The organism is Sphingobacterium hungaricum, from assembly GCF_015210005.1.
Classification (GTDB): domain Bacteria; phylum Bacteroidota; class Bacteroidia; order Sphingobacteriales; family Sphingobacteriaceae; genus Sphingobacterium; species Sphingobacterium hungaricum.
In genome coordinates, this window is sequence record NZ_MU158698.1 from 2,322,022 (window position 1) to 2,437,364 (window position 115,343).

Consider the following 115,343-nt stretch of genomic DNA (forward strand, 5'->3'; position numbering starts at 1 on the left):
CGAACGGATATTCATTCTACAATGGCTCTAGCAATATTGGATACGGTGGTGTTGCGATTTCAGATTACGGTTACGATGTAACTTGGGCTGAATCAAGAAAACAAGATTTAGGTCTTGAGTTCACAACATTAAACGGCAAATTAAATGTAACGGTTGACTGGTTCAAAGAAAATCGTACAGGCGTATTCTTGCAACGCGGAAGTTTGCCTAACTACTTAGGTCTGCAAAACCAGCCTTATGGAAATCTTGGTAAAATAAATAATCAAGGTTTCGATGGTACGGTAGCTATGGAAGGTGTCGAATGGGGTAAAACTACTTGGTCATTCAACGGAACATTTTCATACAACAAAGATCAAGTGATTGAAAATGATAGTCCAAAACAACTATACCCTTACTTAGAAAGACGAGGACGTAATTTTCTATCCACTTATGGTTATGTAGCCGACGGACTTTTCCAAAGTCAAGGAGAAGTTGATAACCATGCAGATCAATCTGCATTAGGTGCTCAACGTGTTGGAGATATTCGCTACAAAGATTTAAATGGTGATGGTGTGATCAATACCTATGACCAAACCAAAATTGGTAATGGCGATGTTCCAAATTTAGTATACGGTGCAGGTTTTAATGTAAGCTATAAGAATATTTATTTCGGTGCGTTTTTCCAAGGTATCGAAGGAGCTGAGCGACTTATTTCTGGAGACGGAATTATTCCTTTCAACAACAGTACAGGTGCTGAACGCAGTAACTTATATGCCATTGCGGAATCTCGCTGGACGCCAGAAAATCCTTCTGATGACGTTTTCTATCCACGTTTAGGATATGGAAATTCGGTGAACACCAACAATGCGGTTGCATCGACTTGGTGGGTTAAGGACATTGATTTCCTTCGTTTGAAAACATTAGATCTTGGGTATTATCTTCCTGCTGAGAAATTAAAATCATTAGGTGTCAAAAATGCACGGATTTATTTTCAAGGTGTAAATCTATTGTACTGGAGCAAGTTCAAATTATGGGATCCGGAATTGAATACGGCCAATGGATCTTCTTATCCAAATACAAGAACATTCTCTTTAGGTATACAAGCTAATTTTTAGAAAGGGTATGGCTATACAAACAGAATTAAACTTGTTCGATAAGCCATGCAGTTAAATTAAAATATTCAAAACATGAAAACTAAACTATTAAGTATCATAGCAGCCACTGGGGTTTTTCTTTCCACCTCATGTGTAGGATTCTTAGATCAGATTCCGGATGATGTATTGACCGTAGAAGACATATTCAAATCACGTAATTATGTAGATAATTATTTAGCTCAAATCTATGCCAATATTCCAAATGAAATGGCGCAGCGATTTGTCGGAACACAATATTCCGGAGCTTGGACGGCAGCTTCTGATGAAGGGAAATACAATTGGGATTTTAATTATGCCAATAATTTAAACAAGAGTACTTGGTCGACAACAGACGGAACGGTCTCCAGCTACTGGGATAATTACTACAAATCAATTCGTAATTCCACGGATTTCATCGACAAGATCGATGGAGCGAATCCCGAAGAAGTAAATGACGCGTTAAAATCCAGATACAAAGCTGAAGCGAGAGCTTTGCGTGCAATGTACTATTTCTGGCTTGTTCGCATCTATGGTCCGGTTCCTTTGGTGAATACGGTATTGCCTGTGGATGCACCGCTTGAAGAAGTGTTGTTGCCTAGAAGCACATTTGATGAGTGTATTAATTTTATCACGAGCGAATTGGATATTGCTTATGTGGACCTTCCAACAATTCCTGTAAGCAGCGAATATGGCCGGATTACAAAAGGGATGGCTAAAGCTTTTAAGCAACAAGCTTTATTGCTTTCAGCAAGTCCATTGTTCAATGGAAATACAGATTTGTCATCGTTGGTTAATACAGATGGTACTCCATTGATCAACCAAACTTATGATCAGAATAAATGGAAATTGGCAGCGGATGCGGCGAAAGAATTCTTGACAGAATTTGTTCCTACCAACTACAAGCTTTTTGTTGTAACCAATACCGATCCATTTTTACAGGCATATAATTCGACTAAAGAAGTAATGACAACGGAGTGGAATACAGAATGGATTTTTGCTAGACCGAATTCGGATAATTATTCGCAGTATGATAAAACACCAAAGCATGTTGGTTTTACAACAGATGTGCAAGGTGCAGGAGCATTGGGTGCTACGCAAAAAATGGTTGATGCTTATTACATGAATAATGGACTTCCGATAACCAATAGTGCGTCTACTTATCAAAGTTCCGGATTCTCTCAGTTTAGAGCACCATTCGATACAAAATTGCGAAGCACATTCAATCAATGGGTCAATCGTGAGCCCCGCTTTTATGTAGGAATCACCTATAACAACAGCTATTGGTTAAATCAAGGGTCCAACTCGAATGAGGTGATTACAAACATGGAATTATCTGGTAACTCGGGACGTAAGCAGAGTACGTCGGATGTTTCTCCAACAGGTTATATTGTTCGTAAAAATGTATTCAATAACGGTAACAACAGAGGTTCTGTCCAATTAAGGCTTGCTCAAGTTTACTTGGATTATGCAGAAGCTTTAAACGAGTATGATCCTAACAACGCAGACATCTTGATTTATGTAAACTTAATCAGAGCGAGAGCTGGAATTCCTATCTATGGAACTGGAGTGGGAGAGGTCGCTATCCCAGCGTCTCAAGCGGCTATGCGTACGGCTATTCGCCGCGAGCGCCAAATCGAATTGGCATTTGAGAACGCACGTTATTTCGATGCGCGTCGCTGGAAAACAGCTGCTGCTGAATTCGGAGGTGAAGTATATGGAATGAATATGTTCGCCGATGGCAATGCATTCTATGAAAGAACATTGATCGAAACAAGAACTTTCCGTCAAAGGGATTATTTATGGCCAATTCCAAATAATGAGATATTGAAGAACGTATTAATGGTTCAAAATCCAGGTTGGTAATTAATAACAGTTTAATAAAAAATGATAATGAGAACGTTAAAAAAATATAGAACTGCATTAACAAAAAGCCGGCTGTTTTTTGTTAGCACATCGCTAGGGCTATTGTTTGCCTCTTGCACCAAAGATGTGGAATATACAGTCGAAAATGAAGGAACGATTTACATGGCTCAATCTTATCAAAATGTAGCCGCTGTGACGCTATTCGACATTGACTCCATACAAGACATCTATTTTGGCGCTTCCTATGGAGGTTTGCAATATCCAGGCGCTGATATTCCGGTTTCTTTCGAAGTTGATGAAAGCTTAATCGCTACTTACAATGCTCAAAATGGAACTGAATTCATTCCTTTTCCTGCATCGTCCTATACAATTTCTGGACTTCAGACAGTCATTCGCGCGGGGCGCGCAGATTCTGATCCGCTAAAAGTTGTCGTTACAGCCAAAGAATTGGTATTGGGACAGCCCTATATGATTCCTATCAAAATGGTTAGCGCAGGTTCAGGGAGTTTCAATGAAAACTTATCCGTATCGTATTTTAGAATTGATTCATTGATTCGTCGCGAGCGAGACATCACTTCTCAAGGAACGATTACGGTTAGCAATGAAAACAATGGCGGACCAACACATAACGAAGGTTCGTTGAAATTAATTGACGGCGACCTAGCGACTAAATATTTAACGCAGACGTATGCGCCGAATATGTGGTTCCAGTTAAAGTTCCCTTCAGCTCAGATTTTTGGTGCGTATACCTTTACTTCAGCAAATGATGCGGATACACGTGATCCAAAAACATGGCGATTGGAAGGTTCGAATGATGGATCTACTTGGACGACTTTAGATACGCGGACAGATTTTTCGTTTAGCGAACGTACACAGACAAGACGATTTGAATTTGACAACACAACGGCATACACAACGTATCGGGTAGTTCTTGTAGCGAATAATGGTGCAAGTATCTTCCAAATGAGTGAATGGCGAATGATACAATATTATTAATCGATAATAAACGAAGAACCATAGGGTAAAACCTATGGTTTCTTTATTAATTTTTAGATCTATGAGAAAACTTGCTGCTTTTCCATTACTATATTCCATTATTATTCCCTTCTTTTTAGTTTCCTGTGGGAACAACACAGAAAGCGTTTTGCCTGAACCCGAAAAAGAAGAAGAAGTTGAAACGGAAGATCCAAATGCTCCGCCAAAAACTTGGAGAGAAAACTGGTTAGAACACGAATTGCTGCTGACCAGACAATATTACAATGATTCCATCGCTTTGTATTACGATGAGGATATGGATGAAAAAATTACTTGGCCACGCCGGGCATTGACCAAAATCTGGAATTATACATGGAAAACCTACGGCGGATTTGGTCCTGATACTCGCTTGCGCGTCGCATTGCATGGAGGAACCTATGGCGGTGGGCATCCTGGATACTATTTAAGCAATAGCCATGGCTACATTAATATTATCGATGCAGGATTGGGAACCAATCGCTGGCTAGATAGCATCGGTGAACCTTTGGATTTGATTACACATGAAGTCGGACATATCGTTGAAGGCAATTCATACAACACGTTAAATTCTCCAGCATTCCCAATTTGGGGCGATAGCAAATGGATGGAAATTTATCAATATGATGTGTATAAGGGTTTGGGATGGACGGATAAAGCCACTAGCTGGCATAACCGCATGCTATTGGTTTCTGATAATTTCCCTCGAACAGGAACTTTTTGGTACAGAGACTGGTTTTACCCGATCTATGATCAATATGGTAAAACGGCGGTACTGAATAGTTTTTTCAAATTAATTTCCGAACATTTCCCTTCTACAAGTATTCCTAATGGACGTAGATATACGCGCAATTTAAATTTCGGAGAGTTCGTCCATTTCTGGAGCGCTGCTGCTGGTAGCGATTTAAAGCAACTTGCTTTGGACGCTTTTGGTGAAAATGACCGAAATGGTAATAATTGGGTTACACAGTTTGAACAAGCGCAGGTTGTATTTAATAAAATCACATATTAAATCTATCTTTAGTTTTTGTCTTAAGAGCGATGATAAAAAACTTGCAAGGTCAATTTAAACCTAATAATAAATAATAGAATGACAATAAGTAAATTAAGCAGACGTTTAGTTATTATTTTTGGATTAGGGGCATTAATGCCTAATCTAAGTAATGCGCAAACGCGATTAGAAAAGCTGGAACCCGTAGATTATGTGAATACATTGATGGGAACCGACTCAAAACCCTCCCTTTCAAATGGAAATACGTATCCAGCAATTGGATTGCCTTGGGGGATGAATATGTGGACTCCTCAAACGGGTAAAAACGGCGATGGCTGGCAATACACCTACAGCGCTGACAAAATCCGGGGAATCAAACAAACCCATCAGCCGTCTCCTTGGATGAATGATTACGGTCAGTTTTCATTAATGCCAGTGAGTGGCCATGCAGAATTTGAACAAGATAAAAGGGCTAGTTGGTTTTCACATAAATCTGAAATAGCGAAGCCATATTATTACAGTGTGTACCTTGCGGATCATGATGTGACTGCTGAAGTTACGCCTACTGAGCGCGCCTCAATTTTTAGATTTTCGTTCAATAAAACGGATAGCGCATTTGTAGTGCTAGACGCATTTGATCGCGGTTCGGAAGTACAGATTATCCCAGAAAAAAATATGATTATCGGATATTCTTCGCGATACAGCCGTGGAAAACTTCCGAATTTCAAAAATTACTTTGTAATCGTTTTTGATAAGCCATTTACCTATCAAACCGTTTGGGAAGGTGATAAAAAACTGAATACGAATAAAATTACAGGAAACCACACAGGAGCGATTGTTGGATTTAAATCTAAGGGTAAAAATGATAAAATCCATGCTCGTGTCGCATCATCATTTATCAGCGCTGAACAGGCATTGCTAAACTTAAACGAGCTTAAAGATGATTCATTTGATCAAGTGGCAGCGAAAGGCCGCGAGATATGGAACAGCACTTTGGGCAAAATTGAAATCGAAGGTGGTACGCATGAACAGCATCAAACGTTCTACAGCACGTTGTACCGTACGGTGTTTTTCCCAAACAAATTGTATGAAATCAATGCAAAAGGAGAAACGGTTCACTACAGTCCGTATACGGGAGAAGTTTTGCCTGGATACATGTTTGCAGGAACAGGATTCTGGGACACTTTCCGTGCCTTGTATCCATTGTTGAACCTAGTTTATCCTTCGATCAATGTTGAAATGCAAGAGGGATTGCTAAACTGTTATAAAGAAGGCGGATTCCTGCCGGAATGGAGCAGTCCTGGTTTTGCGGATATCATGGTCGGTAATAATTCGGCTTCCGTCGTTGCCGAAGCTTATTTAAAAGGCGCTAGAGGTTACGACATCAATACACTATACGAAGCTTTGCAGCATGGAGCGAATAACGAAGGTCCGATGACTGCCGTTGGACGTAAAGGTGTTGAATTCTATAACAGTTTGGGATACGTTCCTTATGATGTTGGAATCAATGAGAATGCCGCACGTACGTTAGAATATGCGTATGATGACTTTGCAATTTACCGTCTAGCAAAAGCATTAAAACGTCCAAAAGCAGAAATTGAATTGTATGCAAAACGCAGTCAAAATTACCGCAACTTATTCGACCCTTCAACGAATTTAATGAGAGGTAAAAATAAGGATGGTCAATTTCAATCACCATTCAATCCTTTGAAATGGGGTGATGCGTTTACAGAAGGAAACAGCTGGCATTACTCATGGTCAGTTTTCCATGATGTTCAAGGATTAATTGATTTAATGGGCGGAAAGAAAACATTCGTTCACATGTTGGATTCGGTATTCGATCAAGCTCCTCTGTTTGACGATACGTATTATGGAGGTGTGATCCATGAAATCCGCGAGATGCAGATTGCTGATATGGGACAATATGCTCATGGCAATCAGCCTATCCAACACATGATTTACTTGTACAATTATGCAGGTGAACCTTGGAAGGCTCAATATTGGGTTCGCGAGGTACTTGACAGAATGTATAAACCTACGCCAGATGGTTATTGCGGTGATGAAGACAATGGACAAACTTCGGCTTGGTACATTTTCTCTTCATTAGGATTTTATCCGGTTTGTCCAGCAATGGATGAGTATGTGTTGGGTGCTCCATTGTTTCAAAAAGCGACTTTGCATTTAGAAAATGGGAAGAAGTTTGTTATTGAATCTCCTGAGAACAGCGCAACAAATAAATACGTTAAGCAAGTGAAATTAAATGGAAAAACGTTTGAACAAAATTGGATTGGTCATGATACAATTTTGAAAGGCGGTTCATTTGCACTAGGTATGGACAGCAAACCAAACACAACTCGTGGAACGAAAGAAAATACATTCCCTTATTCATTCACAACAGACAAAAATAAATTTTAAAACAGACAGATGAATTTTTCAAAAATCAAGAAGATGGTCTTGGGATTAAGCATCCTATTTTCCATCGGATTTACCCAGGCACAAGATCGCTGGAGCCGTGTCGAAAATGATATTAAAGTTGCCGTTTCCGTTGATACCTTAAAGAAGGGAAAATATACTTTGGTGTATATTGACAAAGCAAAAGGATTCGATCCAACTGTAAAACAGAAACTGATTGATGTGTTTTTTGTTAACTATCCATTGCTTGCAAAAAAATACAACAAAAAGGCAATGACGAAAGTGATTTTCGTTATGGATCCCGACTATGATGGAATCGCAGCAGCGGGTGGGGGAGTAATCCGTTTCAATCCAGAATGGTTCAAGAAAAATCCAGGAGACATTGACATCGTCACTCACGAAGGTATGCACATTGTTCAGGGATATCCTGGAGGTGCCGGACCAGGCTGGATCACGGAAGGTATTGCAGATTATGTGCGTTTCGTAAATGGAATTGACAATGCTGGAGCAAACTGGTCGTTGCCAGAATTAAAACCAGATCACCATTATGAAAATGCGTACCGAATTACCGCTCGTTTCTTCTATTGGATAGAAAAAAATGTAAAAAAAGGCACGATGGTTAAATTGGATAATGCGATGCGGACTAAAACCTACAGCGCAGATTTCTGGAACAACCAAACTGGAAAAACAATCGATGAATTATGGGCTTTATACGTTTCTAATCCGGCGATATAAGCAAATATTTTGTATTATTACACCATGCATTGATACCATGCTCGTATTTTATCCATAGAATACGGGCATGGTTTTTATAAAAATATTCTAATGAAAATAATAAAAAACCTAGCACTATTGCTTATGCTTCCTATAGCCTCCTTAGCTCAGCAAAAGAATTTAGTTCAGTATGTTTCTCCGATTATTGGCACGGCCAAAATGGGTCATACCTTTCCGGGTGCTACAGTTCCGTTCGGTGCTGTTCAATTGAGCCCGGATACCGATACAATTCCGTACGCGATGAATGGGAAATACAATGGCGATGTATACAAATATTGTGCAGGTTATCAATACGATGATCCGACCATCGTGGGCTTTAGCCATACACATTTTAGCGGAACCGGACATTCGGATCTTGGCGATTTATTGGTGATGCCAACTGTAGGAAAGTTACAAATGAATCCAGGAACTGCAGATAATCCTCAAAGTGGTTACCGTTCTGGCTACAGCCATGACAACGAAGAAGCAGAAGCTAATTATTACAAAGTGATGCTGGACGATCCAAAAGTTTTAGCGGAACTGACAACATCCACTCGCGTTGGATTTCACCGGTATACTTTTCCCAAATCAGACCAATCGCATATTATCTTAGATTTAAAATCAGGTATTTATAATTACGATGAGAAAAATGTATGGACTGTTGTTCGCGTTTTAAACGATACGTTAATGACTGGTTACATGCAGAGCAATGGCTGGGCACGCACAAGAACAGTTTACTTTGCAATCCGTTTTTCTAAACCATTTAAAAATTATGGTGCACAGTTGGATTCCAAAAAATCAGTTTATCAAGGCTTCTGGCGCAAATTTAATCAAACAGACAATTTTGCTGATTTAGCAGGACGCAATTTGAAAATGCATTTTGATTTTGATACAGAAGATCAAGAACAGATCCAGCTTAAAGTTGCTTTGAGTCCAGTAAGCATGAAAAATGCGCTAGCAAACATGGAAGCGGAAGTTCCTCATTGGGATTTTGACAAAGTAAAAGCCGATGGACAGCAGCTTTGGGAAGCAGAATTGCAAAAGATAAAGGTCGATTTGCTTGCTGAGGATGATTACGTAAATTTCTATACGGCTATGTACCATGCTGCATTGATGCCAACGGTTTACATGGATGTCAATGGAGAATACAGAGGTCTTGATCAAGAAATTCACAAAGCAGAAGGATTTACAAATTACACGTCGTTTTCATTATGGGATACGTTTAGGGCATTTCATCCGTATATGAACATTGTCAATCCAAAACGGAATGCAGATATGGTGTCGTCGATGATGGCACATTACGATCAGAGCGTGCTCAAAATGTTGCCGATATGGTCGCATTATGCTAACGACAATTGGTGTATGAGCGGCTATCATTCAGTTTCTGTGATTGTAGATGCTATCTTAAAAGGAGTGTATAAAGGGGATGCGGAAGCTGCGTTGGCGGCTTGTGTGCAAACAGCAAATACCCGAAAATACGAAGGAATAGGACCTTACATTGATCTTGGCTACGTTCCGGATGATGTGTCAGGAACTTCGGTTTCAAATACGTTGGAATATGCTTACGACGATTGGTGCATTGCTCAATTGGCAAAGCATTTAGGCAAAGATGATGTGTATGCGACATTCTCGAAAAGAGCAGAAAACTGGAGAAATCTGTACGATGAATCCATTGGATTTATGCGTCCGAAAGATTCAAAAGGAAAATTCAGAGAGGATTTCGATTTGTTAGAAACACATGGTCAAGGATTTATCGAAGGAAACACATGGAATTACAGTCTGTATGTTCCTCATAATCCGGAAGCGTTGATGGAAACAATGGGTGGAAAAAAACGTCTTTCAGCTTATTTGGATTCGTTGTTCACTATGCATCTTCCAGATAAATTCTTTGCCAATACAGAAGACATTACACGCGAAGGAATTATCGGAAACTACGTGCATGGCAATGAACCGGCGCACCATGTTGTTTATTTTTACAATACGGTAGGAGAAGCTTGGAAAGGACAATCCAGGATCCGAATGATTTTGGAGAATCAATACCATACAGGCCATGATGGTTTGGGCGGTAATGATGATTGCGGTCAGATGAGCGCTTGGTATCTATTCAGTTCGATGGGATTCTATCCAGTTAGCCCAGGTTCGGATGAGTATTGGATTGGAAGTCCGGCTGTGAAGTCTGCAGAGATTGCATTGGACGGAGGAAAAACATTCCGTATCGAAGCCGCTAACCAAAGCAAAAAGAATGTGTATGTGAAAGAGGTGAAATTAAATGGAAAAGTAATTTCAAACCATAAAATCAAGCATTCGGATATCACAAATGGGGGCGTTCTTTCGTTTGTGATGAGTTCAAAACCTGTTAAGAAATAAACAAGGAGTTGACTTATAAAAAATCCCCCGAAACTTGTAATTTTCGGAGGATTTTTTTGATTAAAGGATCGGTTAATGTTCTTATTCGCTAAAAGCATTTTTATAGAAACCAATTTCTAATATTACTTCTACAAAATAGCCTAGATTTTTAACCATTCCCAATCCATTATTCAATAGCATATTTTAATGAGACATAATAATATGAATCTTCTTCCGTCTGAAAATAACCTACGCTTTCCTCTTCATCATCTGCATTCGAATAATCAATAACAGACTGCAATTCGCCAAGATTTTTACCCATTGCAGCAGCTATTTTTTCAGCACGGCCTTTACCATCATTGAAGGCATCTGTCATTGTTTTAGAAAAGTTTGTAACCGGATTATAGACGATTCGCTTCGCAATAAGTAGGACGGTTCCCGATTTATCTTCCATTAAACTATGGATTGCGATCAATTCTTCAGGTTTAGTCGTTTCGAAAGTATAATAGCTGCCGCCGGCTCCGTATTGAGTAAGCACATAGGCAATTTTGTCTTCTTTGAAACGGGTGGGGTCTATGCCTACCGATTTCGCCTTTTCAAAAAATCCATTTCTCACCTCGTCTAACGTTCTCTTATTGTCCGTGTAAGATTGATCTTGATTTATCACAATATCCAACTTATAGGATTTAATGCTTCGTTCAAGTTTTGCCATACCTCTCACTTCGATGAATGGTTTTGTTGCGCTCTGCGCAAAAGCGGTACAAATTGACGCAAGGCAAAATAGGAATAGGATGCTAGTTTTCATGGTCTGTTTTTTTAAAGGGTTTATGGACTACTTAATAAAGGAAAATTTATCCTCAAAATAACCACCGATTAACGGTACAGGTTTCATCACTTCGTTTACCGCATTGATAATGCCAAGAACCAACAGCACAAGCGGAATTACAGATAGCAAAGAGAGAGCAGTAGCTAATGTCGGAATAATTGCGATCAAAATGCTGGCAATTACAGAAATGACGACACTGACTACGAACACGCCCAAGCTTTGTTTCAAATGATAGGTAACAAATGGACTTTTGTTAGTCTCGTCTTTGTACGAGAAGTAAGCGATTAACCAACCAATAACGGTGATGTACGATACGATTGCTAAAGTTTTGTTGTTCATAATATAAAATTTAAATACTGTAATGAATACTACAAATATCCAGCTGAATCAGTGTGTAAGCTAATTATTCCGATATACAAATGATCTACATAATTGATAAATGAATGACAAATTCTCTACAATTTTGTTTCTTCATAAATCGGTTGGTATTGCTGGCGGCAGAATCCTGGCTATTATTAAAAAGACATTTGTATTTTTAACCAGCCGAAACTTTGAATTCATACATGTTATTACAAAATGAAATGAGTTATTCTATCAGATTTTTTCTTTGCTTAGCGATTTTTGCCATAGGCATAAGCCAGACAAGCGCTCAATCGATTATTGAGGATTCATTAAGGAATCTTCTCCATAATCCGAATTTGAGCACGGAGAAAAGATCAATGGCGCTTTCTCATTTGGGGAGAACCATCTATGACACGGATATGCCAACGGCTTTGCGATTGACGAATGAAGCACTGCAACTTGGGAAAGGCATTTCTGATGGACAATACAGCGCTTTCGCTTTAGCTACGCTTACTTACCTGAATGTGCAACGTGATAGCCTAGTATTGGCTCAAAATACGATTGATAGCGCACTGCTCTACACGGAAACGTCAACAGATAAAGTGGTCAATGGATATGTATGGTTGCGAAAAGGATGGCTAGAGTACATTATTAACAATCCAGAAAAATCTGTGGAGAGTTTATTTAAATCACTTCAGTTACTCGAAAGTCAACAGTCTTACGTGTATGAAAGTTTGGTCTATCATTATTTAGCTAGCGTATACGCTGATTTACAAGACAACGGGAATCTAAAAAAATACACAAATTTAAGCTTGGAAGCGGCTTACAAATCAGGCGAACCAGATATTATTGGAAATGCGTACTTAGCCATGGGATCTTCATTTTTAAAAGATTACAGAAAATTACCTTCTGAACGATTGCTTTTGGATTCTGCTATGTACTATAACCGCCGATTGCTTTCGCTATCCGAAGCACAGCCCAAACGGATTCTGAATCATAACAATACTGCTGCTGCAGCCTTAAACCTTGCCAATATTTATTGGGAATTTTACCCAAAAAGCTATAGAGACAGTGCTGAAAAATACATTCAAATTGCATTATTCATTGCGCGCAAAACCAATCATGAAGAAATCATCGCTAATTGTTATGGCATTTTAAGCGAGTATGCCATTGCTGAAGGCAACTATGATGAGGCAGAGCGGTTATTTCTTTTGGGCTTCACTGAAGTGGAACGTAATCCAAGTACCAGCGTTCAAGTAAAAGCTTCGATGATGAGGGGACTAGCAACGGTTTCCGAAAAGAGCGGCAATCCGGTCAAAGCTTTAGCCTACTATAAACAGTACCTGTATTATGAACAGCAGGCCTACAATGCGTCCAAATTAGCAATAGCACAAAAGCTGGAAGTTCAATATCAAGCAGAGAAAAAAGATAGGGAGCTGGAAACATTGCAGGAGCGAGCAGCGTTTAACAAGAAGATTAATTTCATCAGCATTGGACTGATTATCGTAGGTGCTTTCGCATTGTTTTTTCTTTTTCGATCGTATCACTTCCGACTTAAATCGAGCATTCAGCAACAGAAATTGCGGACGGAAGAAGCTGCTAGGCTTAAAGCAGAACAAGATTTGCTTCAAGAAAGACAGGAGAGATTACAAAAGGAATTGTTGGCCGGTAATCTTCAGGTTGAGCAAAAGAACGAATTGCTGCAAACGATGCGAGATAAATTAGCAACACAGCCTGAAAGCGGCATCCTTAAAAATCAGATGGAACGTATCCTAAAAGAAGACCAACGGATGGATGAAGACATTGATCACGCAAAGGCTAGCCTTACGAATATTCACCCTGATTTTTTTAATCGTCTGCAGGAAATGGCGAACAATAAGCTTACGCGACTGGACCTTAAGCACTGTTCGTATATCTTAATGGGGCTTTCTAATAAAGATATTGCTAATCGTTTGGGAGTGGATCCCAAAAGCATTATTATGGCTCGTTACCGGATCAAGCAAAAATTAAACCTAGAGAAAGACGATAGTTTGGATTTGGTTATTCAACGCATTAGCTAAAAAAAATGGTCAATGCCAATGCAAATCATCCTCAAGTTGTCAGTTTTTGAAGATGCTGTCAAGTACTAAACAAGCCTAAATATCGCTATACGGAGCACTATCTAAATGAGTTAGCCAGAATCAAAATCTGTCATTAGTAACTATTGATAAATCCATATATAAATAAAGTTCGACACCTCCATTCCGAAGATATCGAACTACATTTTTTAATCAACTAGAATGTTTCCTTCTAAAAGATGGCTGCTGCCTGATAGGAGAAAATTCTTGTTATAGATTTGTTTGATAAAAAGAAATCAATTTATCGACGATTTGAGATACATACTCCGGTTTCCAATAGGTTTCGATATGCGTAGCGCCATCAACCAAAAACAGCTCTTTGCTTTTTGCATTGACCGCTTTAGGGAAAGCCTCATCAGTCATGTATTTTGTGTCTGCACGACTGCCAGCAATCATAAGCAAAGGCTGATTAATTAAATCCATATTCGCTGCAGCATCCCAAGTCATCAGATCCAACAAACTGCTTGTCGTATATAGAAATGTAGAATTCGGATGTTTGTGGGTTCTGTAATAATAGACTAAGCCTTCACGGTACAAGTCCGTCGTGGTTTGGGCAATTTCTTCATCGGTGACACTTGCTACGCCAGAAAAAAGAATATTGCCATTCTCAACTTCTTCTTTGCGCGCATCTGATGCTTGTTGCAGACGTTCCTGAATTGTGTTTAATTAAGAATTTTAAAAGCCATTTCGGCGAACTTCTCCCGAGTTAAACATGCTTAAGGTGGCCACGGCTTTCAATCGCTTGTCGGATTGAGCCGCTTTTAAGGTGTAGCCGCCACCGCCACAAATCCCGAGCACCCCGATGCGGTTTTTATCGAAGCCTTTATAAGTCGAAATAAAGTCTGCCATTCCGCGAATATCTTCAGTTCTGAATGCTGGGTTATCTGTATGGCGTGGCAAACCTCCGCTCGCGCCTTGGTACGAGGCATCAGCGACCAAAGTGATATAGCCTGCCTCTGCTAACTGCTGCGCATAAAGTCCGGCAGTCTGCTCTTTTACACCTCCATTCGGATGGGCGACGACGATTGCAGGATAGCTTTTTGATGCGTCATAATTAGCAGGAGTATATACGTTTGCAGAAATAGTATTGGCGTTGAGCTCATAGCTAACTGGATGTATATTTACTTGCCCAGCTTTATTTTCTGTTATTGCCCCATCGTACACTAAGCTGTATTGATTTTGTGATTTTTGTTTTGATTGCGCATTGACTATGGCTGTATCAATCATTGACATAGCCAAAGCAACTAGTACAGTTACTTTTTTCATTTCTTATTCTTTTAAATAAATGCTTAATTCTGTTATGAACTCTTTTCTTACTTTGAGTTTGGATTCGATAATTTAGTAAATGACAAAGCGCCCAATTTCCAGTTTCCGTCTTTTTTGATGTACACTTCGGTTACTATGAAGGGATTTGTTACTTCGTTACCGCCGACCACAGCCAGCAGGTCTATTCTGTTGAGCAGAATGGCTGTATTGTCGATGATATTTACCGACACGTCATGGATAGTTGCCTTTTTGTACCATATTCCACCACCTTTTATTACGTTTATTTCCTGCTCTTTTCCCCAAGATCCGCCCATATGGACAAATACAGATTGTGTATCAAAGAGATTTTCTAACACTTCTACATTTTTATCAGCCATCCATTGCCATTTATCTTTAGAAAGCTGTATGATCTCTTGTTCGCTAGAAGAAGTTTGCGCAAATGCTGAACCTGCACAAATTGCGAAGCAGAGGATTGTAAGAACTAATCGATTTTTCATCTTGTTATGATTTAGTAAATTTTATCTATCACAAATATCCGATGAATTGCGCAGCATCCTCTTATACGGATTACTGCTTTTTATACCATTATTACTGATGAACAATCAAATTCCTTTTACAAATAAAAAAGCCGAGGTAATTGCCTCAGCGTTAAGAATCTTATGGAATAAATTAATCAATCTACTGTAGCAGATCAACTAGTCGTTTTGCAATCTTTAATTTGGTTTTACTGCAGATTGAAATTCACCTTCGGTCAGCGTAACTGTTCCTAAAGTGTTTAATCCTTCAACCCGAACTAGCGCAGCCGAAAAAGACCCCTTGACAGAAACATTATCAATTTTGTCAATCTTTAGGACAAAAGCATCCTCTGGTGCCAAAGTCCCTCTAGTGGCAGCGAAATTAACCTGCGCATTGTCTTTTAAAATTGAATAGATGGATACAATCGTAAAATTAGATGCGTCATCTAAGCTATATTCACCAGCAGGAACTCTTGAAGATTCCGACATCACGGTAAACGTAACCCATTCGTTACCGCTATCCGTTCCACTTACCTCAAGAAAATTGCCTGCATCAACCCAGCGAGCACTTACGTCTGAAAAGCTTTTTTCTTTTCCGTCAATTTTTACTTTTAGATAATTCGTGCCTACTTCGCCCGTAGCTTCATCAGTTTTGCTACAGCCAGAAAAAAGTACGATTAAAAGCAGAACAAGCGATGCGGAAAAGAATTTTGTAGTCATGTGATTTTGTTTAAGTTAGCAAGCTAACTGACCAAAACCATGCCAGCGCTGATTTGCACATAGAGAATGGCTACCTTCAAATAATGCTTCGGAGCGAATTATGAAGCACATCAGTCTAAAGTTTTAAACTGATATGCTAAAGGGCAAATTTTTCGATACTAATTCTAGATATACGGGGAAACTATGTTATTGAAGCTCCGTTAACTCTTCGTCAGGTTAAATAAGTGCCATGACTTGATGTTAAAAAGATTGAAGAATGAATATTTCTTTGAAGGAATATCGGAGTGTGATTTGTTCAGTATTTTAATTGTGTTTTGATTAATAAAATAATCTTCGAACAATTCTACGCCTGCAGCCTCCTTCCAATTATCCAAACCCTTAAACCAAACCTTTGTGTTCTGTGATATCTCAAAAGGGTCTAGTTTTTCAAACTCAATCGGTCCAATTTGTTTGCCGTTTTTAGCAAAATAAATTTCCATTGTTATCAGTTTTTTGTTTTTCATGTAGTAAATTTCTCAGCTAAGCTTTTACGCTACCATAATAAATACATAGCCAAGCCGCTGATCAATTAGTATATATAAAACTACCAATTTTAGAATTTAGTATAAATTTATTAGGGGGACAAAAAAGGGACAAAATTCTTTGGGAATATAAGCGGTTGATTTGTAGGGGATGGAGGAGGTTAGATTTTTTCTTGGTGAAATCTATTTATTTTAATCAACGAGGTAATTGTGTAGATTGTCGTTTTAATGCGGTCTATTCGGTTTTATAAATTTTCAATATTTAAGTTAATAATGGTGTCAGCTGATATAAAAGAAACGAACTTTCAGGGGACTTAAAAACGTATGAAATATTATAGAACGATATTTGTAACTTAGCATTAAGTAATTTATGACCTAAGTTAAATCCAATGGTGCAAAGGAAGCCTTACAATCCCCATACAAAATACGGAAGGCGCAAGTTGCAAGAACAGCATAATAAAAGAATGGCTGAAATGCCAAAGGAGGAAAGAGATGAAATCAATGGAATGACCGGAGGTTGTTTTTTGTTATTTATAGTAGTGGGGGGAATAATTGTGTACTTATTGTTTGGAGGTGAAGGTTTATTAAAATGGCTAGGGGGCAAAAGACCTTATTGAATCTATTTTTTATTGAAATCAAGGTAATTCTCCAAATCAATCTATGGTTATTAAAATAACGTGAGTTCGGGATAAGAAAAAGTTTAAAATAGTTGGGATTTTAGACAAAAAAGGCTTGATTTTTGTATATAATTAGTTGACAACCAAATTATTACAATTATAAATCAAGCCCATGCTTAGAGATAAAGTTATTGAATTTTTCGTTAAGGTGGATGATTTCTGTAAAGAAATTCAGCCAATTTTGGAAGAAAAGCGAATCGAGGACAAAAAATTAGGTATGCGCAACCGTAAAACTGGACTTTGTCAAAGCGAAATGATCAGCCTTATGGTACTGTTCCATAACGGTCAGTTCACCAATCTGAAGTCTTTTTATGTACATTATGCTTTGCCGCATATGAAAGATCTGTTTCCCGGCCTAACAACTTATAACCGTTTTGTAGAACTGCAGCCCCGATGTGCCATGCTGTTTATGTTATTTGTAAAAATGCGCTGTTTGGGAAAAAGCAATGGCATCAATTTCATTGATTCAACGCACATCAAAGTGTGCCATAACAGAAGGATCCATCAGCATAAAGTTTTTAAAGATGTAGCCGAGCGTGGACAATGTTCAATTGGTTGGTTTTATGGCTTCAAGCTTCATCTGATAATCAATGACAAAGGGGATATTCTTTCATTTTACCTTACTAAGGGCAATGTAGACGACAGAAATCTAAAACATATGATGGATATGACCAAAGATATTTTCGGAAAACTGTATGGAGACAAAGGCTATATTTCTAAAGCAATGGCAGATATCCTTTGGGGAAATGGGGTCCAAATGGTAACAAAGCCAAGAAAAAATATGAAGGGAATGAACCTAAGCCAAACTGATAAAATTATGCTCAGAAAAAGAGCGATCATCGAGTGCGTGAATGATGAACTTAAGAATATTTGCAAATTGCAGCACACAAGACATCGCTCGGTAAACAACTTCTTGTTGAATATTTTAGGAGCTTTAGCGGCATACTCTTTTTTCCCTAAAAAGCCTTCTTTAAATATTCAGTTTGAGCAACAAGATAAACAATTATTCCTTGCTGCTTAAACCGAACTCACGTTAAAATATGTAATCAATTTAACTGCGTTTATTGTAAACATTTCTTGCTCATGATGTACAAAGTTTAAACCATCTTGATAAGGCATAAGCACTTTAAGGAATAGTTTCAATTGCCGTAAATTTTAATTTTTCATTAGACCTTAACCAAATTCCAAAGGTAGCGCCCTCATGTCCAAAGGCAATTTCATCTCGACCAAATATTTTATAAAATACAACGTAAGATGGGTATGGTTCACTCTCCTCAACAATCAATTTTTCAGCATTTTTCAATCTAGCGATGAGGTTTGGTGTAAATATTTCCTGCAATCTTTGTGTGAAAAATATTTTAGAATTTATGTATTGCTTGAGGCCGACTTCGTTACAAGGTAAACATCTAATTGAATCGGTACTACTAATCAATAGGGAATCAATTTTATTATTTTCGATCAATCGAATAATATTATCAGCTTTCTCGTAAACTAAATTTGTATCTATTTGCCCAAAAGAATTTGATGCAGACAGCAGAAACATCATTAGAATAAGATTTTCATATCTATACTATTTTACACTAAACTAATTAAAAAAATAATACAGGCGACAAAACAAATCCCCCACACTTGATGGGTGTGGGGGATAAAAGCATTATCTTATTCTCCCAATAATCTATTAAATATATTCACGCATATAATTATTAAAGTAGATATAAACAATAAATTTAAAACCCATGTATTTATAGGCTTTTTAATATATTTTCTCTCCCACACAACATCATTGTACCATATAATGAGTCTTTTTAAAAAGAAAATTATAGGAACTAAAATGACAGTAAAACAAGATAACATATATAAATAGCTGATTGTAAAATTTAAATAAAAAGCTACATCATTCGAAATACCAATATTTTCAAATTTGGGAAAACTATAAATATTTTGAGAATCAACACCATAATCTCGAGTTCCCCAAAAGCCAAATTTTAGATAATTTCTTATGGGAAGTAAAAAATAAAACCATGAAGGCACTACTATTATAGATATAAGTATGCCAAAAATGGAAATGATTTTTTTAGTTATTTTGTACATTTAACGATCGCTATTTAAAGTTGAAACTAGTTTATTCCAATCAAGGCTGTCTTTGATATCAATCCATTTCGGACGATGGACAACCGGCGTATTTTCAGTAGCTGAACCCATATTTTTATTTATATAATCCAAGAAACCTTTTTGAAAGGACCTCTAAAACTCGTCTGCAATAACCAGTGTTAATCGGCGATAACATTCCAATTTATCCTTGTTAGTATATGAACTAATTAGTAAGATTAATTCTACGGCTACGTAGCTATTTGAAGAAATTGATTTTTTCCATTTTTAAGTTGGTTGATAAGGTTGCGTTATTTTAACTAAAAATACCATTAGTTTCTAAGTAAACAAAATTTAATATTATAAAAATTACATTCTTGTAATAATGAGCTGTGACACTCGACGAGACTACAACGACCGAAAAAATCATAAACCTTATGTGTTAACTGGAGCGATGGAATTCAAACTCGCATCAATACTTTATTAACTACCTAAGCAATAACAACAAAGCCAGTAGCCTTTTTATTGATTACTGGTTTTATTAGTTGTAGAACCGGAGGTGCTTGGGCACAATCCTATCACACTTTTCCAATTTCACTTGCGATGCTACTAAAAAAGGATAATTGCAAACAACAATTACGGTTTTTTCATTATTATTAATTTAGACGATTATAGAATCTAATCGTAGTATTTATGGAAGATATTCAAAGTTTGGTCGAGTATGCAGTACCCACCCCTTACTACCTCTCATTACGTAAATTTTTCCTGATTTTTTTTCAACCGCTCGATTTTCTTCAAATACATATTTATTTTGCGAAAGATATTCATTGAATTGGAAAGCAAGTAATATTAAAATAGCTAATATTAAAATTTTAAAAATTTTATCGAACATAGGACTTATTAAGTTAATATTCACGAAAATAACAATAAGTTTTATATTCACTCCAAAAACAAAACCCTTTAAATGGTACCATTTAAAGGGTTTTACTTTGTTTTACTGATAAAGTTGTGGAGCCGGAGGGATTCGAACCCTCGTCCAAACATGGTACTGTATACGCTTTCTACATGCTTATTTTCTCTTTGATTGTCGGGCTAGGGAAGGTGAGAAAATTACCAATCCTTTTGCCTTAGTCACTGTGTCTCGCGGATGCTTAGTAACCTCACACCCGCCAGTTCTATAATTCGATGCCCCGAATGTTAACTGAAAGAACAGCAGCTAACGGGACAAATAGCTATGTTAAGTCTAACTTAAGCAGCTAAGGCGTAGTTTTCTTCGCCAGTTATAAAGTTGAAAGTTCTGATTAAAGTGTACTTCTAACAACACACTGCATGCTTACATAACCGTCGCCATCCTGTCAATTCCGGTCGACCCCGATTATTTTTTGTAATCTGTAGACTACAAAGGTAGAACTATATTGCTGGAATTTGAAATTTAATATAAAATATACATTGCTTTTTGAATTAATTTTCTGAAATTTAATACATTGTAAACAATTGCAAAGTATATTTGTTAAGACAATATTATTTATTATAAACAAATTGTTATGGCACAGAAAAAACAAACTCCTGCCGCAGATAAAAAAGCTCCAGCTTCTAAAGCGAAAGCTACTGCAACAAAAGCACCGGCTACGAAAGCTGCTGCTAAAACAACCACAGCAAAATCATCTTCAACAACGTCAGCTGCAGCTAAAAAAACAACTGCTGCTAAAGCGCCTGTTAAAGCTGCTGCAGCAACTAAAGTTGCCGCCAAAAAAGCTACTGCTACAAAAGCTGCTCCTGCGAAAAAAGCGCCTGCTAAAGCCGCTGTAAAGAAAGTTGAAGCCAAAGCTAAAACGACCGCTAAAAAAGTGGAAAGCAAAGCAAAAGATGCAGCTGCTAAAGTTTCAAAAGATGTGAAATCTGCAACGAAAAAAGTATCAAAAGATACAAAAGCGACGGCGAAGAAAGTAGAATCTAAAGCAAAGTCAGTTGCTAAAAAAGTTGAAGACAAAGCAAAAGATGTTAAAAAAGAAGTAAAAAAAAAAACTAAAAAAGTAGAGAAATCTGCTAAACCAAAAAAGGCGAAGAAGGAAGAAGATACGTTTAGTAAAATTAAGGGAGCCGTTATCGAGCTTTACGAAAAAGTAACTAATCAAGATAAACCTTCTAAAAAGAAAAAGAAATAAAATGAAGCTTATCTCCGGATAAGTTTCATTTTACTTTAATTTCTTTTTTTTGCTGATAGAAATTTTAATCAGCCGATAGGGAAAGTATTTTTTCTATTGTATTTAAGTTTCTTGCAGTCCCCAAAACAGCCAATTTTTTCTCAAGATAATTGACAGTCAATTTCGCTTTTCCCATTCCTTCTGGCAAGTAGAAATAAAGCACTTTATCGTTCAATACATATTGCTCATCTCCATGATTGATAGCATCTAGCTTTTTGGTTAATTCATCCAAAGGCTTCGCGTCTAGAAAAGCAAGAAAGACTTTGTTCGGTTCTAAATCTTTTTTAAAAGGATTTTCGTCGTTGAGTTTTTTTAGTTCCTCAGGAGTATAAATAAACAAAGGAGCTTTAATTTGAAATTTCTCTTCTAATAGTTGAGCAAAGCGATTCGCTGTCTCCGTTTTGGAATAAGTTGAATCTAAAAGAATATTACCGCTTTGGATATAGGTTTTTACATGTTCAAATCCAGCATCGCTCAAGGCTTTCTGAAGGTCAGCCATTTTTAATAAATTCTTTCCGCTGACATTGACACCTCGAAGAAAAATAATGTATGTTTTAAGCATTTAATGATAATTCAAAATTAAAAATTCAAAAATATGGAAAGACTTTCAAATTTTTTAAGACAGAAAGTATCGGTCCAGCTTACCAAAAGGGAGACCGCAGAGGACACAGAGAAGGCGCAAAAGACGCTGAGGATAATTCAAAATTCAAAAGTAAAAATTCAAAAATGCAGAAAGACTTTCAAATCTTTAAGTCAGAAAATAACGGCCCAGCTCTGCGAAGCTCTGTGCCTCTCTCTGCGAAACTCCGCGGATAACCTTTCCAAAAAAAGGAACCGCAGAGAAGAATTCAAAATTCAAAATTCAAAAGTAAAAATTCAAAAATATGGAAAGACTTTCAAATTTTTTAAGACAGAAAGTATCGGTCCAGCTTACCAAAAGGGAGACCGCAGAAGACACAGAGTACAATTCAAAATTCAAAAGTAAAAATTAAAAAATCTAGAAAGACTTTCAAATCTTTAAGTCAGAAAATAACGGCCAAGCTCTGCGAAGCTCTGTGCCTCTCTCTGCGAAAATCCGCGGATAACCTTTCCAAAAAAAGAAACCGCAGAGAAGAATTCAAAATTCAAAAGTAAAAATTAAAAAATCTAGAAAGACTTTCAAATCTTTAAGTCAGAAAATAACGGCCCAGCTCTGCGAAGCTCTGTGCCTCTCTCTGCGAAACTCCGCGGATAACCTTTCCAAAAAAAGGAACCGCAGAGAAGAATTCAAAATTCAAAAGTTTAGATAGACTTACTGCAATAGTTCCCCCTTCGGGGGTTAGGGGGAACCATCTTTCTAAATTAAAATTCCATTTTCTTAGAACCTTCGAAATTAATCATCCAAAAAATTCCGAATTTATCTTGAAAGGAAGCAAATTGCTCAGCCCAAAATGTTTCGCCCAATTCCATTTCCATAAGCTTGGAATCAGCCGATAGTTTTGCGTATAAATCTTTTGCTTCATCTGCGCTCGCCGTATCGAGCATCACATAGGTAGAGTTTCCGAAATTTACTTTCTGATTAAAACTTTCCAGGCAATCTGAACCCAGCAACATGGTGTCTTCATTAATCATAATGCAGGTGTTCATAATCTTGTTTTTGTCTTCATCAGCGACCGGATAATTTGGGTCTGCAGGCATATCGCCAAAGCGTGTAACATTTAATGTTTTTGCATTAAAAACTTCGGTGTAAAATTGAAATGCTTCTTCGCAGTTGCCTTCAAAATTTAAATAAGCGTGTAATCTAGCCATAATCGTAATTGTTAAGTTTTTTATAAAATTATTTTATATTCTATTATTACTTCTTGCCTTAAGACAAGAAATTACTTCTTAGTTGACTTTTCGTACGCTACGATATAATCGTCTACCGAAATTTTCGTCGCCAATTCGGCAAACAGCTCAAAGGGAATGTCAGCTTCTTTTCTGAATCGGATACAACTCTTTCCGATATCCAATTTCTTTTTTGAATGTTTCCGAAATTCCTCTGTAAACCATGCTAGAAGTTCTGGAATCATGTAAATCCCCATGTGATATACCGCAATGTGATTTTTTTGCGAAGCAATACCTAAAAATGGCAAGGGCAGGTGAGGAGTGACGTGGTAACCAGCTGGATAAAGTTCGTGAGGAACGACAAAGCCAATATGTCCATAACCAATACCCGATTGAAATCCTGCGGGAATATTTTTGCTAAGGATAGCAAACAATTTTTCCAATGCTGGCTTTCTGTCGGCAGGCAATTCCGCCAAATAGTCTTCGATGGTAAGCGCTTCGCTCTGCATTACTTTTTGTATTTATCGTGTAAACCTTGACCTTGCAAAATCTGAGGGATTATTTTCTCGATTCGAGTCAATTTTGTTTTATCCTGCTTTGCTTCGTCGATATACAGGATGTAATCTTTCCGTTTTCCAGGCGTCAGTTTGTCAAATGACTCCTTTAATTTTTTATCTTGCTCAAGCGCATCTTTAAACAATCCCGAAGCTTCGATGGCGGTTGATTTTTCAGGTTTAATTTCTTTTCCATCGTCCACAGTTTTTATCGCTTCTTGAATGTATTGCAAGATTTTCTTTTCATCCATTTGCTCGACTGATGTAAACCGCCACTGCCGTAAGGATTTTGTTTTTCCTTCCGAAGCATTGACCAACACCTTATTTTTATCTTCTAAGAAAACTCCATTGTGAAACCAGATTGCAAAATGGTTTTTAAATCCTCCAAAAGATAGCACATTCTTCCCTTTATGTGTATAGATTTCTGTTCCCCATTTAAATTCTTCATGAAGGATTGTTTGGGCGACAATGGATTTAATTTTATCAATTTCTTCAGGCCATTGCGAAGCATACGCTTTCCAATCTGGCGCTGTTTTATTCTTTAATTTTTCGACATTAAAATGAACTATTTTCGTCAGCAAGCTTTTTGAAATCGGATTGTCGAAAGGGATTTGGATAGCGCCTTTACTCGTTTTGTATGCACTCAACTCCTCTGCGTATTCTTCAATGGCATCTGGGCCAGGATATAAGCCAATATGGTTTTTAAACAGGGCAAAATGGATTAAATTACCATTATAGCGAAAGGTCGGCATTCCATAATTAATTGTTTCTGTCGCTTCGGGAACGGCTTTCGAAATAGTCGAACGGATTTTTCGCAAAGCGGGTTGATGTGCTCTGTCCGTTTGTTCGATGTAGCTGTCAATCGTTGTGAATCCTTTTTCCATAACTTAAGTTGTTGACGCCAAACCAAAACAAGCACCCGAAGGGTCCTGAAAGATAACATAGTTTAACTTGCCTTCCTTATTTCTGCTTTCATGGACAAGTGTTCCACCGAGTTCCGAAGCTTTTTGGATGCTCTCAGCCAGGTTATCGACGTTGATGTATAGAATCCACTGATTTGGAATTCCAGTGTTGACGCCACGAAGATGGCAAATGCCTCCTGTCGGAATGTCTTCTGCATCTTTCATCACATAATCTTCGTATTGAGCTTCGCCATCCTTCATCGGAATTTCTTCCACCTTCCAACCAGCAACTTGCTGATAAAAATCGCGCACGTTGCTTGCATTTTCTGTTGTCAAATCTGACCAAAAAATTTGTCCAGAGCGGTATGATTGATTGTCCATGCTATTCAGCTCCTTTCATAAAATCAAATGCGCCTTTGCGAAGATTAATTCCGTATTCCAAATAGGCTTTTAAGCTTGCCAGAAAATTTGCCCAGCCTTCGGTCTGTCCGATTGCCTGATGGATTCCTTCATGGTTTGCCTGCATTTCTTTTTCTTTAATCCGCACAATTGTGGAAGTTCCGTTGACATCTTCTAAAAAGATTTCGACCAACATGCCTTCAGCTCCACCGCTCCAATCAAAAGAAATATAGGTGGGCTCTTGAATTGTTTTTCCCGTGACCGGAAATACATCATCGAATTCTGGAAATTTCCATTCTACGTTTTCATCTTCTTCCAAATAACCGGTTGAATGCTCAATAAAATAGTTGGACATTTTTTCGGGATTGACGATGGCATCAAATACTTCTTCAATCGGTTTCTGGATTTGAAGAGATGCTCTAGCAGTTAGCGTGTTTTCCATTGCTTACAATTTAACTAGTTAAATATAAGTAGGGTATTCGGAAGTTTAAAATATTTTTTTGAGATTTGAATTCACGCTTCTTTTATTTACAGCCATTTATAGGTGTTAATTTGAATCAGTTTTTTGTCTTGAAAATAGAGTACATAATAAAAACCTTGACTTTTAGTTTTGTCGTTTTCGAATCTCCAATACATTGAGTTTTCCAATAATTTGTCGTAAGGTTTTTCAATAAATCTTTTGGAAAGGTTAATGTAATCGAGGTTTTGCAGGTTTGATTTCATCTTCTCGAACAATGACTCGACAGGGTCGTTTATTTTAAAAGGATTGCTGGCATTGGTTGGCCATGTTGCCGAAAAATTATTATTGTAGATTAAGCTATCGATAACACCATCTTTGATAGTGATGACAAGTAGTTGTTGAGGCTTACTTAAAACTAATTCGATGCGTGAGTAATTCTGATAGGAATGTTCTATTTGGTCCAGATTCGTAAAGAAATTAGCATCTAAATTCAATTCTACAATCTTGTTTTCTTGCGCGTACTTTTGGAAATCTTCGTACGCTTTTTATTGGCTATCACCGACTGCAACTCCGAATTGGCTTCCTTCCTTTACGCTTTCTATCAATTCATAAGGTTGAGGGGGCATGCAACATACATATGGCTCGCAAGAAATAATTAGGTTTAACAAGAATACACAAGCAACTGGTTTTAAAAATTTCATAATTATAAAGTTTATTTTCATACAACGAAAATAAACTTATATTAGCTACACCGATAAGAATTAATTTACATTATTTGACAATTTCCTTTCGTATCCTGCTAAGTGATGTATCGGTTACTCCGAGGTAGCTAGCAATGAATTTCAACGGCGCTTGTTGGATAATATGCGGTTTTTCATCAATCAATTGCAGGTATCGTTTCGATGCTGGTTCGGTGATAAATTCTGTCGTTCGGTTTTTTAAGGTCGCTAGCTCAAACGACATCCATGCTCGTCCCCATTCGGTAAGCGCAGGAATGCTATGAAAAAGTTCTTGGAAATCATCGTATTGAATAATCCAAGCTTCGCAATCGGTAAGGCACTGCATGTTTTCCTTGGTCGGAATTCGCTGGAAAATAGACGCGACTTCGATAGCCACTTCGTTTTTCCCGATAAATGAGGTCGTGATATCATTTCCATCAAAATCATGTACATACGAACGCACCAATCCAGATTGAATAATGTAATATTCGTTCGCTATTTTGCCTTCTTGAAGCAAGTAATCACCTTTCTTTAGCGTAACAAATTGATGAGCTGAACAAACAGTCTCAATGTCTCTAACTGAAAATAACGGATGTTGGTAAACGTGTTTGAGCGTTTGGTACTCCATGGTTTTTGTTGTTTATAGTCTGGAAATAAATATAAACAATAAAAATTCAAACAGGCCTTTTCGAGTCGATAAAAAGGCTGATTAATTATTTTGTTTTTTATGTTTTAGGGCACCATTCGCAATGATTTCTTTGAGTTCGATTTTAGGAATTTCTAAGAATGTTGCAATGGCGTAAAGAGGGGCATTTTGGCAGATGTAGAGGTTTTTTCTTTTGAAGCGCAGGTAAAGAGTGTTCGTGTTTTCAACTTTTCTCAAAGACTCCGCTTTTTTGTCGATTTTCGTTCTTGACATCATTCACATATCAAGCCATTGTGCGTAGCCTGGGATTTCTTTTCTGAAATTATCATGGTGTTTTTTGCTTATTTTCCAAGCGATGCAGTCAGTGATGCATTTTGTATAGGTGGTTGCAAATCGTTGGTTCGCCAGCAGACGGGGGTCATACGCCCAATCATTTTGTTTGTAAAACGCAATCGTTCGAAGCTTCCTGTCTGTGGCGTTTCTTTCTTGAACTAGTCCGGCTTCAATAAAGTAGATGAATTCGACCTTTCGTCCTTTTCGTTGGATAAAATCTCCTTTCCTGAGAAATTCTCTATGCAGACAGCTGTTCAATAGGTCGTAGTTTTCATTTACAAAATTCAGATGTTGGTAAGCAATGCTTAGTAATTCTGGTTTCATAAATTGATTCGTTAGTATACTCTAAAGCTAATAAATAACTTATAGGTAATTTAATGATTACCGATAAGTTTTTATTTATGTAGAATTTCTACGATACGAACAAGCGCATATAGCGGAAATCAACGAATTAACTTCCGCTTTTATGTAACATTCAAGAAAATGAATTGGAATTTTATCCTTCGGCTACGTCTTTTCCACCAAACGTGACCATTGTCATTCCGACAATAATTACCAGTGAGCCAAGAATCTGCATCCATGATAACGGCTGTTTAAAGTACAGGGCCATCGATAGCTGTACCGTTAAAAATGTTCCGCCGGAACATAAAGCAATAACGATAGGTTGTGGGACGGTCTTGAAAAGTTGGACAAGTACCCAGCTTGCAGAAAGCAAAATAATATTTCCGACAATCAGAAAAATCCATTTTTGCTTTGGATGTATTCCAGCATACTTGAAAAGAATGCTGGAACTTATTTGGCATGCCCAAAAGATGAAAAAATAAAGAATTTTCATGTTTCTTATTCTTGTTCTTTGGTCGATTCTGCGCCAGCATCATCTGCTTTATCTTCCTTTTCAACAGTAATTTTGTATTCCGCAAGCAACGAAGCCACTGCGCCAATCGCTACGAAAATAGGAGCGAAGACAGCTCCAAGAATACCGATATTCACTGGAAAGCTCATTAGCTCTTTCCCGGTCTTATCCGAAATGCTGATTTTGGTAACATTGCCCTCGGCAATAATTTCCTTAACTTTTTTTAATAGATTTTCTCCATTAACAAAAAACGATTCCTTAGCCATGCTGTTCTAAATTTATGTGTAGTTAAAGGTATAGAATAATTGTAAATTTTGAGATAAGATTTTACCAAAACAAAAAGGAAGCCGTATTTCGACGGCCTCCTTCATATAAACATACAATTATTAGAAAATTAGAAATCAAATTTGAATCGGGCTCTGACACCCCATTCTGGAACGTTGGGTTGGTCCAGATAATTCAGCCTTTTTACCACATCCACGCGAAGGAATTTGAAAATATTGGTCAATCCCGCCGAGGCTTCCATGTAAGGTTTGTTGCCCAAGGCATAGGTGATAAATTCATCGTTCTCATTCCGCTGAAATTGGAAAAGGCTCGAATTGATGTTTGGATTATTTTCTGGTCGCAAATCGCCCCAAATCGCTTTGAAACTGAATACTTCGCGCCATTTCAACTTTTTCAGAACCGGAATTTTGTTCAACAAAAATCCATTCATGTAATATTGTACATTGGTCGAGACCGAACGGTCGGAAACAAACTCCAAAAAGTTCATCAAGTTATACGAAGCTAACTGGTACGCATAGGTTTGATTCGCGCGGTGAATAGTCAGCAAAGGAAATGGAATGTTGTCTCCCGCTAAATATTTTCCTTCCAGATTAATATCCGCGTAACCAAATTGGGAAAGGTAAAAGCGTTTATCCGCGCCTAACGTAAAATTATGGTAATTGTATTCGCCTTCTAAAAATCCTTTCACGCCAGCCGTGTAATTAAAATAGAAAATCGGATATTTATTGTAAATCGGCGTGCGGTACAATTTTCCCTGATAAAATTCCTCATGCGGTGCATATCGCAATCCCAACGAAAGTTCCGTCGTATTCAATTCATTGAATAGGGTGGATTCGCCTATTGGATTAATGACTTGATAAGTCAATATTCCGGCAGGAGATTGTTTCCATTTGGAGAAGCCTAAGCTGTATGAAAAGTTATTTTCAAATTCCTTTTTGTACTCCAAGCGATAAATGTCATTGTACAGATAGCGTTCGTTTTCTCCGCGTTTGAACGACAATAGGAAATTATCTTCCTGAACGAAATCCAAGTTTTGGCCGGGAATTTTTGTATCTCTCTGAAACGAAGCACGAATGTAATGCATCGGAAATGTATAGACCGATTTGTTGTTTAAGGAATAAGTTCCGCTCAAAAAGTATTTCCATTTTTCATCACGGAAACCATAAGCCACATACGTTTCCGCATAGAATTTTTTGCTGAACTGTTCGGTTGTTCGTCCACCAACCCGCAATCGAAATCCTTCGACAGGGTTGAAACTGTAGAACGTATTTACCGGGCCAATCTCAACCGGGCCAGCTTGTTTGTAACCTGTAAACACCAGAGAGGCAATGTCCATCACCCGTTTAAAACCGGGCATAAGTTGCAAATCTTCAATGTTGCTATAAATCGTCAGTTCGTTTTTTGCCAGAGGCAATGGCCTGTTAGCGCTTAGAAAATCATTTGTTGCTTCTTCGTTGTCCTTATTGTAAGCGATTTCTACAGCCGAACCCGCATATACGGAATCAGGCTGAGCAACATCGGTCTTAAAATCTGAATATAGCACAGTGCGGTTTCCTTTAATTCCAGAACCCTTTTCGGTTAATGAAAAATCAAGAAGCAAGTTGCTGTTTTCCAAGAAATATTTTTGGTTTTCATCCTGATTGAATGAAAGACGGACATGCAAATCGCGTACGAAATTTAAGTTGATGTCTTTTGCAACACCTAAATCGGCACTTTTGACCGCATATTTTCCATCCAAGGTCACATACAATTTTCCTTGAAAGAGCATATCGGCTTTGTTTCTTGGGAAGAAGCTCAATTCCACTAAATAAGGCGTTTCCGTCTTAATGGTGTCGGTGATGTAGAACCTATAAAATGTTGGCGATGAATTCGCGATGGGACTCAAAAACTGATTAGTCACCAACGAAATATTATTGTCGTAAATATCAACCTTTTCATACAGCCTATTAAAATAGGAGCTCAATCCGTCGTTGTCGACAAATTTCGGGTCAAATTGTGCGCGCTGTTCTGCTAAGACAAGCTGTTTGGTTTTATTTGGGCTTCTTTTTTGATACACTTTGGATAGACGCTCCTCAATATAAGCCGGAAGGCTGTAGGTCGTCTGATTTTGGTTTTCAGCATCTTCTTGCTCAAATAGAAATTGATAATTCTTCAATGCTTTGCGTTGCAAAAACTTCTCAGATAAATTGCTTAATCCTAAAGAAACTTTCTCATACTGTTCGTACTCGACATACTCGTGATTTTTCAATCTATTTTCATCGCGATGCGCAATGACTTGTCGGATTAGCTCTACTGCTGGATTGTTCCTGTTGGAATATTTTGTGCGCCTCGGTGCGCGGATAACTATTTCTTCAATCTGATTTTCCTCAGGCAGTAAATAAATATTGATATCTTGACTTGCTTCTGACGTTAGCGTTATCTCTTGAGTTTCATAACCAACGATAGATGCGCTTATTTTCGTAAATTGCGCAGGAATAGTCAGCACGAATTGACCATTCTCATTTGCCTGAGTAACATACCTGCTGACGTCCTGACCGACAGGGGATACCGTAGCGAACGGAATTGCTTCCAACGTTTCTACATTGATTACCTTACCTTTAATGTGTATGGTTTGAGCTGATGAAATATGATTGAATCCTATTAAAAACGTGAAAATAAGAAAACAGTACTTTACTAAACTATTGTTTTTCATGAACGGAAAAAGTGTCAAAATGACTTTTTGACTATTTTTAAATTATGTTCAAAAGTATAGATTTAATTCTTTTAAAATATCTTCCAAAAGTCAAATTTTAACATTTAGTTCACGAGAGGTTAATTTTCAGTTGAATAAATGGAATTACACTTATCATTTTTTAACAGAAAAAATAATTTAGAAAGGGTCAGCAATTTCAAAAGTCAGTCTTTGCTTGGTGGTAGGATGTGAGAAACGAATGAAGCCGGCATGCAGATGAAGCCTATCAGCGCGATTGCCGTATAAATCATCGCCGACAATGGCAGTGTTTAAGCCCAGGTGGTGTGCCGAGTGAACACGCAGTTGATGAGTTCGTCCAGTTAATGGATAAAAATGAATCCTAGTTTTGTTATTTTCGATTTGGACGATTTTATATTTTGTCTGGGCAGACTTGCCATGCGTATAGCAAACGACTTGTCTTGGGCGGTCATCCAAATCGACGCGCAAAGGCAAATCAATAAGTCCTGATTTTTCTGGAATCAGGCCATCAAGCAAAGCGGTATAGCGTTTCTCGATGGTATGCTGAATAAATTGGTCTTGAATCAGCTGATGCGCAAGCTTGTTTTTTGCAAGCAACATGATGCCTGAAGTCGACATGTCCAAACGGTGAATAATGACCGGTTCGTGTAAATCAGGAAAACGTTCTAAAATCCGAGTTTGTACGGAATCTTTGACTTGAATTCCGGGAACAGACAACAATTCCGAAGGTTTATTGATGACCAGAAGGTCATCGTCTTCATAGATAATTTCCAAATCCACATCGATAGCTACCGTTTGCAACATCGGATTATCATCTATTTTCAATCCCTGGAGCATATGTCCAAGTATGGGTTCGCATTTGCCTCGACAAGCTGGATAATAGTTTTTATGCTTGCGGACTTCGAGCGAAGGTGATTTCCCCCACCAGAATTCGGCCAATGCAATCGGCTGGAGCTGATGGGTAAAGGCATATTGCAAAAGCTTTGGCGCTGCGCATTCTCCCGCACCAGCGGGTGGCTGAATAGCTAATTTTTCTTTGAAAATAGATAGCACATCTTTTTTCTCGCCAAATGCATTCAAGAATTGATATTGCTCAAATAATCGCAACTGAAGTTCAGAAGATTTTTTCTTTCTAAAGTCCTTTAATCCATTGATTTCAGAAACTAATTTCGAAAGATTTTCTTCTGCTAACAGGGTTTGCTCTTGGCTTTCCTTTTTCAAAACATCATAATGATGCTGGTCGCGATAGCTTTGTTTGATTAAATCATCGATAAATTCAGCATAATCACTTTCGTTCAATACTGTTTTTTGCGCTTCGCGCGAATATTTCCTGTCAGCTTTGTTTTTTTTGTGCAGCGCGCGCATAGAAGCGAGTTTCTCCACATAAATCGATTTGCATTCCTCTAGAGATTCCTTTGCATTTTCTAGCTTTTCACTTTCTTCTAAATGCTCAATTGAGCGGTTGAGCTGATTGATTTCATCTTCTTCAAGCAAAAAAAATGAATTTGTCGTCAGCATATCAAATATCGGCGGAACAAAAAACGTATGCTGATTTTTACCTCCTAATTTTCCGGATACTGCTGCGAGATAGCCCAATTTTCCTTCCGAGTTTTTGACGACCAGCACGCCAAACATTTTTCCTATCTGAAGTCCATCTTCTTTATCATCCAAACCAAAATTGTGCGCGAAATCGGTCTGCCCATTTAAATAGTCCTGAAGTTCCAAAGCTGCGCATTTTGCAAGTTCGGACGGTTCATAATAAAACGGGAACGTGAATTTTTCAGGAACAGGAAGTTGGCTGATATCCGAGCGAAATAAATGGAAAAACTGTTCGACTTGAGGCATGTGCATTCTATGTGTTTGCAAATTTACACAATCCATGAATTAAATGACAATATTATGGGAACATCTAAAACCAATGCCTGTACATTTATGTTAATTAAATAAAAGATCAACTATGGATAAGAGAAAATTTGGTAATACGTCTTTGACAATCGCTCCCGTTATTTTTGGAGGAAATGTATTTGGATGGACATTGGATGAGCAGGCATCTTTTTCGATTTTGGATGAATTTGCGGATGCGGGTTTCAACGCGATTGATACGGCAAATAATTATTCGTACTGGGTGCCCGGAAATCAAGGCGGTGAATCAGAAACAATTATAGGAAATTGGTTAAAGCAAAAAAATAATCGCTCAGAAATTGTTTTGATGACGAAAGTTGGCGGTGGTTTTGGTGGCGATTCGAAATTAAATACAACAGCAGCATACATTATACAGCAAGCCGAAGAGTCTTTGAAAAGGCTACAAACGGACTACATTGATGTGTATCAAACACATTATGACGATGAAGTCACACCTGTAGAAGAAACCTTGCGCGCTTACGAGGAATTGATTAAGGCAGGGAAAGTTCGCTATATCGGTGCTTCAAATTTTTCGCCGAAACGTTTGGTCGATTCACTAGAAGCTTCAAAGGAGCATCAGTTGCCCCAATATAGCAGCCTGCAGCCTGAATACAATTTGTATAGCCGAGAAAAATTCGAAAAAGAATACCGTGATATTGCGCTAAAATATAACCTGGCTGTGATACCTTACTATTCGCTTGCGAGCGGATTTTTATCAGGAAAATACCAAACAGAAGATGACTTCAATCAGTCCGCTCGGTCGGGTGGAATTAAGGAACAGTATTGGAACGACCGCGGTCGAAAAATCGTAGAACAGCTACAAGAAGTTGCAGATAATAAGCGAGTAAGCGTTTCTGCGGTTGCATTAGCTTGGTTATTGGCGCAGCCAACCATAGCAGCTCCGATTGCAAGCGCTACGAAAGCAGCCCATATAAAATCTTTTGTTGAAGCGTCTAGGCTAAGATTTAATTCAGAAGAAATAAAAAACTTAAATGAGGCAAGTAATTTTTATATTTATGAGTAGTTTTTGTTGGCAATAAGTCCAAATCATTCAGTCATAACTAAATTTTTCGCATATGATTAAAAGAGGAGAACAAGCTCCCGATTTCGAGCTGTTTGCAACACCAGACCAAAAGATTTCATTATCGGAACTGGCAGATAGAAATGTGGTGTTGGTTTTTTATCCTGCAGATTGGAGTCCGGTCTGCAGTGACGAGTTGACCATTTTCAATCAGGCGCATAAGCTGTTTGATAAATACGATGCGACTGTTTTGGGAATTTCTGTAGACAGCCGCTGGTGTCACATGAGTTTCGCTAAAGACAGGAATTATCATTTCCCGTTGTTGGCAGATTTCCATCCAAAAGGTGCGGTTTCAAAACTGTTTGATGTGTATGATGAAGTGGAAGGGGAGAGCAAACGTGCAATTATTTTGATCGATAAAAATAAAAAAATCAATTGGACCTATCTCTCACCTACGGCAATCAATCCCGGCGTAGATGGAATTTTAGAAGCTTTAGAAAAATTAACAAACGAAAAATCATGAGTTCACATTTGAAAAACCCAGTCAACGAGACTGACCACATTCAAGGCTCCAGTAATGCGTCGATAGAGATTGTGGAGTATGGAGATTACCAATGTTCTTATTGCGGAGAAGCTTATCCGATCATCAAGAGAATCCAAGCCAAATTCGGCGATCAGATTAAATTTGTTTTTCGCAATTTTCCATTAACAGAAATTCATCCGTATGCATATGACGCTGCGCTTGCCGCCGAAGCGGCTGGACTGCAAGGGAAATTTTGGGAAATGCACGACCTTTTATTCGAACATCAAAATGCTCTGGATAAACATGGCATTATGAAATTGGCTGAACGGCTCGATGTGGATATTCAGTTATTTGAGGAAGATATGCAATCGGCAGTCTTGCAAAAACGTATTGACGACTCGCTGGAGTCAGGCATGTTGAGCGGGGTTAATGGAACGCCTTCGTTTTTTATAAATGGCGGGAAATTTAATGGGGGCGCTCAAGACCTTTCTGATTTGTTGGACGAAAGTGTGGAGTAAAGAAACTGATAGCGGTTGTAATTAAGCAGAAAATATGGAACAGCAACAAGCCAAAGCTTATTGCTGTTTTTTATTGCCCTAAATAATTTATCAATACAGTTCGAATGCTTATATTTAAGCCCACTAACATAAACCCAAAATCCTATGCTTGCTCAAAGGTCCCGTATTGCGTTATTTGTTTGCTTTTTTTTAACTAATTGCATTTTAGCAAAAGCACAAGTCAATTTTTCTTCAGAAATCAAAAAACTTTCGGATGTAGCGTTACTGCCACAATATCTTTCGGAAACTGTTGTTAAGCAGGAATCTTCTTATGACCGGACTGGAGGGAATAATGATGGTTTTGAGGGGACCTATTCTTATCTTTCTAAAGAATCGAACGGCGATTTGGTCGTATTCGAACAAAAGGGAAAAGGCGTTTTGGAACGCATTTGGACACCAACACCAACGGATGATACATTAGATTTTTATTTCGACCAAGAGAAAATTCCACGTTTGTCTATCCGATTCCGCGATTTATTTACGGGTAAAGTGTATCCCTTTATTCAGCCAATTGTTGGCAAAAAAGTAGGCGGATTTTATTCTTATCTGCCTTTGCCGTACGAGAAGGGATTGAAAATTGTTTTTAGGGGCGAAAAGATTTTATTTCATCAGTTTCAATACCGTGAATTGCCAGCCAGCCAACAAGTGACGACATTTACTAAATCCTTGACGAAGGACGACGATGAGGCGCTCAACAAAGCTGTTGAAGTGTGGAATTATGGCAATCATTCGGTAGCGAGTTTGTACGCTGGCAGGACTGAGGTTGTGGCTAAAACACAGGAATTGCGAAGCAACCAAAGCATTACGCTGGCGGAAATTAATGAGGGAGGGCGAATATTGGGAATTGAAATTGATTCCGCTCATTTATTTAAGGGAAAGCTCCGTGATATTGCTTTGCGAATTACTTGGGATGATGACCGGACAGGTGCAGTTTTCGCGCCAGTCGCCGAATTTTTCGGCTATTCATTTGGCCAGGTTTCGATGCAAAGTTTGTTGCTCGGCGTCAACCGTCAAGGAAAATTGTATGCTTATTTTCCAATGCCCTTTGACAATAAGGCAAAGGTGGAATTGGTGCATCTCGCGGGCGTAGATTTTGGCAAACCGATAAGCATTCGCTCTAAAATTATTTATTCGAAAGAGCCAAGAGACAAACATAAGGAAGGTAAATTCTATGCCTATTGGAAAAGGGAGGAGCCGGCTCTGGGTTCATATTATGATTTCTTAAAAGTGAAGGGCAAAGGACATTATGTGGGCACAATTTTACAGGCGCAAGCAACTGACTTTACAAACTTTACGGAATTTTTTGAAGGAGACGACAGCACCTCGGTTGATGGGCTGATGACCGTTCATGGGACAGGTTCGGAAGATTATTTTAATGGCGGATGGTATGCGCAACCCGCTGGATGGGTTGAGCCGATTTCTGGCCAGATCCATGGTTGTCTCTACTATTCGTTGCCACAAGGAAGGACCGGCGCCTATCGATTCTTTTTGTCCGATAAAATGCCGTTTAACAAGGAGTTTTATCATGGGATCGAACATGGGCCTGTGAATAACAATAGACCTGTCGATTATTCTTCGCTGGCTTTGTATTATGCTGAAAAGCCGTTGATAAATAGCCAGGAATTAACGGCTTCCAATGCTAAATTCAAAGATCCTGAGAATTATTCATTTTATCCTCGATTGATGGACTACTTGACGTATACAGGCGATATGAGCCGTGATGGTTTTGACGGAAAGCATGCGGAAATGACGATTGATGTCAATGATGTTCCAGAAGGCAATTATTCTGTCTTTGTCAGAAATGAAATGCCAGTTCCACAAGACCTAAAAATAGAAGGATATTCGAACGGGGAAGACCTATCGATGGCGGATAAGCTTGGTAAAGATTTTATATACATCGGTGAAGTTCAGGTCGATCAAAATCGGACTCCGATAAATTTGAAATTCGATTCTCCTCAATCCTCAAAATTCAAATTTGATGTATTGGTCTTATCGAGATCAGCGCAGTAAATACTGTAGGATTTATCAGTGTTGATTTTTATCCCGAATGTTCCTTGGTTTTGCGGAGCATGGAATTTTATTTTTTTACGTTAAGCAGTTTTTGAATTAGTTACCTTTGCTGTATGTCTTCAACACAAATTGAATCGCAAGATACCATAGTTGCATTGGCTACGCCAAACGGAAACGGCGCAATAGCTGTTATTCGCCTATCTGGATTAAAAGCTATTAGCATTGCTAATGCTGTTTTTCCAAGTAAAGATTTGACGAAGCAAACTTCGCATACGGTGCATTTCGGAACAATTAGGGATGGAAATTCCATTTTGGATGAAGTCCTCGTCACGCTCTTTGTCGGTCCAAATTCCTACACAAAAGAAGATGTTGTTGAAATATCAACGCATAATTCCCGATACATCATCGAACGCATGTTGCAGTTGCTGATTCAAAAAGGCGCTCGCCATGCGAATCCAGGTGAATTTACATTACGTGCATTCTTAAATGGTGGAATGGACCTGTCTCAAGCTGAAGCCGTGGCCGATTTGATTGCTTCGAATTCGTCAGCGTCACATCAGGTTGCTATGCAACAGATGCGTGGAGGTTTTTCAAATCAGTTAAAACAATTGCGCGAAGATTTAATTGCTTTTGCATCCTTGATTGAACTGGAATTAGATTTTTCTGAAGAAGATGTTGAATTCGCCAACCGCGATCAGCTAAAAGCATTGATTGAAAAAATACACCAAGTTATTCGAAAACTAATCCAATCATTCGAACAAGGAAATGTGATGAAAAATGGTGTTCCTGTGGTTATTGCTGGGAGACCGAATGTCGGCAAGTCGACTTTGTTAAATGCGTTGTTGAATGAAGAACGTGCAATTGTTTCCGATATCGCAGGAACGACACGGGATACAATTGAAGATGAATTGACGGTACACGGTGTGTTATTTCGCTTTATCGATACTGCCGGAATCCGCGATACAGAAGATGTAATTGAAGCAAAAGGTGTCGAGCGGACCAAAGCAAAAATGAAACAAGCTCGCTTGATTATTTATTTAGCTGATCCAACACAGGATTCTCCTGAATCCATTGAAGAACAGCTTGCGGAAGTGCGCGAGTTGAATATCCCTTTTGTTGTCTTGGTCAACAAATCTGATGTATTGTCGATTGCAGACCGCGCAAATTATGCTTCGCTGAATGCCTTATTTATTTCCGCAAAAGAGGAAACAGGCATTGAAGAATTGAAAGATGAATTGTTAGCACAAGTAAATTTATCTAACCTAAATACAGACGATGTGCTTGTCACCAATATCCGCCATGTCGAAGCCTTGCAGAATACGCAGACTGCTTTAGAGAAAGTGCTGGAGGGCATCGTAAATCCGATTACTTCTGATTTCCTAGCGATGGATATTCGCCAATCTTTATATCACCTCGGCGAAATTACCGGACAGGTTTCTACGGATGATTTATTGGAGAATATTTTTTCGAAGTTTTGTATCGGCAAATAAATCGTAATTAACGATAATAACGGATAATCACTTATAGTTATAAAGCGCTTGAAATTAATATTTTAAGCGCTTTTTTATTTGATTATTATTTATATTTGAATTATATGCTTTGTTAGTGATTTGTACGTGATTTGGCTTTGACGTACAAAAATACAAATAAATACAAGAATAACGTTTAGAAGGTGGAATTATGAAACATCAAGAAACTTTAGTAAACATCTCGAATTAATTAGAAAAATGAGCAAACATGTCAAGTAATATTCAGATCAGTCGGCTATGTGATTATTGTGGCAATTCATTTATTGCTAGGACTACAGTTACGCGATTCTGCTGCAAAACGTGTAATAGTCGCTTTTATAAAAGAAAGATACGTGAGGAGAAAATGATAAATTCTCACATAGAGACTCAAAACAAAATTAGTACTCCGACTACAAGTAGTTTAATAGTTGATAAACCATTTCTTAATATAAATGAAACTTGTCAGCTATTGAGAGTCAGTCGTACCACATTATGGAGGTTAATTAAAGATGACCGTTTGAAAGTGACAAAGCTTGGATCTCGAGTAATAATTGCGCGAGACAATATTTACGAACTCTTTAAATAAAATATCATGATTAAAGTTAAATTAAGAGAAAATCAGCTTAAAGATGGAAGGGTTAGTTTGTATTTAGACTACTATCCTCCGATTGTGAACCCAAAAACGGGTAAGTCAACTCGAAGAGAATTCTTAAAAATGTATTATTATAAAAAGACTAAGGATTCTTCTGAAAAACAAAAAAATCAAATTATAAAGCTCGCTGCAGAAAAAATTAGAGTTGAGAGGGAAAATAAATTATTGACAGGAGCATTTGAAGAAGGGTCATTTTTCGCACAAAAGGAAAGCTTTTTGGATTTTTTTAAAACTGAATGTAAAAAACGTGCAACATCAGATGGTAATTACAACAATTGGAAAAGTTCTTTCAAATATTTTAGTGATTTTACGAATAACCGATGTCTATTTAAAGATTTGACTGAAAAGTTATGTAGAGACTTTAAGGTATATCTGGAATCTACGACAACACTAAAGAGTGAAATGCATAAGCTTGGTGCTAATTCTAAACATATGTATTTTAATAAATTCAAAGCTGCTGTTAAAGAAGCTTATTTACAAGGATTAATATCGAAGAATTTTACTGCACGGATTCAATCTCCCAAAGCTGAAAATCCTTTTCGTGAATTTTTAGAAGTAGATGAATTAAAAAGACTACAAGCAACACCTTGTGAAAATGAAACAATTAAAAGGGCTGCATTATTCTGTATAGTTACTGGTTTTAGAGTAAGTGATGCCTTTCCTCTTAAATGGGGATCTTATTCCTTTGACTCAAAAAACAGGCATGTTTTACGATTAAAAAGTAAAAAGCCTGGAGTATTTATTATCCACCCAATCTCGGATCAAGCTTTTGAATACATGGGGGTAATGGGTAAGGAATCCGAACAAGTTTTTAAAGGTTTAAAGTATTCGGCTAACACTAATAAAATATTAGAAAGGTGGTTGCATTTAGCTGGGATAAAGAAAAAAATAACATGGCATAACTTTAGACATACATACGCTGTTATGTTGATTGAAAAATTTGGAATCTACGCTGGCAAAGAAATGCTTCATCATCAGCATGTAAAAACAACAGAAATCTATTCACATATGATATTAGAAAACAAGGTTAAAATGGCTAACAGTATTGAGATATGAGTTTAAACATTTTTTATTGTAACGCTGGTAGAAATTTGATAAAAATATCTATTGACTTCTGGCAGGATTTTAAAGACTTCGTTAATCAGTACGATAGGTTTAAAAAATATAGAATTATCTATAAAAATTTTGATACCGAAAATATAGATTTAAGTCATTCTAATGCATTAAATGATTTTCTGAATGTACAGTTAGAAGTGTTAAACTTAATTATTCAAAATAAAGAAAAGGATCTAGATCAGCATGAAACATTGATTTCTTTGAAATCATCCTTAAGTGAATTTGCAATAATAAGGCATCTTCTTAGTGGAAGTAGAGATAAAAGAGCAATTGATTACTTAAAGTTTATTAATGATCAAATTGTGCCGATATTCAATATAAAAATACAAAATCTTGAAACATCACTAAAAATTAAACATCATAAAAGTTATGTTAGGAAGAAGATAGAAGAATTTGGAGAAGTAAAGCTATTAAATGATAATTTACCCCGTGAAATATTAGAACAAATAACATGTTATTTCGATAAATTGATTCCTGATAAATATCAAAGGGCTCATTTTAATCAAGAATTTTTTAATGGTAGGAAAAACGAAATTATCTATGATATTGATTTGAAAGATACTAAAACAGTATGCGAGTTCTTTAAATTTTTGCATGGTAATGGTTATTTAGCTGTAGAAAAGGCTGCATTAGCAAAATGGATGAGCCGAAAATTTCAACGTGTCGATAATAGTAAACAAATTGGCACAGTCGAAACATTGAAAAGATATCTTAATGGTCATCACGATCGACAATTTTTAAATAAATTTTTAAGATAAAATTCCGTTTTGGCACAACGGAATTCACTTGATTATAGCTTTGTTTCATTAATTATAAGCACTTAAAAGATAATTTATGGAACAAGTAATAATTACTAGTATCAATAAACAAGAGTTAGTTGATATTATTGAACAAACTGTAAAAAAAGTATTTGGATCAGCAAAAAATGAGGTTGCTATTCCAAATGAAAAACCAATAGGTGTACATAGAGCTGCAAATATATTGTTGCTCTCAGGTGCAAGTATTTATAGAAAATGCAATAATCTTGAAATTCCCCATTTCAAAAGAGGTAATAGGTTGTATTTCTATGAGAGTGAATTAGAAGCCTACTTAAAGGCTGGTCGAAAATTATCCAATGATCAGATTGATCAATTATCCGATCTGTATTTAAAAAAATAAAGCAAACACTTGCACGTGTTTGCTTTGAAATTCTTTTGACTCGAAAGTCTTGCCTTTATTATTTCTCATAGCAAAGGTAAGGTTTTCAGTCTTTTATTCCAAAATTCTATATGAGTAAAGAAATGAAAATCTATGATTTTGATTATAGTAGTAGTTCTATCTATAATCGTGTGCATGAATACATGACGAAACGCTATCGGATTCTGTTTAATGAACTTAGTTTGAGCTTTGAGATAAGCTTGCTTGATAAGGAATCTGAAATTTTCGAATTGAATGAGAACTCTCTATTAATTTTATTAGATCAGAACGATATTAAGATTAGTAGAGAAAAGTTTATCAACTATCTAAGGTCAGATCTTATAGAAAGATACAATCCAATTCAAACTTATTTCGAATCGTTGGCATCTTGGGATGGGTTCGATTACATTCAGCAGTATTGCAGTTATGTTAAAACGGATGATGATGACTTATACTATTATCATATGAAGAAATGGGCTGTAAGGGCAATTAAAACGATTCTGATCCCAGATGAAATAAATAAGCACAGTATAATTTTGGCAAATGGGGCTCAGAATGCAGGTAAGAGTACATATTTGAAAAACTTAGTTCCTCGATGTCTCAATCGGTATTATGGCGAGAACTTATCCTTGGATAAAGATGGTCGAGTCAAACTCTGTAAAACGTTTGTAATGAATTTGGAAGAGCTTCAAGGGTTAGGAAAACAAGATACCGACAAGGTTAAAGCGATGATTTCACTTCAAACCGTAAATGATAGACTACCATTTGATAAGAAGAATTCATTCTTGCATCGTACAGCTAGCTTTGTTGGTAGTACTAACCGTAGTGAATTCTTGGTAGATGAGACGGGGAATGTTCGATGGATTGTATTTGAAGTTATTGGAAGGATTGATTATGAGCGATACAATAAGGAATTCGACATAGATAAATTTTGGGCTCAAGCATACCATATCTATAAGTATGTACCTGACTTTGAATCTTCATTATCTGCTGATGATGTTAATAGAAATGAAGAGAGAAATTCTAAGTTCATGATTTTATCTCCAGAATGCGATGCTGTATCCAGATTCTATGAAATCAGTGAAGATATACAAGATTTTAGAACGGCTTCTGACGTGATATATGAGCTTTCACTTACAGGTGTAAGATTAAATAATATTAAAATTGGCTCTGCCTTAAAGAAATATGGCTTTCCTAGAATTAAGCATTCGCAAAGACAGATTTATGGTTATTTAGCGAAGCCTAAATTTCTTGATTTACCAATAAAGTTTTAAAAAAAATGAAAAAAGGTTACCTAGTTACCTAAACTCTTGTATATGATTGGTTATCAGTGTTTTGTTTAGGTAGGTAACCTTAAAATATACTTACCTTAGGTTACCTAAATGGGGTGTTTAGGTAACCTTAGGTAGGCATAGGTAACTTATAAAAATCAACTTACCTAACTGTTAATCAGTTGATTAAGTATCTTAGGTAATTAGGTAGGTACTTTTTGAAAAAAAACATAAAAAACTCATGAATTGCTCAATTGCTAATACAAGAATATCACTACTCTCAATACTCCATAAACAAGGGTATAAAGAGTCGTATTCGAGAAATAATAAAGGCAAAAAATGCCATTGGTTCATTAGTCCGTTTAGAGAAGAACGGACAGCAAGTTTTGTCGTGAATGAGGATGACAACACATACAAGGATTGGGGGACAGGAGAGTCAGGTACTGTCGTAGATTACATGGTTCGATATTATCGCTGCTCAGTTAAGCATGCTTTGTCATTACTGGATTCTTTTGATCTAACTTCTTCTTTTGTTAAGCAAAAAAATGAGTGTAATCAGCTTTCTAAAAAAGAAGAACAGGATAGTTACGAAATCTTAGCTATCAAAAAAATCCAAAACCATAATCTCATAAAATATCTGAATCGTAGAAAGATCGATGAGCAATACTGGAAATATCTCTGTGAAGTACATTTTAAGTTAAAAGATAAGGTTTATTATGCTGTCGGTTTTGAGAATGACAGTCAAGGCTATGAGTTGAGTTGGGAGTATTGGAATAAAGCAAAACAAGGCTTTGTACGGCACAAAATGTGTCTTGTGGCCAAAGATATCACTCATATAAAGAATGGCTCTTCTAGCGTAGTGATTTTGGAAAGCTGGAGCGATTTTGTGTCTTTATTAAGCCTTTACCCAAAGTTATGCCTTAATAAGAAAATGGAGCTGAAGAATGACTTTATCATCATGAACTCGGTCTCTACCAAGTTGAAGGTGTTTGAGGTATTGTCAGAGTATTCAGCTACATATGGCACTTTATACGCTAGCACAGACAATGACCCTGCAGGAATGGAAATTTTGAATGCATTATTGAATAAATATCCTGATAAAGTAATCCCTCTAAATGGATTTTACAAAGACTATAAGGATGTAGGGGATTATTTACTAAATAAGAAATAGCTTGAAAGTGAGCAAGCCATGTTGAGAGTCCCTCTTCAACGCTTGCTCAATTAATTGCACTCCGTTTAATTATGAAAAGAAAATTGCTTAGTAAAGAAGAAAAACGAGTTTTCGAGGTGAAAGTTCGTTTAAATATAAAAGAGAAAAGGAAGCTTGATACTATAGTTTCTCTAACTCAAAATAATAGCCCAGAGGTAATACGGTCTCTATTGATGAAGGCAAAAATGCCTGAAGCTATTCCTCCAATTTTAGATGTTCAAACATACCAACAGCTTCGAAAAATTGGTGTAAACTTTAATCAATATGTTAAGGCTATTAATCAAAGTAGAATTGCAGAAATTGATGGTAAAACAATGAAAGAATTATATGAAATATTGCAAATAATTAAATCTAAAATCTATAGCGTATGATAGCGATGCAGAAAGTTCACAGTTTTGCTGCGGCATTGGATTATAATGATAGCAAGCTTAACCTTAAAGATAAAACTCAGCGGGCGGAAGTTTTGGATCATAATTTTATGGAATATAATAAGGCAGAAATTATGAAAGAAATTGGAATGTTGAATAAACTAAATTCCAAGTTGACAAATGATGGATATCATGTTGCATTAAGTTTTTCTGAGAAGGATACACATTTAAGAAATGCTGATTTAATAGCCATAGCTCAAGCTTATAAAAAAGGAATGGGTTTTACGGATGATAATTTATTTGTCTTGTACAAACATAATGACGGTGAGGATCATCAACATATTCACGTACATCTGTTGCTTCATCGCTTGTCTATTGATGAGCAAGGGAAAGTACAGGTGGTTTCCGATTCCAATAATTACAGAAGGAGCGAAACGGTCTGTAGAGAACTTGAGAGACGCTTTAACTTAGAAAAGGTAAGATCGTCTCATGAAGCACTAGACCGAGCACCAACAAAAGATGAGCTAGAAATGATGCAACGCACTGGACATCCCTCAGAAAGAATTTTAATGCAAGAAAAAGTTAAGTCAGCATTAGGTGTTTCTGTAGATATACAGTCGTTTATAGAGAATTGTAAGTTGAACGGAATTTACCTCTTGTTTAATCAATCCAGCAGCACGGGAAGAGTTTCTGGTATAACCTATATCAGTCAAAATGGATTTATAGCGAAAGGTCAAAAGCTAGGAAATCAATTTAAATGGAATAATTTATCTCAAAATCTAAATTATGGCAAACAAAGCAGAGATGGCGAAACAGTTCGTCAAACAAACATTGATACAAGATCAAGATTTGAAAATGAGCTTAACAAAGCAAATAGAGGAAGTGAAATCGGGGATGATCGAACTAGCAGAATATCAAGTAAAAGTTATAAAGAATCAAAATATACTGTATCAGAAGATGAATTCAATGACAGAAAAGGAGGTGATTCAAGATTTACAGCTCATTCTCACGGAGATCGCACAGATGAAGAAACAGATTCAGAGATTGAAGAATCTATTTCTAACGGGCTATCTCATGATTCAAATTCCCTTATTAGCAATCTTAGTGGCTTACTTGGTAGTGTTAGCGCTGAACAAATAGATGAAGAAGAAAGAAGAAAAAGAAGAAGGATTAGACGTTAAATTATTATATAAATATATATTCATTTGTTATATAATTATATACTATAATCTTATATAATTATATATTTTGAAGTTATATAAATATATACATACAGCATTATATAAATATATAATGCTGTTTTTTCTTAAATATCTAGTTTTCAATTAGTTCAATTGGATTTGTAACATCTAAAATCAATGATTTTGCGGCATAATCATTTGGCTCATAAATAAGTGTTTTAGTAGTTGTCTTTTTGCCGTCTACATAAAATTCATACGTCACTGTTAGCGGATTGGCATTTTCTTTTAAATTGGTAAAGACCGATGAAATAGTGAAGGTACTTACAGCAGCTGAAGTTTTGATACTTGATATAGCACTAGGGATAGGGGATAGGTTGGCTTGATGTATTATACTTGCCTCGTGAAATATCGATAAAGTAGAATTAATCCCTATAAACTTGAAGTCACTTTTCAAGTCAGCGTCCACACTTGCTGCCTGTAACCCTAGATTAGCAGAATAATCAGCATAGTTCGAGCCGCAACTAATTTTTACTTCTACGACCTTTTTAGACGATTTATTCGGGCTCGGGCTATCATTGTTGTTCTTGCTGCAAGAAAAACTGAAAAGTGCGATCAGAAGGAGTGAAATTTTGATAATTGTTCTCATGATTTAATAGTTTTATGTGATTAAAATTTGTGTCTAATGTCAGCCAAGTTGTAATAGAAATACTCTTGATTACTTCGCAAAATGTAGCGTTTGATATAATGTGTGAAGTAGGATTCTGATAATTCTACAGGATTGAAGTCTTTCAGATTTGGCTTATGTTCTGGAAGGTTGTACTTCTCAATATTCGATAGCATCAAGTTTCGTAGATAACTATTTGCACTTTTGATCGTTGTACTATATTTTGCTTTATGTGTTAATGTTCGTTGTATACCATAATAGATTAATCTGTAGGCTTTTGATAAGCTGTAGTGATTAAATAGTTCATCTGCAATTAATTCTAAATTTTGTTTAATAAGATCAAAATTTGCATAATTTCTGGTGCTATATTCAAAGTAGTTGATTATACTTTCTTGATAGCATTCTTTCCAAAATATCTCACGTTGAGCAGCTGTGTAATCTTTTTTGACAAGATAATTGAAGATTTCTCCTACAGTCAAAGTAGTACCATCTTTCGCTAAATTGAGTGTCCATTGGCAATTAGCCAAAGTTAGTTGAGGTTGAAAAAGACCTAAGTCACCATAATGGTCGAGTGAGGTTGAATATTCGACTTCTTTTTCTGGTATAAGGATCTTTTTATCAATAAATGCTTTAGTGAATTTAAAGATCTCCGTAGGAAGTTGGCGTACACCGAAATTTACTTCAATTAGCCGAGCATTTATGAAATTGAAGGATTTTGATTCTTTATTAAAGTATTCGTGAATTAGTATAACTAGTTGAACCTCTTCATAAATACTTAGATTACTTAATTCAATATCTGAGTTATAAGTATTGTCATAATAACTATCCCAAGTTTTATAAAAATGCATTTTTCTAGCCTCAAGCTCATTTTTTCTTTTTAAAATGCAAGTTTTACATAAACAATCAGGTGTTTCATCATGTCTACAAGCTGGACAATAAATGAGTTCTGCAGCGAATGATGTTCTGCCTTTTGTTTTTCTGTACAAAGGTTTACCACAGTCACAAATATCATCGGTGATCACATAAGGCAGAAACATATAAAGGTTGTTGTTAATCTTAATATCTGGGAATGTTTCTTTAATCAAGCCAACCGAAGTTCCATCTTCATACATCGTTAAAATCTGATTTACTATGGACTCATCAGCTGAAATTAAGGGGGAACTTTTAGAACTGTAATAAAATCTTTCTTGTGCCATTTTAAGTTTATTTTGAGAAATAAAGAAAGGCGTGAAACTAAGATCAATCCAAGACTGAGGCTTGCGACGGCCTGACAACCAGAAAGACTTAGCCCACGCCCAATATCAGGCACGGGCGTAAGTCTATCGAAAGTTGGTTGTCAAATGAAGGTCGCAATTTCAGTCTAACCAATACGATAGCTTACGCTGTTTCGTTCAATAAATTATTATTGTAAAGATAAGGAAAATTGAAGGATATTATAGTTAAAATTCGCTGTTTAATTACCTTAAATATGGTTCATTACAATTTCTAAAGACACTTATTTTCTCATATCTTTTTTTGAAGCCCGATGATAATATTGCTTTCCATCTTTTGCACCGTCCCAAACGTTCGTAACACCTTGGATTTTGATTGGAGCTTCTTTCTCCACGTTAATTAATCTTTTACATATTTTTCTAAATTTTCGATTCCATAGTCGTTTATCTTGTTTCTCAGATATGGCTGTAGTAATTCCGAATATTTTAGTTTTTCTTACTGATCTTGACATTGAACCGTGTATTTTATAGTTTGAATATAGCAAAGTTGGTCAATAACAAGTATATTGTTTCATAAATTTGTTTTATGAAAATACAGTATTGTTCAGATTTGCATTTAGAATTTTCAGAAAATAAAAGGTTTCTTGAAGAATTTCCTTTACTTCCAGTTGGTGATATTTTAATATTAGCTGGTGATATAGTTCCGTTTAAAAATATGGATCTTGCTAAGGACTTTTTGAAATTTTGTTCTGAAAATTTTCAAGAAACATATTGGATAGCAGGAAACCATGAATATTATCACGGTACTTTGGAAGGTAGAACTTCAGCGTTTAAAGAAAAAATAATGGAAAATGTTTTTTTGGTAAATAATTACACTCTTGAAAGGGAAGATGTCCGATTTATTTTTTCTACATTATGGACGAAGATTTCACCAGAAATGTCTTTTTTTATTAAGAAAGGATTGTATGATTACAAGGTGATAGGAGATGGAAATCAGTTCTTCTCTGTTGACCGTTGCAATGAACTTTTTAAAGAAAATCTAAATTATATTAAAACAGCAGTTTCATCTGATGATCAAAAACAAAATATAGTCGTTACGCATCATGTTCCGACCTATCATAATTATCCTCAAGAATATTTAAACAGTAATATAAGTGAAGCTTTTGCTACAGATTTAGATAATTTTATTGAATCATCGAAGATTCATAGTTGGATTTATGGTCATCATCATCGTAATGTTTCTGAATTTAAAGTGGGAGGTACAAATATGTTGACCAATCAACTGGGATATGTAAAATATGGAGAGAATAGGAGATTTAGATGGGATGCTTTGGTTGAAATACAATGAGAGGAGTTTTTTATTTTATGGAAATGTCTTTTATCAAGGCTAATATTGTTTTTGCTATTGAATTTAATTTGTTGGTAATCTATTGTGCACAAATTTTAAATTGTAATCAAATTTGATTACATTTGATTATGGAAAAGAAATTAGAACGTTTTAAAGGTATACATCCAGGTGTAATACTAGAACGAGAACTTAATAAGCGTGCGATTAAGCCGAGTCCTTTTGCATTGTCTGTGGATACGCATAGACAGATTTTTAACGCCATTCTTAAAGGGAAACGAGGTATTCCAATTCCTTTGTCTTTAAAAGTTGATCAAGCTTTAGGATTAGAAGAGGGGACTTTTGCGCTGTTACAAACTTTTTATGATATCCAGAAGGTTAAAGAAAACGAGCTTAGTAAAATTCATCCTGATTTGAGTATTGTACGAAAAATACTTTTTTGGGATACAGATATTCATAAAATTGATTGGCAAAAGCAGTGTAAAGCTGTTATTCAGCGTGTTTTTGAAAGAGGTAATGACGAAGAAAAAAAAGAGATAGAACGTTTTTACGGTTTAGATAAAATCCAAGAGGCTTTAGCTTCTAATAAAACTGAACCAATGTCACTGCATTAACAATAGATATTAATATGCTTTATTACAACACAGTTAATGAACTGCTTAAGTGTACACTAATAAGATTAATGCAATCAGATGTTTTTTCCTCATTTCGATTAGTCGGAGGGACAGCCTTAAGTTTGCATTTAGGCCATCGTGAATCTATAGATATTGATCTTTTCTCGGATGCAGACTATGGTACTTTAGATTTTGAAGCTATTGATAATTATTTAAAAAATTCTTTTTCTTATGTAGATTACCTGTCAAATGTAGCTCCAGCTATGGGGAAATCTTATACGATTGGGACAGACGCAGAAAATACCGTAAAACTAGATGTTTTCTATACGGATTCTTTTATTCAAGATGTGGTTGTAGAAGATGAAATTCGCATAGCATCTATTGAAGAAATTATAGCGATGAAAATTGATGTGGTACAGCGGGGTGGGCGTAAAAAGGACTTTTGGGATTTGCACGAATTGTTAGGAAGGTATTCTATAATGCATATGCTTGAATTACATGAGCATCGCTATCCTTACACGCATGATCGTAATTTAATTTTATCAAATCTTGTCAATTTTCAAATTGCGGATAATGATTTTGACCCAATATGTTTTAAAGGGAAATACTGGGAATTTATCAAAGCTGATTTTGAGGATATTATTGCGGATTTTTCTTAAAAAAGAATCTAACTCAACCTTTTTGTATATCTACATCTTGGAAAATTTGTACATCCCATAAATCTACCAAATTTCCCTTGTTTAGGTATTAATGGGCTGTTGCAATCTGGACATAGATTATTTTTTTGTTTTATAGTCGTATTACCAAATTTTTTAGCCTCAATATTGGGGATGTTTCCATTAATTTTAAGCAGCAAATTATAGATTTCATCTCTCGTGAATTCACTGATATTTATTTCTTTAGAGCTCTTAATTGTTTTCAGAAGTCTATAAAATATAATTACGGGATATGAGCAATTGACTTTTAATCGAGCACTTCCTGTGAATACGACAATCGGAAAATAATCAAGATTAGGATAGTCTGCTAGGTTGGCTTGCAATGCTCTTACATGGCCTAAATTTTGTTTTACTGGGTTGTATAATTTGTATTTATTATTGAAGATTACCTGTGTCCATTCGTAAGCGTTTTCACTACCAAATATCCAACCTTTATAGTTTTTGGTTTCTATGACAAATATACCGTATTTGGATACTACGACATGATCTATTTGAGACATTAGTCCATTGTAAAACACTTTGACATCGTGTATTATTTTATACTCTTTTTTATTCAGAAATAAGAGTACAAATCGGATAAGTAATTCCCCTAAAAAACCTTTGATTTTGGGTTTTAAAAATTTTAATAGGATTGCTAAACCTAAAAATAAAAATACATATAATAAGATCTCGTTACTCATCTTTCATGGAATCCCAAAAATCAGCATCTAATTTTTTAATCTCAATAGTTTGCTCGATTTGCATACCTAAACCATATTCATAGATGTAATTTGCTAACTGCTTACCATCAATTAAAATTATTGTTGTTGAGCCATTTAAGCTGTTAGCATAGTCAATTGCACCTTTTGAAAATCCTGAGGTTGTAATAAAAACACCTTTGTTTGACTGTGCAACGGCCAAAGCACCTACAAATTTTTGGATATCTTCTCTTCCAATAGTAGAATCCATTTTATAACGTTTGGCTTGAATATGAATTCTACCAAAGCCTAAAATATCTTCTTTAATAATTCCATCTATACCTCCGTCATTTGAATATTGTGTAACTAATCCAGCGTTTCTTACTTCACCACCATACCCCATTTTTTGAAGTAATTGTAATACTAATTTCTCAAAAGCTGCTGGCGTTTTCGAAAGAATGGTTTCTAATATTTCGTCAAAAAGCGATTGTTTGATGCTCTCGAAAGATGCATACAATTCTTCTTGTGGTGTATTATTTGAGACAGATTGCTTTTTTATATTAGAAGATATTCCTGTTTTATTCTTTCCTCTGATAGGTTCTCGAGTTTTTAGTTCAGTTTCAATGTAACTGTCAATTAATTCAGGAGATTTTAAAATATCTTTACCTTTTTCGTTGATATCATATATTCCTCTTTTCGGCTTATTTAGTAAACCCGACATATTCAAATAGCTCAGTGCCCATGAAATACGATCATAGAAAACATGACCGTTTCCAGAAGGATACATCTCATTTACTTCATCATCAGTCAATTTAAAATGTTTTGCTAAAGGCTCGACAAAATCGCGAAGCTTCATTACCCCATTTGTATTTAATAAGGTCATAATGGGAATACGGAGCTCGTCATGTTTAGGTAATGGCATAATTTATTATTGTTAATCTTATATGCAATAATAATCATTTTTATTTATTACGTTCTATTATTACGGTTTTCCGTATTGTACTTAGTTAGTTATTATTTATTTTTATTGAGCATTATTCATTAATATGTTTATTTTAGAGAAGAATATAATTATTAGCCATTAACCACATGATTATAAATAATCAAGATTATTTCCTTGTCAATGAAATTCTATCAAAAGTAAACTCGAACTCTGAAATTTTAATCTGTTCGAATAATTTTTCATTCAATGCTTTATTTGTTTTACTCGATCAATTTAAAGGTAACCAAAGGGTTCGGATTATCATTAATACGAGTGATCTTGATAATAATAAAGCATTATTTATTCATAATCCTATAGAAGTGCGGACTGACTCAGCTCTACAAGGTTATTACCGCTTAAATACAGTTTTGAAAAAGTTTCAGGATAGTGTTGAGGTCAGAAAATCTAATATTGGCGGTTTGTCTTTTGTGGTCATTGATGAGCATGTTTTTATGCTTGCTCCTAATACTGTTCATGAAGCAACATTAGGTATTATCAAAGAAGGAGGTCCATATTTAATTTCTTATATATCTGATTCACAATTTAGTTACAAGCAAACGTTTAACAATCAATGGAATGCTGCAGTAGATTGTAAAGAGGAGCTTATTTCTTTGTATGATCAGGCTAATCCCCTAAAACCAGCTCATGATATTTATCAATATACTATTTCTAAGATTTTTCAAGATAGAGATGAATCTGATTTAAAAGAGGAGCGTTTGACAAGGACTGGTTTCAAGAGTTCCGTGATTTGGTCAAAATTGTTTAATTTTCAAAAGGATGCTGTTTTAGGAGCAATTGATAAAATTGAGAAATACAATGGATGTATTATTGCTGATTCGGTAGGACTAGGTAAAACCTTTGAAGCTTTAGCTGTTATAAAATATTATGAACTCCGCAATGATCGGGTTTTAGTTTTAGCGCCAAAGAAGTTAAGAGATAACTGGATAGCTTATACTAAAAATTATACGACAAATATTCTAGAAAAGGATCGTTTCAATTATGATGTGCTGAACCATACTGATTTAGGTCGAGAAGGTGGTTTGTCTGGTGATATTGATTTAGATAAAGTGCATTGGGGGAATTATGATTTAGTGGTTATTGATGAATCGCACAACTTTAGAAATAACAATCCTTCCAAAGATCACGTTACACGTTATGAGCGTCTGATGAATCAGATTATTTGTGCAGGTGTAAAAACCAAAGTTCTTTTACTATCAGCAACTCCTGTCAATACGCGATTAAATGATTTGAAAAATCAAGTAGCATTTATCACTGAATCCAACGACCAGGCCTTGAAAGAAGAGGGGATTACGAGTATCGAGCTTACATTAAGACAAGCACAAACTAAATTTAATAATTGGTTGAAAGATAGTGATCCTTCTCGTGATAGCTTGATTAATAGGCTGGATGGTGATTATTTTAAACTGTTAGACTTGCTGACGATTTCACGTTCTAGAAAACACATTGAAAAGTATTACGATGTATCTGATATAGGTCAATTTCCTGAACGATTGAAGCCTAAGTCCATGTATAGTGAGTTTGATACCCAGGATAAAGAATTTTCCATTACTTATCTCAATGATCAATTGCAGATGTTGAATTTGCAATTCTATTCGCCACTATTTTTTGTTCATAAGCACTTGCAACCAAAGTATGCGGAGAAGTATGATACAATAACGAAAAATGGTACAAAATTCAGTCAGTTAGAGCGTGAAGAAAGTATTATTACGCTGATGCGTGTTAATCTTTTAAAGCGTTTAGAATCTTCCATTCATTCATTTTGTTTAACCTTGAACTCTGTCTTAAATAGAGTTAATTTCTTAATCGAGAAAATTGACAACCACAAAGAGTTTCTGGATGATGTTGATATCATGGATTTGGATTTTGATGATGAAGAATTGCGTGATTCTGTAATTGGTGGTAAGGTTAAGGTATTGCTTCAGGATATTGACCAAGTTAAGATGAAAGGCTTTTTGGAATCTGACAAAGCCATTATAGAAAAACTTTTAGGTCGTTGTGAAGAGATCACCGTAAGCCGAGATCAAAAGCTACAAGATCTGATTCACCTTATTGAAGAAAAAATAGATAAACCTTTAAATACGGAGAATAAGAAAGTAATTGTATTCAGTGCATTTGCTGATACTGTTCGTTATTTATATGACAATTTAGCCAGTTATTTTCAGAATAAACATCAGTTAAATGCAGCTATGGTGGTTGGAGGAGATGCTAACAAGACTAAGTTAATAGGTTGTAAAACCGATCTACAGTCCATCTTGACTAATTTTTCGCCTTTATCTAAGTCTCGTGATACGGTGATGCCAAAGCAAAAAGGAAATATTGATCTTTTGTTTTGTACGGATTGTATATCCGAAGGTCAGAATTTACAAGACTGCGATTTCTTAGTAAACTATGATATACATTGGAATCCTGTTCGTATTATTCAACGTTTTGGACGAATAGATCGAATAGGTTCTCAAAATAAATATATACAACTAGTCAATTTTTACCCGACACGTGAGTTAGATCAGTATATAGACTTGGTACAACGTGTAAAAGGTAGGATGCAAATTTTGGATATTTCAGCTACAGGAGATGATAATGTCATCGATGAGCGTTCTGGACAACAAAAGGAACTCGAATATCGTAAAAAGCAATTGGAACGTATGCGCGAATCCGTAGTTGATTTAGAAGATTTGGAAGGCGGAATCAGTATTACTGATTTGACCTTTAATGATTTCAAAATTGACGCAGAACGTATTTCAGCAACAGACAAACTTCGTTATGAACAATTTGCTAGTGCATCTTTTTCTTTGATACGCAATAATATTGTAGATCATGAAGCTGGCGTATTATTTTGTGTAAAGGATTTGAATAACACAAACTTTGATGAGAAGTTGAAATTAAACCTTTTACATCCATATGCATTAATTTATATTAATAAAGATGGGGAAATAATTGTTCCAGCTAGAACGGGAAAGCGCGCTTTGGATTTATTCAAAAAACTAGCTTTCGGAAAGGAGACTATAGATACAGAATTGCTTAAGGAATTTAATATCAGCACCAAATCAGGACGCTATATGTCCGAATATACCGAATTATTGAATGTAGTGAAGTCTCATCTGTCTGGGGAAGAGAAAGAAGCACAGATTTCTTCTATTTTTAATGCAAATGCTGTCTTCTCAGGCAAATCATCTAGTGCAAATCAATACGAGGTTTTAAGCTATTTAATTGTTTCGGCATAATGAATTGGGAGGAGATAATAAATTTCCCGTCGGGGGTATTGGTTAAAGCTACTATCAAAAAAGTAGAATTAAAAAAGCAGCGTGATTTAACATCGTCGGAGCTAAAACTAATAGATTCTGCAGATGTGAAACAAATCCAATTAATCGCGAGTATCAATCAGCCTATGGCTAATATAGAGCCCTATCAAGATGAATTGGAGGATTATTCGCAGTTGTACTTTATTCGTGTGTTCCTAAGCGCTGAAAGATATGCTGTACTTTATAAATCAATAGGTAAATTGATACATCAGCTTTTACCTCATCATTGTGTCGTGATTACCCAATCTGATGATCATACGAGCAGCCATTTATCGTTGGCTACCAAACGCTATCATAAACAATTGGTGGAGCAACGAGTAATAGAAGAGGTCTATGTATCTGAAAGTATAGATTCTGAATCTTCTCAGGTATTTTTAGATGCTTTAGCTTATTCACAGGTACCAAAACAAAATCTAAAGGTTTTCTATACTTACTATATACAAGCCTTGAAAAACTATGCTTTGACAGATTTGACAGGCGAATATGTACAACGCCCTGACTATGTAACGGATGAATATATGCAGATCGCACAGCAAATAAAAGTAGCCGAAGAGCAAATAGAAAACTACAGTAAAACATTAAAAACAGTGACTCAAATGAGTGAAAAAGTGGCTTTAAATACCGATATTCACGCATTGAAACAAGAAATACAACAACTAAAAGAAAAAATAAAATAACATGGAGAAAATCAATGCTTTAGGTTCTGAAGATATCGTAGCCAATAATATGGAAAGACTAAAAGAACTGTTTCCAACTATTTTTTCGGAAGGTAAACTTGTTGTAGAAGAATTGCAAGCCTTACTGGGGGATTATGTAGAAAAAGACAAAGAATTCTACCAAATGACTTGGGCAGGTAAGACGCAGGCCAAAAAAGAAGCCAATAAAGTTTCTACTGGTACCTTACGCCCCAACAGAGCCGATAGTAAAAATTGGGATACTACAGGTAATATTTTTATTGAAGGAGATAACCTTGAGGTGTTGAAGTTGCTACAGAAAACCTACAGCAACAAAATCAAAATGATCTATATAGATCCACCGTACAATACAGGTAAAGATTTTGTCTATAAGGACAATTATAAAGACAACTTAACCAATTATTTAGAGCTTACTGGGCAAACCGACGAAGAAGGTAAAAAACTTTCTACCAATACAGAAAGTGACGGACGATACCACAGCAATTGGTTAAATATGATGTACCCTCGTTTAAAATTAGCTCGTAATTTATTGACAGACGACGGAGTTATTTTTATTTCCATCGGTGTAGAAGAACTTGATAATTTAAAAAAGATTTGTAATGAAGTTTTTGGAGAGGAGAATTTTATTGAAATATTTTCTTGGGTAAAAACTTCAACACCTCCTTCTTTAGCTATTAAATCCCGAAAAACAAATGAGTACATTTTGTGTTATGAGAAATTAAAAAATAAAAATAAATACAATGGAGAATTATTAGACGGAGGTGATCAACCTTTGTTAAACACAGGGAATAATATCGCTAAATTAATTTTTCCAAAAGAAAAAATATATTTTAACCCCAAGTCATTTCCTAATGGGTATTATGAAAAATATAGTTCTGAAAGAGTTAAATTACTAAACGATATTTATATTTTCAATGGATATCCTGATAGAGATGTTGAAATGGAGGGAGAGTTTAAATGGACTCAAGAATTTTTGGATAATGAAATATCATTTGGAACAACATTAATAGTAAAATCAAAAGAATTATCAGTTCGTTTTATTAGGGAAGGTGAAGGTTTTAAGCGACCTACTAACTTTATAAAAGATAAACATATTAGTCCTTTATTAAATAAGATAGAAAATGGTATTGATACAAATGAAAATGCTTCAAGTTATCTTACTTCAATAATGGGTAAAAGCGTTTTTTCATATCCCAAACCAGTTAATTTGATTAAGTATCTAATCAATTTTGTATGTAAAGATGATGATATAGTATTAGACTTTTTTGCAGGTTCAGGTACTACATTTGAAGCAGTATTAAGATACAAGATAGATAGTGAATTAAATTTAAAGTGTATTTGTGTACAATTACCTGAAGATTTAGAAATTAATTTAAAGTTTGCAGAAACTAATGAAAAAGTAATAATACAAAATGGGATAGATTTATTAAATAGCATTAGTAAACCCAAGAAACTAACTGAATTAACCAAAGAGCGTATTCGTAGAGCTGGGGAATTAATCAAACAAGAAAATGAGGATAAAGAAAACATCTACAAACTAGATATAGGTTTCCGTGCATTTAAGTTAGATAGCTCCAATATTCGAGCTTGGGATACTGCTGTGGAGAATTTTGAAGGACAGTTAGATGCTTTTGCAGAGCATAATGGAGATAGCATTAAGTCTGATCGTACCGAAGAAGATGTGTTGTTCGAAATTTTATTAAAATATGGGTTAGAACTCACCCTACCCATACAAGAAAAGCAAGTAAATAATTGTACCATTTACAACATTGGTTTTGGTGCGATGTACATTTGTTTGAACAATAATATCAACGTGGAAGTTGCCAAAGCAATTGCAGAATGGCATACAGAATCTTCAGACGACAAACCATCTGTAATTTTTAAAGATGCAGGATTTGCGAATGATGCTGATAAAACGAATACTGTACAAACCTTGCGTCAAGCAGGAATTGAAAATGTAAAATCTATTTAATTATGGCAATGAAAATACAGTTTGAGGGTAATTTGAGTTACCAACAAGATGCTATTGAGGCTGTAATTGATGTCTTCAAAGGGCAGGAGAAGCTAGAATCTAATTTTACCGTTTTAGCTCCTACAGATCAATCTATTGGTTATGCCGCAGATTTGGGTTATGCTAATAAACTGAACTTGCTACCGAAGCAGTTAGTTGAGAATACACAAGCCATTCAATTGCGTAATGGTTTACGTATTTCTACACCTCAGGATATTGATAAGAATGATTTGCATTTTTCCATAGAGATGGAAACAGGGACCGGAAAAACCTATGTGTTTACTCGATCCATTTTTGAAATGCACAAAAGATATGGATTTAAAAAATTCATTATCGTAGTTCCTTCTGTATCTATTCGCGAGGGTATCAATAAATCATTGCAGTTGACAGACGAACACTTTAAGCAAGTGTTTGAAAATGTACCGTATAAATATTTTATTTATGATAGTGCAAACTTAAGTCAAGTACGCGATTTTGCGACTTCGGATCAGGTTCGTATAATGATCATTAATATCCAAGCCTTTGCGCAGGATATGGATAGCGAGAAGGCTACAAAGCGTATATTATTGGATTATAACGATAAATTAGGGGCAATACCTATTAATTTGTTGCAAGAAACTAACCCTGTCGTTATTGTGGATGAACCACAAACTACGATAAACTCTCCCTTACAGAAGAAATCTGTAAAAAATTTAAATCCTTTAGCAGTTTTTCGTTTTTCAGCAACTCACAGAGAAAAGATTAATCTATTGTACAAATTTGATGCAATAGATGCATATAATGATAATAAAGTTAAGAAAATAGAAGTTGCTTCTATTACTACTAAAAATGAAGTAAGTGATGGAGCTTTTATTCAGTGTATTAACATTTCAAATAAAAGTGGAATTAAAGCTAAGGTAACTATTGATATCAAAGGAAAAAACGGTAAAGTTTCGAGAGCGAATAAAGATGTCAAGCTAGGAGATGATCTTTATGAGATATCCAAATTGGATCAATATTTTGGTTATATCATCAATGAAATCAATATCGAATTGGATTATATTTCATTTGTGAATGGTAAGTTGACTCAAACAGGTCAAACACTTGGTGGGGTAGATGATAAAGAAATTAAACGCAAACTCATTGCAAAGACAATTGAAGAGCATTTGGATAAAGAAGTAAAGTTAAATCCAAGAGGCATCAAAGTCTTGAGTTTGTTTTTTATTGATACAGTAGCAAAATACCGTCTGTATGATGAAGAAGGAAATCCTAGAAATGGCGATTATGCACAAATATTCGAAGAAGAATATGCACGTATTATCCAACATCCTAAATATAAGTTGTCACTATTCAAAGAAGTGAAAGATGTAAATATTGATGTTACTGAAGTGCATAAGGGTTATTTTTCTAGTGATAAAAGATCAAAAAAATCGAATGTTAAAGAGAAGTTTGAAGCTTTCAAAGATACTTCAGGAACAGTCAAAGCTGACGAGGATACGTATCAATTGATTATGAAAGATAAAGAACGTTTGTTGAGCTTTGATTCACCTGTGCGTTTTATCTTCTCTCATACAGCACTAAAAGAAGGTTGGGACAACCCCAATGTGTTTCAAATTTGCTTGTTAAAGGAAATGGGAGGTTCTGAGATTAGTCGTCGTCAAGAGATTGGACGAGGTTTACGTATTCCTGTAGATCAAACAGGCAATCGTGTCTATGATGAAAATGTAAATATCCTTACCACGATTGTGAATGAAAGTTTTACAGAATTTGTGGAAGGCTATCAAAAAGAATTGACAGAAGATACAGGAATTAAATTTGGTTATTTAGCACTAGAGTCATTCAATACTATTGTTAATGATTTTGACGAAGAAGATGAACCTATTTATTTAGGACAAGATGAGTCAAATAAGCTATATAAACATTTTATAGAATTAGGATATATCGATGCGAAGGGAAAGATTCAAGATGTTTTAAAACAAGCTATCAAGGATGGAGTAGTCGATTTAGGGCAGGAGTTTAGTGATGACGTTACTAAACAAATTATTAATAGGATTAAAGAAGTTGCGGGTAATCTTGATATTAAGAATAATCAGGATAAGGTTCATATTAAACTTAATAAGCAAGTATATTTATCTGATGAATTTAGAGCGCTTTGGGATTCTATTAAATACAAAACAGTTTATAAAGTTGAGTTTGATTCGAATGAACTGATCAATAAATGCATTGAATCATTAAATAATAACCTTCGTAATCAACAGGCTAAAATTGAACATACTAAAGCAAAATTGGCGGTTGATCAAGGCGGTATTAAGGCAGATGGTCAAGTCAAAAATTATGTCGAACATCTTAATTTTCAAGTGAATCATTTACCAGATATAATTACTTATCTGCAAAATGAAACGGATCTTACACGTAAATCAATTGTAAGGTTGCTTAAAGGATTAGAGCCACGTGTAATCAATTATTTTAAGTCTAATCCTCAAGCATTTATTGAGAGCTGTATTGAGGTTATAAATCTACAGAAACGATTGTTTATAGTAGATGGTATTAAGTACGAAAAGATTGGTGAGAAAGAGTTTTATGATCAAAAAAAGATTGAAGAAGAGGATTTAGTAGGTTATTTGAGCAAACATTTGGTAGTTTCGAGTAAATCTGCCTACGAACATACGTTGTGTGATTCTGAAGTTGAGGTTAACTTGGCTCAGGAATTTGAAGCTAGTGATAATATATCACTTTACACTAAGCTACCAAGTTGGTTTAAAGTACCAACTCCTCTAGGAACATACAATCCTGACTGGGCTATTCTATATAACCAAGGTACTGAAGAGCAGTTGTACTTCGTGACGGAGTCTAAAGGTACTGTTTTTGATGAACATTTGAGACCAATAGAAAAGGGAAAAATTCACTGTGGCAAAGAGCATTTTAAATCTATCGGCAGCCGAATGATCGTTGCTCACACGATAGATGACGTGTATAGCCAGATGTAGCATTTATTATCTAACCAATTATAATTTTATTATGGGAATAAATAAACCTAGTATAAACGAATTAGATCCCGCAGCTGCAGGCATTAGAGTTTTAAAAGAATTAAAGGAGAAAATTCTAGTGATGGATGAAAAGCTAAGTAGAACAGAACTTATTTTAGAGATTGATAATATGATTACTAAATTGAATGCAATAGGCGCTATTGATCATATTAGCAAAACGCAAGGAGGTCAATTATGAAAAGAATGATAACATTGCGTGGAGTTAGTGAATGTGGAAAATCTACTAAAGTTAAACAACTAGCCGAATGGATTATTAATAATTATTCACATACTAATTTAGGAGTGAATATTACAAATGGAGATATTAATGGGGTTCTCATAATTGGTAAAGTTAAAATCGGGTTTAATTCAGCAGGAGATGATTTTGAATGTGTATCTGGAAATGATAGCTTAATTATCAATTATCCAGATATTGATATTTTAATTAATACAAGCAGAACCAAAGGAATAACTCGTAGACACCTTGAATTTCATTATAATGAAAGTAACGGATGGTTGGTCCATAACATATTTGTGAATAAATTAATTCCTTCTAATACTGTTTTAGAAAATCAACGTGACAGATATATTATGGATAAGCTAATATCATTAATAACTGGATTAGATAAGATTTAAAATTGTGTAATTTAAAATTTAATTTATTGAATATATGACTTAATAGACCTATTTGGACTTTCGCAATTAAGATATTAATTGAAATATAAATTATCAATAATGGGAATAAGATTACAATCAGTAAGAGTAAAAGGATTCAGAGGCTTTAGAAATATTGAAGTTGACTTTGAAAATACAACTGTTTTAGTTGGTACTAACAATGCTGGTAAAACTACTTTGCTTAAAGCTTTACAATTAGCGTTAACTAATTCTCATTTTATATCTAATGATGATTTTTTCTATTGCGAAGAACATATTGATGATACTATCATCATAGATGTTTTATTTGTTCCAGTTGACGATGATGGCAATGTGACGGATCAATTTAATGACGATTGGAATGATGTATTTAAAGCAGAAAGGATTGGCATTTCAGTTGAGGGAAATCAAATAATGTCTTTTAGAACAATAATAAAAGAGAATAATAAAGCTTTCCGAAAGCAACAATTTTACATTGATCAATGGGAAGAGTTTTTAAATGGCGAAACTAACTGGTACGACAATGAATATGATAATGATCTAAGCTTTTATTTTGATCAGATACCATTCTTTTATTTAGAAGCAAATAGAGATATTTTAGAAGATATAAAATCTAAGTCATCTTATTTAGGTCGGATCTTATCATCATTAGAATTTTCTTTGGAAAATAAACAAAGAATTGAAGCATTAATTTCAGAACTGAACTCGACGACAATTGGAAGTTCGGATATTTTGACTGAGTTACAAACAACTCTTAAAGAGTTAGACACAGCAATGGACAATACTAATAATACTGTTCAAATAACCCCTTTTACTAAGAAAGTACGGGACTTAAATAAAGGAATAAGAATTAATTATTCTGAGTTCTCTATGGATTATCACGGAATGGGTACTAGAAGCTGGTCTTCTCTCTTGGTTTTAAAATCATTTTTAAATCTTAATCATAAAATCTATGAAAATAATGGAAAACCTTATTATCCAATATTAGCAATAGAAGAACCTGAATCGCATTTACACCCAAATGCTCAAAAAAAGTTGTATTCTCAGATAAATGAGATAGTTGGACAAAAAATCATTTCAACACATTCAAATTATATTGCTGCAAATGCAAAAATTAATGAGATAAGATCTATCTCGAAGAAAAGAGAATCTATTAAAATTGGTAAAGTCTTTAGCGAAGATTTTGAACCTGAAGAATTGCGACAAATTCAAAGACAAGTCATTAATACTAGAGGTGAATTATATTTTTCAAAATTGGTCATTCTTTTTGAAGGAGAAACCGAAGAACAAGTATTGCCATTATTAGTGAAAAAGCATTTCGATATTGATCATGTGAGCTTAGGTGTTAATTTTATTGGTGTGGGAGGAAATACTAAATATCTCCCATTTATCAGATTTTGTGAGTCTTTTAACGTTGAATATTTACTTTTTAGTGATAATGAACCAGATGTAAATACTGATGTTTTAAGGCAGATTTCCAAATCAAAGATAAATGACCCCAACAGAGTTGTTTTTGTTAGTCCTAATAATGACTTTGAAAAAGAATTATGTGAACAAGGATATATTGATGAAGTAAAAATTGCATATCATAAAATCGAGTTAGAAAAGTGTGCTAATGAGCATCACCGAGCAGCTAAGCAACAGCAATTAAATCAAATTCCAGATGATGATTACTATGGAATTATTACGGGAATGAAAACACAATTTGCTCCTATTATTGCTAATGAGTTATTATTATCTGCTAAACAATTACCGAATAAAATAGTTGAATTATTTGGTAAAGTAAATGACGTTTTAAATCCAGCAGAAGATGAGTAAAATTAATTTATCCACTAAACAAACTGAAATAGTTGATTTAGGAATAGGTGCATATTTAGTTGAAGCTAGTGCAGGTAGCGGAAAAACTAGAGTATTAACAGAAAGAGTGAAAAAGCTTTTAGAAGATAATAATTCAAAAGTTTTAGCAATTACGTTTACTAATAAAGCTAGTGAAGAATTAAAAGAAAGGTTGGAGCTAGACAAATTGAAAAATAAGAATGTTTTTGTTGGTACATTTCATTCATTTTGTCAATCTATACTTGAATCAAGATTTAAACTTTTAGGCTTCCAAAAAATGCCTCACATTTTTGATGATGAAAGTGATAGAATTGAAATTGTAGAAGAAGCTATTAAATCTGTACCATATTTTACTGATATATATGATGGTTTAGAGTCAAAGGATATAGCAGGATATAAATCAAAAGTACTCTCATTCATATCTTCAATAAAAAGAGAATTGGCTGAGCCCGAAGACTTAATTACAGAAGAAGGGGAAGAACATTTCTTGTTTTTATATAATGAGTACCAGGATATTTTAAAATCTAATAATGCAATTGATTTCGACGATTTAATTTTATTCGTCTATAAACTTTTTTCAAATAATGAAGCGGTACAAAGTCTATATGCCAAATCTTATAATTATATATTTATAGACGAGGGACAAGATTTGAATAAAGCACAATATTATCTTCTAAAATCTTTATGTGGAGACAATATTAAAAATGTAATGATTGTAGGAGATCCTAATCAATCTATTTATGGATTCAATGGTTCTACTCCTAGGTATATGCAGACATTATTTGTTGAAGATTTTAATGCACAAAAAATTACTTTAGATGAAAATTACAGATGCTCCAAACAGGTTATTGATGCAGCAAATAAATTGATGACATTAAATGTTGAAGCAGTGAACTATGTCATTGAAGGGCAGTTTGAAATTTATAAGGCTAAGAGTGAAAAAGATGAAGCAGAATACGTAGTTGGAAAAATCAAGGATTTAATTAATCTCAAAAATCATAAAGATATTGAAGGTGAAATCGATTATAGCAAAATTGCAATTTTAGGACGTAATAAGTTTGTATTTAAGTTTATAGAGGGATTATTACAGGAGAATAATATACCTTACTATTTTAAATCTGGGAATATTGGGATTAAATTTGAAACCATTTTTATGAAATTATTTGATTTCTATTTCAGAATTAAGATCAACCCTTCGGACAAGTTACACACTAAAAGACTTAAATCTTTATTAAAAGTTAATAATTTTGAAAATGAAGATGAGATAGCTAAATCTAAATATGAATATTTTTCGTTTATTAGAAAGGTAATCTCGGGTTTAACAGAAGAGAATTTTAAAAAATCAATTCAAATGGTTTTTGATTACATAAAAGATTCAACATATTTTAGTGATGATGAGAAAGTACAAATTTATTATGAATTAGATGAAATGAAAGAACTATGGAAGGAATATTCATTTATTAATTTGAAACCTTCCTTAACAGGATTTAAAAATACAATTTCATTAGGAATTATTAAAAGAGACACTAAACAAGATGGGATTTGTATAAGTACTGTTCATACTATGAAAGGGCAAGAGGCAGAAATTGTGTTTCTTGTTGGGTTGGATGATGGTACATTCCCATACTATTTAGCGATACAAAATGGAGGTGAAGAATTAAATCAAGAAAAGAATAACCTATACGTAGCATTTACTAGAGCTAAAAGATTTCTTTATGTTTCTTATCCATCAATTCGGATGATGCCATGGGGAGATTATAAGTCAAGAATTAAATCTAGGTTTTTGAATAAATTCGTTTCATGATATTTTTGAATAGAACATTATATAATCGCTGTCTAGTCTGTCTATCTCAATTCTGTATCCAAAATTAATATAGACGATTTATCAGACAATAAAATGTTATAAAATTGAATTTTATTTGTATTTATTTTTAAATAATACACTGATAATCAAACGTGGGCACTTTTTGTATCGGAAAATAATAACCCTCTGTTAGCTTAGATAACAGAGTAAATTTATTTGAGCCAAATAACCCTACTATTCGGCTCAGTTTTTCGTTATATTTGAGTTGAATAACTTATTTAATCAGCTCAACGTGTATAATTGGCAATATAAGGACTGGCCTAATTTTATCTATTCATTGAAGAATATCCAAAGAATAGCAATATCGTTTGCGGAAAAATTAGGGCACATTAAAGGTTTAAATGCCGGATTAAATGAAGATATAAAACAAGAGACCATTATTGAAATTCTTATTTCTGAAGCGTTAAAAACTTCCGAAATAGAAGGAGAATATCTAAGTCGCACGGATGTGATGTCTTCTATCAAGCGTAATTTAGGATTAATAGACAATACAAAAGTTGTTGATAAGCGTGTCGCTGGTGTCACCGAATTGATGACTAAAGTTAGGACATCATATAAAAGTGAATTGTCCACAACAATGATTTTGGATTGGCACAAAATGCTGATGGAATCATTTGGCAAAATAAATGCCGGACAATGGCGCATAGGCGATGAACCTATGCAAGTAATTTCAGGAGCTTATGGAAAGTAAATTGTCCATTTCGAAGCTCCAACATCCGCGGATGTTCCTCAAGAAATGGAAAAGTTCGTGCAATGGTTTAATAACGATGATTTATCAACGTTAGATATCGTGACAAAATCTTTGGTCAAATCATCAATTGCACATTTGTATTTCGAAAGTATTCATCCCTTTGAAGATGGCAATGGGCGCTTTGGCCGTGCTTTGGCTGAATATGCTTTATCATCAACCTTACGAAGTCCAGTTTTATTATCGATTTCAAAAGTGATTGATAAAAATAAGACGCGGTATTATGACGCTTTGAAATCTGCTCAATCAAGTCTTGAAATCAGCATGTGGATTGACTATTTCGCACAAGTTATTTTAGACGCACAAATTGACGCAATACAATTGGTGGAATTTACCGTGAAAAAAGTTCTATTCTTCGATAGATTTAAAGGCTTGTTAAATGAAAGGGAATTCAAGGTCATTAGCCGGATGTTTGAAGCAGGAGTTGAAGGATTTAAAGGAGGGATGACAGCTAAAAAATATTGCATTATCACGAAAACCTCTAAAGCTACAGCTACTAGAGATTTACAGCATTTAAGAGAGATTTTTGCTTTAAATGTTGCAGGAGCAGGCAGGTCTGTTCGGTATGAGTTGGTTTTGTAGACTTTTTTCTGATTCAACATATTATAATGTTGTGCTTTTAAAATCTGTTCCAATAAAAATCCAATTACTCTAACTCAACCTAAAGCTATATCTTCATTTCCCAAATTCCTTTTCTCCAACATAAACTAAAAATACCTCCAAGTGGGTATTTTTCTTTAAGTGGCTATGTCCTAACTTTGAGCCAAGTTATTATCCGTAAAAAACATTTTATTAACCTTTTGAGTAAATTATTTCTATGAAAGCTAAATATCTAGGATTATTGATTTTTATCCCTATTATTCTATTCTTGCAAAGTTGTGAAAAGCTGGATGATTTATTTGCCGAAGACGGCAACTTGATTATCGCTGCGGATAATACAACATCCGATAGAGGTGCTTTTTCCATTAAGATTGATGGCGTAATGGCTGGTTCATTTGTGCTAGAGCCAAATTATCGTGCATCTTTTGTCAGTTGTGATGATGATTTAGTCAGCGTATCCCAAACGCCGAATGTATCTATCGTAACTTCAGTAGCGAAAGGGAAACATAAGGTTGAATTGGTCAGCCATGGCGATAATGAGGTCGTCGTTTCTTGGGATATTACGGTCAACGGTTGCCAGAAACTCACCGCAATTTTTTAAGTATCAACGATCATTTCTAAGCATATGAAAAGAAGAAAATTTATTCAATCGATAGCGGCGGTGCCTGTATTAATCTCCTTGCCGAAATTAGTTAAATCGCAAACTGTTACGGCACTTAACTTTTATGGTGTTTACAAAAATGAGAAATTAGGAGCTGACAAGACTGTTCATTTGCATATTTACGGCGTAGAAAGTGTCGCCTCATTTAAAAGCAATTCTTCCCAAAAGGAAATAGGTTTCTGTGTTGGCACAGGTGATTCAGTTAAGACAACAAAGTTTAAAATATACAAAAATGATGTTCGCACGCTGAAATCTTCTGACGGTGAAGAAGTGCTGTATGAGAATTTCTTAGCTGAAAATTCGGAGGACTTGGCAGATAATTATGGGATATTTCAAAAACGAAACGGGAAAAACGTGTTGGATTTTGGGTTCGAAGGCTTTGATTTTAACCATGGCAACAGTGAGCCAACAGCTTATGTGTTTAATAAAAACGGCAATATTCTAATCACGCTTGAGCCTGAGCGCAAAGCGTCTAGCGAAACGGATAATATGGATTGTTTCCTGACATCGGCATGTGTCTATCACAAAGGCCTAGATGATAAGTGCTATGAATTGGAAACCTTAAGGTCACTAAGAGAAACGTATATGAAACCCATTCCGCAGTATAACAGCATGCTTTCCGAATATAAAGTCATTGCGCCAGCCATGCTGGAAAATATTTATCGAGCGGAGAATAAAAGCGATATTTTAGAATGCATTTACGAACAATTGGTCGTGCCTTCTATCCACCTTGTCGAGCAAAATAAATTAGACGAAGCTGTGGCTTATTATGCAGAATTTGTGCACGTAATGCAAGAGGAATATTTAAATTAAACCGCCTGTTCTTATTAAGTACAGATAGGGGTTAACTTTGTGAAGAGTTTTTTTTTAAAGCAGATAGCCCAAGGTGTAATAGTCTGAAAAGCGAAAAATGTTAGCTTAAATGGTCTTGATTATCGTACTAATCAATATATTTGTGCAATCAAACCTATTAACCATGAATAACGCAACAGCTTTACTGCTTATTTGCCTAAGCTCTACTTTTAATATTTCATGTAATGATGCAGTAATTATAGAAACACAAAGTGCCGATTCTGTTGTAGTCGAATTAACCGCCGATGTCCAAAACCTACCGAAAACGAGCGCAAGTACTAAATCTACTATCACCGATATTGCATTGCCAGATTTAGATTCCGGAGGAGTTCCTGAAGCCGAGTTTCCCAAAAGTTTTGTCCCATTGAACAAGCCCTTAGACGCCAGTTTTGACAGGGTAATATTTAATTAAGATATGCATGACTTCAAATCAGTTGTTATCAATTTCAAGACCTGAATGTGCTGGAATATGCTAGCAATTGATATATTTGGGTAATCAAATCTAAACATCATGAATAAAGCAACCGCCTTCCTACTATCAATCGGCATAAGCTCCATGTTTGTTGTTTCATGCAACAGCGAAAAAAAAGCAAAGACAACAGGCAAAGATTCTTCTGCTGTCGTATCAACAGCAGAGGATATAAAGCCAAACGATACTGCTGTAGATTCTACTTTTAACATCAACAAAATTGCCGTCTCCGAAATGGAATTAGGAACATTTCCATATATCGAGTTTCCAAAAGGAATGGTGCCATTGAACAAACCTTTGCTAAGAGATTTCGACAAAATATTTTTTCCTCTCGAAGGCGTGATGACTCCTGTCGAAGGTAGGTCATGGAAATCATTCGTCACCGCGGAGAACGGAAAAGAATTTTCGTTGCCATTATTTGAGAAAAGCTATGAAGAGGCAATTCTGAAATTAGGCGCTGTCAACGTATTTGACGGCAAAGTCAGTAAGGCGGAACTAGACCGCATAAACGACCAAGCAACTTATTTTGGAGAAGAAGGCTCTTTAAATTACAATAACTCTATCACAAAAGCGTATGTTATCCGCCGTACGAATGGGGATGATGTGTATATCCAATTTGCAGGTTATTCTGCAGGAGGAGCTATTCAAATCCTACAAAAGGAAGCAACAAAATAGGTTTCTGAGAAATTGTATATACACGTAAGCATGGTTCAGCTTCTGCGCCATGCTTTTCTATTGAAGCTAAATCTCATAGCCAATAATCAATTTTAGATTTCCTTTCTGGAAAATAGATATCTTTGTTAGCAACATGGACAACCAAGTAAATGCGGACGAATTTGTAGAACGGTTTATGACCGGGGATTTGGGGCATCTTCAGTATCAACAGCTTCCGGTCAAAATTTTCAAGATAAGTGAAATCGCGCCTTTTATCAAAGTGCCGACTCCACCGATTCTATTGGGGTATAACCTGATTGTTCACCTCACGGAAGGTTTTTTTAATCATCAGATTGGGCCTAGGGAATTTATTGTCAATGCTCCTGCGGTGTTGATTAGCAATTATGGGAATGTGTCGACGATTAAATCAGTTAGTAAATCTGCCGAAGGCTATTGCGTATTGATTAAGGAGGAGGCGATGACTTCCATTTTCCGAGAGCAAGAAATCCTCAATATCTTTACGATTGCGCCTTTGTTAAATCTATCGGATGAAGACAACGAAGATTTAGCTAATTTATTGAGTCAATTATTTAAAGAACTGCGTAACGAAGACCCTTATCTGCAATTATCCGAAAGTCTATTAAAATCACTTCTGCTGAAAATCATTAAACTTTCTGCTTCGCACAAAGTGCTTAATCGAAAGCAAGAAATCGCTATGACATTCAAGAAGCTTGTTCATCAGCATTTCAAAGAGCAGAAAAGTCTAAGTTTCTACGCCGATAAGTTGGCTGTGTCGACCAACTATTTGAATCGTTGCGTTTATGATGTCTTTAAAAAATCATCCAAAGATTTAATCCTCGAAGTCTTGATTATGCATAGCCAACTCTTACTGCATGAATCGACTAAAACCGTAACGGATATCTGTTATGAGCTCAATTTTTCGGAACCTTCTTACTTTTCCCGAATCTTTAAAAAGAAAGTCGGTATGTCTCCGGCTGCTTATCGGGAATCGATAAAATAATACCAATTGGCACGATTTGTCCTATATATTGTGCTCGAATTAATAAAGCCACCGCTTCTTTACTGCGTAAATTTGTAGTAACCCATAGCTATCAAGTCGGTATAATCGATTTATAAACGGTTGATGCAGTGATTAGATGCGTGCATCTACGCTAATCAGCAGTTCCAATGGGATTTTTAAATACTAAAACAGTAAAAGATGCTTAATTACACAGAAGAAGTACCGGTTCAGCCTATTGATGCTTACATCAAATCCATGAAGGATAGGTTTCATAGCCTATTTAATGTGGAATATAATTTTAATAATTTAAGTCTTCAGCGAGGTCTGCCAAAGCCTTTTCTGGATGAAATTATGGCATTAAAACCTTTATCAGTCGCTATTCCTTCTGAATTTGGTGGAAGAGGAGTGAAAGTTGCGGAATGTTTGCGCGTGCTTTCGGCAGCTTCTTACGAGTCTTTGTCGCTATCTCTGATATTTGGGATTAACATCGCTTTGTTCTTAGAGCCTTTGGCAAAATATGGCAACCCATTGATTCAAGAGAAAGTTTTTCAGGATTTTTTGCAGAATAAAGCGATGGGTGGGTTGATGATTACCGAACCTGCATACGGAAGCGACGCATTAAATATGCGCACGTCGTACGCAGAACATGCAAACGGGTATCACATGAAGGGACAAAAACACTGGCAAGGCTTGACTGGCGATGCTAACTATTGGTTAGTCGCTGCGCGCAAGAAAAATCCAAGTGGCGACCTGATGCGCGACGTTGATTTTATGATGACCGAAAATGGAATTCCTTCGCAGAAAATCCATGTCAGCAGAAAATACAATAACTTAGGTTTGTATGCTATTCCTTACGGAATCAATGATATTGATGTTCAAGTGCCTTTAACACATCGCTTGACCCCAGAATCTACAGGTATCAAAATGATGTTGGATATTTTGCACCGTAGCCGTTTGCAGTTCCCAGGAATGGCTGCTGGATTTATCAAACGCCTGATGGATGAAACGCTGGCTCATTGTGCGAATCGTCAGGTTTCTGGCGCTAAGCTGCATGAAATGGATTCCGTTAAGTTTCAGTTATCGCGCTTGCAGGCTTCCTTCACATTGGCTTCTGCCATGTGCGCCTACAGCACAACAATCAGCAGCATCCATACGGATTTAGCAACGCATGGCGTAGACGCGAATAGCGTAAAAGCGTTGGTGACTGACTTGATGCAAGAATCTGCTCAGATTGCCTTGCAATTAGCTGGCGCGAATGGATACCGTCTGGACCATATTGCAGGTCGTGGCGTTGTGGATAGCCGTCCTTTCCAGATTTTCGAAGGTTCGAATGAAATGCTTTATGCACAAATTGCCGAAGGCGTTTTGAAATCAATGAAGAAAGCGAAAGAAACGAATTTCTTGCAGTTCTTAAAGCAATATAACCTAACAAAAAACGCAGCAGGGGAGTTTGCGGCAAGTTTAAACTTCAGCTTAAGCGATTCCATCAAACAGCGCGATTTAGTCGTCTTAGGTAGAATTATCGCGCGCGTGGTTTGTTTTCAGTTCGTGATGGATGTAAACAATAAAGGTTTCGATAACGAAATGACTTCAATCACTCGTCAACATATGAATATGGATATCTCCATGCTTGTCGGTCAATTAAACAGCGCAACAAATTGTTCTCCTGTAATGGCCTATGAAGAAAATAGCGATTGGACGAGGTTTATTTAGGATTTTCAAAGTCAAACGCTTCGCAAAGTAAAAAGTAAAAATTCAAAAGTAAAAAAGCCTTTCTGGGGGTTATGTGATGGCTAGTATGATTAATTCATTACTAGCCATTATTAATTCTATCAAGTTGCTGTTCCCCCTCGGGGGTTAGGGGGATATGCTATTCAGGATGTTCCGTAGGGTCATCCTGAATTAATGATAAAAGCGGATTTGCAATCCGCTCTAGGATTCGGGATTGCAAATCCCGTTTATTTGAAGTTCGACATCTCCCTGCTTCGCAAAGTAAAAAGTAAAAATTCAAAAGTAAAAAAACTTTCTAGGGGTTATGTGATGGCTAGTATGATTAATTCATCACTAGCCATTATTAATTCTATCAAGTTGCTGTTCCCCCTCGGGGGTTAGGGGGATATGCTATTCAGGATGTTCCGTAGGGGCATCCTGAATTAATGATAAAAGCGGATGTGCAATCCGCTCTATTATTCGGGATTGAAAATCCAGTTTAAATAAGGTTCGAACTATCAAATTACTTGTCAATCTGAGTGTAACGAAGATTCTCGGCTTTAGATACTTCGCTGCGCTCAGCACGACAACTGAAAATCAGCTTACAGCCTTACCGCCTAAAACCTACACAATCTTCAGTCGCTCTTCTTCCAAATCCAATTGATAGAGCTGCTGGCGGATAATCTCTTCGTTAATCGATAAGTCTTTATTGATTTCATTCAACAGTTCGCGCTGGCTTTGAAGCATCTCGATAAACAAGGTTTTGGTCTTCTCGTTCATCCAATCTTCTTCATTCGTCTCAGTCCGTTCTTCCCACATTTTGACTATGCGCTGGACGGATCTATTGTCGTGCAAATCACTGTCATAGCGAGTCTTTAGAAAATGATAGATATGCTCCTTAAGCTGATGCTTGATTTTTTTGCGCACGCGCTCTTCTTCATCTTCATTCGTTCCATAAACGGTATACATTTTAATCCGTTTGATCAGATAGGGCAGGGTCAGGCCTTGAACTACCAGCGTCACCAAAATAACCACGAACGTAATAAAGAGAATCAAATTACGATGCGGAAACGGGAATCCGTTATCTAGGTATACAGGGATTGATAATGCGGCGGCTAGCGAAACAACTCCGCGCATGCCTGTCCATCCTAAAAACAAAGGCATGTAATACCTTAAATTCCTGGAGCCCATCCGAGGCGCGACGCTCGGACGAAAGATCAGTGTGCTGATCATGGCTGCATAGGAACTGATTATCCGCGCCAGGATCAAGACTAAAGTCACCAATAAACCATAACCGATGGCTGTTTTGATCGGGATGCCTTCCGTACGCAATCCTTCAGTAATTTCAGGAAGTTCCAGCCCGATAATAAAGAAGACCATCCCATTGAGGATAAAAACAAAGCTTTCCCAAACGCTATAGCCTTTTATGCGGCTTGCGCTGTTGAGAAAGATCATCCGTTTTGCCGATAGGTATAAGCCACCAGCCACAACGGCTAAGACACCCGAAGCATGCACTTGCTCCGCAATCCAATACATAAAATAAGGCTCAACAAGCGTTAGCGCAATATCGGAGGGTGCATCAGTAGGCAAATTTTTATGCGCTTGCACAAATAGCCAGGCCAATATCAAGCCGATTGCGATACCGCCAAGCACCATCCAGAAAAAGTCCATGGTGGCTTCTTGCCAGATAAATTGCCCTGTGCCGACTGCGACCAAGGCAAAACGGAAAATAATCAGCGATGATGCGTCATTCAGCAAGCTTTCGCCCTCTAAAATTGCAGACGTAGATTTTGGGATTTTTACAAACTTCATGATCGCGCCCGTGCTGACCGCATCAGGGGGCGAAACAATGCCTCCTAGCAGAAAACCTAAGGCAATCGTAAACCCTGGGATCAGGTGGTTCACTGTAATGGCTACAGAAAATGCTGTAAAGAACACTACTAAAAAGGCAAAGCTTCCGATAATCCGCCACCATTTCTTCATTTCCTTAAATGAAATGGTCCATGCCGCTTCGAAAAGGAGCGGCGGCAAAAAGATAAAGAAAATCAGGTCTGGATTAATGCGCAAAATCGGTAATCCCGGTATAAAGCTGATCAATAAACCAGCGATGACCAACAGGATGGGGTATGCAACCTTTAATTTAGTCGCCAACATCTGCAATAAGACAATTGCTACAATGATCGCCAATAAAAAGGGTAAAATAGTATGCATAAAAAAGAAACGGTGTTTTAGAGTTAAATGCTAATTAATATTAGCCAAATCTAGTCAATTGCTTTGAAATTTTTTATAGTAGTAATTAATTGTTAACATAGTTTTTAACGTAGAAATCGTGCAACGAGAGAAAAGATCGTAAAAGCAAAAATCCCTAGTGATATAGGGATTTGATTATTTGTCATTTGTTGAGAAACTTTGAGCAATCACTCCTAGAGATTGATAGCACGAGCTATCAATTTAAGCAAAGCCCATGCTGACGAGCCAATCTGTAAACTGTTCGAACCAATGATCGACCGGCAATCCTTGTGTTTTGCTCGCAAACCCATGTTCTCCTTTGTTAAAAGCGTGCAGTTCGGCTGGCGCATTCGCTTCGACCCATTTCTGATAAAATTTTACAGCATTTGTATTAAATCCAAAATTGTCGTTCTGTGCAACAGCAATAAACAATGGGCAGGCTTTTTGAGGGACGGGTAAATTCATTAATATTTCTAGAAATGGATAGATCGGTGCACAAAACAAGGCTTTATGTTCGGTTGATAAGCCAAGCGCAGCAGTCAATGTGCCTCCGGCAGAAAATCCGATCGCACCAATCTTTTTTTTGTTTATTTTAAGTTCTTTCGCGTGGTTTACTAAATAGCTCATAGCCGTTTTTCCGTCTTCGATGGCCGAATCTAATTGCGGTCCGAAAAGTTGGTCCAGCTTCGTGAAATTTTCTTTGTCCTTGTAGACCTTTTTTATCGGATAATTTTTATCAATTGAAATCACGCGATATTTTAATAGCGCAGTCGTATAACCTAAAGCGGTTAGCTTTTCCGCAACATAAAGCCCTTCTTCATCGATGTATAAGGAATGAAATGCGCCTCCTGGAATCACCAAGATGCTGATGCCGTTGTCCACCGATTGGTCGGGCCGATAAATCGTCATGCTCGGACTGCTCGTATTGATTAAAATTCGGCTTTTTAGCTTTCCGTTGTGGGTAATTGTTCGCTCTGCGTCTTTCTCGTTAGACGTGTTGGTTCCTTTGAAGGTTAGTTGGATAAACTCTTCTGCATTGCTTTTTATTGCCATAAATAATCTATTTGATTTTATTAATATAAATATTAACTAAGAGATTATCTAAAATTATAAAATATTATAGCCTTTCCGAAAATAATTTTTCAAAATATTCTGCTAGCAAATTGCAGAACACGCTTTCGACAATGTCCGTCGAGCGATTGGGAGATTTTTGCCCATTTGAATGAGAAGCTCTTACCCCAGGTACTCTATTCGGCTATCTGGGGTAAGAGCTCAAGTTCGTAGAGCAAAGTGCACTTTTATTCTTCAATAAAGATTGCAGCCTGACTTATCCACAAGCCTATGAATTTGTCCGTGTTGGAAATACAAAAACTTGGCTATGCTTGTTGTGCTTGTTTTTGCCTTTTTTGGCTTTTTTCTTTTGCCCCGGTGCGAATGGGCGAGCTGATTTTGCGCGCTTTACTTTTTTCTCATGTCCTGGAGGCATAGGTCTTCCTCGGTGAGGCGTAATGCAGGAGGCCATAAATGCAATGCTTGTAAGTAGCATGATATAAACAAAGTATTTTTTCATCATTTTTCATTTAAGTCAAAAACTGAACCAAGTTGGTCTTGATAAGCATATTTTTATCCTGAAAATATCTTATTATTAACCAATGTTTAACGTCTATGTGACCAAAAGGATTCGTTTTGGTTTAATGAATACTAAAAGCTAGTAAGTTTTTAATGGAATCGCCTAGTTGTTAGTGAAGTTTATATGGATTTATTTTTATTCAAAAAATAAATCCAATCAGCGTTTATCATCGTATCTGTTTATAAGTGCAATTTGTTATTGGGGCCGTAAACTACATAAGTAGGATGCGGTTTATTGATTTTTGGTGTAAATAGATGTTTAAACGTATTAATTTAAATATTCGTAAGTTCTTGTGAATTAGGGATTTTTTTGTTAAATTTCCCGCGCAAAATTATGCGAACGAAGGATTGATTCCATCGCGCTTTAAACGTGGAAAGTTGGGATTTGTTTTACGGCGTATTGTTTTCACTAAGTTATATTATTAAGACTAAAGTTTCAAATTTATTGTGAGAAAAAACAAGGTTTAAAAAACTTGATAATTTGATTTTTAATGAACGCTAGTTACTAAATCTGATAAATAATCAATAGCAGTAGGTCGATTTTGTAGAAAGTACTTATTGTGTTACAAAACCCAAAATTGGCACGTTTTAGAAATGATGGCATGAAAATTTCAATGCAAATAAGGATTATTGATCAGATTATTAATTAATGTGGGCAAGATTTCAATTATGAAATTGGTAATTTTTTGAAATAATCGTTCGCAGAAGTGAAATATATGAAGGTAAAGTTATTGAAAAAAGTAAGAAAAGAATATCATATCCATTATTTTCCGAAAGGTACTCCTGTGTATGATTTTGGTGTTTATGATATAGATTTTTATCATTTAGCGGGTAAAAATTGGTCCTCAAGTGATTTTGACACTACAAAAAATGAATGTATTGACAGGTTATTAGACATTTTGCGGGCTGAATATCCGAATCTTGGGTACCATAATAGAGCGAACAGCCAATTAATAAATTAATTGTAGCTCAAAGTTTACAAATAGGTCTTTAAAGTCTTTTGTGCGAGGAATTTTTTATACTTTCTCAAGATTTATTGAAAAACAACTGTTTTCTCAAGCTTCTCTGCGACTTTCAAATTCTACGATAAAATTACCCTAATATCTCATTGATTGTCTTAACAATTTAACTCGTCAAAACCTAGAATTTGGCAAGCAAACTTTTTTGTGATTATCCATGTTAAATTTTGAGATAACCCAAATTAGGATTTGACAATAAAATCGTTAGCGCTCTAATTTATTCCCATCTTTTTAGTCAACAGAAGTTGATGTTTTAGTTAACTTATTGTTAACTCAATCGCAAAATCTTTCGTGTGTGGCATACAATTTGTTTAACGCAACTTATGAAAAAACTTAAACCTTTACTTATTATAGCATTACTTGCTACGATAGCTCCTTTCTTTTTTGGAAGTTGTAGCTCTGACGATAACCCAGCTCCAGACGGGAAAAACAAAGTCACTTACCGGATTGTCGGTTCTTCTGATGTCAATATCACCACAGTCGTTTTCTACGATGGATCTTCATCTCCTGTAACGAGATCAGGCGATTTCGGTGCAACTTGGGAAAGCGACGAAGTAACCGTAGAATCTTCTCGCACGATCATCTCCGCGAATGGAATAGGAGCGACTGATGCATCGACGTTGAAAGCGGAAATCTGGATCGATGGCAAATTGGCTAAAGAAAATACAGTTTCCATTGGAAAAGTGCTATCCACAACATTATCGCTCAACTAAGAAGAAATCTTCTTCACGAGCATATAAAAGCAGGAATGAACATAGGTTCATTCCTGCTTTTTGTTTGATGTGTTATGTGAGTTAGTTCATCAAAGAAAGCTCGACATATATCGGATAGTGATCGGAGATATAATGAGATAAATCATTTTTGAGGACTATGCTTTTCGTCACTGCTTTCGCAGCGGTCGGATTGCACCATAAGAAATCAATCCGCTTTTGGATTCCTTTATCGGACTCTTTGATTTTTCCGTTCCCGTCTTTGAACGTGGGAACGCTCCCTGTGAATTCTTTGTTCGTCAGATAGTATGAATCAACAAAACCGGCTTCCTTTAATTTGCCTAAGACCGTATAATCGATTTCTTGGTTGTTCAAATTTCGGATATGCGCATTTTTTTCTTCGCTAGCGACCATGGCGGCGAGCGCGTCTTGACCGTAATGTGCCTGGTCGGCGGCATCCAATGAATTAAAATCGCCCATGATTAAAATAGGTTCGTTCGGAGGCAATTCTTTGGCTTGAGCCAAAATATAGTGCACCTCTTCCAAACGCTTTTTATAACTGAAGGGAGAGAAATGGATCACAAAAATATGGATTCCCTTCACCTTGGCATAAATGTAACTGTGCCACATGTTTTCCGTGACTTTCTTAAAATTCAGCAAAGGGGCCTTTGAGGTCAGCGCGACTGGAAATCCTTCTTCTTTTGATTGCAAGGCATAAGGATGCCCGTAACTGTTGGATAAGCCTTCCAACGTTTTCTGCGTCCAACCATTCATTTCTTGCGTTGCAATGATATCTGGATCTAGCGAAGCGATCAGCTGCTTATACCGATCGATCGTTGTCGAATCTTTTTGCAGTCCATACAAGACATTGTACGAAAGTATCTTGACTTTTTCTTGCGCAAAAGTGACCTTGCTCACGAAGAGCAAGAACAAAAGCGCATAGCATGTGTAATTTTTCATCTGCATCTGTTATGTACCGGTCTGATCCCAGCCCGGATTCTGTGTAAGGTTTTTGTTTAATTGAAGTTCTTGCGTAGGTATTGGATAGAAATAATCTTTCTGTTCATCCCATTTCTTCAGAATATCAGGTAGGTTCACTATGCGTCCGCCACTAGTGCCATTTTCAAGTACCAATTCGCCCAGTTTTTGATATTGAACTCCTGGTAATCGGGTAGGCGTGGTGCCTTCATAAATGACGAGATCAAGCTTTCCGTCTTTGTCCAGGTCATACTGTCCAACGCCTGGAAAGTACATCCCATAGAATGGTTTTTCCAATCGTGCTCCCTCTTTCCAGCGCAATAGGTCTCTATAGCGATGGCCTTCTTTTACTAATTCGATACGTCTTTCCCTTCTGATCTCTAAAATCACACCTTCATTAGCTCCTTTCGTTGAATTTGCATATTCGGTTCTCAGGTAATTATCTGGATTTGAATTGGCCGCTTGCAGATCAAGATTCGGCATGTCCACACGGTCGCGCAATAATTTGATGCTCTTATCGATATCTGCTTGCGTGAGCGTTCCTAGTTCAGCTTTTGCTTCTGCAAAGTTGAGCAATACCTCTGCATACCGAAATATAGGCATGTCATTCGTGGATTGCCCTGCATCAAAAGTCGAAGCGAGCACATATTTGATGTATTGGTAGCCCGTTACCGAGGTGGCAAAATCAGGAACAGAGGTCTCTGCCGAGCCGATCCGTTTGTAGCCCGGTGTGCGAACTGTTTGGGATAGGCGAGGATCGCGGTTTTGCATTTCTTCGAAAAACTGCATTGTCTGGTAGTTATTGATATCGGTAAAGCGTGTGCCATCTTTCATCAAATAGCTATTAACAAGCGATTTTTGCATGCCCGGCCGTCCATAGGAAGCCGAAAGGATGTAGAAATTCGCAGAATGTACATAGGGAACCGCAGCATTGTATTGGCGAGCTAAGATCATTTCCGAAGTAATGGCATCCTCGGCGATGAACAATTCATGATAGGCCGTCGTAGCATTGCTTTTGTAAACCGAGTATACGCCCGAATTGATCAGTTCTTCAGAAGCTTTCGCAGCTTCTTCAAGGATGGGTTCCCAATCGCCTAATCCATGGTATTTTCTAAAGGTTCCTTCGAAAAGGCACATCCTTGATTTTAGGGCTAAAGCAGTCCATTTCGTGATCAGCTGCCCGCTCTTTGCCGTTTGGCCATTTGCAATTGCGAAATCAATGTCTTCTAGCATGTTCGAAAAAACAAGCTTTCTGGAATCTCTAGTTTTGAATAAGCCTTCATCGTCAATTTCAAGCACAGAGTCATACCAAGGCACATCGCCAAAACGGACAATCTTGTCAAAGTAAAAGTAAGCTCTAAAAAATCGCGCAATGCCATCGTATTTCAAGCGCGCAGCTTCATCTTGGCATTTATGCGAATTTTCAAGGTAGAAATTGATCTGGCGAAGCTCGGTCCAGGTCCATCCAGCTCCGCTAGAAGGTGTTTCGCGCGTTCCGCGGATTTCGCTTGCCAAGGTGTTGCGAGCCTCGTCGTCTGCTTGATTTGGGGTATTGTAATGTATAGCCAAGGCATCCGGAAGTTCGGTATAAAAGGCATTGGTGTAATTCTGTAGCTCAGCCGCTGTCAAGAAATAATTTTCAGGAGCAAGTTCAGATAATGGATATCTTTCTAAATAATCATCGTTACAAGCCGATAATCCTAAGGCTAGTAAACTTATCGCAAATACTTTATATGTTTTCATAGTCTGTGTTAGAATGAGATTTGAGCGCCGAATGAAATTACTTTTCCGACAGGATAGCTTCTGCCTGTATTGTCCGTCATGACTTGTTCAGGATCGATGTAATCCGTTTCAAGTTTCGTCCAGGTATGGAGATTCTCTCCGCTCATATAGACCCTGATCTTGTTGATCTTGACCTTATCTAACCATAAGCTCGGTAAAGCATATCCGATGGTCAGGTTCCTTAATTTTAAATACGAAAGGTCTTGCAGATACATGTCATTGTTCACCGAAAGTTCAGAGTTTTGGGCGGTATAGCCTCTTAAGAATGGGAAATAAGAGTCTGGATTTTCTGCCGACCATATCTTGTCCGGGAAATCGCTGGGAATAAAGGAATCATAAGGACGCGCATAGACCGACCAGAAGCCTTGAGCCTCTAAATTGGGGTACCAATGGCGCTTGCCGATGCCTTGTAAGAAAACGGAAGCATCGATGCCGTTCCAGTTTGCGCTCAAAGTCAGCCCATACGAATAGCGCGGTTGGCTATTTCCGATAATGCGGCGATCGCCAGGGTCGGAGAGGGTGTTGGTTCCGGCATTGATTATTCCGTCACCGTTCAGATCTTTGATTTTGATATCACCAGCTTGCAGCATTCTAAGCTCTGCAGTCGGAGCCTGAACTCTCCTGTGGTTAATCTGATCTTGGTTGACCGTTTTCGCATATTCTTGTGCCTCATCGGTTGTCTTAAAGAAACCATCGTAATGGTATCCCCATATTTCGCCCAATTGCTGGCCTTCGTAATAGGTATTCAATAAACCGGCAGGATTGCTGAACTTGGTGATCTCGGAGGTATAATCAGATAAAATACCTCGGATGCTGTAGTTGAATGGCTTGTTGCCTAGGTTAAAATGGTCTCTCCAGGTAACGCTCAGGTCAAATCCTTTTGTCCTTAGATCGGCTGCATTTTCCTGAGGTTCGGTCGCTCCAAATACGTCGGGCAGGGTTTGGGACACGCTCAGCATGCCAATCGTATTCCGCACGTAATAGTCAGCCTCGACCGCCAAACGATTGTTCATCATGTTAAAATCCAAACCGATGTTGCTGGTCGTGATTTTTTCCCAAGTCAATGAATTGGCAACCGGAGCAGGGTCATAAGTCGCATTCAATCGCTGTCCGTCGACCAAATACGAAACCTGGCCTGTGCCCATCGACGAAATGTAGGCATAGGTGCCAACCTCTTGATTGCCTAAGGAGCCATAGGAATACCTTAGCTTCAAGTTGTTTAAGATGGGTTTGATCGGTTCAAAGAACTGCTCCTCACTGATTCTCCATCCGGCAGAGAAGGAAGGAAAAAAGCCAAACCTGCTTGTCTTAGGAAAGCGAGAAGTTCCGTCATAGCGTCCGCTCGTTTCGAATAGATATTTTCCATCGTAATCATAGTTCAAGCGATAAAACCCACCGCGCACTGCCCATTCGTCCGATCCGCCTTGAAATTGTTTTTCTCCGATCACCAAGTCTAGGTCATTCAATGTTTCTGAAAGAAGTTCCTGCCCGATCCCGCCAATGCGTTTATAGATGCGATCTTCTTGGTTAAAACCCGCCATTGCGGTCAGGTTATGCTTATCAAAGCTTTTCTGATAATTCGCAAAAATATTGATGAAATGCCAGCTGTACTTAGCCATGTTCTCGGTCAGCTTATCTTGATTCAAAGCTCCGAGCGCTGAAAGCTCCATCACGCCGGGATATTTCGAATAATATTGCCTAGTCTGGCGATACGAATAATCCGAACGGTATTCTCGGTATGAATAGTTACCTGTCAAGCTCAAACCTTTGCCAAAATTGATTACGGCTTCAGTCTTGTTCGTAAATTCAGTCCCTCTCGAATAGCCTTTCATCGTTCCGCTCTCTAAGGCGTTGTGCAATCCATATCCGATCGGATAGCTGTTTATCCCGGAATATCCTGTCAATGTTCCATCTGGATTCCGAGGCACATACATGGCGTGGTAGTGATAAGTCGGACTGTTGCTTACATTGTTTGCAACTTGATTAAAGTTCGTTGCCAATCCATTCCAATCATAAGAAGACTTGAAAAAATGGGTGCTGTTGCTCACCGTTAACCAAGGCCTGATTTCCGAAGAAAGGTTAGATCGGAGATTATATCTTGAAAAATTATCGGGCTTGATGTTGAAGATTCCTTGCTCATCAGATTTTGCTCCTGATAACGAATAGGTTGTGTTGCCAGACTTTCCGGTGATGGAGATGTTGTGGTCATTTTTTGGACGGACATCATCATACAGGTAGTTGAACCAATCAAAGTTTGCATAATACCGATAGATGTCCCTGCCGCTGGCATCTTTTTTTGTGACGACCCAAGGTCTCGAAGGATCCTCAGTTTTATCATTCACTCGAGCTAGCAGTTCCTCATAATCTTCGTCGGTGTAGCGCGTTGCCCGATAGCCCAATGCATTGTACATCGCATCGTCATTTATTTTGGCGTTCCAGTAACCTGAAGTGATGTAGTCTGTGTTTGTCGCGTGCGTGGTATATCCAAAGTTAGCGGTGTAATCGATGGAAGTCTGCCCATCTTTGCTGCCTTTCTTCGTTGTCACTAGAATAACGCCGAAAGCACCCCTTGCACCATAAACGGCTGCTGCGGAGGCATCTTTGAGTACTGTTACCGATTCAACATCATTTACATTTACCCTGTCCAATGTTCCTAGGATACCATCAATCAAAATTAGAGGCCCGCCGCCATTGATCGATGTATTTCCGCGCACATTAACAGAACCGCTGGTGCCGGGCTGGCCAGAACCAAACACGACATTCAGGTTGGGAATGTTGCCTTGCAAGGCTTGAGTCAATTGCGTGATTGGGCGATCTTCAAATTCTTCACCTGATATTTGGCTGACAGCTCCAGTTAAGTTTACTTTTTTCTGCTCACCATAACCCACGACGACCACTTCATCCATTTCGCTCAGCGAGGGGATAAGCGTCGCATTGATTGTCGTCTGTTGGCCTATTGGGATTTCCTGTTTCTCGAAGCCAACGATAGAGAAGACAAGTATGGAAGAAGAATTTTTTAAGGTAATCGAATAATTCCCGAAATCATCAGTCATGGTACTGTTTTGACTGCCTTTCTCTGATACGGTCACATTCGCCAGTACTTCCCCTTTTTCATTTAGTATCTTTCCCTGGATGGTTCGCTGTTGGTTCCTTTCTTCTTCGATAGCGTTTTCTGAAGTAGGCAGCTTATCTTTCTTTTTATTCAGAATGATATTCTTATCCATTAACCGATATTCCAGGTTGTGGGAATGCAAGATGTCGTCTAGGAAATTTGTGACCGCTTGGTTCTTCACATTGATGTTTACCGTCCACGATGAAGGGATGAGCGAGCTGTCATACAGGATGTTGTATCCGCTTTGTTTCTGGATTTCTTTTAAAACAGTGGTTAGCTTGACATTGTTCTTATGTAAGGTTACCCGTTGTCCATAGGTAAAAGCGCTGACTTGCAAAATCCCTGTGAACATCAAAATTAGCGATAGCTTCATCGATAATAGTTTAGGTCTTATATATACAGTATCTATTAATACCGATATTTTATTTTTTTTATACATTTGTAATTCGGTTGGTTAATCGTAACAAGTTAATTTTCAATCGGAAGTCGTAAGACTTTATATCAGGGGCGGTCGCAACGCTCCTGATTTTCCTTTCCAAGTAGATTATTATTTCATGACTAAAATCCTCCTTCCATCGATTTTAAATCTAATTGATCCGGTCATTTCTATAGCATCTAGCACCTTATCGATCTGTTCATATTTTGAAACAGTACCCGTAAAATGAATATCATCCACCTTGCTCAGGTAGTCAATCTCTACATCATACCAGGCGGATAAAATGTCCATAACTTCATGGATCGATGCATTATCGAAAGCAAATGATCCGTTCTTCCAAGCGGTAATGTAGAATGGGTCGATCGCGATGATGTCTATGTTGTTCTTCTGCTCTTCGTAAATCGCTTGTTGGTTAGGCTTTAGCACGAATTTCTTCCCGTCTGCATAAGTTAGCCTAACTGAACCTTCCACCAGCGTGGTTCTGATTTTGTTATTCTTGCTTTGGATATTAAAGATCGTTCCTAGCACTTCCAGTTTTTGCGAACCTGTATTCACAATGAATGGCACATGATGTTGTTGAGATTGAATTTTGCTGACATCAAAATAAGCCTCGCCTTTTAGTTCGACCTCACGGCTTTCCTTGTCAAAATTCAATGGGTATTTAAGTTCGGAAGATGAGTTGACCCAAATCTTTGTGCCATCTGGAAGCACCAGGTGATATTCTCCAGCCTTCGGCGTGATTATGGTATTGTAGACAATTTGCTGATCTTTTAATTGGGGATCTAGCTGATAGGATAGGACGCCATCGATATCTTTTTGGATTGCATAGCCATCTAAATAGATGACTGTATCATTTTTTAAGGTTTCCAGATCGATAATAGTCCCATCATCCAAGACCACTTTTGCTTTGCTTCCTCCCGGAATGATTTCCGTTTTGGATAAGCTTAGGTCTGCTAATTCTTGCGATGATTGGTTCTTCATAAAGTAGAAACCGATTGTTGAGAAGAATAACAAACAGGCAGCGGCCGCAGAAAGCCAGTAGACGAGTCGGTGTTTAGTATTTTTTTGCGGAGCAATTACTTGTTGAACTTCCTTGTTCGAGAGGATGTTTTGAAAAATTTGATCGGAAGAGCTGATTTCAATCTCTTGCGAATCCGCTCCGAGCTCATCCACTATTTCAAGCAAAAATTCGTCGCTCGGATTATTTTTTAAATAATGCTTGAGCAGGTATAGGTCTTGATCAGAGATCGTGTGATTCTGAAATTGATTTATTAAGGCTTTTAATTTTTCTTTATTCAACGTTTTTGACTTTGTTAAAAGTATAAACGCTGAAGCATGGGGAGAAGGACTATCGGTTTATAAAAAAAATAGAAAAAAGATTAAGGAGTAGATTTTCTCTATTTTCCATTTTATCTTTTTCGAAGCAGAAATCAACTGGTTTTTTATTGTGTTTTTTGATACGCCCGATCGATCAGCAATTTCATGGTAGGAAAAACCTTCCAGTTTATTTAATCGATAAACTTCTTGTTCCTTGACAGAAAGCTCATTCATAGCAAGTTCCAATGTGCGAGACAGATCTGCAGCATGAATTTGCTCTTCGGTAATTCGACTCTCTTCACTCCATTCCTGAGCAAGGTGATCTCGGTATTTAGCCTTAACCACACGCTTGCGAAAATCAGAAATCATCATCCGTTTGCTGACAACAAAAAGATAAGGATACAATCCTGACGAATCTGTCAAGCTATCTCTTTTTAAAAACAATGTGGTAAAAACTTCCTGCACTAATTCTTCGCTATCTTCTCTGTTTTTTGTAAACGAATAGATATAATGAAAGATCGGTTTGTGAAATAGATCAAAGATCTTTCGGAAGACCGACGGATCTCCTTCTCTGAATTTCACAAATTCTTTTTCAGAAATTTCTGTTTTAAAGCGATTCATTTACCTCAATTAGCTTAGCTTGATAATTCAATAAAATTAGTCAATCAAGTTAACCAGCGTATTACAGAATGTTTAACTTATTGTTAATTTACAGTAGGCTGTTGATTGTTTTTATAATTGTAATCCGAAGCTAACGATAATCCTTTGCAAAATCAAGCATCTGCTAATTTGAAGCTATTATTTTGCCACTCTAACTTTATACAATTTGGTCGAGGGAATGTGTATTTTCCGTGTAGGATGCTGGCTATAGATGTTAAATGTCCACCAGCTTTCTTCTGCTTTGGTATATACCAAGGTATTGGTTATCGGGTCGAAATTGGCAGATTTCACATTTTCTATTTTTTTCAACGGTTCAAATTCTTCAAATGTATCCGCAACTACATTGTAGTTGAAAACTGAATGATGGGTAGATACCAATAGCCTGTCTTTATCGATTACAGAAAGATCATGTCCGCCTAAATCTGGAAGTTTTACCGTTTTTAATAGAGTCAATTCGACTTTGTTGCCTTTGTCAAACCCTACTTTGTACGTTCGAAGATTATCATAACCCAAAGCATACAGAACCTGCCTTTCTGCATCCCAGCTAACCCCATGGCCTGAATACAAAGAGTCTTTCGCCAGCACAAGTTCGGGTTTCGATCGATGGTAGATTTCCAAGCTGTTTCCTTTTGCGTGCGTCGAATTTGCGACAGCGATTAAGTTGTTGGAAAGAATTTCAGCAGAATGCGCCATTGGTGTTTGCGCGTAGAATTCAACCTTTTTGGTCTTAATGTCGACTATGCAGGTTGCCCCGCCTGAAGATGTAAGTAGTAATTTTGTATTGTTGTCGATCAATTTGCATTCATCCAATGGAACTAGCAGTTTCTGATAGTGAAGGGGAATCTGTTTTTCAGCTTCGCTGACCTTCCAATTCCACACGATCTGCGATTGCTGATCGCTTGCGTCGGGGTTGATGACTAATACTTCGTTTCCGCCGCATGCGACCCAAAAGCCTTTGGGAACCGCCTTGGTTATTTGCGCATTTAAATTTGTTGTCAATAACAGAACTAAGACTGCGAGTAGGCTTGATTTTTTCATACTTGATTTATTTATCCGAATTCATGTGCGGATACAATTTGATTTTTGTAGAAGTCTATCTTTTGATATGCCCGATTGAAGAAAATTTTCTTGTCGCGAGTGCCCGCTTTATTTAGCAGTTTAGAATTTTTTAACTGATGCTGGAAAAAATCAAACGCATTTTTGCAGGTATCCGTATCTTTTGTGATAAAATAGCCAAGCATCGTATACGGAACGAACAGTGATTTCTGATTCGCATCTGCGACCAAGACATTGTTATTGAGAATCAATAACTCGTGATAATATAAATGATACTGATCATTCTTCGGAACGCATTGATTTTCTATTTCGAAAATTAGTTCTTTCATGCTTTCGCAAAGTGCTTTTGCATTGTCGGATGATAGCAATCCAGATTGAAAAAAATAGACAATTTGTTGCAGGGTGCTATTGATCGTAGTGTCGTTCCAGATTTCATGCCTGTCCACATCTGAATAGAATGCCTTTAATTTTAAGCTGTTTTCTAAGGTCGGAGCTTTCAGTTCAAAGGATTCAAATGATTGGCTTTCACGTTCAAATTCAAGAAGATTTAGCCAGACAAAGAGCTTGAATTTGGATAATAAATTGGTATTTATCGTATAGAACAAGGGAATGTCTTTTGCCGAATAATAGACTGAAGTTTCTTTTGTTGCGGGATATTCGTTCAAGGATCTGATCGAACTTTCTAAATAATTCGAAAGATCTTGAAAACTTCGGATTTCCTTAGTTTTCTTCACCAACACACTTTCCTCTTCCTGAAAAACAGTATCCATCGAGATTCCAAAATGCTGTACCAGCAAAACTGCTTCATCAATCGAAAACTTGCTTTTCATCGAGATACGACGATGCGAGGCGTCATAACTGATATCCAACACAGCAGAAACTAGTTCAATCAATGAATTATTCTTTGCATTTTTTTTATGCATGGCTTGAATCAATAGTTCCTGATACATTCGTTCTGTTTTGTGATTATCACAAATATATCGAATAAGATTATTGTATTGCGCAATTTTCTTGACAAAAACCGCAATAGTTTTGTGTTGTCAATTAAAAGATAAACAACATGAAAACACTGCTTACAACTTTACTTATTGTATTCTGTTTGAATACGATATACGGACAGAAGAGAAAGATCTTTAGCCTGTCACCTATGACAGGCGATACCGAACAAGTCAACGGGCTTGTTGTCGGGGTCGGTCATTTTCAAGAAAGTCAATACGTCCAACGAGTCAACGGGATCAATATCGATTTGATGGTGCTGTCGCCGATGGTAGTTCTCTATAGCCTAGATGGAAAACATTCGGAGGAACGGACAGGATTGAAATTAATTTCGAATGGATTGAACCTAGCTGTTGGGGGGTATATGGAAGGAACTGTGCATAATGGATTGAGTTTCGCGATGTACAATTTTTCGGATAAAATAAATGGTTTGAGCGTGAATGCGACTTATAATCGAGTCGTGAGCATGAATGGATTGCATATTTCGGGTTTCGGAAACTTTTCTGAATCTGCACATGGAATCAACATCGGCATCTCGAACCGAAATGACTACATGAAAGGTATTCAGCTTGGAGTTTATAACGCGTCAACAGATTTCACAGGCTTACAGATTGGCATTTATAATAAAACCAACGCGCTGAGCGGATTGCAATTAGGTTTTTGGAATAAGAACGGAAGCCGAAGTTTACCATTTATCAATTTTTAACCTTATGAAAGTCATACTACTATTAACCGTCTTAGGATTAATGACTCAATCGCTTCTCGCGCAGGAGCTGGATACCATTGATAATAAATTTGGATACCGCAATCAATTTGAGTTTGTCGAAGTGGAAGGCGGGCTGACCATTCCGATTGGAAATTTAAAGAACACAATGAATGTTTCGCCGAATGTTGGATTATGGATACGAAAGCAATTAGCGAATAATACGATACGAAGTTTTGGCTTTAGCGTAAATTTTCCAAAGCGAAAAGATTTTAGCTATGCGAACGCTGATTTTATAAGCCATACGAAATCATTTTCTGGAATGGTTGGCCTAAAAATGGACAAGGTTTACGCAATCAATAAAAGAAAATACATTGACTTACAGTGGAGTTCGGTCTTGGGTTATGGATTTTACTTTTATGATGATGCCAGAGCAAGGGCAGACTATGCAGAATGGCCAGCGGATAAAAAGGAGGCAGAGGATAAGCCTTCGTTTGTTAAACCGTTCAGTACATTTCATCTAGGCCAAGGACTTCAGTTACGCATTCGGGACTTTGGGATTCAAGCTCGCTATAATTATTCGCCTTATTCGCTATTTACAAATACAATTGATGGGAGTTTTGGAGCGCATAGCGTGACTGTAGGTTTGTTCTATAGACAGTGATCAAGCATGCGTGCCGACTCCTTTTTGCTTTTGATGTGAAGTCAAATAAAATCAGCGAGCAGGCTGATTTTATTTGACTTTTTTAATCTGATGGGCATGTATTTTATATGCATCGATTATCTTTTTTATTTCATTAATTCTCAACGATAGCTGTTGGAATAGGGGCGTGCTTGATAACTGATTGATCAAGGATTCCGTTTTGTGGATAAACTCATCATTGATGCATTCTTCATGTTCGTGTATAGAATGAGCTTGGACTTTGTGCAGTTGGTTCTTAGGGGTCCTAATTTTTTTGACGGCAATTCTTTTTTTGCCAATGACATGATTTTTCATGGTTTTCTACTTTAAGGTAAATAGATAGATAAAGATAACCAGAAATTGATATTTTCCTTAATTTATTGATATTAAATTATTTGAGTCAATGAAAAAGAACTTTAATATTCGTTAATAAATCATATGCGTAAGTTATTAATGCGCGAATTCGTTCTTCTTTTTAGCACAACTAGATTTTAGATTTGGAAAGATTTAAACTACTTGCTGAATTATTCGTTCGGTCTAACAAAAGAATTTGTGTTCGACCATAGCTATTTCTTTATTGCTTTAAAGGAGAGGAGTTTTTAAATAAAAGTGAAATTTTTGTTTTGACGAATTAGATAAAGTACTATATTTGCCCTGTTGTTTATAATTAGTCTAAATAAAATAATGAAATACTGGAAACCACTTTTTACGTTGTTGTTACTATGGATAACAAGTGTAAACTTAGCAGAAGCACATGCCATTTGGATAGAGGCTTCACCTATTGCTAACAAAAATCAACCCCAAACAGTAAAAATCTTTTACGGCGAATACGCGAATGCCGAAATTGAACCTACGCAAGATTGGTACTCTGATTTGAAGACCATTGAAGTTTGGTTAATCAGCCCTAGCCAAAAGAAAACAAAACTTACCTTATCCGATCAAAAGACATTTCTTCAAGCTGAATTTACACCGGAAGAAGACGGAACTTATTTTGTGTCTACTGAACATGCAGCCAAAGATCTTGGCGGACAAAGCAAATACGTTTTTTCTTCGGTAATTCCTGTTCAAGTTGGAAAGTCTCCTTCACAAGTAAAGCCTGCATCTGCTTTAGCTGTTACCGCTCAAGCAAAAACGTTCACATTGAAAGATGATGTTACCTTGCAGGTGACTGCAAAAGGTATTGCGGCAGCAAATGCTGAAGTGTTGGTGATGTCAGCTTCCGGATGGAGCAAAACGTTCAAAACTGATCAAAACGGAACTATCAATTTTAAACCGCTATGGAAAGGAAACTATGTCATAGAAACTTCTACTTACCAAGAACAAGCTGGAAAATGGAACGATAAGGGCCATACACATGTATGGCAAGGATCAACAACATTTATTCAGGTCAAATAAATTAATAAATAGCGCCACCTAGAAACGGCAATTTCTAGAGTGGCGCCTTTAAAATCTAAAAAATTAGATTCACCATGCATACTTTAAAAAGTATGCTCTTCTAACGGAAATTAAAAGAGAATGCAATTTACGAAAATTTGGGCAATAGTTGCTCTACTTTGTTGCGTGCTAACGAGCTACGCACAGGAACAATCAACCACACTAAAGGGGATAATTTATTTAGGCAATCAGCCTTTACACGGTGCTACGATTAGCATTAACGGTCAGAAGACAATTTCAGACGAACGTGGAGCCTATCAGTTTAAAGCGCTAAAGCAAAAAACGGTGGATGTCGTGATTACGGCTATCGGTGCGGAAACATTTAACAAAAATCTAAATTTAACTTTAGGTACGGCCAATACACATAATTTCACTTTAACGAAATCGAATAAGGAAATCGACGAAGTTGAGGTATTGGGAATTACCAAAGTGCAGGAAGTAAATCGTCAGGCATACAATGTCACTGCAATCGATGCAACTAAATTATACAATACGACCTTGAATATCGCTGGTGCATTGGATAAAGTTGCTGGAGTTCGTGTTCGTGAGTCGGGAGGAGTTGGATCAAACTTCAACTTATCTCTTAATGGCTTCTCAGGGGAACACGTTCGTTATTTTGTGGATGGTGTCCCAATGGATAATTTTGGTTCATCTTTTCAAATCAATAACATTCCAATCAATTTAGCCAACCGCGTGGAAGTTTATAAAGGCGTAGTTCCAATGTGGTTAGGTTCCGATGCGTTGGGTGGCGCAATCAATATTGTTACCGATGACCGCTTTCGCAATTTCGTCGATGCATCGTACAGTTACGGTTCGTTCAACACACATAGAACAGCGATTAATGCGGCTGCAACGACAAAGAATGGGTTGACGTTCCAATTAAATGCTTTCCAGAATTATTCGGATAACAATTACAAAGTAACTGTTGAGGCGGCTGATATTTATACAGGTGCTTATGAGCGCGATGCAGTTGTTGAACGTTTCCATGATAAATACCACAATGAATCAGTGATTGCGCAAGTTGGTTTTGTCGACAAAAGCTTTGCGGATCGTTTGTTAGTCGGCGTAATCTTAGGACAGAATTACAAGGAAATCCAAACAGGCGCGCGCATGCGTTCGGTATTTGGACAATGGCACCGTCGAGGTTCGACTGTAATGCCTACGTTAAAATATAAGAAAACGGATATTATCAAAGGATTGGATTTGATTTTGAATGCCAATTACAACTTGGGTAAAGAACAAAATATTGATACGGTCAATGTGCGTTACGATTGGTACGGAACTTCAAAACCAAATGGTACAAACGGTGAGCGTGCAAGACAGCACTACATCTATAAAAATAACGAAGGACTTGCGACAGCAAATTTAAACTACCGTTTAAACGATAACCATAGCATCGCATTGAGCAATGTATTTTCAACATTCAACCGCAAAGGCCATGATGAACTGAACCCTACAAATGCGACCTATGAACTTCCTCAAAAAACAAACAAGAATATCTTAGGACTAGGATATACCTATGGCGTCCGTGATGTATGGACGACAACCGTTTTTGGAAAGCTTCTTACCCAAAATAATGAAAGCGGTACACAAGACACGACTCATAACCGATTCGGATATGGTTTAGCTTCTGCCTATTACATCAGGCCTAATTTACAGATTAAAGCCTCGTACGAATTGACAAACCGCATGCCTACACCGTACGAAATGTTTGGTGACGTGGAGAATCAAGAAGCCAATGGAAATCTTCGACCTGAGAAAAGCCATAATGTCAACTTGGGCGCAAACTACAATTTCTCTCTTGAAGAAGATCACCGTTTTGTTGTCGGATCAAGCTTGATTTATCGCTATGCAAGTGACTTTATCTATAACCGATTGAATAACAACCAGTCTAAATTAGTCGCGGATAACAGAGAAGGTGTTGAAACTTGGGGAGCAGATGCTGACGCGAGATACTCCTACAAAAACTGGCTGACTGTTGGCGGTTCGATTACCTACCAATATTTGCAAAATAAGCAGAAGTATGAACCTAATTATTCAAAAGTAAGTCCTTTGTACAATGATCAAATGCCTAATATTCCTTATTTATTCGGGCACGCTGATGCTTCGGTGATTTTCAACGATTTTTTGAATAAAGGAAATACCTTAAATGTGGGTTACAACTTATTGTATGTGCATGAATTCTATTTGTATTGGCCAAGCAGAGGTGGACAAAAATTAGTTGTTCCTCAACAGTTCACACATGATTTCAATCTTGTATACAGTTTGGCAGATAGCCGCTACAACATTGGCTTCGAAGCGAAAAATGTGACTAACGCTAAAGTGTATGACAACTTTAGCTTGCAAAAACCAGGACGAGCTTTTTATGTTAACCTGCGTTATTTTATCAGTAAATAAAAATTGAAGATCGATCGATCAAAAGAATTTAAGAATGAAAACAAATTTTAAAACTATAGTACTTGCGCTCATCACACTATCTGCATTTAATTCATGTAAAAAAGATGACGTAGGTCCACCGAATTATGGAAATTACATCGTTGCTGTTTCTCCGATTGCATCAACAGGTGTTGCAGATTATTTGCTGACAGCAGAAAGTTTGGAAGAAGGTTCAATATCGACGCGAGGTCATGGTGTGGAACAAGATGGGACTTACCGCTATTACATGACGGCGAATAACAAATTCTTCTCTATGTTATATGGACAAGGAAATCCTGGCGCAGTGACAACTTATGAAATCACGAATGGAAGTTTGAATAAAGTTTCGGATTTTCAATCCGAAACAGTACAAGCATTTGCTCCCGTGAATGATGATATTTTAATGATGAAGATTTCAAGAAGCATCACCAATAAGTTGACGAATTTCTACATTGTCAATACGAATAGCCTATTGATTACTTCGGAAGGAACGGTCAACAATCAGATTCCTTCCGGCAATGGCGAATTGGCACACTTTACTTGGATTAGGCAATTTGGCGACAAAGTTTTTGCTCCATACATGTCGGTTAAAGGATGTTGTGGCGACGCTTTCGCGACAGCTTATCCGGATAGTTCTTGGATTGCAGTCTATTCTTATCCAGAAATGAAATTGGAAAAAGTGATCAAAGATGACCGCACAAGTTACATCGGACGTTATTTTGTTGATGGAACAGCGGTTGATGAGAAAGGCGATCTTTATGCATTTTCATCTTCTACAGCAACAAGCGGAGGTAAAATCACCAGCACAAAACCTTCAGCGATCGTAAGGATCAATAAAGGTACGACCGAATATGACATGAGTTTTTATTTAAACTTCGAGGAACTATCTGGAGGATTTAATGTGACGAATTGGTTCTACATCGGACAAGGAAACTTTATTGTCTTAATGACGGAGAAAAATGAAAAAGGAGAATATACAGCAGGATTTAATTTTGGAGTCGTGAACGTGTATGATAAAACCTTTAAGAAAGTGACAGGATTGCCAAACTCTAGCGAAATCAATAACGTGACAGCAACCAATTATTCGAGTTTGAACGGAAGCGGACATGTTGGTTTGACTTTGAAAGAAGGAACGAGTTTCGTGTATAAAATTGATGCTGCTACCGGCGTTGCCACACAAGGCCTACGTGTTGAAGGCGGAACAATTACTGCAATTTCAAAATTAAATTAAATCATATAACACGAGCATCGTTGACTGTTTGCAGACAACGATGCTTTTCTTTTTAATTATGCTAAGTACAATCTTCTTTCTGTTTTTCTTTGGTTTTTTTCTTTGGTACAACAGTTCCAAAAAGGCACGCTGGAAAACAAAATCTAATTTTTTAACAGCTTTAGAAAAGGATGAAAAACTTTCGAAAGCCTACGTAGCAATTATTTTTTTGATTGCAACCGCACTATGCATTTTTCAGTTAGGATGGATGAGCGGTATTATGGCTGCCATTTGCGCGATTATGGCAATGGGCTCGCTGATTGTTCTTGTTTTCCCTTTTAACTACATACGCTTGCCTCAATTAATCGGCTTGTATGTTGTCTGCTTAATTTTAGAATTCACCATTTAATTATGCCTGCTAATAAAAAATATTTAACCAAATCTGGCTGGATCCGTTTATTGCGAATTCTCGCTGGAACAATCGGCGGTTATGCGGTCATGTTCAGCGCGCATTTATTGCTTGCCAAAATCTTTCCGCAAAAAAATGTGATTATTACCTCATTCATCACCGGATATATCCTTTGGGCATTTCTATTGCTTTGGGCATTTATCTGTCCGAATGTTTGGAAAGTTTGGCTCGTGTATACTGCGCTTACTCTTTTATTTTTAATTCCCTATTTCATCTAATTATGGATCTTAGAAAATACAATGTTTATTTCCATACCCATACGATTAGTGGGATTATTATTTGTGCGTTATTGTACGTCATCTTTTTTGCAGGCTCCTTTTCTTTCTTTCGGGATGAAATTTCGGCTTGGCAGAATAATACTTCGTATGTTGCAGGAAAGAATGAAGTAAAACAGGATTTTAATTATATCCTAGATTCTCTTTCACAAAAGCACAACTTAAGGGGTCGCGATTTTGATTTTTACGTGCAACGTCACCAGATGGGAACTTATGTGAACATGAGCATTTCTCATGATACCACAATCAGTAAAGTTCCTGTGAAAAAAGAAGGCGGACGAAGAGGACGCGGGCGCGGAAATAATGAAGATTCTGCTTATTTTCAATATGATTTTCAAAGCAAGACCACTTCAGATTATAGTTCATCTTATGACATGGGTGAATTTCTTTACCGCTTGCATTTCTTGGCGCAGCTTAATCAGGTGCCGATCCGCATTGGAACGCCTTTCGGATATTTAGTAGCTGGCATTGTGTCCTTTCTATTCCTTTTTGCTTTAATTACCGGTCTGTTTTTGCACTGGGACAAAATCAAATCTAACTTTTTTGTTTTTCGGCCTTTCAGTAAATGGAAAACAGTTTGGACAGATATTCACACGGCTTTAGGCGTGATCGGATTTCCATTTCAATTTGTTTTTGCCGTGACTGGAATTGTGCTGATTGTCAATTTTGCATTAATTACGCCCTACAGCAAAGTGCTGTATGAGGGCGATAGCGAGAAATTATACCAGGATTTAGAATATTCTTCTGGCGAGAGTTATCCGTATTCTTACAAGGAACTAAAAACATATTTTAACCTGAATCAGTTGCTTGCAGATATTGAAGCCGATTGGGCACCGACGAAATTGGCGCGCATGCACATCAAGAATTATCAGGATGAAAACATGCACGTCTTAGTGGAAACCAAACCGGATCCGAAGCATAATTTCGCGGGATCTGGCAAACTGGTTTATCGCGTAAAAGATCAGCAGATTTTACTTGAGAAAGCTCCCAATACGGAATCATCCTACATTGACCATGTCAAAGCATTGATCTATCACCTGCACTTTGGAGATTTCGGTGGAAAACCTGTGCGCGTTATCTTTTTTGTTTTAGGGATTATGGGCTGCGTGGTGATCATTTCAGGGATTTTAATCTGGTTAGTTGCTCGTGAGAAACCGAATATTCCAGCGTATAAGAAAAAGTTTAATTTTTGGCTTGCCAATATCTTTATGGCCGCTTGTCTGGCAATGCTTCCCGTGACTGCTTTTACCTTTATTCTAGTCAAGATTTTTCCGGATGCTACGCAATCAGACATGTATAACTGGTATTTTTATTCTTGGCTGATTTTAGGCTTGTATTTTATTGTACGGAGAAGTATTGCATTAACAAATCGTCAGTCACTTATTTTGTCGGCTATCTTATGTTTAGGAGTTCCGATCGCCAATGGCATTTTCGGGCACAACTGGATTTGGCAAACCTTTCAGTCAGAAGCTTTTGATATCCTGCTGATTGATTTGCTATTTCTGATATTGAGCATAGTATCAGTCATTATCTATTTTAAAATTAGAAAACACGCCTACAATCAAGGCGTAAAAAAATAAATCTTGAAAAATTCTAGTTACATTTTATCATTGATTTCACTTTTACTGTGGAACATGCATAGCATTGCGCAGCAAAAAAATAATGTCGAGGGCAGGGTCATCGATGAAAATCAGCAAGCAATACAGTTTGCGACAATATCGCTGTTCGATGCAAAAAACACCTTGTTAAGAACTGAAATAAGTGATTCGACAGGTGTGTATCAATTTGCGAATTTGACTGAAGGTAATTATTCAGTTAGTGTTAGCAAAATGGGCTTTCAAACAGCTGATCAGCTAGCAATAACGGTTTTGGGTTCAGCCCAAAAACTAAATGATATTGTATTGCAATCTTCATCCATTACAATTGAATCTGCCGTTGTGCAGCGAAAAGTTCCTTTGATTCAGCAAAAAATCGACCGCTTGGTTGTGAACGTTGCTGCTTCGCTGATGGCTGAAGGAAATACAGCATTGGATATATTGGAACAATCGCCAGGTGTACATGTGGATGATGATGGCAATGTTTCGCTGAGAGGAAAGGCTGGGGTATCGATTATGCTGAATGGGAAATTGACCTACATGTCGCAGAAGGATCTGACAAATTTATTGCGCAGCACCCCATCATCGAATATACAAACGATTGAAATCATTGCGAATCCTTCGGCAAAGTATGATGCGGCAGGCACAGCGGGAATTATTGATATCAAGCTGAAAAACCAAACCGTCGTCGGAACGAATGGAACTGTGTTCGCGACAGCAGGAGCGGGGCGAAAACTTCGCTATGCTTCGGGCTTTACACTGAATAATCGTTCGGAAAAATTTAATATTTTCGGTAATTACACGCACAGTTATCGTGGAGAATCTGAAACGTTTTCTTTTATCCGGAATTTCTACAACGGTGGAAATCTGGATAAAACTTCGACACAGGAATCCACAACGGAAGAGCCTTTGTATATTAATAATTTTAGGCTTGGAACTGATTATTATGCTTCCGAAAGTTTAGTTTTAGGGATAGCTGCTTCTGGGAATATCGGAAGTTATGAGAACAAAAACCATTCGTCCAATCGCATCAGGAATACCTCAAATGAGTTATTATCGGATGCATTAACCGATAATAACAGCAAGGATGTGTGGAATAGCTACCAGGTTAGCGCGACGCTAAATAAGGAGTTCGAAAAAGAAGGACAAGAGTTGTCTGCTGAACTGTTTTATTCGGGCAATAACTATGACGGAAATCAACGTCTGTTTACCGATTTCGCAGCTCTAAGCGATGCAGATCCTGTCATTAAATCGTATCGAAAATCCGTTATCGAATCGTTCACGAAAGTATGGATGGGCAAGGTTGATTATGTACAGCCATTGAACGAGAAATCTATGCTAGACTTTGGATGGAAAAGTTCCTTCGTCAATGCGGATAACAGCGTTCTTTATGATACTTTAAAAAATGAAGAATGGGTATACGATGCTTCGAGTTCAAACCATTTTGTGTATGATGAGCAGATCCATGCGGCTTACGCAAATTATAAATTAACTGTTGGAAAGTTCGAACTTCAAGCAGGCCTTCGTGCAGAATATACAAAGACTGCCGGCCATCAGTTGACGATTGATTCTTTGGTCAAACGAGATTATCTTCAGCTGTTTCCAAGTTTGTTTTTGAAACAGTCCATCGGTGAAAATCAGCATCTTCATTTCAATTACAGCAGAAGGGTCGAGCGTCCAGATTATTATGACTTGAATCCATTTCGTTTTTATCGCGATCCATCGGTTTTCTACGAAGGAAATCCATTTCTACAAGCCGAAACGACACATTCATTTGAAATGGGATATGGACACGGAAGTATGCTGAATGCGGCTGTGTTTTATCGACGCACCGATCACGTCATTGCCGATTTAATTACGCAGATTGACGCCACGACAACGACGATTCTTCGTCCCGAAAACATCAACAAATTAAGTAATTATGGCTTCACGATTGCTTCAACTCTTGAACCTGTCCGAATTTGGTCTACGAATAATTTTGTGACCTTGTATAAAAACAATTATGATGGACAATCTCAGGGGACAGATTTTCAGAATGGTTTAGTTTCGTTGACGGCAAATTCCATCAATACATTTCGTCTGCCGAAAGCTTTTTCTGTGGAATTGACCGGAAATTATCAAACCAAAACTGCTTATGGACAGTTCGTCCGCGATCCATTCTATACTGTTTCTGCGGGCATCCAAAAAGGAATCATGAACAATACTTTTCATTTTAAACTAGCTTGCCAGGATCTTTTTAAAACTGCGACCTATGCGCGTGCAGTTCAGTTTGAAAACATCAATATATACCAAAATACAAACCTCGACAGCCGGATTATTAATTTTACGGTTACCTACAAATTTGGACGTTCTGATATTTCGCAACGAAAATCAAATTCAGACGATGATATTCAAAACCGCATTCGAGGAGCGGGCTAGGACAGCAAAACTTTGCTAGATGGATAGCAAAACTTCGTTGATGTTTTTTTTTAATTTCTTTTACAGGAAATAAAACAGAAAGAATAATGTTCTTATTTCACGCTGATGTTCGTGGATGAATTTTCGTAGAAATTTCATCGATAGCACCAATTGATTGCTAATTGTCGATGTAGAAATCGACAACTGCTCGCTTATTTCCTGATAACTTTTTCCCTCCAGCTTAAAAAGCGTGAAGATTAATTTGCGTTGGGGAGGGAGCAAGTTTATTGCCTCTTCAACCATAATCCACTCTTCTTTTTTTAGATAAGTTTCTTCTACAGAAGCAGTTTCCCTAATTTCTGTTTGTGACAAGGTATCGCACAGCAATTGTGTTCGGATGTTTTTTCTTAGAAGATCGATTGCCATCGAATTTGCTATTTTTAGCAGATAACTGTACAAGTTTTTCTCGAAATCAATTTCTTCTTTTTTTGCCCAGATTTTAAGAAATACATTGTGCAAGATTTCATCGACTTCGATTGGATCTTTTAATAAATATAATAAACTTTTGTAAAGTGATTTTGAATACATGTTATAGATATATTCAAAGGCCTTTACATCTCCTTTTTTAAAATCTATAAGAATAGATTTCTCAATATTTTTAAAATGCATTGAAAGTTTCGGTTAACTATTCTGTGAATTTAGGGTATTTTATTTATTTAAACGAAATTTTTTTTGTTTTCGAATAGTGAGTTTTGAATTGACGTTCGTATTATTATTAAAGGGCGAAGAAAAATTGATAAAAAAATGGAAATAAAAAGGTTTCAGTATTTACTGACCAGATATTTTGAAAATTCTTTAGGTCAAACAGAGAAACAAGAATTATTGTATGGCATTTCTCATTTTTCAAATGAAGAATTTGTCGACATTTTATCAGAAATGGATTTTCCAACTGATTTTGATGCAACAATTTCCGAGGAGGAAGTTTCAAGAAAGTTGACTACAATTTTTGAAAATTTATTGCTCGATGAGCGGCTGAATGATGTGCCAAAAATTAAAAAAGAAAAGAAATCTGCTAATGGACTATATTTCTGGACAGGAATCGCAGCAGCGTTTCTAGTTTTATTTGGAGCATCTATATATTTATTGACTATAAACAACCAAGAACAAGTCCAAGCTAACTATATAGTACAAGATATTGAACCCGCTCAATCCATGGCGATGATTGTGTTAGAAAATGGTGATAAAATTACGGTTGACTCAACAGTCACTGGATTGGTCTATGATAAAGGTGGGTTGCAAGTCTATATAAATGAGGAAGGAGAGGTATTATATAAGGACCTGAACGAAGATGAACAAGTACAATATCTTACTGTAAATACGCCAAAAGGTGGACATACAAAATTGAAGCTTAGCGATGGAAGTGTGATTGAGCTTAATGCAGCTTCTTCAATCCGATATCCAGTTAATTTCGAATCAGAAAAAAGAGAAGTCTTTGTAGAAGGACAAGCATATTTCAAAGTAAGCCCAGATAAGGATCGACCATTTATTGTTCATTCAAAAAAACAAGATATTCAGGTTTTGGGAACCTCATTTAATTTAGTTTCTACAGATGAATATGCAAAGACTACATTGATCGAAGGAAGTGTTGAAATTCACTCTGGAGGAAATAAATATTTGCTAAAACCGGGTCAACAATCTGTCGTTGCAGAAAATGTCAATATCAAATACTTAAAACCTGAAATCATGAAGGTTTGGAATAATGAGAAGTTTGTATTTGACAACAGTTCATTTAAAGAAATATTAAGAGAAGTTGAAAATTGGTACGATGTCAAGATGGTATTTTACGAACAGGATTTTGATAACATCGAATTGTCAGGAACTGTTTCTAGGGGAGTAAGATTATCTGAATTATTAAAAGTTTTAGAAATCAATACGAATTATACATTCGAAATCGAGGGAAGGAGGGTACTTGTAAAACGATACTAAATTCATAATAAACAAAAAAACTAGAGGTGTTGACGCACCCCTAGCAGATGGTTTTAAAATCTGTGAACGAATTACAAAATTTTTTATTAACCAGTACAAATATAAGTATAGTTTCTGATGTATGAACTTCTTATGTAAGTGCTTAATTAACAATTATGAAAAACGAAGAAGTTATAGTTTCTTCCTATGGAAATATGCGTAGGTTGTGGGCTGAGCTTAAAATAAGTTATACCACCATTTTAGCAATGAAATTAACCGCGATAATCGTCTTTTTATTTTGCATACAAGCTTCCGCAAATATTTTCGGGCAGCAAGTAACGCTTAATTTAAAAAAGCAAAAATTGGAAGTAGCTTTAGGTGAGATTGAGAAGCAGACGGGCTATAGTTTTTTGATCAATTCAAGTCATTTCAAAAATTCTAACCTAGTCACTATCTCTGCAAATAAAGCGAATCTTAAAAATGTGCTGGATGAAATTTTTCTCCTACAGCCGTTTAAGTACATTATTTCTGATAAAATAATTACGATAAATCCTGAGTCTATCCGAACTGTCGAAAGCCAGCAAGTTAGAGCTTCAGGTAGAGTTGTGGATGCTGCAGGTAAACCTTTAGCTGGGGTAACTGTTGCCGAAGTGAATTCAGCAAATAAAACAACCACGGACGATGATGGACGTTTTAGTCTGACAGTGAGCAAATCGGATGCTTCATTGAGATTTACAGCTGTTGGATTTAGATCAGTTACTTTAGCTGCGTCAGTTAATATGTCAGTAGCTATTGCAAGCGAAGATGAAAATATTGATGAGGTCGTTATTACTGGTTTTCAGAAAATCAATAAAGAGAAATTCACGGGTTCCGTCAGTGTTGTAGACAAAAAGAATATTGACCGGTCAGGTTCAATGGACGTTTCTAGAATGTTGCAAGGAGCGGCGGCGGGTGTTTCAGTTCAAAATACTTCGGGAACTTTTGGTGCTACACCAAAAATCCGTATCAGGGGTAATTCATCCATCAGTGCGAATCAAGAGCCTTTGTATGTAATCAATGGAGTTCCTATTACTTCTCCAGCAAACGTATCGGTTTCTCAATTATATAGTGGTGACCCTGCTTCAGTTTTAGGTTCTGCAATTGCTGGACTAAATGCACAGGATATCGAAGATATCATGATACTGAAGGATGGTGCTGCGACAGCATTGTACGGAACACGCGCGGCGAATGGCGTTATTTTAATCACGACGAAAAAGGGTACTTATAACTCAAAAAATATTAGTATAAGTTCAGCATTATCAGTTGGTGTAAAACCTAGCATTGGTCAGTTCAACTTAATGAATTCCAATCAGGAAATGCAGCTCTACAAAGAGATGTACGATAGAGGTTATCTATCCAATGCTAACTGGCCGAACTTTACAGGAGCATTTACAGAAACTTATCGCCAATTAGCGATGAGGAATATCAACATAGACCAAGCTTATGAAGAGTTGAATAGATCTGCTAATGCAAACACAAACTGGTTCAATGAATTGTTTCGCAACAATTTAATCCAAGAACACAGTTTGTCATTTTCGGGTGGTGGTGATAAGCATACTTATTATGTTTCAGGAAGTCTTGCAGATGACAATGGTCAGGCAGTCGGTTTTGGAACTACGCGCTATACAACAGATTTAAGAACAGTGTTTAATATCACTCCGAAATTTGATTTAGATGTTAACTTAAACTGGAATATGCGGAATCAACAAACGCCGGGAACAAATGAATCTGGTGATTTGTCTTCAAGTAATTACTTCGAGATTACACGTTCATTTGAAATCAATCCATTCTTGTATGCGATGAATACAAGTAGAGCGATGTACCCTTACAATTCAGATGGTTCATATCGTTACTACACAGAAAATCTTGCACCATTTAACATCATTGAGGAATTGAAAGAAAACTTTAATGATATCCAAACGCAAGAAGTTCGCTTGATCGTTAGACCAACGTATAGAATTACAAAGAATTTAAGATTCGACGGTACATATGCAATACGTAAAAACAATAGTAAGGTTAGCCACACAGTTACTGAGCGTTCTAACATGGCTAATGCATACCGTGTAGATTACAATGATGTATTGAGAAATCAAAATCCATTATTGTACCAAGATCCAAATGAGCCTTTCGGTTATAGAGAAACAATATTGCCAGAAGGTGGTTTCAGGTATTTATGGAATACATGGCAGTCATTCTGGAGTGTTCGTAACCAGTTGGTTTACAATCAGCAAGTGGGTCAGCATAAATTTGATTTCTTAGTAGGTGTTGAAATGGAAAAAACCTACGTTGATAGAGATTATTCTAAAGCGTATGGTTACATGTATTATGGAGGTAAAATCGCTTCTCCATCTCGGTTAGGAATGATCTATGCTGTTAACCGAGACGACCGTACGTACATAGAGAACTTTCAGGATAGAAGAAGTCTTGGATACTACGCAAATTTGCAATACTCATTTAAAGACCGTTACAACTTTGACATCAGCGGACGTCAAGATGGAAGTAACATGTTTGGTAGAATGCAACGTTCAAAATTCCTTCCTAACTATGGGCTAGGCTTTGCATGGAATGTTGAAAAAGAGGAATTCTTCGAAGATTTAAATGCTAATGGAGTTGTCGATTATTTAAAATTTAGAGTGAGTCATGCATTACGGGGTAATAGTTTTGAAACTTCGCCGATGCTGAATGCTAATATTATTAACCTACCGCGTTTGGATGCATCTAATAATGGTAAAGGAATCAATGTGTTAGCTCCTGAATTACATAACTTGGCTTGGGAAAAGGATTACACAACCAATTTTGCATTTGACTTGTCTTTGTATAACCGGTTGACCTTAACAGCAGAATATTACACGCGTAAGAACAAAGATTTAGTTGTTCCATTTAATGTTGCTCAAGAAGATGGTTTTCCTACAAAGAGAATCAACTTTGGAACTATGAGCAATAAAGGGGTGGATGTGACTTTGGGTTACCGAAATGTGTTGAATAAGCAAGAGTTTATTTGGGATGTGAATTTGATCTACGGATATGTTAAGAATGAATTAATCGATGGTGAATTGCAATCTGCTTTATTAAGTCAAATTACGAATCCAAACGGATACCCAATTGCAGGTTATCCATTAGAGGCTCTTTTCGGGTTTAATTATTCTAGGCTAAATTCGGAAGGTCGTCCGTTGTTCAGCGGAGCTGATGGCGAAGTGAATGGAATTGTTGCAGCTTCAAGAGATCGCTCGTTGATCACCTACTTAGGCAGCCGCCAACCACTTGGAACAGGTTCAGTTGCCAGTTCATTTCAATATAAGGGAGTTGAGCTAAGAATGTTTTTAACGTACTCTTACGGACATAAAGTATTTACAAGTCCTGTCGCTTCTCGTACCTATGATGACTCAGGTTCTAAATCAGGTGATTTAAATTACAGATGGCAAGCCGTTGGTGATGAGAATTACACGAATATCCCAGGCTTATTAAGTACCATTCAGCGATCTTACTTAGGTACTGTTAGCAACATAGATGAAACAGCCTACAACCGCAGTGATTTTCGTGCTGCCGATGCAAGTAATTTGCGCATTAGCGAAATATTGTTAGCCTATGATTTAAATAGATTGTTGAAAACCGAAAACAGTTACGTCAAAAATGCGCGATTAATGCTTTCGGCAAATAACATTTATTACTGGGCTAGCGGTCGATTAAGGGGAGTTGATCCGGATTTATATTTAACAGGTGGTACTTCATTACCTAACCCACGATCATTTTCAATGCGTTTAACAGTTGGATTTTAGGAGGAATTTTAATGAAAAATATAGTAATAATAATATCGACAGTTTTTCTTTTGGGACTTTTTGGCTCATGTAAGAAATTTTTGGAAGCTCCTTATGACAATAGAGTTGAGCTTAATGATTTGGATGACGTAGATCTTCTTTTAATCAATGCATATCCAATGCGTGCTGATTTATTTACTGAAATACTAACGGATAATTTCCATCACTACGCAAGTACAATGCAAGCGAGCAATGCAGCAACTTATTTGCCTATTTACCGATGGGAAGATGAATATTCAGATGCGATTGCCACAGCAACTCCAACGCACGCTTATGCGCAATATTATAAGAAAATATATGAGGCAAATTTAGCAATTGAATCTCTTGAAACTGCTTCGGGTGACCCCTCGCAAAAAAGCGCCTTGTTGGGTGAGGCTTTGGTTTTGCGCGCTTATAACTACTTCACTTTAGTGAATCTGTTTTCAATGCATTACAATGAAACCACGAATTCAACAAACTTGGGTGTACCACTTATTTTAGAAGTTCCGAAGGATAATCGTGAATTATATAATCGCGCTACCGTTCAGGAGGTTTATGATCAAATTGATAAAGACTTAGCGGATGGAATAGCTTTGATGCAAGAAGGAATCTCTTTTGTTCCGAGAACACCATACCGTTTCAACTTAACTAGCGTGTATGCTTTTTTAAGCAGGGTCAACCTGTATAAAGGGAAATGGGATGAAGCCGCTAGGTATGCAGATTTAGTCATTGCCGAAAAAGGTGTTGTCGTTCGCAAAATGAGCGAAGATGTCGCTAGAAAGACTACAACAAGTGAGCAATATTGGGCGCAAGAAATTATGAACCCTTCGATTCATGCGAATTTATTGTTGGTGAATCAAGTGACCTCAACGTTTTTATGTCGTCCATTCGGATATCGTCTTGGCGGTTTTTATATCGCACATAATTTATTTTATAGCACGCCTACGTCAGATTATCGAAGAGACCATTTCAGTTCAGGTGGAACCGTAATCGATAGTGTGGCTTTGGTTGTCAAATATGGTAATCAGCCTAACAATCCAAATGCAGCTCAAGTAAGATACGATTGTTTTACAATGGAAGAAGTTTTGTTTAACAGAGCAGAATCTAATCTTCGCAAAGCGAGTCCAGATATTGCAAAAGCGATGGCCGATGTTGAGGCGGTTCGTAAAGAACGTTTTAGCGCTACAAATTATAGAGCTTTACCTACTCCAGCTAATGTTGAAGATGCCCTTGCAGCTATTTTAGCTGAAAGAAAATTAGAATTTCTTGGCCAAGGTTTGAGGTGGTACGATATCAAGCGTTTAGGAATTCAAGTGGAACATCGCATGGTTAGAACAGATCCAAAAACTGCAATTATCTTACTGCCTAACGATAAACGTACAGCGATTCAGATTCCGATTCAAGCTGTAGTTGGAAATCCATTATTAGAAAATCAATTAAATCCTAGATAAAGAAAATATGAAAAATTATTTGTATTTATTGGTTGTGTTATTCATTCTTACGGGTTGTAAGAAAGATAATAACCCTTTGGGCGATGTCGATGAAACCGTCGATTATTTTTCAAAAAAGCAAATTAAGCCAAAGTCTCAATGGAATGAACTGGATTATCTTTGTGATTCTATCCAGAAGGCTTATGGCGTTGAGATTATTTATGAATATACGCCACGGATTATTAGCGGGTCGACATTCTTCATGCCGCCGCAATATGATTTGGCTTTGCCTTACACGAAGGTTGTATTGAATAAGCTTTGGCTAAAACCTTTGAAAGAAAGCTTTCCAGATTTCTTTAATAAGGAAACGCCTATCGAATTTATTCTTGCCGGTGGATTCGTTCACTTCAATGATCCTACAACTACAGCAACTGCTGCCGGTGCCGGTATGAATGCTCAATATTACCGACTAGGAATGGGAGGCGTGAATAGGTTTTCAACCTCTAAATCTTGGCTTTGGGACCATATTGTAACGCTGTATCATGAGCATGCGCATCAGATTGATCATAAGTACGGCAGGGGCTATCTCTTCGATCGTGTATCACAAGGTAAATATTATGGTATTCCAGGATATGCGTCTGTTGGGCAAGCGCAGGCTCGCCGCGACGGATTCTGGACCGGTTACGGAGGCTATGCTCCTGAGGAAGATTTTGCAACGACGGTAGAATGGATGCTTAGGTTAACAGAAGCGCAACATGCGGAACAAAGAAGAATCAGTGCAAGCGTTCCATTGGAAACCAAGTACAAAATGGTTCATCAGATGTATTCGGATATGGGCGTAGATTTGCATAAACTGAATGTCATGCTGGATTCGGTTGTTTACAAAGTGGATTATTAAACACATAAATATTTTTTATGAAAAATATAATGAAATTTTTTGGCCTATGCCTTTTTAGTCTGGCATTGGTCGCGTGTGAAAAGGATAACATCACAAACGCTTATTTTGAAGAGAATCCTGAGCGATTAAATGAAGTGGCAAGTGATTTAAGAAAAGCTTTAGCTTCATCTGAGGACGGTTGGGTGATGATGGTAAAAAGCAATTTGAATGCTGAAGTTTATACACCAATTGTACTTAAGTTTGATACAATAACCAATCGGGTCCACGTCACTACGGTTTATGGCGTTACCAATAATACTGAGGATTACTTTAGGATATCAAATGGAACAGGGTCTCCTCAATTGATTTTTACTACAGGATCGATCATGTCGACATTGTATAGAGTCGGAATACAGGCATCAGACATCACGGATCATATCTATAATTTGGTTAGCGTATCTGCAGACACGATAGCCATTCGTGGATATCGCAGTGGACGGGTTTATACGCCAGAAGGCGGGGTAATTTACAAGATGTTCAAAAGACCTGCTGAGTGGACTTGGGCCGAGAACCCAGTAAAATTTGACTGGACAAATCCTGCCTTCACAAACAATGTGAATAGCGTAATCGGTGAGATGAAGTTCGAGTACAAAGATCCTAGTGCTAATGCGACATTTGGCTGGAGATTCTGGAGTTGGTCAGATCCGACAGTGTATAGGATTCGCGATCCATTTGCGATAGGTTATAATATTGGAACAGGAGGGTTCAAACCTATGAACTATTTTATTATTACTGGCGGTGTAACGAATGATGTTAATACCACTGTGTCTATGGGGCACAACGCTATTTCGATCTATCCTATACCGTACAACACTGGGACTAACCAATCTGTTATTGCTCTAGGTACGAAAATTAAAACACATTATTTGATATTAAAGAATGAGGTTCGGACTAACGATAATGTGAAGATGGAGTTTGAGGCTTATGACCAGAAAGGAAATGTTATTGTTAAAGCATTTTACGATAATCTAAGATAATTAGTTTGTATTTAGATAAGGCATGAGACAATCACATCTCATGCCTTTTTATGTTTATGAGAAAAATCATTTTATACCTGTTGCCTTTTTTATTCTGCTTGTCTTGTGTGGATAAGAAAGAATCTGTTCAGCCGATATCGCTATCAATAAAGAACATATATATGGATTCTGTAGGAATTCGTGTAATTCATTACATGGATGGGAAAGAGCTGTTCGATACGATCATTGCATCGAAAGATACCTTCATGATGGGAAATTTGAAAGAAGATATGTATTTACTGGCGATTTATTGGCCAAGGACATTTGTGCCTCATCAGATTTATAAAGATAGATCCTTTAACAAGGAAGTGGGAGAGTATTATAACCTAACCAAAGCATTTTATGTAGAACCTAAGTCTTCTTTGGTTTATGAATTTTATACTGATTCTCTTTACACAGGAGAAGAAATTGAATTAAATAACATTACAAAAGTGAATGTAAATGTTTCTCAATGTCAGACTTGTGCAGTTGCGGATGAATTTTGGGATAATTACACGAAGTTTTTTGATAGGAAAGAAGTTTTGGTTGATGAGCTGAACCTTTCATTTTACAGGTCCATTGAAAATAAAAATAAGGAATTGAGTAGAACTAATTTTATTAAAGCTGATTCTGTGAAAAAATCGCTCCTGACAGATTCTTTGTATAAAATCGATTTTGATAATCTCGTTCAGTTGCATCCGGAAAGTAAAGCAAGTACTTTTTTTGTGTTCTATCAGTTGTATTTGGAGCGTGATTTTGAAAAGTATAGAAATAGTTTTGACATCCTTAAAGGACAAGCTTTAGAATCTAAATATTATCAGATGATTAAGAAACAATACGATAATTAAGATGTCGATTTCGGTTTCTGATAGAGAAGAGAATAGTATTAAATTTTACGATATAGACGATATTTCGATGGTTGTCTCAGTAAATAATCCAGTTGCTAATCATTGATTCCGTCATTCAGGGTTCAGCTTTTTTTTACCGTATTTACAGCTGAGCTATGAATAGCAAAAAAAGTGTTCGATAATGTAAGAGTAATGATGTTTTGATAAATTAAATTTCTACTCAAACTGTATCATAAAAAAGCCATTCGGTTAAGAATGGCTTTTTTAAATATGTTATGAGTTAGCGCTTATTCAACTACTACACCCATCTTACTGAATTTCATAATACGTTCAGCGACTAATGTTTCTGCATCTTTTGCTTTCAGTTGTGTCAAATCTGTCAATATTCTAGATTTCACATTTTCTGCAGCAACTAATGGATTTTGATGAGCACCGCCAAGAGGTTCTTCGATGATGCCATCAATCAAGCCATTGCCTAGCATATCTTCTGCTCTCAATTTTAACGCTTCCGCCGCTTTCTCTTTGTAGTCCCAAGTTCTCCATAAAATAGACGAACAAGATTCTGGAGAAATCACCGAGTACCATGTATTATCCATCATGTAAACACGATCTCCGATACCGATACCTAAAGCCCCGCCAGATGCACCTTCGCCGATGACGATACAGATAATAGGCACTTTAAGAATAGACATTTCCAACAAGTTGCGTGCAATGGCTTCTCCTTGTCCTCTTTCTTCAGCCTCTAAACCTGGATACGCACCCATGGTATCGATTAAAGTAACGACAGGCTTATTGAATTTCTCTGCCATTTTCATTAAGCGCAACGCTTTGCGGTAACCTTCTGGATTTGCCATCCCGAAATTACGGTATTGGCGTTCTTTTGTGTTTTTGCCTTTTTGATGGCCAATAACCATCACCGATTCTCCACCGATTGTCGCAAAACCGCCTACGATGGCTTTGTCGTCTCTGACTGTGCGATCACCATGCAATTCGACGAAGTCGTCACAGATCATTTCAATATAATCAAATGTTTGAGGACGTTCCGGATGTCTTGACATCTGGACTTTTTGCCATCCAGTCAAGTTGTGGTACACTTCTAGTTTGGTTTGCGCTAATTTCTCCTCCAACTCCTTTACGGTAGCGCTCATATCTACTTTTGTTTTTTCTGAAACCTGTTGAACTTTCTCGATCTGTGTTTGCAGATCGGCAATAGGTTTCTCAAAGTCAAATGTTGTTTCCATATATCTATTTCTAGCACAATTAGCTTGCTAAGTTAACGTATTTTTGGTTATTTTAAAATATAGAATGCATATTCCTATTGTAATTTGCTGAAGCTAAGGTCTTGAAAATCGTAACTGAAATCTGTTAAAGGAGATATCGGCAACATCGTAAAGCCTTGTATTTTATTTTGATCAACGATCAAATGGACGAAAGCATCTGCATGAAAATAGCGGTTATTCCAGCGGACGACATAGCTGTTGTTTTTGTAGTATAGCAGTTCTCCGGTCAATTGCGGAGAACGTTTTGAAGCGAACACCAGTGAATTTCCTTTTTTCGAAATCAGCACATCGCCAAACCAATTGTCCTTATATGTTCCAATGAGCTGTTCTTGAAGATGCGGACTATTTTTTTGTTTTTTATGAAGCTCAACGGTTTTCCATACAGCGTTGGTGATGCTATCGGCGCTTTCTACTTTATTGTTTAAGTTTTTAGTATAAAAATCCAACCAGTTTTGGTTTGGAATGCCAAGGTAGCTGTCCTTTATCGTATTGGTGATGGTCAAAAATGCTTCTCCTTGCTGTTGGTTTGTTAAGACAATAATTCCCAGATTAAGCTGGGGAAGCATGGTAATCTGCGTGACGATTCCTTCTAGACCGCCGGTATGCGAAACTTCCAGTTTGCCAGCTACATCCACCAATCTGAATCCCAAACCATAATTGGCAAATAAGGAATTGTATGGAGGCCGGGTGGCAATTGGCATAATGGTCTGCGGAGTTTTCAGCGCTTTAGCTTGTTTCTCAGAGATAATGACTTTATCATCGACCTTTCCGTTGTTTAACTGAAGATTAACCCATTTCGTCAGGTCATTGACATTGGAATAAATGCCTCCAGCAGCATCCAAGATGGTATTGCTGTATTTATTGATTACTTCTAATTTCCCGTCAATCGGTACATGCGCATCAATCACTTCGAGTTCAGGATCTAGCAAAGATAGGGTGGGAGCCGAATTTGTCATCTTCAATGGAGTCAGTATCCGTTCTTGAATAAAGGTCGTCCATGATTTGCCTGAGACCCTCTCGATCACTTCACCAGCGACGATATACAGCAAATTGTCGTAATCATACTTCGTGCGAAATTCAGAGACAGGCTTTAAGTATTGGAGGTTATGAATAATGTCTTTTGGGGTAAAATCATGTCCGTCAGGCCAAACCATTAAATCCCCAGCGCCCAAACCTAATCCGCTGCGATGGGTCAACAAATCGCGGATCGTAAAATGAGCAGAAACATACGGATCGTACAGCTTGAATTCAGGAATGTATTTCTGTACAAAATCATCCCAGTTCAGTTTGCCTTCATCGACCAAAATTCCCAATGCTGTTGTTGTAAACGCTTTTGAATTGGATGCAATTCCAAAATTCGTATTTGCTGTCACTGGCTCTTTGCTATTGATGCTGCGCACACCATATCCTTTAGCCAAAATTATTTCTCCATCTTTGACGATGCCGAGGGCAATGCCGGGCACATTAAAAGTTTTCAGAACCTGATTGACCAAGGAGTCGATCTGTTGCTCCTTCAACGCTTGCGCTTGCGAGAAAAAAGAGAGTAGGACAAGAGCGAATACACTATACAAACGTTTCATACAATTCGATTATTTGTATTAAATGTACAATTTTCAAAGAATAAATAGGCGTTTTTTGGTTTCAATGCGAAAAAATAATACTTTAGCTTGTTATAGTAAATCATGGAAGAAAATATAAAGAAGAGAAAATTTCCTATTGCCTTTATTTCAAAGCTCATAGCTGTTGGATTGATTATCTGGTCTTACTTCCTAATGCCGGAGTTTTACGACGAAAAAAATACCGAATATCCCAAAATGTTGCGGATGGTCAGCGGATTATTGAGCTTTTTAATTCCAAGTATTTTCTTGTCCATTATCCGCTTTATTATCATCACTGTTTACAACGCAAGAAATGCGAATAGGGTAGTTCGAGGAAATTTCGTTTTAGGAATTAACCGTTTGACGGTTGTGCTGAATACCGTGCTCGCGGTCATTTCCTTTATGATTGCATTCGGAATCAATCCGAAAGAATTTATTACCAGCATGACCATCGTTGCCATGGCGATTGCGGTGATCTTTAGGGAATACATTACCAATATGATCAGTGGATTGATCATTATGTTTTCAGACGATCTATCTGTCGGCGATCGCATACGAGTTGGGACTTATCAGGGTAGGATTGTTGATATTACCTTTTCTAATATTTTATTGCAGGATGAAGAAGACGATATCGTCATGATCCCGAATAACATGGTGTTTACATCAACTTTTGTTAACCTTTCTGCACATCGCTCTAGTTTGTTCAGCGTGAAATTTGAATTGCCTGTTTCTACAGCAAGTACAATAGATTTGCTGGAGACAGAAATAAAATCATTGTTGCTCAACCATCCCAATTTAGCGCAGGATGAAGAAGTACAATTGAAAGTCATGGAAATCGGCAAAGATTATATACGTTACAAAATAGATCTTCATGCGGTAAGCAATAGCAGTAAATTGCATAAGCAATTGGAGAACGAAATCTTAAAACATGTGTTGAAGTATGAAGGTGAATTATTAAAGCCTTCGGAACTGTAAGCTGATTTTTTGAGAGAATCTTATTTTCTATTTGCTGTTGAGCGAAATTTATGGATGTTCCATGATGAAAAGTAACAATCCAGATTCAAATCCCCTTTTTTATCTAAAATAACAGCGTACAATTTGTAATATGGTTTAAAGTCCATATTTTAACCTCAAATTTAATTAATCTGAACATTTACAGGCTTCCAAATTTGTGTCCAACACAAATTTATAACTTGTAGAATCAGTCCAAAAACCAACAAATCGATTATACATGTCCTTAAAGAACATAGTTACCTGTATCGCTAGCGCAAGTGTTTTGAGTGGCAGTTCATTGGCTTCGCCAATACACCCCATTTCAAAAAGTCCAATCCCTACTGAGATTTCCAGCTTTGATAGCCATCAAAAACAATCATTGGTTAATTTACAGCGTTCGATAGATCTAGTGGATCTTACGATAGCAAAATATTTTAATCCTGAAACGTTTGAAATGCGGAGATTCTACAATCCTTTCACCGAAGCAAAATCAGACGAACGTGCGTCCGTATGGATGTATTCTGCAGGAATAGAAGCGGTCAATGCGATTCTTTCGGGAATTAAGACGGCAAAGCAAGCTGGGGATGCGACCCTTTATGATCAACATTACGAGCGATATGTCAAGCTATTGGACAAATTATATGAGAATGCGGATTATTATTTAGGAACATTCGAATTGACTTCTTATACGCAGACCAAAACTTGGTCGGTTTATGCTGTTGATCGTGTTCGTGAAAAAGGAAAAGCAAATGTGTCTGGAATCTTAAACGTCTATGATGACCAAATGTGGCTGATTCGTGAACTGTTGGATTCCTATAAACTAACAGGTAAGTCTACCTATTTACAGAAAGCTGAATATCTGACTAGTTATGTGCTGGACGGCTGGGATGTCACAAGGGATGAGCAAGGAAATGAAAATGGGGGAATTCCTTGGGGACCAGGTTACACGACGAAACATGCCTGTAGCAATGGGCCGTTGATCAGTCCTTTAGTTTGGTTGCACGAGATTTACAAAGAAAAAAATGATCAGATCGAACACCGATATATCGATGAAAAAGATCAAAAAACGCGCCGTACGGAAAAGGTAAGCAAACAAGCCTATTACTTAAATTATGCCAAGGCAATATATGACTGGCAAAAGAAACATTTGCTAAATGCAAAGGGCGTTTACACCGATATGATGGGAGGCTGTGTGCCAAATTGTGATATTCGTTATGTAACCTTGGATGGAGAGAAATATCGGGCGAATACAAAGCTAACGCAAGCTGTAGGAGAATCATTTACTTACAATAGCGGAACTATGCTTTCGGGTGCTGCGGATTTATTTCGCGCCACAAAGCAAGCTTCTTATGTAACCGATGCTAAACTATTGACAGACAAGAGTTTTTTGCAATTTGCAACATTAGGTAAGGATTTGCCTCAGTATTATAGTTTTGGAACAGATGGTTTTAAAAATTGGTTTAACGGTATCCTTTTGAGAGGGTATCATGATGTGATTTCGATAGACAATAAAGCTGGAAACTATTTAGCTGCTTTCCAGAAAAATTTGGACTATGGATATGAACATTTCAATAAAGATGGATTTTTGCCAACGAACCTATTGGCTGGATGGCAAAAGGAAAAACAAGGGCAAGGCGTTGAGGGAATGTTTATGTTCACTTATGCTGCGCAATATGCCATTCTAGGAAAATATAGTTATGAAGTATCTTTAAAATAAACGATACGTAGTTTTTCGTAGAACAAGATTAAAATACATTTTCTAATAAGGATGGGACTGAAAACCCATCCTTATTTTTTTTTCAACCCTTTTTCTTAATGTATCTATCCTAGTGTAGCTTGTTGGATTACTATTGATCATCGAATCGAGAGGTATGGAATAGCCTTGATGAATAAGCGACTCGAGTTTTTAATTTTCCCTTCTAATTTTTGCTTGACTCGCTCGCGAATTAATTACATTTGCGAAGTCAGGTTTTGACTGAATTTCTAACTCGCTCATGCAACAATCTAAAACAAGTATTCCTGCGGTAAATCCACTTGCAATGCCCATCTTGCTGGCAATTAGTTCGGCACATTTTTTAAATGATGCTATCCAATCGCTGGTTTCTGCCGTTTACCCGATTCTGAA

The 115,343-nt window shown here is 36.9% G+C and carries 107 protein-coding genes and 1 other RNA gene (2 of these 108 only partly in view); 64 read left to right on the top strand and 44 right to left on the bottom strand.

Annotation, left to right across the window (positions count from 1 at the left end; all coding sequences use genetic code 11):
- The 7 genes from C4F49_RS13295 to C4F49_RS13325 form a co-directional block, all read left to right on the top strand.
- Window positions 1-1,094, top strand: partial view of a SusC/RagA family TonB-linked outer membrane protein gene (locus C4F49_RS13295; RefSeq protein ID WP_196936332.1) — the 3' end only. It extends 2,002 nt beyond the left edge of the window; only the last 1,094 of its 3,096 coding nucleotides appear in the window; the start codon falls outside the window, past its left edge; it ends in the stop codon at window positions 1,092-1,094.
- 72 nt (window positions 1,095-1,166) lie between these two features.
- On the top strand, window positions 1,167-2,975 hold the full coding sequence (locus C4F49_RS13300; protein ID WP_196936333.1) for a RagB/SusD family nutrient uptake outer membrane protein: 1,809 nt from the start codon (window positions 1,167-1,169) through the stop codon (window positions 2,973-2,975).
- A gap of 27 nt (window positions 2,976-3,002) precedes the next feature.
- The gene (locus C4F49_RS13305; RefSeq protein ID WP_196936334.1) at window positions 3,003-3,971 is read left to right on the top strand and encodes a BT_3987 domain-containing protein; all 969 of its coding nucleotides are present in this window, start codon (window positions 3,003-3,005) and stop codon (window positions 3,969-3,971) included.
- A 61-nt stretch (window positions 3,972-4,032) separates the two neighbouring features.
- The gene (locus C4F49_RS13310) at window positions 4,033-4,998 is read left to right on the top strand and encodes a hypothetical protein (protein ID WP_196936335.1); all 966 of its coding nucleotides are present in this window, start codon (window positions 4,033-4,035) and stop codon (window positions 4,996-4,998) included.
- A gap of 78 nt (window positions 4,999-5,076) precedes the next feature.
- The gene (locus tag C4F49_RS13315; RefSeq protein ID WP_196936336.1) at window positions 5,077-7,392 is read left to right on the top strand and encodes a GH92 family glycosyl hydrolase; all 2,316 of its coding nucleotides are present in this window, start codon (window positions 5,077-5,079) and stop codon (window positions 7,390-7,392) included.
- A gap of 9 nt (window positions 7,393-7,401) precedes the next feature.
- The gene (locus C4F49_RS13320) at window positions 7,402-8,124 is read left to right on the top strand and encodes a basic secretory protein-like protein (protein WP_196936337.1); all 723 of its coding nucleotides are present in this window, start codon (window positions 7,402-7,404) and stop codon (window positions 8,122-8,124) included.
- 90 nt (window positions 8,125-8,214) lie between these two features.
- Window positions 8,215-10,509, top strand: coding sequence for a GH92 family glycosyl hydrolase (locus C4F49_RS13325; RefSeq protein WP_196936338.1), 2,295 nt, complete (start codon window positions 8,215-8,217; stop codon window positions 10,507-10,509).
- Between the two features lie 166 nt (window positions 10,510-10,675).
- Here C4F49_RS13325 and C4F49_RS13330 read toward each other — a convergent pair whose 3' ends face one another.
- Both C4F49_RS13330 and C4F49_RS13335 read right to left on the bottom strand, forming a co-directional pair.
- On the bottom strand, window positions 10,676-11,293 hold the full coding sequence (locus C4F49_RS13330; RefSeq protein WP_196936339.1) for a hypothetical protein: 618 nt from the start codon (window positions 11,291-11,293) through the stop codon (window positions 10,676-10,678).
- A 27-nt stretch (window positions 11,294-11,320) separates the two neighbouring features.
- Window positions 11,321-11,653, bottom strand: coding sequence for a magnetosome magnetite crystal formation protein family (locus C4F49_RS13335; RefSeq protein ID WP_196936340.1), 333 nt, complete (start codon window positions 11,651-11,653; stop codon window positions 11,321-11,323).
- A 242-nt stretch (window positions 11,654-11,895) separates the two neighbouring features.
- On the opposite strand from C4F49_RS13335, the gene C4F49_RS13340 reads away from it, so the two are divergent.
- A complete protein-coding gene (locus C4F49_RS13340) occupies window positions 11,896-13,716 on the top strand; it encodes a helix-turn-helix transcriptional regulator (RefSeq protein WP_196936341.1) in 1,821 nt (606 codons plus the stop codon).
- 267 nt (window positions 13,717-13,983) lie between these two features.
- Here C4F49_RS13340 and C4F49_RS17995 read toward each other — a convergent pair whose 3' ends face one another.
- The 5 genes from C4F49_RS17995 to C4F49_RS13360 all read right to left on the bottom strand — a co-directional run bounded on the left by C4F49_RS17995 (window position 13,984) and on the right by C4F49_RS13360 (window position 16,753).
- Complete coding sequence (locus C4F49_RS17995; protein ID WP_231388313.1) at window positions 13,984-14,310, bottom strand: alpha/beta hydrolase; 327 nt, start codon at window positions 14,308-14,310, stop codon at window positions 13,984-13,986.
- A gap of 138 nt (window positions 14,311-14,448) precedes the next feature.
- On the bottom strand, window positions 14,449-15,039 hold the full coding sequence (locus tag C4F49_RS18000; protein ID WP_231388314.1) for an alpha/beta hydrolase: 591 nt from the start codon (window positions 15,037-15,039) through the stop codon (window positions 14,449-14,451).
- A gap of 47 nt (window positions 15,040-15,086) precedes the next feature.
- The gene (locus C4F49_RS13350; protein WP_196936342.1) at window positions 15,087-15,536 is read right to left on the bottom strand and encodes a nuclear transport factor 2 family protein; all 450 of its coding nucleotides are present in this window, start codon (window positions 15,534-15,536) and stop codon (window positions 15,087-15,089) included.
- A 216-nt stretch (window positions 15,537-15,752) separates the two neighbouring features.
- Window positions 15,753-16,274 (bottom strand): hypothetical protein, encoded by a 522-nt coding sequence (locus C4F49_RS13355; RefSeq protein WP_196936343.1) that lies wholly within the window; start codon window positions 16,272-16,274, stop codon window positions 15,753-15,755.
- A gap of 200 nt (window positions 16,275-16,474) precedes the next feature.
- Entirely contained in the window at window positions 16,475-16,753 is a 279-nt protein-coding gene (locus tag C4F49_RS13360; protein ID WP_196936344.1) for a DUF4339 domain-containing protein, read from the bottom strand.
- A gap of 431 nt (window positions 16,754-17,184) precedes the next feature.
- On the opposite strand from C4F49_RS13360, the gene C4F49_RS13365 reads away from it, so the two are divergent.
- Both C4F49_RS13365 and C4F49_RS13370 read left to right on the top strand, forming a co-directional pair.
- Window positions 17,185-17,412, top strand: a complete 228-nt coding sequence (locus C4F49_RS13365) for a hypothetical protein (RefSeq protein WP_196936345.1) — start codon at window positions 17,185-17,187, stop codon at window positions 17,410-17,412.
- Between the two features lie 172 nt (window positions 17,413-17,584).
- Window positions 17,585-18,493, top strand: coding sequence for an IS982 family transposase (locus C4F49_RS13370; protein ID WP_196936346.1), 909 nt, complete (start codon window positions 17,585-17,587; stop codon window positions 18,491-18,493).
- Between the two features lie 105 nt (window positions 18,494-18,598).
- Here the strand turns inward: C4F49_RS13370 and C4F49_RS13375 are convergent, their stop codons facing one another.
- The 3 genes from C4F49_RS13375 to ssrA form a co-directional block, all read right to left on the bottom strand.
- Window positions 18,599-19,018 (bottom strand): hypothetical protein, encoded by a 420-nt coding sequence (locus C4F49_RS13375; RefSeq protein ID WP_196936347.1) that lies wholly within the window; start codon window positions 19,016-19,018, stop codon window positions 18,599-18,601.
- A gap of 1,233 nt (window positions 19,019-20,251) precedes the next feature.
- On the bottom strand, window positions 20,252-20,452 hold the full coding sequence (locus C4F49_RS13380; RefSeq protein WP_196936348.1) for a hypothetical protein: 201 nt from the start codon (window positions 20,450-20,452) through the stop codon (window positions 20,252-20,254).
- A 114-nt stretch (window positions 20,453-20,566) separates the two neighbouring features.
- Window positions 20,567-20,933: a transfer-messenger RNA gene (ssrA, locus tag C4F49_RS13385) on the bottom strand.
- Between the two features lie 171 nt (window positions 20,934-21,104).
- Here ssrA and C4F49_RS13390 point away from each other — a divergent pair.
- Window positions 21,105-21,725, top strand: a complete 621-nt coding sequence (locus tag C4F49_RS13390) for a hypothetical protein (RefSeq protein ID WP_196936349.1) — start codon at window positions 21,105-21,107, stop codon at window positions 21,723-21,725.
- 64 nt (window positions 21,726-21,789) lie between these two features.
- Here the strand turns inward: C4F49_RS13390 and C4F49_RS13395 are convergent, their stop codons facing one another.
- Window positions 21,790-22,326 (bottom strand): DUF1697 domain-containing protein, encoded by a 537-nt coding sequence (locus tag C4F49_RS13395; protein ID WP_196936350.1) that lies wholly within the window; start codon window positions 22,324-22,326, stop codon window positions 21,790-21,792.
- 33 nt (window positions 22,327-22,359) lie between these two features.
- Between C4F49_RS13395 and C4F49_RS13400 the strand changes: the two genes are divergently transcribed.
- Window positions 22,360-22,749 (top strand): hypothetical protein, encoded by a 390-nt coding sequence (locus tag C4F49_RS13400; protein WP_196936351.1) that lies wholly within the window; start codon window positions 22,360-22,362, stop codon window positions 22,747-22,749.
- A gap of 356 nt (window positions 22,750-23,105) precedes the next feature.
- On the opposite strand, the gene C4F49_RS13405 is transcribed toward C4F49_RS13400, so the two are convergent.
- The 14 genes from C4F49_RS13405 to C4F49_RS13470 all read right to left on the bottom strand — a co-directional run bounded on the left by C4F49_RS13405 (window position 23,106) and on the right by C4F49_RS13470 (window position 33,312).
- Complete coding sequence (locus tag C4F49_RS13405) at window positions 23,106-23,552, bottom strand: VOC family protein (protein ID WP_196936352.1); 447 nt, start codon at window positions 23,550-23,552, stop codon at window positions 23,106-23,108.
- A 71-nt stretch (window positions 23,553-23,623) separates the two neighbouring features.
- The gene (locus C4F49_RS13410; protein WP_196936353.1) at window positions 23,624-24,079 is read right to left on the bottom strand and encodes a DUF1801 domain-containing protein; all 456 of its coding nucleotides are present in this window, start codon (window positions 24,077-24,079) and stop codon (window positions 23,624-23,626) included.
- Window positions 24,079-25,008 carry a DUF1801 domain-containing protein gene (locus C4F49_RS13415; protein ID WP_196936354.1) on the bottom strand — a complete coding sequence of 310 codons (930 nt, stop codon included), beginning with the start codon at window positions 25,006-25,008 and terminating at the stop codon, window positions 24,079-24,081. The genes C4F49_RS13410 and C4F49_RS13415 overlap by 1 nt, the downstream gene beginning before the upstream one ends.
- Window positions 25,009-25,011: 3 nt before the next feature.
- The gene (locus C4F49_RS13420; protein ID WP_196936355.1) at window positions 25,012-25,407 is read right to left on the bottom strand and encodes a VOC family protein; all 396 of its coding nucleotides are present in this window, start codon (window positions 25,405-25,407) and stop codon (window positions 25,012-25,014) included.
- 1 nt (window position 25,408) lies between these two features.
- Window positions 25,409-25,867, bottom strand: coding sequence for an SRPBCC domain-containing protein (locus tag C4F49_RS13425; protein ID WP_196936356.1), 459 nt, complete (start codon window positions 25,865-25,867; stop codon window positions 25,409-25,411).
- An 86-nt stretch (window positions 25,868-25,953) separates the two neighbouring features.
- Window positions 25,954-26,379 (bottom strand): hypothetical protein, encoded by a 426-nt coding sequence (locus tag C4F49_RS13430; RefSeq protein WP_196936357.1) that lies wholly within the window; start codon window positions 26,377-26,379, stop codon window positions 25,954-25,956.
- A 51-nt stretch (window positions 26,380-26,430) separates the two neighbouring features.
- The gene (locus C4F49_RS13435) at window positions 26,431-26,586 is read right to left on the bottom strand and encodes a hypothetical protein (RefSeq protein ID WP_196936358.1); all 156 of its coding nucleotides are present in this window, start codon (window positions 26,584-26,586) and stop codon (window positions 26,431-26,433) included.
- Window positions 26,587-26,656: 70 nt separating this feature from the next.
- Entirely contained in the window at window positions 26,657-27,232 is a 576-nt protein-coding gene (locus C4F49_RS13440; RefSeq protein ID WP_196936359.1) for a Crp/Fnr family transcriptional regulator, read from the bottom strand.
- Between the two features lie 81 nt (window positions 27,233-27,313).
- Entirely contained in the window at window positions 27,314-27,523 is a 210-nt protein-coding gene (locus C4F49_RS13445) for a hypothetical protein (protein ID WP_196936360.1), read from the bottom strand.
- Between the two features lie 3 nt (window positions 27,524-27,526).
- Window positions 27,527-27,907: a cyclic nucleotide-binding domain-containing protein gene (locus tag C4F49_RS13450; RefSeq protein ID WP_196936361.1), complete on the bottom strand. Its 381-nt coding sequence runs from the start codon at window positions 27,905-27,907 to the stop codon at window positions 27,527-27,529.
- Between the two features lie 172 nt (window positions 27,908-28,079).
- Window positions 28,080-28,418 carry a DMT family transporter gene (locus tag C4F49_RS13455; protein ID WP_196936362.1) on the bottom strand — a complete coding sequence of 113 codons (339 nt, stop codon included), beginning with the start codon at window positions 28,416-28,418 and terminating at the stop codon, window positions 28,080-28,082.
- Window positions 28,419-28,423: 5 nt separating this feature from the next.
- Window positions 28,424-28,702, bottom strand: a complete 279-nt coding sequence (locus tag C4F49_RS13460) for a DUF4342 domain-containing protein (protein ID WP_196936363.1) — start codon at window positions 28,700-28,702, stop codon at window positions 28,424-28,426.
- Between the two features lie 128 nt (window positions 28,703-28,830).
- Window positions 28,831-31,413 carry a DUF5686 and carboxypeptidase-like regulatory domain-containing protein gene (locus tag C4F49_RS13465; protein WP_196936364.1) on the bottom strand — a complete coding sequence of 861 codons (2,583 nt, stop codon included), beginning with the start codon at window positions 31,411-31,413 and terminating at the stop codon, window positions 28,831-28,833.
- Window positions 31,414-31,590: 177 nt separating this feature from the next.
- Window positions 31,591-33,312, bottom strand: coding sequence for an RluA family pseudouridine synthase (locus C4F49_RS13470; RefSeq protein ID WP_231388315.1), 1,722 nt, complete (start codon window positions 33,310-33,312; stop codon window positions 31,591-31,593).
- 76 nt (window positions 33,313-33,388) lie between these two features.
- On the opposite strand from C4F49_RS13470, the gene C4F49_RS13475 reads away from it, so the two are divergent.
- From C4F49_RS13475 to C4F49_RS13535, 13 genes are all read left to right on the top strand, one after another.
- On the top strand, window positions 33,389-34,357 hold the full coding sequence (locus tag C4F49_RS13475) for an aldo/keto reductase (RefSeq protein ID WP_196936365.1): 969 nt from the start codon (window positions 33,389-33,391) through the stop codon (window positions 34,355-34,357).
- A gap of 52 nt (window positions 34,358-34,409) precedes the next feature.
- Window positions 34,410-34,877, top strand: coding sequence for a redoxin domain-containing protein (locus C4F49_RS13480; protein WP_196936366.1), 468 nt, complete (start codon window positions 34,410-34,412; stop codon window positions 34,875-34,877).
- On the top strand, window positions 34,874-35,395 hold the full coding sequence (locus tag C4F49_RS13485) for a DsbA family protein (protein ID WP_196936367.1): 522 nt from the start codon (window positions 34,874-34,876) through the stop codon (window positions 35,393-35,395). Before C4F49_RS13480 ends, C4F49_RS13485 begins: the two co-directional genes overlap by 4 nt.
- Window positions 35,396-35,539: 144 nt before the next feature.
- The gene (locus tag C4F49_RS13490) at window positions 35,540-37,444 is read left to right on the top strand and encodes a glycoside hydrolase family 172 protein (RefSeq protein WP_196936368.1); all 1,905 of its coding nucleotides are present in this window, start codon (window positions 35,540-35,542) and stop codon (window positions 37,442-37,444) included.
- A gap of 113 nt (window positions 37,445-37,557) precedes the next feature.
- Entirely contained in the window at window positions 37,558-38,934 is a 1,377-nt protein-coding gene (mnmE, locus tag C4F49_RS13495) for a tRNA uridine-5-carboxymethylaminomethyl(34) synthesis GTPase MnmE (RefSeq protein ID WP_196936369.1), read from the top strand.
- 382 nt (window positions 38,935-39,316) lie between these two features.
- Entirely contained in the window at window positions 39,317-39,538 is a 222-nt protein-coding gene (locus tag C4F49_RS18165; protein ID WP_418895783.1) for a helix-turn-helix domain-containing protein, read from the top strand.
- Window positions 39,539-39,544: 6 nt separating this feature from the next.
- Window positions 39,545-40,660, top strand: a complete 1,116-nt coding sequence (locus C4F49_RS13505; protein ID WP_196936371.1) for a tyrosine-type recombinase/integrase — start codon at window positions 39,545-39,547, stop codon at window positions 40,658-40,660.
- Window positions 40,657-41,478, top strand: a complete 822-nt coding sequence (locus tag C4F49_RS13510) for a hypothetical protein (RefSeq protein WP_196936372.1) — start codon at window positions 40,657-40,659, stop codon at window positions 41,476-41,478. The genes C4F49_RS13505 and C4F49_RS13510 overlap by 4 nt, the downstream gene beginning before the upstream one ends.
- A gap of 76 nt (window positions 41,479-41,554) precedes the next feature.
- Window positions 41,555-41,878, top strand: coding sequence for a helix-turn-helix domain-containing protein (locus tag C4F49_RS13515; RefSeq protein WP_196936373.1), 324 nt, complete (start codon window positions 41,555-41,557; stop codon window positions 41,876-41,878).
- A gap of 110 nt (window positions 41,879-41,988) precedes the next feature.
- Window positions 41,989-43,170, top strand: a complete 1,182-nt coding sequence (locus tag C4F49_RS13520; RefSeq protein WP_196936374.1) for a VapE domain-containing protein — start codon at window positions 41,989-41,991, stop codon at window positions 43,168-43,170.
- A 238-nt stretch (window positions 43,171-43,408) separates the two neighbouring features.
- Window positions 43,409-44,338, top strand: coding sequence for a CHC2 zinc finger domain-containing protein (locus C4F49_RS13525; protein ID WP_196936375.1), 930 nt, complete (start codon window positions 43,409-43,411; stop codon window positions 44,336-44,338).
- 71 nt (window positions 44,339-44,409) lie between these two features.
- Window positions 44,410-44,748: a hypothetical protein gene (locus C4F49_RS13530; RefSeq protein WP_196936376.1), complete on the top strand. Its 339-nt coding sequence runs from the start codon at window positions 44,410-44,412 to the stop codon at window positions 44,746-44,748.
- Window positions 44,745-45,926, top strand: coding sequence for a relaxase/mobilization nuclease domain-containing protein (locus C4F49_RS13535; protein ID WP_196936377.1), 1,182 nt, complete (start codon window positions 44,745-44,747; stop codon window positions 45,924-45,926). The genes C4F49_RS13530 and C4F49_RS13535 overlap by 4 nt, the downstream gene beginning before the upstream one ends.
- 133 nt (window positions 45,927-46,059) lie before the next feature.
- Here C4F49_RS13535 and C4F49_RS13540 read toward each other — a convergent pair whose 3' ends face one another.
- The 3 genes from C4F49_RS13540 to C4F49_RS13550 form a co-directional block, all read right to left on the bottom strand.
- Window positions 46,060-46,572: a beta-barrel fold lipoprotein gene (locus C4F49_RS13540; RefSeq protein ID WP_196936378.1), complete on the bottom strand. Its 513-nt coding sequence runs from the start codon at window positions 46,570-46,572 to the stop codon at window positions 46,060-46,062.
- Window positions 46,573-46,592: 20 nt separating this feature from the next.
- Window positions 46,593-47,786 (bottom strand): hypothetical protein, encoded by a 1,194-nt coding sequence (locus C4F49_RS13545; protein ID WP_196936379.1) that lies wholly within the window; start codon window positions 47,784-47,786, stop codon window positions 46,593-46,595.
- 299 nt (window positions 47,787-48,085) lie between these two features.
- Entirely contained in the window at window positions 48,086-48,313 is a 228-nt protein-coding gene (locus tag C4F49_RS13550; RefSeq protein WP_196936380.1) for a hypothetical protein, read from the bottom strand.
- A 74-nt stretch (window positions 48,314-48,387) separates the two neighbouring features.
- Between C4F49_RS13550 and C4F49_RS13555 the strand changes: the two genes are divergently transcribed.
- From C4F49_RS13555 to C4F49_RS13565, 3 genes are all read left to right on the top strand, one after another.
- Entirely contained in the window at window positions 48,388-49,149 is a 762-nt protein-coding gene (locus C4F49_RS13555) for a metallophosphoesterase (RefSeq protein ID WP_196936381.1), read from the top strand.
- A gap of 128 nt (window positions 49,150-49,277) precedes the next feature.
- Window positions 49,278-49,760, top strand: coding sequence for a helix-turn-helix transcriptional regulator (locus C4F49_RS13560; protein ID WP_196936382.1), 483 nt, complete (start codon window positions 49,278-49,280; stop codon window positions 49,758-49,760).
- Window positions 49,761-49,774: 14 nt separating this feature from the next.
- Window positions 49,775-50,419: a nucleotidyl transferase AbiEii/AbiGii toxin family protein gene (locus tag C4F49_RS13565; protein ID WP_196936383.1), complete on the top strand. Its 645-nt coding sequence runs from the start codon at window positions 49,775-49,777 to the stop codon at window positions 50,417-50,419.
- 8 nt (window positions 50,420-50,427) lie between these two features.
- On the opposite strand, the gene C4F49_RS13570 is transcribed toward C4F49_RS13565, so the two are convergent.
- Together C4F49_RS13570 and C4F49_RS13575 are read right to left on the bottom strand one after the other, a co-directional pair.
- The gene (locus C4F49_RS13570) at window positions 50,428-51,156 is read right to left on the bottom strand and encodes an NERD domain-containing protein (RefSeq protein ID WP_196936384.1); all 729 of its coding nucleotides are present in this window, start codon (window positions 51,154-51,156) and stop codon (window positions 50,428-50,430) included.
- Entirely contained in the window at window positions 51,149-52,075 is a 927-nt protein-coding gene (locus C4F49_RS13575; RefSeq protein ID WP_196936385.1) for a restriction endonuclease, read from the bottom strand. Before C4F49_RS13575 ends, C4F49_RS13570 begins: the two co-directional genes overlap by 8 nt.
- 167 nt (window positions 52,076-52,242) lie before the next feature.
- Here C4F49_RS13575 and C4F49_RS13580 point away from each other — a divergent pair, with 167 nt between their 5' ends.
- The 16 genes from C4F49_RS13580 to C4F49_RS13655 all read left to right on the top strand — a co-directional run bounded on the left by C4F49_RS13580 (window position 52,243) and on the right by C4F49_RS13655 (window position 72,238).
- On the top strand, window positions 52,243-55,377 hold the full coding sequence (locus tag C4F49_RS13580; protein ID WP_196936386.1) for a DEAD/DEAH box helicase: 3,135 nt from the start codon (window positions 52,243-52,245) through the stop codon (window positions 55,375-55,377).
- On the top strand, window positions 55,377-56,132 hold the full coding sequence (locus C4F49_RS13585; RefSeq protein ID WP_196936387.1) for a DUF4391 domain-containing protein: 756 nt from the start codon (window positions 55,377-55,379) through the stop codon (window positions 56,130-56,132). Before C4F49_RS13580 ends, C4F49_RS13585 begins: the two co-directional genes overlap by 1 nt.
- A 1-nt stretch (window position 56,133) precedes the next feature.
- On the top strand, window positions 56,134-58,122 hold the full coding sequence (locus C4F49_RS13590; protein ID WP_196936388.1) for a site-specific DNA-methyltransferase: 1,989 nt from the start codon (window positions 56,134-56,136) through the stop codon (window positions 58,120-58,122).
- Window positions 58,123-58,124: 2 nt separating this feature from the next.
- Window positions 58,125-61,127 carry a restriction endonuclease gene (locus C4F49_RS13595; protein ID WP_196936389.1) on the top strand — a complete coding sequence of 1,001 codons (3,003 nt, stop codon included), beginning with the start codon at window positions 58,125-58,127 and terminating at the stop codon, window positions 61,125-61,127.
- Between the two features lie 31 nt (window positions 61,128-61,158).
- Entirely contained in the window at window positions 61,159-61,365 is a 207-nt protein-coding gene (locus tag C4F49_RS13600; protein ID WP_196936390.1) for a hypothetical protein, read from the top strand.
- 5 nt (window positions 61,366-61,370) lie between these two features.
- Window positions 61,371-61,802: a hypothetical protein gene (locus C4F49_RS13605; RefSeq protein ID WP_231388316.1), complete on the top strand. Its 432-nt coding sequence runs from the start codon at window positions 61,371-61,373 to the stop codon at window positions 61,800-61,802.
- Window positions 61,803-61,901: 99 nt separating this feature from the next.
- Entirely contained in the window at window positions 61,902-63,638 is a 1,737-nt protein-coding gene (locus tag C4F49_RS13610; protein WP_196936392.1) for an AAA family ATPase, read from the top strand.
- Complete coding sequence (locus C4F49_RS13615) at window positions 63,631-65,460, top strand: ATP-dependent helicase (RefSeq protein WP_196936393.1); 1,830 nt, start codon at window positions 63,631-63,633, stop codon at window positions 65,458-65,460. The genes C4F49_RS13610 and C4F49_RS13615 overlap by 8 nt, the downstream gene beginning before the upstream one ends.
- 292 nt (window positions 65,461-65,752) lie before the next feature.
- Window positions 65,753-66,211 (top strand): DUF4172 domain-containing protein, encoded by a 459-nt coding sequence (locus C4F49_RS13620; protein ID WP_196936394.1) that lies wholly within the window; start codon window positions 65,753-65,755, stop codon window positions 66,209-66,211.
- The gene (locus C4F49_RS13625; protein ID WP_262894795.1) at window positions 66,212-66,850 is read left to right on the top strand and encodes a Fic family protein; all 639 of its coding nucleotides are present in this window, start codon (window positions 66,212-66,214) and stop codon (window positions 66,848-66,850) included.
- A 235-nt stretch (window positions 66,851-67,085) separates the two neighbouring features.
- Window positions 67,086-67,469 carry a hypothetical protein gene (locus C4F49_RS13630; protein WP_196936396.1) on the top strand — a complete coding sequence of 128 codons (384 nt, stop codon included), beginning with the start codon at window positions 67,086-67,088 and terminating at the stop codon, window positions 67,467-67,469.
- Window positions 67,470-67,493: 24 nt separating this feature from the next.
- The gene (locus C4F49_RS13635; protein ID WP_196936397.1) at window positions 67,494-68,342 is read left to right on the top strand and encodes a hypothetical protein; all 849 of its coding nucleotides are present in this window, start codon (window positions 67,494-67,496) and stop codon (window positions 68,340-68,342) included.
- 163 nt (window positions 68,343-68,505) lie between these two features.
- Window positions 68,506-68,793 (top strand): hypothetical protein, encoded by a 288-nt coding sequence (locus C4F49_RS13640; protein WP_196936398.1) that lies wholly within the window; start codon window positions 68,506-68,508, stop codon window positions 68,791-68,793.
- 99 nt (window positions 68,794-68,892) lie between these two features.
- A complete protein-coding gene (locus C4F49_RS13645) occupies window positions 68,893-69,525 on the top strand; it encodes a hypothetical protein (protein WP_196936399.1) in 633 nt (210 codons plus the stop codon).
- Between the two features lie 133 nt (window positions 69,526-69,658).
- The gene (locus C4F49_RS13650; RefSeq protein ID WP_196936400.1) at window positions 69,659-70,525 is read left to right on the top strand and encodes a helix-turn-helix domain-containing protein; all 867 of its coding nucleotides are present in this window, start codon (window positions 69,659-69,661) and stop codon (window positions 70,523-70,525) included.
- Window positions 70,526-70,723: 198 nt separating this feature from the next.
- Window positions 70,724-72,238: an acyl-CoA dehydrogenase family protein gene (locus C4F49_RS13655; protein ID WP_196936401.1), complete on the top strand. Its 1,515-nt coding sequence runs from the start codon at window positions 70,724-70,726 to the stop codon at window positions 72,236-72,238.
- A 621-nt stretch (window positions 72,239-72,859) separates the two neighbouring features.
- Here the strand turns inward: C4F49_RS13655 and C4F49_RS13660 are convergent.
- The 3 genes from C4F49_RS13660 to C4F49_RS13670 form a co-directional block, all read right to left on the bottom strand.
- A complete protein-coding gene (locus tag C4F49_RS13660) occupies window positions 72,860-74,446 on the bottom strand; it encodes a Na+/H+ antiporter (RefSeq protein WP_196936402.1) in 1,587 nt (528 codons plus the stop codon).
- 240 nt (window positions 74,447-74,686) lie between these two features.
- On the bottom strand, window positions 74,687-75,517 hold the full coding sequence (locus tag C4F49_RS13665) for an alpha/beta hydrolase (RefSeq protein WP_196936403.1): 831 nt from the start codon (window positions 75,515-75,517) through the stop codon (window positions 74,687-74,689).
- A gap of 286 nt (window positions 75,518-75,803) precedes the next feature.
- Complete coding sequence (locus C4F49_RS13670; RefSeq protein WP_196936404.1) at window positions 75,804-76,034, bottom strand: hypothetical protein; 231 nt, start codon at window positions 76,032-76,034, stop codon at window positions 75,804-75,806.
- A 775-nt stretch (window positions 76,035-76,809) separates the two neighbouring features.
- Between C4F49_RS13670 and C4F49_RS13675 the strand changes: the two genes are divergently transcribed.
- Window positions 76,810-77,055, top strand: coding sequence for a hypothetical protein (locus C4F49_RS13675; protein ID WP_196936405.1), 246 nt, complete (start codon window positions 76,810-76,812; stop codon window positions 77,053-77,055).
- Window positions 77,056-77,435: 380 nt separating this feature from the next.
- Window positions 77,436-77,825: a tudor domain-containing protein gene (locus C4F49_RS13680; protein ID WP_196936406.1), complete on the top strand. Its 390-nt coding sequence runs from the start codon at window positions 77,436-77,438 to the stop codon at window positions 77,823-77,825.
- Between the two features lie 81 nt (window positions 77,826-77,906).
- Here the strand turns inward: C4F49_RS13680 and C4F49_RS13685 are convergent, their stop codons facing one another.
- The 7 genes from C4F49_RS13685 to C4F49_RS13715 all read right to left on the bottom strand — a co-directional run bounded on the left by C4F49_RS13685 (window position 77,907) and on the right by C4F49_RS13715 (window position 88,113).
- The gene (locus C4F49_RS13685) at window positions 77,907-78,782 is read right to left on the bottom strand and encodes an endonuclease/exonuclease/phosphatase family protein (RefSeq protein WP_196936407.1); all 876 of its coding nucleotides are present in this window, start codon (window positions 78,780-78,782) and stop codon (window positions 77,907-77,909) included.
- 9 nt (window positions 78,783-78,791) lie between these two features.
- A complete protein-coding gene (locus C4F49_RS13690) occupies window positions 78,792-80,543 on the bottom strand; it encodes a RagB/SusD family nutrient uptake outer membrane protein (protein WP_196936408.1) in 1,752 nt (583 codons plus the stop codon).
- Window positions 80,544-80,551: 8 nt separating this feature from the next.
- Window positions 80,552-84,067: a TonB-dependent receptor gene (locus C4F49_RS13695; protein WP_196936409.1), complete on the bottom strand. Its 3,516-nt coding sequence runs from the start codon at window positions 84,065-84,067 to the stop codon at window positions 80,552-80,554.
- Between the two features lie 174 nt (window positions 84,068-84,241).
- Window positions 84,242-85,429 carry a FecR family protein gene (locus C4F49_RS13700; protein ID WP_196936410.1) on the bottom strand — a complete coding sequence of 396 codons (1,188 nt, stop codon included), beginning with the start codon at window positions 85,427-85,429 and terminating at the stop codon, window positions 84,242-84,244.
- 57 nt (window positions 85,430-85,486) lie between these two features.
- On the bottom strand, window positions 85,487-86,068 hold the full coding sequence (locus C4F49_RS13705; protein WP_196936411.1) for an RNA polymerase sigma factor: 582 nt from the start codon (window positions 86,066-86,068) through the stop codon (window positions 85,487-85,489).
- A 177-nt stretch (window positions 86,069-86,245) separates the two neighbouring features.
- On the bottom strand, window positions 86,246-87,145 hold the full coding sequence (locus C4F49_RS13710) for a DUF6528 family protein (protein ID WP_196936412.1): 900 nt from the start codon (window positions 87,143-87,145) through the stop codon (window positions 86,246-86,248).
- 11 nt (window positions 87,146-87,156) lie between these two features.
- Complete coding sequence (locus tag C4F49_RS13715) at window positions 87,157-88,113, bottom strand: hypothetical protein (RefSeq protein ID WP_196936413.1); 957 nt, start codon at window positions 88,111-88,113, stop codon at window positions 87,157-87,159.
- Window positions 88,114-88,223: 110 nt separating this feature from the next.
- On the opposite strand from C4F49_RS13715, the gene C4F49_RS13720 reads away from it, so the two are divergent.
- Both C4F49_RS13720 and C4F49_RS13725 read left to right on the top strand, forming a co-directional pair.
- Window positions 88,224-88,865 (top strand): LA_2272 family surface repeat-containing protein, encoded by a 642-nt coding sequence (locus C4F49_RS13720; protein WP_196936414.1) that lies wholly within the window; start codon window positions 88,224-88,226, stop codon window positions 88,863-88,865.
- Between the two features lie 4 nt (window positions 88,866-88,869).
- Window positions 88,870-89,526, top strand: coding sequence for a hypothetical protein (locus C4F49_RS13725; RefSeq protein ID WP_196936415.1), 657 nt, complete (start codon window positions 88,870-88,872; stop codon window positions 89,524-89,526).
- Window positions 89,527-89,595: 69 nt separating this feature from the next.
- Here the strand turns inward: C4F49_RS13725 and C4F49_RS13730 are convergent, their stop codons facing one another.
- Window positions 89,596-89,859, bottom strand: coding sequence for a hypothetical protein (locus C4F49_RS13730; protein ID WP_196936416.1), 264 nt, complete (start codon window positions 89,857-89,859; stop codon window positions 89,596-89,598).
- 369 nt (window positions 89,860-90,228) lie between these two features.
- Between C4F49_RS13730 and C4F49_RS13735 the strand changes: the two genes are divergently transcribed.
- The 7 genes from C4F49_RS13735 (at window position 90,229) to C4F49_RS13765 (ending at window position 99,360) form a co-directional block, all read left to right on the top strand.
- Window positions 90,229-90,939 (top strand): DUF4198 domain-containing protein, encoded by a 711-nt coding sequence (locus C4F49_RS13735; RefSeq protein WP_196936417.1) that lies wholly within the window; start codon window positions 90,229-90,231, stop codon window positions 90,937-90,939.
- Window positions 90,940-91,059: 120 nt separating this feature from the next.
- Window positions 91,060-93,375 carry a TonB-dependent receptor domain-containing protein gene (locus C4F49_RS13740; protein ID WP_196936418.1) on the top strand — a complete coding sequence of 772 codons (2,316 nt, stop codon included), beginning with the start codon at window positions 91,060-91,062 and terminating at the stop codon, window positions 93,373-93,375.
- A 34-nt stretch (window positions 93,376-93,409) separates the two neighbouring features.
- The gene (locus tag C4F49_RS13745; RefSeq protein WP_196936419.1) at window positions 93,410-94,624 is read left to right on the top strand and encodes a DUF4374 domain-containing protein; all 1,215 of its coding nucleotides are present in this window, start codon (window positions 93,410-93,412) and stop codon (window positions 94,622-94,624) included.
- Between the two features lie 58 nt (window positions 94,625-94,682).
- Window positions 94,683-95,012, top strand: a complete 330-nt coding sequence (locus C4F49_RS13750) for a hypothetical protein (RefSeq protein ID WP_196936420.1) — start codon at window positions 94,683-94,685, stop codon at window positions 95,010-95,012.
- Between the two features lie 2 nt (window positions 95,013-95,014).
- Entirely contained in the window at window positions 95,015-95,290 is a 276-nt protein-coding gene (locus tag C4F49_RS13755) for a hypothetical protein (RefSeq protein ID WP_196936421.1), read from the top strand.
- A gap of 2 nt (window positions 95,291-95,292) precedes the next feature.
- A complete protein-coding gene (locus tag C4F49_RS13760; protein WP_196936422.1) occupies window positions 95,293-96,927 on the top strand; it encodes a PepSY-associated TM helix domain-containing protein in 1,635 nt (544 codons plus the stop codon).
- Between the two features lie 3 nt (window positions 96,928-96,930).
- Complete coding sequence (locus tag C4F49_RS13765; protein ID WP_196936423.1) at window positions 96,931-99,360, top strand: TonB-dependent receptor; 2,430 nt, start codon at window positions 96,931-96,933, stop codon at window positions 99,358-99,360.
- A 60-nt stretch (window positions 99,361-99,420) separates the two neighbouring features.
- Here C4F49_RS13765 and C4F49_RS13770 read toward each other — a convergent pair whose 3' ends face one another.
- Window positions 99,421-100,008, bottom strand: a complete 588-nt coding sequence (locus C4F49_RS13770; RefSeq protein ID WP_196936424.1) for an RNA polymerase sigma factor — start codon at window positions 100,006-100,008, stop codon at window positions 99,421-99,423.
- Between the two features lie 135 nt (window positions 100,009-100,143).
- On the opposite strand from C4F49_RS13770, the gene C4F49_RS13775 reads away from it, so the two are divergent.
- From C4F49_RS13775 to C4F49_RS13800, 6 genes are all read left to right on the top strand, one after another.
- Window positions 100,144-101,325, top strand: a complete 1,182-nt coding sequence (locus tag C4F49_RS13775) for a FecR family protein (RefSeq protein ID WP_196936425.1) — start codon at window positions 100,144-100,146, stop codon at window positions 101,323-101,325.
- A gap of 155 nt (window positions 101,326-101,480) precedes the next feature.
- Window positions 101,481-105,119, top strand: coding sequence for a SusC/RagA family TonB-linked outer membrane protein (locus C4F49_RS13780; RefSeq protein WP_196936426.1), 3,639 nt, complete (start codon window positions 101,481-101,483; stop codon window positions 105,117-105,119).
- Between the two features lie 11 nt (window positions 105,120-105,130).
- Window positions 105,131-106,588 carry a RagB/SusD family nutrient uptake outer membrane protein gene (locus C4F49_RS13785; RefSeq protein ID WP_196936427.1) on the top strand — a complete coding sequence of 486 codons (1,458 nt, stop codon included), beginning with the start codon at window positions 105,131-105,133 and terminating at the stop codon, window positions 106,586-106,588.
- A gap of 7 nt (window positions 106,589-106,595) precedes the next feature.
- The gene (locus tag C4F49_RS13790; protein ID WP_196936428.1) at window positions 106,596-107,465 is read left to right on the top strand and encodes a substrate import-associated zinc metallohydrolase lipoprotein; all 870 of its coding nucleotides are present in this window, start codon (window positions 106,596-106,598) and stop codon (window positions 107,463-107,465) included.
- Between the two features lie 17 nt (window positions 107,466-107,482).
- The gene (locus C4F49_RS13795) at window positions 107,483-108,481 is read left to right on the top strand and encodes a DUF4302 domain-containing protein (protein ID WP_196936429.1); all 999 of its coding nucleotides are present in this window, start codon (window positions 107,483-107,485) and stop codon (window positions 108,479-108,481) included.
- Between the two features lie 56 nt (window positions 108,482-108,537).
- The gene (locus C4F49_RS13800; RefSeq protein ID WP_196936430.1) at window positions 108,538-109,347 is read left to right on the top strand and encodes a hypothetical protein; all 810 of its coding nucleotides are present in this window, start codon (window positions 108,538-108,540) and stop codon (window positions 109,345-109,347) included.
- Between the two features lie 287 nt (window positions 109,348-109,634).
- On the opposite strand, the gene C4F49_RS13805 is transcribed toward C4F49_RS13800, so the two are convergent.
- Window positions 109,635-110,588 (bottom strand): acetyl-CoA carboxylase carboxyltransferase subunit alpha, encoded by a 954-nt coding sequence (locus C4F49_RS13805; RefSeq protein WP_196936431.1) that lies wholly within the window; start codon window positions 110,586-110,588, stop codon window positions 109,635-109,637.
- A gap of 74 nt (window positions 110,589-110,662) precedes the next feature.
- Entirely contained in the window at window positions 110,663-112,207 is a 1,545-nt protein-coding gene (locus tag C4F49_RS13810; RefSeq protein WP_196936432.1) for a serine hydrolase, read from the bottom strand.
- A 102-nt stretch (window positions 112,208-112,309) separates the two neighbouring features.
- Here C4F49_RS13810 and C4F49_RS13815 point away from each other — a divergent pair, with 102 nt between their 5' ends.
- The 3 genes from C4F49_RS13815 to C4F49_RS13825 all read left to right on the top strand — a co-directional run.
- The gene (locus C4F49_RS13815) at window positions 112,310-113,200 is read left to right on the top strand and encodes a mechanosensitive ion channel family protein (RefSeq protein WP_196936433.1); all 891 of its coding nucleotides are present in this window, start codon (window positions 112,310-112,312) and stop codon (window positions 113,198-113,200) included.
- Window positions 113,201-113,456: 256 nt separating this feature from the next.
- A complete protein-coding gene (locus C4F49_RS13820) occupies window positions 113,457-114,935 on the top strand; it encodes a glycoside hydrolase family 76 protein (RefSeq protein WP_196936434.1) in 1,479 nt (492 codons plus the stop codon).
- Between the two features lie 277 nt (window positions 114,936-115,212).
- Window positions 115,213-115,343: the start of an MFS transporter gene (locus C4F49_RS13825; RefSeq protein ID WP_196936435.1), read on the top strand. The gene runs 1,072 nt beyond the window's last position; 131 of the gene's 1,203 nt are visible here — the first part of the coding sequence; it begins with the start codon at window positions 115,213-115,215; its stop codon lies beyond the right edge, outside the window.

Excerpts from the sequence above, each read along its gene's own strand:
- C4F49_RS13300 (WP_196936333.1), top strand. The coding sequence starts at position 1,167 with ATGAAAACTAAACTATTAAGTATCATAGCAGCCACTGGGGTTTTTCTT.
- C4F49_RS13305 (WP_196936334.1), top strand. The coding sequence starts at position 3,003 with ATGAGAACGTTAAAAAAATATAGAACTGCATTAACAAAAAGCCGGCTG.
- C4F49_RS13310 (WP_196936335.1), top strand. The coding sequence starts at position 4,033 with ATGAGAAAACTTGCTGCTTTTCCATTACTATATTCCATTATTATTCCC.
- C4F49_RS13315 (WP_196936336.1), top strand. The coding sequence starts at position 5,077 with ATGACAATAAGTAAATTAAGCAGACGTTTAGTTATTATTTTTGGATTA.
- C4F49_RS13320 (WP_196936337.1), top strand. The coding sequence starts at position 7,402 with ATGAATTTTTCAAAAATCAAGAAGATGGTCTTGGGATTAAGCATCCTA.
- C4F49_RS13325 (WP_196936338.1), top strand. The coding sequence starts at position 8,215 with ATGAAAATAATAAAAAACCTAGCACTATTGCTTATGCTTCCTATAGCC.
- C4F49_RS13330 (WP_196936339.1), bottom strand. The coding sequence starts at position 11,293 with ATGAAAACTAGCATCCTATTCCTATTTTGCCTTGCGTCAATTTGTACC.
- C4F49_RS13335 (WP_196936340.1), bottom strand. The coding sequence starts at position 11,653 with ATGAACAACAAAACTTTAGCAATCGTATCGTACATCACCGTTATTGGT.
- C4F49_RS13340 (WP_196936341.1), top strand. The coding sequence starts at position 11,896 with ATGAGTTATTCTATCAGATTTTTTCTTTGCTTAGCGATTTTTGCCATA.
- C4F49_RS18000 (WP_231388314.1), bottom strand. The coding sequence starts at position 15,039 with ATGAAAAAAGTAACTGTACTAGTTGCTTTGGCTATGTCAATGATTGAT.
- C4F49_RS13350 (WP_196936342.1), bottom strand. The coding sequence starts at position 15,536 with ATGAAAAATCGATTAGTTCTTACAATCCTCTGCTTCGCAATTTGTGCA.
- C4F49_RS13355 (WP_196936343.1), bottom strand. The coding sequence starts at position 16,274 with ATGACTACAAAATTCTTTTCCGCATCGCTTGTTCTGCTTTTAATCGTA.
- C4F49_RS13360 (WP_196936344.1), bottom strand. The coding sequence starts at position 16,753 with ATGGAAATTTATTTTGCTAAAAACGGCAAACAAATTGGACCGATTGAG.
- C4F49_RS13365 (WP_196936345.1), top strand. The coding sequence starts at position 17,185 with ATGGTGCAAAGGAAGCCTTACAATCCCCATACAAAATACGGAAGGCGC.
- C4F49_RS13370 (WP_196936346.1), top strand. The coding sequence starts at position 17,585 with ATGCTTAGAGATAAAGTTATTGAATTTTTCGTTAAGGTGGATGATTTC.
- C4F49_RS13375 (WP_196936347.1), bottom strand. The coding sequence starts at position 19,018 with ATGATGTTTCTGCTGTCTGCATCAAATTCTTTTGGGCAAATAGATACA.
- C4F49_RS13380 (WP_196936348.1), bottom strand. The coding sequence starts at position 20,452 with ATGTTCGATAAAATTTTTAAAATTTTAATATTAGCTATTTTAATATTA.
- C4F49_RS13390 (WP_196936349.1), top strand. The coding sequence starts at position 21,105 with ATGGCACAGAAAAAACAAACTCCTGCCGCAGATAAAAAAGCTCCAGCT.
- C4F49_RS13395 (WP_196936350.1), bottom strand. The coding sequence starts at position 22,326 with ATGCTTAAAACATACATTATTTTTCTTCGAGGTGTCAATGTCAGCGGA.
- C4F49_RS13400 (WP_196936351.1), top strand. The coding sequence starts at position 22,360 with ATGGAAAGACTTTCAAATTTTTTAAGACAGAAAGTATCGGTCCAGCTT.
- C4F49_RS13405 (WP_196936352.1), bottom strand. The coding sequence starts at position 23,552 with ATGGCTAGATTACACGCTTATTTAAATTTTGAAGGCAACTGCGAAGAA.
- C4F49_RS13410 (WP_196936353.1), bottom strand. The coding sequence starts at position 24,079 with ATGCAGAGCGAAGCGCTTACCATCGAAGACTATTTGGCGGAATTGCCT.
- C4F49_RS13415 (WP_196936354.1), bottom strand. The coding sequence starts at position 25,008 with ATGGAAAAAGGATTCACAACGATTGACAGCTACATCGAACAAACGGAC.
- C4F49_RS13420 (WP_196936355.1), bottom strand. The coding sequence starts at position 25,407 with ATGGACAATCAATCATACCGCTCTGGACAAATTTTTTGGTCAGATTTG.
- C4F49_RS13425 (WP_196936356.1), bottom strand. The coding sequence starts at position 25,867 with ATGGAAAACACGCTAACTGCTAGAGCATCTCTTCAAATCCAGAAACCG.
- C4F49_RS13435 (WP_196936358.1), bottom strand. The coding sequence starts at position 26,586 with ATGAAATTTTTAAAACCAGTTGCTTGTGTATTCTTGTTAAACCTAATT.
- C4F49_RS13440 (WP_196936359.1), bottom strand. The coding sequence starts at position 27,232 with ATGGAGTACCAAACGCTCAAACACGTTTACCAACATCCGTTATTTTCA.
- C4F49_RS13445 (WP_196936360.1), bottom strand. The coding sequence starts at position 27,523 with ATGTCAAGAACGAAAATCGACAAAAAAGCGGAGTCTTTGAGAAAAGTT.
- C4F49_RS13450 (WP_196936361.1), bottom strand. The coding sequence starts at position 27,907 with ATGAAACCAGAATTACTAAGCATTGCTTACCAACATCTGAATTTTGTA.
- C4F49_RS13455 (WP_196936362.1), bottom strand. The coding sequence starts at position 28,418 with ATGAAAATTCTTTATTTTTTCATCTTTTGGGCATGCCAAATAAGTTCC.
- C4F49_RS13460 (WP_196936363.1), bottom strand. The coding sequence starts at position 28,702 with ATGGCTAAGGAATCGTTTTTTGTTAATGGAGAAAATCTATTAAAAAAA.
- C4F49_RS13465 (WP_196936364.1), bottom strand. The coding sequence starts at position 31,413 with ATGAAAAACAATAGTTTAGTAAAGTACTGTTTTCTTATTTTCACGTTT.
- C4F49_RS13470 (WP_231388315.1), bottom strand. The coding sequence starts at position 33,312 with ATGGATTGTGTAAATTTGCAAACACATAGAATGCACATGCCTCAAGTC.
- C4F49_RS13475 (WP_196936365.1), top strand. The coding sequence starts at position 33,389 with ATGGATAAGAGAAAATTTGGTAATACGTCTTTGACAATCGCTCCCGTT.
- C4F49_RS13480 (WP_196936366.1), top strand. The coding sequence starts at position 34,410 with ATGATTAAAAGAGGAGAACAAGCTCCCGATTTCGAGCTGTTTGCAACA.
- C4F49_RS13485 (WP_196936367.1), top strand. The coding sequence starts at position 34,874 with ATGAGTTCACATTTGAAAAACCCAGTCAACGAGACTGACCACATTCAA.
- C4F49_RS13490 (WP_196936368.1), top strand. The coding sequence starts at position 35,540 with ATGCTTGCTCAAAGGTCCCGTATTGCGTTATTTGTTTGCTTTTTTTTA.
- mnmE (WP_196936369.1), top strand. The coding sequence starts at position 37,558 with ATGTCTTCAACACAAATTGAATCGCAAGATACCATAGTTGCATTGGCT.
- C4F49_RS18165 (WP_418895783.1), top strand. The coding sequence starts at position 39,317 with ATGATAAATTCTCACATAGAGACTCAAAACAAAATTAGTACTCCGACT.
- C4F49_RS13505 (WP_196936371.1), top strand. The coding sequence starts at position 39,545 with ATGATTAAAGTTAAATTAAGAGAAAATCAGCTTAAAGATGGAAGGGTT.
- C4F49_RS13510 (WP_196936372.1), top strand. The coding sequence starts at position 40,657 with ATGAGTTTAAACATTTTTTATTGTAACGCTGGTAGAAATTTGATAAAA.
- C4F49_RS13515 (WP_196936373.1), top strand. The coding sequence starts at position 41,555 with ATGGAACAAGTAATAATTACTAGTATCAATAAACAAGAGTTAGTTGAT.
- C4F49_RS13520 (WP_196936374.1), top strand. The coding sequence starts at position 41,989 with ATGAGTAAAGAAATGAAAATCTATGATTTTGATTATAGTAGTAGTTCT.
- C4F49_RS13525 (WP_196936375.1), top strand. The coding sequence starts at position 43,409 with ATGAATTGCTCAATTGCTAATACAAGAATATCACTACTCTCAATACTC.
- C4F49_RS13530 (WP_196936376.1), top strand. The coding sequence starts at position 44,410 with ATGAAAAGAAAATTGCTTAGTAAAGAAGAAAAACGAGTTTTCGAGGTG.
- C4F49_RS13535 (WP_196936377.1), top strand. The coding sequence starts at position 44,745 with ATGATAGCGATGCAGAAAGTTCACAGTTTTGCTGCGGCATTGGATTAT.
- C4F49_RS13540 (WP_196936378.1), bottom strand. The coding sequence starts at position 46,572 with ATGAGAACAATTATCAAAATTTCACTCCTTCTGATCGCACTTTTCAGT.
- C4F49_RS13545 (WP_196936379.1), bottom strand. The coding sequence starts at position 47,786 with ATGGCACAAGAAAGATTTTATTACAGTTCTAAAAGTTCCCCCTTAATT.
- C4F49_RS13550 (WP_196936380.1), bottom strand. The coding sequence starts at position 48,313 with ATGTCAAGATCAGTAAGAAAAACTAAAATATTCGGAATTACTACAGCC.
- C4F49_RS13555 (WP_196936381.1), top strand. The coding sequence starts at position 48,388 with ATGAAAATACAGTATTGTTCAGATTTGCATTTAGAATTTTCAGAAAAT.
- C4F49_RS13560 (WP_196936382.1), top strand. The coding sequence starts at position 49,278 with ATGGAAAAGAAATTAGAACGTTTTAAAGGTATACATCCAGGTGTAATA.
- C4F49_RS13565 (WP_196936383.1), top strand. The coding sequence starts at position 49,775 with ATGCTTTATTACAACACAGTTAATGAACTGCTTAAGTGTACACTAATA.
- C4F49_RS13570 (WP_196936384.1), bottom strand. The coding sequence starts at position 51,156 with ATGAGTAACGAGATCTTATTATATGTATTTTTATTTTTAGGTTTAGCA.
- C4F49_RS13575 (WP_196936385.1), bottom strand. The coding sequence starts at position 52,075 with ATGCCATTACCTAAACATGACGAGCTCCGTATTCCCATTATGACCTTA.
- C4F49_RS13580 (WP_196936386.1), top strand. The coding sequence starts at position 52,243 with ATGATTATAAATAATCAAGATTATTTCCTTGTCAATGAAATTCTATCA.
- C4F49_RS13585 (WP_196936387.1), top strand. The coding sequence starts at position 55,377 with ATGAATTGGGAGGAGATAATAAATTTCCCGTCGGGGGTATTGGTTAAA.
- C4F49_RS13590 (WP_196936388.1), top strand. The coding sequence starts at position 56,134 with ATGGAGAAAATCAATGCTTTAGGTTCTGAAGATATCGTAGCCAATAAT.
- C4F49_RS13595 (WP_196936389.1), top strand. The coding sequence starts at position 58,125 with ATGGCAATGAAAATACAGTTTGAGGGTAATTTGAGTTACCAACAAGAT.
- C4F49_RS13600 (WP_196936390.1), top strand. The coding sequence starts at position 61,159 with ATGGGAATAAATAAACCTAGTATAAACGAATTAGATCCCGCAGCTGCA.
- C4F49_RS13605 (WP_231388316.1), top strand. The coding sequence starts at position 61,371 with ATGATAACATTGCGTGGAGTTAGTGAATGTGGAAAATCTACTAAAGTT.
- C4F49_RS13610 (WP_196936392.1), top strand. The coding sequence starts at position 61,902 with ATGGGAATAAGATTACAATCAGTAAGAGTAAAAGGATTCAGAGGCTTT.
- C4F49_RS13615 (WP_196936393.1), top strand. The coding sequence starts at position 63,631 with ATGAGTAAAATTAATTTATCCACTAAACAAACTGAAATAGTTGATTTA.
- C4F49_RS13630 (WP_196936396.1), top strand. The coding sequence starts at position 67,086 with ATGAAAGCTAAATATCTAGGATTATTGATTTTTATCCCTATTATTCTA.
- C4F49_RS13635 (WP_196936397.1), top strand. The coding sequence starts at position 67,494 with ATGAAAAGAAGAAAATTTATTCAATCGATAGCGGCGGTGCCTGTATTA.
- C4F49_RS13640 (WP_196936398.1), top strand. The coding sequence starts at position 68,506 with ATGAATAACGCAACAGCTTTACTGCTTATTTGCCTAAGCTCTACTTTT.
- C4F49_RS13645 (WP_196936399.1), top strand. The coding sequence starts at position 68,893 with ATGAATAAAGCAACCGCCTTCCTACTATCAATCGGCATAAGCTCCATG.
- C4F49_RS13650 (WP_196936400.1), top strand. The coding sequence starts at position 69,659 with ATGGACAACCAAGTAAATGCGGACGAATTTGTAGAACGGTTTATGACC.
- C4F49_RS13655 (WP_196936401.1), top strand. The coding sequence starts at position 70,724 with ATGCTTAATTACACAGAAGAAGTACCGGTTCAGCCTATTGATGCTTAC.
- C4F49_RS13660 (WP_196936402.1), bottom strand. The coding sequence starts at position 74,446 with ATGCATACTATTTTACCCTTTTTATTGGCGATCATTGTAGCAATTGTC.
- C4F49_RS13665 (WP_196936403.1), bottom strand. The coding sequence starts at position 75,517 with ATGGCAATAAAAAGCAATGCAGAAGAGTTTATCCAACTAACCTTCAAA.
- C4F49_RS13670 (WP_196936404.1), bottom strand. The coding sequence starts at position 76,034 with ATGAAAAAATACTTTGTTTATATCATGCTACTTACAAGCATTGCATTT.
- C4F49_RS13675 (WP_196936405.1), top strand. The coding sequence starts at position 76,810 with ATGAAGGTAAAGTTATTGAAAAAAGTAAGAAAAGAATATCATATCCAT.
- C4F49_RS13680 (WP_196936406.1), top strand. The coding sequence starts at position 77,436 with ATGAAAAAACTTAAACCTTTACTTATTATAGCATTACTTGCTACGATA.
- C4F49_RS13685 (WP_196936407.1), bottom strand. The coding sequence starts at position 78,782 with ATGAAAAATTACACATGCTATGCGCTTTTGTTCTTGCTCTTCGTGAGC.
- C4F49_RS13690 (WP_196936408.1), bottom strand. The coding sequence starts at position 80,543 with ATGAAAACATATAAAGTATTTGCGATAAGTTTACTAGCCTTAGGATTA.
- C4F49_RS13695 (WP_196936409.1), bottom strand. The coding sequence starts at position 84,067 with ATGAAGCTATCGCTAATTTTGATGTTCACAGGGATTTTGCAAGTCAGC.
- C4F49_RS13705 (WP_196936411.1), bottom strand. The coding sequence starts at position 86,068 with ATGAATCGCTTTAAAACAGAAATTTCTGAAAAAGAATTTGTGAAATTC.
- C4F49_RS13710 (WP_196936412.1), bottom strand. The coding sequence starts at position 87,145 with ATGAAAAAATCAAGCCTACTCGCAGTCTTAGTTCTGTTATTGACAACA.
- C4F49_RS13715 (WP_196936413.1), bottom strand. The coding sequence starts at position 88,113 with ATGTATCAGGAACTATTGATTCAAGCCATGCATAAAAAAAATGCAAAG.
- C4F49_RS13720 (WP_196936414.1), top strand. The coding sequence starts at position 88,224 with ATGAAAACACTGCTTACAACTTTACTTATTGTATTCTGTTTGAATACG.
- C4F49_RS13725 (WP_196936415.1), top strand. The coding sequence starts at position 88,870 with ATGAAAGTCATACTACTATTAACCGTCTTAGGATTAATGACTCAATCG.
- C4F49_RS13730 (WP_196936416.1), bottom strand. The coding sequence starts at position 89,859 with ATGAAAAATCATGTCATTGGCAAAAAAAGAATTGCCGTCAAAAAAATT.
- C4F49_RS13735 (WP_196936417.1), top strand. The coding sequence starts at position 90,229 with ATGAAATACTGGAAACCACTTTTTACGTTGTTGTTACTATGGATAACA.
- C4F49_RS13740 (WP_196936418.1), top strand. The coding sequence starts at position 91,060 with ATGCAATTTACGAAAATTTGGGCAATAGTTGCTCTACTTTGTTGCGTG.
- C4F49_RS13745 (WP_196936419.1), top strand. The coding sequence starts at position 93,410 with ATGAAAACAAATTTTAAAACTATAGTACTTGCGCTCATCACACTATCT.
- C4F49_RS13750 (WP_196936420.1), top strand. The coding sequence starts at position 94,683 with ATGCTAAGTACAATCTTCTTTCTGTTTTTCTTTGGTTTTTTTCTTTGG.
- C4F49_RS13755 (WP_196936421.1), top strand. The coding sequence starts at position 95,015 with ATGCCTGCTAATAAAAAATATTTAACCAAATCTGGCTGGATCCGTTTA.
- C4F49_RS13760 (WP_196936422.1), top strand. The coding sequence starts at position 95,293 with ATGGATCTTAGAAAATACAATGTTTATTTCCATACCCATACGATTAGT.
- C4F49_RS13770 (WP_196936424.1), bottom strand. The coding sequence starts at position 100,008 with ATGCATTTTAAAAATATTGAGAAATCTATTCTTATAGATTTTAAAAAA.
- C4F49_RS13775 (WP_196936425.1), top strand. The coding sequence starts at position 100,144 with ATGGAAATAAAAAGGTTTCAGTATTTACTGACCAGATATTTTGAAAAT.
- C4F49_RS13780 (WP_196936426.1), top strand. The coding sequence starts at position 101,481 with ATGAAAAACGAAGAAGTTATAGTTTCTTCCTATGGAAATATGCGTAGG.
- C4F49_RS13785 (WP_196936427.1), top strand. The coding sequence starts at position 105,131 with ATGAAAAATATAGTAATAATAATATCGACAGTTTTTCTTTTGGGACTT.
- C4F49_RS13790 (WP_196936428.1), top strand. The coding sequence starts at position 106,596 with ATGAAAAATTATTTGTATTTATTGGTTGTGTTATTCATTCTTACGGGT.
- C4F49_RS13795 (WP_196936429.1), top strand. The coding sequence starts at position 107,483 with ATGAAAAATATAATGAAATTTTTTGGCCTATGCCTTTTTAGTCTGGCA.
- C4F49_RS13800 (WP_196936430.1), top strand. The coding sequence starts at position 108,538 with ATGAGAAAAATCATTTTATACCTGTTGCCTTTTTTATTCTGCTTGTCT.
- C4F49_RS13805 (WP_196936431.1), bottom strand. The coding sequence starts at position 110,588 with ATGGAAACAACATTTGACTTTGAGAAACCTATTGCCGATCTGCAAACA.
- C4F49_RS13810 (WP_196936432.1), bottom strand. The coding sequence starts at position 112,207 with ATGAAACGTTTGTATAGTGTATTCGCTCTTGTCCTACTCTCTTTTTTC.
- C4F49_RS13815 (WP_196936433.1), top strand. The coding sequence starts at position 112,310 with ATGGAAGAAAATATAAAGAAGAGAAAATTTCCTATTGCCTTTATTTCA.
- C4F49_RS13820 (WP_196936434.1), top strand. The coding sequence starts at position 113,457 with ATGTCCTTAAAGAACATAGTTACCTGTATCGCTAGCGCAAGTGTTTTG.